Below are 115343 nucleotides of genomic sequence, written 5' to 3'. Positions count from 1 at the left end.
GCGCCGTCCGCCATCCAGCCGGTCTTGCCGTCGCGCGTGCGGACCAGGGCGAAGCCGTCGTGCATGCGCTCGATGCGCACGACGTCGCCCGGGACGAGCTCCGCGGCGGCGGTCGCGGACTCGTACGGTGCGACGCGCAGCACCGGATCGGTCGCGAGCACGACCGCGCGGTCGCGGTCGCGGAGCCGCGTCGCGCACGCCGCGCTGGCGACGACGACCAGCGCCGCGGCGCACGCAACGATCCCCCGCAGCGCGCGCCGCGCGGCGACACCCGTCGTGCCGCGCAGCAGGCGCAGCGCGATCAGCGCGCCGCAGAGCAGCCACAGCCCACCGCTCGCGAGCCAGGCCCAGCCGTCGATCGTCGCGAGACCGACGAGCCGGCCCCACGCGCCGCCGTCGTCGTTCGGCAGCTCGGCCGCGTTGCGCGCCTGGCGCAGGTTGGCGCGCACGTCCTGATCGCGCGGCGCGAGCAGCAGCGCGCGCTCGTAGGCGAGGATCGCGTCCGCGATGCGGCCGGCGCGGAAGCTCGCGTTGCCGAGGTTGAACAGCACCGACGGCGACGCGCCGTCCTCGCGCAGCACCTGCTCGAAGCCCTCGCGCGCCTCGGCGTAGCGGCCGGCCGCGAACGCCGCGTTCGCTGCCTCGAAGCGCTGCGCGGCGGTGGTCGTTGGAGGCAGCGCCGACGGCTCCTCGGCGGGCGAGCCCGCGGTCGGCGATGCATCGGAAAGCGCGGCCGCGGGCTGCGACGCGTCGGCGAGGGCGAGCGTCGGCTGCGAAGCGTCCGCGACGGCGGGGCGCGGCGCGTCGGCCCGAGCGAACGCGAGACGCGGGGCCTCGGCGAGCGCCAGCGCGACCGTCGCCGTCAAGCACAGCTGGACGACCTGGACGACTCTCATCGCTTGCGCCCCTTGGCGCGGTCGAGCGCGCGCAGCAGCGCGACGGTGCGCTCGCGCCACGCGGCGAGCTTCTCGGGCGGCAGGTGCTCGCCGGAGTAGGCGACGGCGTCGGCCTGGCCGACCAGCGCGCGCAGCTCGGCGAGCTGCTCTGAGCCCGGCTCGACGAGCGCCTCCATCTCGGCGAGCGTCAGGCTCTCCGCGGCGCGCTCGGGCGAGGCGCTGAGCCGCGCCTGCACCGCGCGCCGGGCGGCGGCGAAGAACGCCTGCGTGTCGCCCGCGCTCGCGGCGCGCTGCATCGCCTCGACCTCCTCGTCGACGCGCCGGCGCGCGGCGAGGCGTCGGTGGTAGGTCGGGTCGGCCCACAGCCGGTCGCGGCGCCGCGCCCACAGCGTCGCTGCAGCGAGCGCGAGAAGCGGCACGGCCTGCAGCGCGAGGAACCACGTCTGCGAGGTGACGGGCCGCGCATCGCGCGTCAGCGCCCCGGGCGCGATGTGGTTCGGCGCGAGCTCCCACTCGGGCGTCGCGATCGTCGCGCCGCCCTTCGCTGCGCCGGCCACGCCGCGCGCGACGGTGCGTGGCGACGCGATCACCGCGAGCGCGATCGGCTCGGTCGCGAGCTCGACGTAGCGCCGCTTCTCGGGGTCGAAGTAGCTGAACGAGCGCGACGGCACCGCGGTGAGCGCGTCGCTCTGCGGGACGATCGCCTGCTCGAAGATCTTGCGTCCGGCGAAGCCGAGCTCGTCCGTGGGCTCGAACTTGGTCGTCGCCGCGTAGGTCTTCCACTCCGCGTCCGTCGTCATGGGCGGGACCTCGACGCGGTCGAAGTTGCCCTGGCCGGAGACGGTCACGGTGAGCGTCACCGGATCGCCGGCCGTGACCTGCTTCGGCGAAGCGCTCGCCGCCACCGAGAAGCGTCCGATCGCGCCCGAGAAGTCCGCGGGACGCGCTTCCTCGGGCAGCGGCAGCACGCGGACGTTGCGTGCCGGGCTCGAGAGCGGGATCTTCTTCGGCCCGCGGCCGCCGAAGAAGGCGTCGAAGAACGGATCGTCCATCACCCCGCCGAAGCGGCGGCGCGCGGCGGGCAGGTACGCCGACAGCTCGAGCTTCGCCTCGAGGACGTGCTCGCCGGTGGTCACGGGCGAGATCGCGAGCGGGAAGGTCGCGACGATGTAGCGCGCGCCGTCGATGATCTCCGTGTTCTGCGCCGGTTGCCCGTCGCGCGGCCGGCTGATGGTGAAGGCGTTGCTGCTCAGCATCGGCGCCGTGACCTCGGTGACGCGCACGTCCTCGCGGACGTAGAGCCGCAGCTCGACGGGCACGAGCTCGCCGACGTAGAGATCGCGCCGCGGCACGTCGAGGTGGAGCGACACGGGCTTCGCGCGTCCCTGGCCGTCCTCGTCCGGGCGCGAGAGCTGCGCCGAGCCGCTGCCGGACGCGACCACCTCGAGGACGAGCGGCGTCGTCGAGAGACGCTCGCCGTCGATCGTCAGCGACAGCGACGGGATGGTGAAGCGTCCGGTGCGCAACGGCTCGATGAGCACGTTGTGCGTCACCTCGGCGCTGACCTCGCCGTTGACGATCTGCACGCTGGTCGTCTGTCCCAGGCTCTGCAGCCGCAGGCCGTCGATCTGCGGCAGGCGCGGCGCGGGCGCGCTCTGCACGCCGCTCACCGTGATGAGGAGCCGCGCGCTCTGACCGAGCTCGATCTGGCGGGGCTGGAGCCGCGCCGTCATCGCGGCGCGCGCGTGCGCCGTCTGCGCGCACGCGGCGCCGAGCGCGAGCGCGGCGAAGAGGAAGAGCAGCGCGCGCGACCAGACGCGCGCGACGACGCGCGGGCGTTGACGCAAGCTCACCAGTCGCGCACCTCCTCGTCGCTCCGCGGGCGCCGGGGCTGCTGCGCGGCCTGCAGCGCCGGCAGGGACGTCGCGTCGTCCTGCAGCGAGTCGAGCAGATCGCGCGCCTCCTTGGGGCTCATCCGGCCCGGGGGCGTCTGCGCGTCGGCGCGCTGCTGCGACTCCTGCGGCGGCTGCTCGTCGGGGCTGCCGCCCGCGGGCTTCGCGTCCGCCTGACGCTGCTCGTCGCGCCCCTCTTGCTCCTTGCGCTCGGGCTGCTGCTCCTGCTCGCCGTCCTCCGGATTCTGCTGCGCGGTCTGCTGCTGGTCCCGTTGCTGCTCGTCCTCCTGCGGCGCGCCGCCGGCCTGCTGCTGCGCGTCCTGCTGGTCGCGCTCCTCGTCCTGCTGCGCTTGCTGCTGGTCCTGGCTCGGCTGCTCGTCCTGATTTTGGTCTTGCTTCCGTTGCTCTTGCTGCTGGCCCTGCTGCTGCTGTTGCTGCTGCTGCAGCTTCTCGAGCTCGCGCTGCACGAACTCGCGGTTGAAGCGCGCGTCCTCGTCGTTCGGGTCGAGCCGCAGCGCCTGGTCGTAGGCGTCGATCGCTTGCTGCCACGCTTGCATGGTCGCCTGGGGATCCTGCTCGAGCACCTTCTGGCCGATGCGGAACTGGGCGTTGCCGAGGTTGTAGAAGCTGCGCTCCTGCAGCGCGGGATCCTCGCTGCGCAGCGCGTCGGCGAACGCAGCCGCGGCGTCGCCGTACGCGCCGGCCTTGTACGCCGCGGCGCCGAGGTTGAAGGTGAGCTTCGGATCGCCGTCCTTCGCGGCCTCGCGGTAGGCGGCGAGCGCCTTCTCGTACTCGCCGGCGGCGTAGTACTGCTCGGCCTCGCGCGGCGACGCGGCCTGCGCGGTGCTGGCGCCGAGCACCAGCAGCACCGCAGCCGACGAGCGCACGAGACGTCCGCGGCGCTCGCCGATCAGCGGCTCGATCGCGAGGCAGAGGAGGGCCAGCGCGAGCGGCCACTGGAAGCGGTCGAGCGGCACGCGGCGCATGCGCGAGGCGAGCTCCTCCTTCGGCAGCGGCGCGAGCGCGCGCTCGTACACCGCCTCGACGCCCTCGCCGCGCTGCCCGAGCGGCTCGTAGAACGCGCCCGTCGCCTCCGCGACCTTGCGCAGCGTCTCCTCGTCGAGGCGCGACTTGACGTACTGTCCGTCCGGGTCCTTGAGGAACTCGGTGCGGCCGTCCTTGCTGGTGACCGGGATGAGCTCGCCCGCCGGGCTGCCGACGCCGACGGTGTAGATCTTGATGCCGTCCGCGGCGGCGGCGCGCGCGGCGTCGATGGCGTCGCCCGCGAGGTCCTCGCCGTCGCTGAACAGGACCAGCAGCTTGACGTTGCGCGCCTGCGTGCGCAGCGCGTCTTGCGCGACCTGGATCGCGCTCGCGAGGTTGCTGCCGGGCGCCGGGATGATGCCCGGCTGCAGCGCGGCGAGCGCTTCCAGGAAGGCGCCGTGGTCGAGCGTCATCGGGCACTGCAGGAACGCCGTGCCCGCGAACGCGATCAGCCCGACGCGGTCGCCGCCGAGCTTCTCGACGAGGTCGATGATCGCGAGCTTCGCGCGCTCGAGCCGGTTCGGCACGACGTCCTGCGCGAGCATGCTGCGCGAGACGTCGAGCGCGATCAGCACGTCGATGCCGCGGCGCTGCGTCTCCTGCCAGGTGAAGCCGTACTGCGGGCCCGCGAAGGCGAGGCCGAGCAGCACGACCGCCGCGAGCAGCAGCGCGCGCTTGACGCGGCGGCGGCGCGGCGACACCTCGGCCGTGAGGTCCGGCAGCAGGTGGGCCGACGCGAAGCGCTCGAGGTCGGCGCGTCGGCGGCGGTCGGCGCGGCGCCAGAACAGAATCGTCAGCGCCGCGACGGCGAGCGCGGCGAGCAGCCAGAGCGGGCTCGCGAGCGTCACGGCAGCCTCCGCAGCTTGGTCTCCGCGAGGACGATCTCGAGGAGCAGGAGCAGGGCGCAGGCGGCGAGCGGCCAGCGGTAGAGCTCGCGGTACTCCTCGTAGCGCTTGACGGTCGCGGTCGTTTTCTCGAGCTCGTCGATCTGCGCGTAGATCCTCTCGAGCGTCGCGGTGTCGGTCGCGCGGAAGAACGCGGCGTCCGTGGTCTCCGCGACCTTGCGCAGCGTCTCCTCGTCCACCTCGACCGGCGCCATCACGACCCGCTCGTTACCGAAACGGTCCGTGACCGGCATCGGCGCCTCGCCCTGCGTGCCCGCGGCGATGGTGTACACCTTGACCCCGAGCGCGCGCGCGGCGTCGGCGGCGGTGAGCGGCGACACCTTGCCCGAGTTGTTGACGCCGTCGGTCAGCAGGATCACGACCTTCGACTTGGCCTTCTGCTCGCGCAGCCGGTTGACGCTCGCCGCGATCGCCGAGCCGACCGCGGTGCCGTCCTCGATGAGCCCGATCTGCACGCGCTCGAGGTTCTGCAAGAGCCAGTCGTGGTCGAGCGTCAGCGGGCTCACGAGGTACGGACGACCGGCGAAGGCGACCAGGCCGAGGCGGTCGTCGGGTCGTCCCTCGATGAAGCGTCGCACGACCGACTTGACGACCTGCAGGCGGTCGGCGGTCTCGCCGTCGAGCTCGAAGTCGAGCGCGCGCATCGAGCCCGAGACGTCGATCGCGAGCACGATGTCGATGCCGCTGGTCTCGACCTCCGCGATGCCGAGGCCCTGCTGCGGCCGCGCCAGCGCGACGATCGCGAGCCCGAGCGCGAGGAGCCGCAGGAAGAGCTGCGCGCGTCCGGCGCTCGGCAGGATGCGGCGTGCGACGCTGTGCAGGAGGTCCGCCGACGGGTAGAGCAGGGCGGCGCCGCGTCCGACGCGGCCGCGCGCCATCGCCAGCAGCGGCAGCGCGAGCAGCAGCCAGAGCAGCATCGGGTTCGCGAAGCGGAAGGTCATGCCGCCGCCTCCACCCCGGGCCGCGTGTCGTGCACGAAGCGGGTCGCGCTCGCGAGCATCGCTTCCATCTCTTCGCGCGCGAGCGGCGCGCGCGCGAACTTCACGAGGTCGCTGCGGCGCAGGAAGTCGTCGAGCAGGCGCGCGTGCGAGGCGAGACCGGGTGCGGGCGCGCGCACCAGGTCGGCGAGAAATTCTTCGGTGGTGCGCCGCGCGGCGAGCACGGCGAAGCGGTCCTCGATGTAGAGCCGCACGGCCTCGCTCACCGCGAAGCAGAACTCGCGCGCGTGCGCCGGATCGAGCAGGGCGCGCGCGGCCTCGAGGCGCTCGAGTGCCACCACGTCGGCGGGACGCGGCGGCGCGGGACGCTTGCGCCGCTGCCACCAGCGCCGCGCGAGCATCGCGAGGGCGAGCGCGAGCAGCAGGCCCACGAGGACCAGCGCCGGCAGCAGCCAGGCGATCGGGATCGGCAGCGGGCCGCGGATGTCGCGGATGTCGGACGGCGTCGGCGTCGGCGCCGCGACGCTCGCTGTCGGCTGAGCTGTCGTCATCCGAGGCGCGCGGCCCGCCGCTGGAAGAAGCGCAGCAAGGCCGAGAGGTAGGGCACGGCGGTGCTGAGCTCGAGCGTGTCGATGCCGGCGCCGCGGAGCGCTTGCAGGACGGCGCCGCGCTGCGTCCGGGCGGCGTCCGCGAAGCGCTGCCGGAGCCGCGCGTCGCCCGTGTCGACCTCGACCTGCTCGCCGGTCTCCGCGTCCTCGAGGACCACGCGGCCGACGTCGGGCAGCTCCGCCTCGCGCGGATCCGAGACCACCACGCCGACCAGGTCGTGGCGGCGCGCGGTGATCTCGAGCGTCCGGCGCAGCGCGTCCGGCACGCCGGAGCGCATGCCGGGCAGCAGGAAGTCCGAGAGCAGGAAGACGACCGCGCGCCGCTTCAGCACGCGGTTCGCGTACTCGAGCGCGCCGATCATGTTGGTGCCGCGTCCGCGCGCGGCGAAGAACAGGATCTCGCGCACGACGCGGAGCACGTGGCTGCGACCCTTGCGCGGCGGCACGTACTGCTCGACGTCGTCGGTGAACAGCACGAGGCCGACCTTGTCGTTGTTGCGGATGGCGGCGAATGCGAGGACGCTCGCGACCTCGGCCGCGAGCTCGCGCTTGCTCTGCCGCACCGAGCCGAAGTGTCCCGACGCGCTCAGGTCGACGAGCAGCACGATCGTCAGCTCGCGCTCCTCGCGGAACTTCTTGATGAACGGACGGCCAGTGCGCGCGGTGACGTTCCAGTCGATCGCGCGCACCTCGTCGCCGGGCACGTACTCGCGGACCTCCTCGAAGTCCATGCCGCGCCCCTTGAATACCGAGTGGTACTGTCCGGCGAAGGTCTCGCGCGCGAGACGCCCGGTGCGGATCTCGATGTGGCGGACCTTGTCGAGGATCTCGCGGGTCTGCTCGGCGGTGAGGCTCACGGCACCGGGATCGTGTCGAAGATGCGCGCGACGATGTCCTCGCTGCGCAGGCCCTCGGCCTCGGCCTCGTAGCTGACGATGACGCGATGGCGCAGCACGTCCATGCCGATCGTCTTGACGTCCTGCGGCGTCACGTAGCCGCGCCCGGCGAGGAAGGCCGTCGCCTTCGCGGCGAGCGTCAAGTAGATCGTCGCGCGCGGCGACGCGCCGTAGCGGATGAACGGCTTCAGATCGAGCTTGTACTGCTCCGGCTCGCGCGTCGCCCAGACGATGTCGACGATGTAGTCCTTGACCTTGTCGTCGACGTAGATGCTGTCGGCGACGCGGCGCGCCTCGAGCAGGTGCTCGGGCTCGAGCACGGGCTTCACCGGCGGCAGCGGCGCGGCGGTCGCCATCAGGTCGAGGATCTGCCGCTCCTCCTCCTTGCTCGGGTAGCCGACCACGACCTTGAGCATGAAGCGGTCGACCTGCGCCTCGGGCAGCGGGTAGGTGCCCTCCTGCTCGATCGGGTTCTGCGTCGCCATGACGAGGAACGGCTCGGGCAGCGGGAAGGTCTCCTCGCCGATCGTCACCTGGCGCTCCTGCATCGCCTCGAGGAGCGCGCTCTGCACCTTCGCCGGCGCGCGGTTGATCTCGTCGGCGAGCACCAGGTTGGTGAAGATCGGGCCGTGCTTGGTGACGAAGCGTCCGTCCTGCGGGTTGTAGATCAGCGTGCCGACGATGTCCGCCGGCAGCATGTCGGGCGTGAACTGGAGGCGCTGGAAGCGCGCCCGGGTCGCCGCGGCGAGGGTCTTGAGCGACAGCGTCTTGGCGAGCCCCGGGACGCCCTCGAGCAGCACGTGACCGTTGCCGATCAGCGCGACCAGCAGGCGATCGATCAGCGTCTTCTGCCCGACGATCGTGCGCGCGATCTCGCGCTGGAGCGGCTCGACCCACGCGCTCGCGCGCTGCACGGCCTCATTGATCGCCTGGATGCTGGTCTGCATGAACCTGAAAGCGTTGCCGACGGGCCGCGAAGTTGTCAAATCACGTTCCCGCATGCGGACGATCGTGCTCAGCGGGGCCGCATCGGGCATCGGCGCCGCCGTGCGCAGCCGCCTCGAGCGCGACGGCTGCCGCGTCCTCGGCGTCGACCTGCGCGACGCGGAGGTCGTGGCGGACCTGTCGGACGCCGCGGGACGCGAGCGCGCACTGGCCGAGGTGCGCGCGCTCGCCGGCGAGCGGCTCGACGGCCTCGTCGCGTGCGCCGGCATCGGCCCGCAATTCGAGCCGCGCTCGCGCATCCTGTCCGTCAACTACTTCGGCGCGATCGCGCTGCTCGACGGTCTGCGTCCGCTGCTCGCTTGCGGGGAGGCGCCGGCGGCGGTCGCGGTGTCGTCGAACTCGGCGACGATCGCGCCCGGTGCGGACGGGCCGCTCGCCGCGGCGTGCCTCGCCGGGGACGAGGGCGAGGCGCGTCGGCTCGCCGAGGAGACGGACGGCGCGACGGCCTACGCGGCCTCGAAGCTCGCGCTCGCGCGCTGGGTGCGCAGGCAGGCGACGCGCCCGGAGTGGGCGGGCGCCGGCATCCGTCTGAACGCCGTCGCGCCCGGCGCGGTGCGCACGCCTCTCCTGGAGGAAGGGCTCGAGCACCCGGTGTTCGGCGCCGCGATCCGCGGCTTCCCGATCCCGCTCGGCGGCCGGTTCGGGCGTCCCGAGCAGATCGCCGCGGCGATCTGCTTCCTGCTGTCGAGCGACGCGTCCTTCTGCTGCGGCAGCGTGCTGTTCGTCGACGGCGGCTCCGACGCGCTGCTGCGCGCCGACGTCTGCTGACCGAATTGAATCTGCACTCATGATGCAGTAATGCGTCGCGCGATGTCCGCGGACCGGTCCCCGCTCGTCCGGCTCGACGGCCGCCTCGCGCGCAGCGAGCGCTCACGCCGCGCCGTGGTCACGGCGCTGCTCGACCTGCTCGAAGGCGGCAACGTGCGGCCGACGGCGGCGCAGATCGCGCAGCGCGCGGGCGTGTCGCTGCGCTCGGTGTTCCAGCACTTCGAGAGCATCGAGACGCTGTTCGCGGCAGCGGCCGATCTGCAGATGGAGCGCCTCGCGCCGCTCCTCGTGCCGACGCCGGCGAGCGGCGAGCTCGGCGAGCGCATCGCGATGCTCGTCGCGCGGCGCTCGCGGCTGCTCGAGGCGATCACGCCGGTGCGGCGCGCGTCGCTGCGGGTCGAGCCGTTCTCGAAGGAGGTGAGCACGCGCCTCGAGGCGGCGCGTGCGCGCGCGCGCGCCGAGGTCGAGCGCGTGTTCGCGCAAGAGCTCGACGCAAGACCCGCGGCGCAGCGGCGCGAGCTCGCCGCGGCGCTCGGTGCGGCGGCGAGCTGGTCCGTGTGGGAGAATCTGCGGCGCCACCAGGGGCTGTCGGTCGAGCGCGCGCGCAAGGTCATGACGCTGATGCTGACGGCGCTGCTGAGCGGCGAGGCCGCTGCTCCGACGCGTCGTCGCGGAGCTCGCTCGCGGAACGGGGTCGGCGAACCGTCCGCTGCGTGAAGGAGAGAACGATGGCTTCGGACAACGCGCAGGCTGCCGGTCCCACGTACCGCATCTTCGGCTCGGAGCTCTCGCCGTACTCCGTCAAGGTCCGCTCGTACTTCCGCTACAAGGGCATCCCGCACGAGTGGGTCCTGCGCAGCGCGAACAACGAGGAGGAGTTCCGGCGCTACGCGAAGCTGCCGCTGGTTCCGCTGGTGGTCGCCGACGACGGCCGCGCCTGGCAGGACTCGACGCCGATCATCGAGCACTTCGAGACGCTCCATCCGGAGCCGTCGATCCATCCCGACGATCCGACGCTCGCCTTCCTCTCGGCGCTCATCGAGGAGTACGGCGACGAGTGGGGCAACAAGCCGATGTTCCACTACCGCTGGACGTACGAGGCCGACCGGCGCTCGGCGGCGGAGCGCATCGCGCGCCAGATGATGCCGGGGCTCGACGAGAGCGGGATCGAGAACGCGATCCAGATGGTCGCCGGACGGATGGTGCCGCGGCTGTCGTTCGTCGGCTCGTCGCCCGAGACCGCGGAGCAGATCGAAGGATCGTTCGTCCGGCAGCTCGAGATCCTCGAGAAGCATCTCGCGAAGCGGCCGTACCTCTTCGGCGGACGGCCGGCGTTCGGCGACTTCGGCCTGTTCGCGCAGATCTACGAGTGCTCGACCGACCCGACGCCGGGCGCGCTGCTGCGCGAGCGCGGGCGCAACGTGCTCGCGTGGACCGAGCGCATGCTCGACCCGCGCAACGAGGGTCCGTTCGAGGACTGGGCGGCGCTCGAGCCGACGTTGATGCCGCTTCTGCGCGACGAGGTGATCGGCGTGTTCGCGCCGTGGACGGTCGCGAACGCGCGCGCGCTCGCCGAGGGCAAGCCGCAGCTCGAGGTGACGCTCGGCGGCAAGCCGTTCCGTCAGGAGCCGCAGAAGTACCACGCCAAGTCGCTCGCCGCGCTGCGCGCGCGTTACGCGGCGGTGCGCGAGCGCGACGCGCTCGACCGCATCCTCGACGCCGCGGGCGGGCGCGCGTTCCTCGTCGACTGACGCGACGTCGACGGACGCGAGGATCATCGGGCTCTGCTGAAATCGATTTTCGATTTCAGCGGATCTTGCGATTTACGCGAGGCGGGTTCCGCGCGCGTGCGTCGTGTGGTACGTTCGTGGTCTCAACGAGGCATTCACGGCGCTCAGGGGTGGCAGGGAAGGAGGCTTCGCGTGAAGGGCAACAAGAAGATCATCGATGCGTTGAACGAGATCCTCACCGGCGAGCTGACCGCGATCAACCAGTATTTTGTGCACTACAAGATGTGCGACAACTGGGGGTACAAGCGGCTCGCCAAGAAGAACTACGAGGAATCGATCGGCGAGATGAAGCACGCGGACGATCTGATCGAGCGAATCCTCTTCCTCGAGGGCGTGCCCAACATGCAGCGGCTGTTCAAGGTTTCGGTCGGCGAGACGCCGGCCGAGCAGCTTCGGCTCGACCTCGCCCTGGAGCTCGAAGCGCAGAAGCGCTTCAACCAGACGATCGAGCTCTGCGTCCAGCTCGGGGACAACGGCACCCGGGAGATGCTCGACGACATGCTCGAGTCGGAAGAGGAGCACATCGACTGGCTCGAGTCGCAGCTCACGCTGATCGAGCAGGTCGGCGAGAAGATGTACCTCGCGCAGCAGATCCGCGAGGAAGAGGACTGAGCGTCGCAGCCCGAGCCTGACGCTCTTCGTCATCACGCCCGCGGCGCAAGCAGCGCCGCGGGCGTCTTTGCGTTTGGCTCCTGCGTCAGTGCGGCTTGTCCTGGCGCACCTGGCCGCGCCAGGCGCCGGTCTCCTGACCGCGCGACTCGATGAACTCCTTGAAGCGCTCGAGGTCCCCCGCGACGCGCTTCGAGACCACGCCCACCATGTCGCCGACCGTCTCGACGAACCCGTGCGGGTCGTACTCCATCTGCAGCATGATGCGCGTCTCGGAGGGCGCGAGCCGGTGGAAGGTCACCACGCCCGCGTTCGGCGCGCCGCCGGCGTCGCGCCAGGCGATGCGCTGATCGGGCGTCTGCTCGGTGATCACGGCGTCCCACTCCTTCTCCTTGCCGCCGACGTTGGCCTTGAAGTGCAGGTGGGTGTCGTCGAGCTGGCGCACCTCCTCGATGCCCTCCATGAAGCGGGGGAACTCCTCGAACTGCGTCCACTGGTTGTAGGCTGTGCTCACCGGCACGTTGACGTTGATCGATTTCTCGATGGTCGACATGTGCTTTCTCCTCGGCTCGCGCGTGGGCGAGCGGTGTTTCGGCGACGCGCGTCGGCGCGCGACGGATCCCGATGGAGGGTTGCGAAGCACATGCCACGGGCGATTCGCGCCGGGCGCGTGGTGGTTGCGAGGTCGCGCCGGGAAAGGCGTGAGATCGTGGACGACGTGCGTGTAAGGGATGCCGCGCGCTCGGCAGGGATTACGCGACGTCGGACCCATCGTGCTGCGTGGCGCGCGTGCGCTCCGTGAGCTCGACCGCCGCCGAGCGGGGTCGCGCGAGCAACCGTCAAGTATCGGGGATCGCGATGCGTGCCTCGCTGCTGCGCGGTGCGCTTCCGGACTGTACCCGCGTACGGCGCGACGCGACTCGATCCGCCCGCCGGCACCCGTCCCCGGTGATTGCCCCGACGCGCGGCCTCTCGCGGTCTGTGACGGACGGTGTCCGATCGGGGCGGCGACGGAGAAAGCGCAGCTCTCCGACGCCAGAAGTCCGACCTGCATGTCAGCGCGCCGACACCCCGAACGCGGCGCCCTGTAGAGCCTACAAGGACGAATTTTCAAAAGCGCCTGGCGGCGTGGGATCCGTCTCCCGTCGCGCGCACGAGATGTCGAAAACGCCCGGCCCTGCGTCGTACCGGGCCAGGTCTCGGCGACTGTCGACCCTCGTTCGGCTGGTGCGAAAGCTGCACGGAGCCCGCCCGGCTTCATGCGTCGGTGTGGGTGCAGTGCGCTCGCTCGACGCCGGCGCGGAGCGAGGACCAAGTCATGCGGAAACCAACCGGTGGCGACCTCTGGGCGCTCGTCGTGGGCGGGGTGATTCCCGCGGGCCGACGTGTCGGCTCCGCACGGCGTCGACCGGTCGACTCCGGCAAGCGAAGAGGGCGCGACGGCGCGCTCGCCGCGACGGTCTCGCGGCTGCTGCCGCTCGCGGGGCCAGCACGCACCGCCGTGGCGGTGCTCGACGCTGCGCCCTCGTCCGACGCCGAGCTCGCGCGGCTCCCGGTGCGCAACGTCTTCGTCGCGCGACCGGGCGCGGCGCAGCCGCTCTCCGAGTGGTCCGCGCTGCTGCGGATCCACGCGCTCGACCGCAGCGCCCGCGTCGCGATGCTTCCGGCCGACGGCCGCTTCGCCGACGACGAAGCGCTGCGCGCCCACCTGCGCATGGCGGGCTGGGTCGTCCGCCGTCATCCGAACCTCGTCGTGATGCTCGGCGTGCGGCCGCGGCACCCGGCGGCGGGCTGCCGCTACGTCGACCTCGGCGCGCCCGCGCCCGACTGCGCGTTCGCACCCGTCTTCACGGTGCGCGGCTACTGCGAGCCGTCCGGCGACGAGGCGGCGCGCTACTTCGCCGCGCGCGGTGCGCTGTGCGCGCCGCCGGTGGTGGTGGCGCGCGTCGCCCGCTTGCTCGAGCTGATGGAGGACATCGCCTCCGAGGAGGCCGATCGCTGGGCGCACTCGGTCGAGCGCGCGCGCGCGCAGGGCGTCGGCTTCCGCAGCGTGCTCGACGTGAGCGTCGCGCGCCTCGTGCTCGAGCGCGCCCGCAAGCAGGTCGTCGTGCTGCGCGCGGACGGCCTCGAGTGGCGCGAGGGCGCGGCGCGCTCGAGCGTCCGGACGTCGACGCGCACGCCGGCTGCCCCATGGCACCTGCCGCGGGCCACGGCTTGAGCTTCACGTTTCCGCGGCCGTCAGCGGCCGTCCGCGCGGTCTCCGGCGAAGATCGCGCCGAGGATCGACCGGTCGATGTCGAGCACCCGCTGTCCGTGCGGCGAGCCTGGCTGGGCCGCTGAGCACGGAGCGGGGTGACGAGTGACGAGGGACGCAGCGCCGGTCTGCGAGCGGGCGAGCATCCTGCTGATCGCCAATCGACCCGACGAGCGGATCGCGCTCGAGGAGGCGCTGGCGGACCTCGACGTCGACGTGGTCAAGGTCGAGTCGGGCCGGGAGGCGCTGCGTGCCGCAGCGCGAGTTCGCGGCGATCCTGCTCGACGTCGACCCGTCGCTGACGGACGGCTTCGAGACCGCGATGCTGATCCGCGAGCGCGAGTCCGCGGAGCGGACGCCGATCCTCTTCGTCACGTCCGGCGGCGACGATCTGCACCTCGCGCGCGGCCACTCGCTCGGCGCGGTGGACTTCGTCGTCACGCCGTTCGTGCCCGACGTGCTGCGCACCAAGGTCTCGGTTTTCGTCGACCTGTACAACGCGGTGCGCACGCAGCGTCGCCACGCGGAGGCGCTCGCGAGCTACGCGCGCCGCCTGCGGCGCTTGACGCGCGCCGCGCAGGCGATCAACGCGGGCGGCTCGACCGACGCGATCGCCGACGCGGCGATGCTCGCCGCGCGCGACATCCTGGGCGGCACTTCGGTCGCCGTCGGGCTGACACTCGGCGAGAACCAGGTGCGCACGCGCCATCTCGCGCCGCTCGACGACGATGCGCCGAGCGGCTGCGCGCAGGCCGTGCAGGAACTGCTGTCGGCGTACGCGCTGCGACTCCAGCGTCCGGGCGAGGTGCTGCGGATCGCTCCGAACGGCGGTGTCGCCGCGGCCCCGAACGGGGAAGCGAGCGACGCCTTCCCGCGCATCGAGTGCCTGCTCGCGCCGCTCGTCGGCCGCGACGGACGCCCCCTCGGGCTGGTGTGCAGCGGCGACAAGGCGGATGGCGCGTCGTTCGATCAGGACGACGAGACGCTCTTCCTGCAGCTCGCGCAGATGACCGGACTCGCCATCGAGAACTTGCTGCTCAGCCAGGAGCAGGAGGCGAGCAAGCTCAAGGAAGAGTTCCTCTCGACGCTGTCGCACGAGCTGCGCACGCCGCTCACCGCGATCCTCGGCTGGGTGCGCTTGCTGCAGCAGGGACGCCTCGACGACCGCACGACCGCGCGTGCGCTCGAGGTCATCGACCGCAACGTCAAGAAGCAGAGCAAGCTGATCGACGACCTGCTCGACGTCTCGCGCATCGCGGCCGGCAAGCTGCGCCTCTCGGTGCAGCCCGTGGCGATGCACGAGTTGCTCTCCGCCGCCGTCGCGGCGGCGCGTCCGATGGCGGACGCGAAGGGCCTGCTGCTGACCACGGTGCTCTCGGACGAGGTCGACACCGTGCCCGGCGATCCCGACCGCCTGCAGCAGGTCGTGTGGAACCTCCTGACCAACGCCATCAAGTTCACGCCGCAGGGCGGCCGCATCGACGTGCGCCTCGCGCGTCGCGACACGCGCGTCGTGCTCGAGGTGCACGACACCGGCAAGGGGATCCCGCGCGAGTTCCTGCCGCACGTCTTCGAGCGCTTCCGTCAAGCAGACGGCGGCTCGACGCGCATGCAGGGCGGGCTCGGGGTCGGGCTCGCGGTGGTGCGGCACATCGTCGAGCGGCACGGCGGGGCGGTGCACGCCGAGAGCGACGGCGAGAATCGCGGCGCGACCTTTCGCGTCATCCTGCCGTCGATGTCGGCCCATGGTGCGAGCGTGGAGAGCGCCGCTGCGCTCGCGACGCGGCGCGCGCCCGCGCCGAGCGCGCTCGCCGGGCTCCGCGCGCTGGTCATCGACGACGACGCCGACACGCGCTACCTGCTGCAGGAAGTCTTGATCCGGAGCCAGATGGACGTCGTCGCCGTCGACTCGGCCGCCGAGGCGCGCGCCGCGCTCGACGTCTCCGCGCCGGACGTCATCGTCTGCGACATCGCGATGCCAGGTCAGGACGGCTGGACGTTCCTCTCCGAGGTCCGCCAGCGGCCCGGGCGCCGAGTGCCCGCGATCGCGGTCAGCGCCTACGCCGGCGAGGCGGAGCGCGCGCGCTCGATCGCGGTCGGCTTCGACGCGCACCTCGCGAAGCCCATCGAGCTCGACGAGCTGACGAGCGTGATCGCGGAGCTGACGAGACGCAGGTCGCACGGCTCCGCGGGTTCGTCGGCGGACACGGCGGTGCGGACGTCGCGCTGAGCGAAGCGCCGCGCGCCGCGGTCGACGTAGCCGCATCGCTCGACCGCGCGTGTGGCGACGCGGGCTCGTGTGACGACGCGCGTGCGCGTGCGTCAGCGCGGCTCTTCGGGCGGCGCTGGCTGCTCTCCGGCGGCCGACTGCTCCGCGTTCGGCTGCGCGCCTTCGCCGGTGGGTGGTGGTGATCCCTCGGCTGGCTGCGCCTCGTCCGCGGGCGGCTGCGACCCCTCGCCGTGCGGCGTGTCCGGCTGCGGCTGCGCGGCCTCGCTCGGGGGCGTCTCGCCGCCGTCGTGCGCTTGCTCGGGCGGCGGCTGCTCGGACGCCGGCTCCTCGCTCTGCTGCTCGGACGTGGTCTGCTCGCGAGCAGGCTCGTGCGTGGCCGGCGCCTCGCTCGGCGCCCCGGCGCTCGCTTCGGCCCGTCGACCCGCGCCGGCGTCGCGACGGCGCGTCGCCGGCGCCGGCACGGCCTCGAACACCGCGGCCGCGTGCGACGCGAGACGGTAGCGCGCGCTGCGCGCGCTCATGCTGCGCGTCGACTCGGGATCGCCGGTGTCGAACACGCGCTCCCAGCGCTTGCCCGGACCGGGGGGCGGCAGGGTGAAGTTGAGCGTCCCGTGGTGTGCGTTGAGCAGCACGAGGAAGGTGTCGTCGGTGACGCGAGCGCCGGTCTCGTCGATCTCGTCGATGCTGTCGCCGCCGAGCTGCACCATCATCGAGCGCACGAAGGACGCGTTCCACGCCTCGTCGGTCATCTCGCGACCCTGCGGGTCGAAGAAGCTCAGATCCTTGACGTCGGCGCCGCGGATGCTGCGGCCCTGGAAGAAGTGCCGGCGCCGGAAGACGGGGTGCGTCTTGCGCAGCTGGATCAGCGAGCGCACGAACGCGAACAGGTCGCGGAAGCGCTCGGCGCGCTCCCAGTCGTACCAGCTGATCTCGTTGTCCTGGCAGTAGGCGTTGTTGTTGCCCTGCTGCGTGCGGCCGATCTCGTCGCCGCCGCAGATCATCGGCACGCCTTGCGACAGGATCAGCGTCGAGAAGAAGTTTCGCATCTGACGCGCGCGCAGCGCGTTCACGCCAGGATCGTCGGTCTCGCCCTCGGCGCCGCAGTTCCAGCTGTGGTTGTTGTTGTCGCCGTCGGCGTTGTTCTCGCCGTTCGCTTCGTTGTGCTTGTCGTTGTAGGCGACCAGGTCGTGCAGGGTGAAGCCGTCGTGCGCGGTGACGAAGTTGATGCTCGCGTACGGACGGCGCCCGCTGTGCTCGTAGAGGTCGCTCGAGCCGGCGAGGCGGGTCGAGAATTCCGATGCTTGACCGCCGTCGCCGCGCCAGAAGCGGCGCACGCTGTCCCGGTACTTGCCGTTCCACTCCGTCCACAGGACCGGGAAGTTGCCGACCTGGTAGCCGCCGGGTCCGACGTCCCACGGCTCGGCGATGAGCTTCACCTGCGAGAGGATCGGGTCCTGATGGATGACGTCGAAGAACGCGGACAGCTTGTTCACGTCCCACAGCTCGCGGGCGAGCGCGCTCGCGAGGTCGAAGCGGAAGCCGTCGACGTGCATCTCGACGACCCAGTAGCGCAGGCTGTCCATCAGGAGCTGCAGGACGCGCGGGTGGGTCATGTTGAGCGTGTTGCCGCAGCCGGTGAAGTCCATGTAGTAGCGCGCGTCGTCGGGGACGAGGCGGTAGTACGACGCGTTGTCGACCCCGCGCATCGACAGCGTCGGGCCCATGTGGTTGCCCTCGGCCGTGTGGTTGTAGACCACGTCGAGGATCACCTCGATGCCCGCCGCGTGCAGCGTCCGCACCATCGTCTTGAACTCGTTGACCGCGGTGATGCCGGCGGCGTCGCGCGCATAGCGCGCCTGCGGCGCGAAGAACGCGAGCGTGTTGTAGCCCCAGTAGTTGCTGAGCCCGCGGTCGAGCAGGTGACGGTCGTCGACGAAGTAGTGGATCGGCAGCAGCTCGACGGCGGTCACGCCGAGCGAGCGCAGGTGGCGGAGCGGCGCGTCCGAAACCAGGCCGGAGTAGGTCCCGCGCAGGCCTTCGGGCACCTCCGGGTGTCGCTTGGTGAAGCCGCGAACGTGCACCTCGTAGATCACCGTGTCGTGCCACGGGATGCGCGGCGGACGGTCGTCGCCCCACGTGAAGGCGGTGTCGACCACGGCCGCGAGCGGTGCGGCGTGCGCGTTGTCGCGCTCGTCGAACGCCAGATCCTCGCCGGGATCGCCGATCGGGTACGAGAACATCTCGTCGCACCACTGCACCGGGCGCGCGACGGCCTTCGCGTACGGGTCGAGGACGATCTTGTTCGGGTTGAAACGGTGGCCCTCGGCCGGCGCGTACGGTCCGTGCACGCGGTAGCCGTAGAGCTGTCCGGGACGCACGTCGGGCAGGAAGCCGTGCCAGACCTGATCGGTGTGCTCCGGCAGCACGATGCGCTGCGACTCCGCGCGCGCCTCGGGGCCGTCGAAGAGGCAGAGCTCCACGCGGGTCGCGTGCTCGGAGAACAGGGCGAAGTTGACGCCCCGTCCGTCCCAGCAGGCGCCGAGCGGATACGGTTGTCCAGGCTGGATGCGCATTGGGTGGTCCACGTCGAGCAACGCGTGTGCCGCAGGCGTCTCCGGTGAGCCGCTTCCCAAGTGCGTGATCCAACGCGAGGTGTGCGGCGTGCGTTGCGAGCGCGCTGCGTGCTTTGTCACTTCGGGTGTGCCGCCTGTCGATTTTGCAGGCTCGACGTGCTCGACGAGCCTGCGAGCGCTGGCCGTGCGCTTGCACCCTGCCGCGCCCCATGAGCGACCGAACCCGGACCGTCCGCGTCGCCGCGGTCGGCGACGTGCACTGCACCCGCGCCTCCAAGGGACACTTCCAGCCGCTGCTCACGAAGATGGCCGAGCGCGCCGACGTGCTCTGCCTGTGCGGCGACTTGACGGACTACGGCCTGCGCGAGGAAGCGATCGTGCTCGCGGCCGAGCTCGCGAGCGTCGGCAAGAAGCCCGTCCTGTGCGTGCTCGGCAACCACGACTACGAGTCGGGGCAGGTCGAGCAGGTGCACGAGGTGCTGAGCGAGGCGGGGGCGATCCTGCTCTGCGGCGAGGCGTACGAGACGCACGGCGTCGGCTTCGCCGGCACCAAGGGCTTCGGCGGCGGCTTCGGACGCCACGCGCTCGAGCCCTGGGGCGAGGGGCCGCTCAAGGCCTTCGTGCAGGAGGCGCTCGACGAGGCGCTGAAGCTCGAGAAGGCACTGTCGCGGCTGCGCACCGAGCAGCGCATCGCGCTCCTGCACTACGCGCCGATCCCGGAGACCGTCGTCGGCGAGCCCGCGGAGATCTTCCCGTTTCTGGGCTCGAGCCGTCTCGAGGAGCCGATCAACCGCTTCCCGGTCGCCGCGGTGTTCCACGGCCACGCGCACGCCGGCAGCCTCGAGGGCCGGACGTCGCACGGCATTCCGGTGTACAACGTCTCGCTTCCGGTCTTTCAGCGCAGGCAGCCCGGCGAGGACGCGTTCCGTATCGTCGAGCTCCTGGTCGAGGATTGACGCGCGCGTCGCGGCGGCACGAAAGCTGCGTTGCGCCTACGTCCGCATGACCGCAGCCAACACCGAGGTGCGAGGCGACCCGCACCGCGCCGCGCTCGCGGCGCTGAACGACGCCGGCGTGCAGTACCTCGTCGGCGGGGCGTACGCGCTGCAGATGGAGCTCGGCGTCATCCTGCGCGAGGTCAAGGACCTCGACCTGTTCCTGCGCCCGCGCGACGTCGAGGCCGCGCTCGCCGCGCTGCGCCGCGCCGGCTACGAGACGGATCTCACCTTTCCGCACTGGCTCGCGAAGGCCTGGGCGGGCGACGACTTCATCGACGTGATCTTCTGCTCGGGGAACGGCATCGTCACCGTCGACGACGACTGGTTCCGCTACGCGCGCCGCGTCGAGCTGCTCGGCATGCCGGTGCTGCTGTGTCCGAGCGAGGAGGGGATCTGGGCGCGCGCGTTCGTCATGGAGCGCGAGCGCTACGACGGCGCGGACGTCGCGCACCTGCTGCGCTGCAGCGCCGCGAAGCTCGACTGGGGACGTCTGCTGCAGCGCTTCGGTCCGCACTGGCGCGTGCTGCTCGCGCACCTCGTGCTGTTCGGCTTCATCTACCCGTCCGAGCGCGACCGCGTGCCGCGCTGGGTGATGGACCACCTGATCGGGCTCCTCGCTGCGGAGCACGCCGGCACGCCACCCGACGATCGCGTCTGCCAGGGAACGCTGCTGTCGCGCGCGCAGTTCCTGATCGACGTGCAGCGCTGGGGCTATGCCGACGCGCGCCTGCGCCCACGCGGCAACCTCACCGACGAGGAGGCCGAGCGGTGGACGCGCGCGATCGAGGAGGATCCGGGGATCGTGCGCACGCTGCTGCGACCTTGACGGTCGCCTGCCGCAGCCGCTCGACGGGAAGTTGTGCTTGACTGCGGGTCGCTCGACCGCGCGACGCGCGGTCGCGTGTGCGGCGTCAGCCGCGCTCAGCGCGCCGGTAGCGAGCGCAGGTAAGCGATCACCGCGCGCGCGTCCTCCTCGGAAAGCCGGAAGGGCGGCATCGGGGCGAGCGGCATGCGTCCCGTCGTCCGCCGTCCCGTGGTGAGCAGCGAGAAGAAGTCCTCGTCGGTGAGGTGCCCCGGGCCGGCGATCCCCGGTGCGTAGGTCGCCCACGGCGGGCCGCCGAACGGCGAGGTGAACGGGATCGGCGCGCCCCGGAAGAGCTGGGTGTCGTCGAGCTCGCCGTTCGCGTGGCGCGGCGTGTGGCACTGCACGCACATCGCGACCTCGTTCGCGATGTAGCGGCCGCGCTCGACGAGCGCGTCGTTCGCGGCGGGCGCGGCCTCGACGGGATCGCCGCCCCGCACCACGACGAGGCCGATGAGCGCGGTCGCGCATCCGAAAGCGAGCAACTTGGTGATGGGCTTCATGCGCACCTCCTCCCTGGGCCCGCGCAACTCGGCAACCCACGTGCCAGGGTGCCGACGTTGCGCGCAAGAGCGTCTCCCGGCTGGCACGGGGCGCGCTACCTCGTCAAGACGAGCCCGCGCAGGGACGGCGGGCACGGGAGGGACATCATGCAACGGAAGCTCATCCCGCCTGCGGTCGCGCTGCTCGCGCTGGCCGGCGCGACGGTGATCCTGCCGCGACCCGTCGGGGCCTCGGATCGTGCGACGCAGGCAGCAGATCAGAACGCGCAAGCAGGCGCTGCGGCGCCGGCCGCTGCGACGTCGCAGGACGATGCGGTCGAAGCTGACAACACGGGACGCAACGTGCGCGACCGCGACGGCAGGACGCGCACGCCCATCGACCAGAGCAACGAGCCCGGCGACCTCGCGATCACGCAGCACATCCGCAAGACCGTGGTCGCGAACGACGAGCTCTCGACCGAGGCGCACAACGTCAAGATCATCACCGTCGACCGCGTCGTGACGCTGCGCGGACCGGTCGAGAGCGAGGACGAGCGCGCCTTCATCGTCGCGGCGGCGAAGAACGCGCCGCAGGTCGCGCGCGTCGAGGATCAGCTCGAGGTCATGCGGTCTGCGGGCGACGAGGCGGAGCGCCCGGCAGTGGAAGACGAGGCGGCCAAGCCACCCGCCGCGGCGCCGGTCGCGCCACCGGTGGCCGGTGCGCCGGGTGCTGCGCCGAGCGTGCCGTAGCGGCGAATGCGCTCAGTCGTGGCGTGACGGCCCGCGGCCCGCGTCGGTCGTGGGTGCCGCGCCGTCGGCCGCGCTTTCGCCGCGCGCGGCGCGCGCCTGCCGGTCGACGATCGCCGCGAGCATCGATTCCAGGCGGTCGAAGTCGAGCGGCTTCGTGATGTAGTCCTCGACGCCGATCGCACGCGCGCGCTGCGCGAGATCCGATCCGGCGGAGGTGAGCACGATCGGCACGTCGAGGTGGCGGCGCGCCATCTCGCTCTTCAGCGTCGCGCCGTCCATGATCGGCATCATCAGGTCGAGCAGCACGGCGTCGCAGCGCACCGCCTCGAGACGCTCGATCGCGTCGGCCCCGTTGCTCGCCGTCTCGACCTCGTACTGCTCGCCGAGCAGCAGGCTCAGCGCGGCGAGGATGTCCGGGTCGTCGTCGACGATGAGGATCCGATGCTTGACGAGCGAGGGGGTCACGCGCGCTCCTCGTGCTGCTCCGCCTGCGCTCGCTGGACGGGCAGCGTGACGGTGACGGTCGTGCCGTGCCCGAGTCGGCTCGCGACCGCCAGCGTGCCGCCGTGACGCTCGACGATCTCGCGCGTGATCGCGAGGCCGAGGCCGATGCCGGGGTAGTGGTCGGTCGAGGCGTTGCTCGCGCGGTGGTACGCGCGGCCGAGCGCCGCCAGGTCCTTCTCCGGGATGCCGATGCCCTCGTCGGTGACGCGCATCGTGCAGCGCTCGCCCTCGTCGACGAGCTCGACCGCGATCCGTCCGCCCTCGGGCGAGAACTTCACCGCGTTGTCGAGCAGGTGCCACACCATCTGCACGAGGCGCCGACGGTCGCCGCGCACACGGTACTCGCCGACGGCCTCGAACCAGAAGAAGTGTCGCGGCTTGAAGCCGTCGAGCCGCGCGCTGTCGGCGAACAGCTCGACGGTGTCGCCGACCAGCTCGCGGAAGTCGATCTCCTGCTCGACGAGCGGCAGCGACGTGCCGCGCGGCCAGCGCGCCGCGTCGGCGAGATCGTCGACCAGCGAGCTGAAGCGGTTCATCTGCGCCGTCAAGCGATCGACGAGGCCGCTCGAGAGCAGCTTCTCGCGATCGGTGCTGCGGCGCAGCGCCTCGAGGTAGGCGAGCACCGAGGTGAGCGGCGTGCGCAGCTCGTGCGCGACGAGCGAGAGGAACGCGGACTTGCCGTCGTCCGCGAGGCGCTCGTCGTGGACGTCGTTGCAGCAGCCGACGAAGCCGCCGCTGCCGTTGCCGCTCGAGAACGGCACGCCGCGGTCGGTGACCCAGCGGTACGCGCCGTCGTGCCGGCGCAAGCGGAAGGTCGCCTCGAACGGACGGTGCTGCTCGCGCGCCTCGCGTTCCGCGTCGGCGACGAGGGCCCGGTCCTCCGCGTGGATGCCGTGGCGCCAGCCGCCGCCGAGCTCGTCGGCGAGCGCGCGTCCGGTGAAGGCGAGCCATGCGTCGCTGAAGAAGTTGCGCTCGCCGTCCACCGTTGCCGTCCACAGCATGGCGGGCGCGCTCGCGAATGCGGAGCGCGCCGCCGACGCCGCGGGATCGGACGTCCCGTCCCGTTCGTTCAAAAGATCTCCTCGCGCGCGTCGACCGCGACGCGCGCCCACACCGTCAAGCTTGCTGCGCGGGTGTGTTCCGCTGCTTGGTCCTCCCGTTGTACGCGTTCAGCCGGTTGTAGAGCGTCTTCAGGCTGATCTCGAGAACGCGCGCCGCACGCTCCTTGTTGCCGTTGCAGGCTTCGAGCGTCGCGAAGATGAGTCGCTTCTCCGCTTCGCTGATCGAGATGCCGGGCTTGAGCTCGATCGCGGGGCCGAGGCCGACGGGCTCGGAGCTCGGCGTGGCGTCGGAGCTGAGCGCCGGCAGGCACTCGGTCGTGATCACCTGGTCGGCGAGGATGAACGCGCGATCGATGACGTTCTTCAGCTCGCGCACGTTGCCCGGCCAGTGGTACGCGCGGAGCCGCTCGAGCGCCGCGCGGCCGAGGCGCTTGTCGGCCTTCTCCGCGCGGTTCATGCAGGATAGGAAGTACTCCGCGAGCAGGTCGATGTCCGAGCCGCGCTCGCGCAGCGGGGGCAGGTGAATCGGGAACACGCTGAGCCGGTAGAGCAGGTCCTGGCGGAGCTTCTGCTGCGCCACTGCCTCCTGCGGATCGCGGTTGGTCGCCGCGATCAGCCGAACGTCGACGGGCAGCTCGCGCTCGCCGCCGATGCGCACGATCTTGCCCATCTCGAGCACGCGCAGCAGCTTGACCTGCAGCTCGAGCGGCATCTCGGTGATCTCGTCGAGGAACAGCGTGCCGCCGTGCGCGCGCTCGAAGTAGCCCTTGTGGATGCGGTCGGCGCCGGTGAAGCTGCCGCGCTCGTGGCCGAAGAGCTCGCTCTCGATGAGCTGCGGCGTGACCGCGCCGCAGTTGAGCGCGACGAACGGCTGCTTGCGGCGCCGGCTGAGCTGGTGAACGGTCTGCGCGACGAGCTCCTTGCCGGTGCCGCTCTCGCCCTGGATGAACACGGTCGCGTTGGTCGGCGCGACGCGCGCGATCATGTCGTAGAGCCGCTGCATCGGCGGCGACGAGCCGATCAGCGGACCGAAGCGTCCGAGCCTGCGCAGCTCGGCGCGCAGGTCCTCGACCTGATCGTAGAGCTCGCGTCGACGCGCGACGTTGGCGAGCACCGCACGCAGGCGCTGCAGCTCGACGGGCTTCGTCAAGTAATCGACCACGCCCTCGCGGAACGCGTCGACGGCGGAGTCGACGGTCGCGTGGCCGGTGATCAGGACGACGTCGGTGAAGGGCATGGCGGCGAGCTCGGGAATGAGCTGCGAGCCGTCGCCATCGGGCAGGCTCAGGTCGACCAGGGCGAGATCGGGCATCCGCTCGCCGAGGATCTGGCGAGCGGCCGCCAGGGTGGTCGCCGACTCCATGGTGAAGCCTTCTTGGCTGAGCACCTCGGCAATGGCTTCCTGGAAGCCGGGATCATCATCGATCACGATCGCGTGTGGCATGCGTTCCTCCGCGTGCAGGCCGGCGGCTCCGGGCTCCCCCTCGCTCCGGTCCCTCGACCGAAGCAGTCCTTTGCCCGCCTCCGTTCGCTGACTGCGCTCGGGCGCAGCACGTTCCCCGGCGACGCAAGCGCTCGTGGCGCTTCTGCAAATGATGCACCGCCCAGAATACCGCGAAAATTCGCGCCTCCGGGTAAGGAAGGGAGCTGTGGCTGTAATTTGTACAAGCTAGCCCCTTGTAGCCTGTACATTTTACACCGATTGGCGCCTCCTTGGGCAGCCCCTCGTGCAGCCCTCCTTGTAAGGCCGCGGCCGCGGGCTCACGGGCGCGAAAGGTACCGAACGTGCAAGCGATCGGCGCGCGCAACCACCCCGTGGGGGGCGTGCGTCCCGGCTACCGCGGGGCACGTCCCGCCGTTCGCTCGATGAAGAAGCTACTGTCGCTGCCGCACGTTCGAAGGCAACTGGCCCCGATCGGCGTCGCCTTCCTGGCGGCGCTGGCGACGGTGCTCGCGACCTGGACCGCGTACTCGGTCTACGGCTCGCGCGACCGCGACCGCTTCGAGCGGCGGGTGAGCGAGATCTCGGACGCGATCGAAGCGCGGCTCGCGACCTACGTCGTGCTGCTGCACGCGGCGAGCGCGCTCCTCGGCTCCGGCGGCGAGGTGGACGAGCCGGACTTCCGCGCTTTCGTCGAGCGCGCCGATCTGCACGCGCGCTATCCCGGGTTGCGCGGCGTCGGCTTCGTCGCGCGCGTGCCGGCCGCGCAGCGCGTGGAGTTCGAGCAGCGCGCGCGCAGCGGCGGCGATTCGGTGCGGATCCGCACCGACGACACGGAGCGCGTCGAGTACTTCCCGATCGTCGCGCTCGAGCCGCACGACGACGCGAGCCACGCCGCGATCGGCCGCGACCTCGGCAGCGACGAGCGCAGCGCCGCCGCGATGGAGCGGGCGCGGGACTCCGGGCTGCCCGCAGGTTCTGCGGCGATGCTGCTGCCGTCGGCGGGGGACGCGCCCGGTCCGCTCGGCGTCTACCTCTTCGTCCCGGTGTACCGCTCGGCGACGACGCCGCCCGGCATCGATGCGCGACGCGACGACCTGGTTGGCTTCGTCTTCGGGACGATCGGCGCGGCGGACTTCATCGCGGCGAGCGTGCCGCCCAACGAGCAGGCGCAGGTCGCCTTCCGCGTCTACGACGGCGGGCACACCGACGGCGATCACATCTACTCCTCCGAGCTCTCCCCGGCGCTCGCCGACGAGACGCCGACGTTCACGACCACCACGAAGCTCGACATCGCCGGGCAGGACTGGGCGATCGCGTTCCGCACGCTACCGCCGTTCGACGACGCGTCGCGCTTGCCGTCGGTCCCCTACGTCTTTCTCGGCGGCTGCCTGATCAGCATCCTGCTCTACGTCGCGATGCGCACGCAGCTGCGCGCGCGGCACCAGGCGGAGCACAACGCGAGCGTCCTGCAGACGCTGCTGCTCGCGCGCCGCGAGAGCGAGGCGCGTCGCGCGGCGATCCTCGAATCGTCGATCGACGCGGTCATCGCGATGGACGAGGCGGGCCACATCACCGAGTTCAACCGCGCCGCCGAGGAGACCTTCGGCTACGCGCGCTCGGAGGTGCTCGGCCGCGACCTGTTCGAGACGCTGATCCCCGAATCGTACCGCGACGAGCTGCGCGCCGGCTTCGCGCGCTACCTCGCGACCGGCGAGGGGGCGTTCCTCGGCCAGCGCGTCGAGACCAGCGCGCGCCGACGCGACGGCAGCGAGTTCGCGGCGGAGGTCACGGTGAGCGAGATCGCGCTCGACTCCGGACGCGAGTTCACGGCGCACGTGCGCGACATCACCGAGCGTCGCGAGTACGAGGAGCGCTTGCGCGTCGAGCGCGAGACCGTCGAGACCCTGCACCGCGTGAGCAGCTCGTTCGCGGCGAAGCTCGACGTCCAGGAGCTCGTGCAGGACGCGATCGACGCTGCGACCGCCGTCTCCGGCGCGGAGTGCGGCGCGTTCTTCTACAGCGGCCCGAACGAGGACGGCGCGTCCGACCAGAGCATCTTCGCCGTCTCCGGCATCGACCGCGCGATCTTCGACGAGATCGGGCCGCCGCGCCCGACGGCGCTGCTCGGCGCGACCTTCGTGAATCGCATGGTCGTGCGCCTCGAGGACGTCGCCGAAGATCCGCGTCAAGGCAAGAACGCGCCGCACTTCGGATTGCCGATCGGGCACCCGCCGATCCGCAGCTACCTCGCGGTGCCGGTCGTGACCGGCGGCGGCGTGATGCTGGGCTCGATCCTGCTCGGCCACTCGCGGCCCGCGGCGTTCACCGAGCGTCACGAGAGCGTCGTGCTCGCGATCGCGGCGCAGGCGGCGGTGTCGCTCGACAAGGCGTTGCTCTACCGCGCCGCGCAGGAAGCGCGAAACGCCGCCGAGCTCGCGAACCGTGCCAAGGACGAGTTCCTCGCGACGCTGTCGCACGAGCTCCGCACGCCGCTCACGGCCATCCTCGGCTGGTGCCAGCTCCTGACGCGCGGCAAGCGGAGCGAGGCGGAGATCGCGCGCGGGCTCGAGCGCATCGAGAGCAGCGCGCAGGCGCAGACGCGCCTGATCTCGGACCTGCTCGACGTGTCGCGCATCGTGTCCGGCAAGCTGCGCCTCGAGGTGCAGCAGCTCGACCTCGAGCCGATCGTCGAGGCCGCGATCGAGTCGATCCGTCCCGCCGCGGAAGCCAAGGCGATCGACGTGCGGACGCTGATCGATCCCTCGTCGGTGGTGGTCGCGGGCGACGCGAGCCGTCTGCAGCAGGTGTTCTGGAACCTGCTCTCGAACGCCGTCAAGTTCACGCCGAAGGGCGGGCGCATCGAGGTCCAGGTGACGCACGAGGACGGCCACGCGCTGATCGACGTGACGGACAACGGCTGCGGCATCCGTCCCGAGGACCTGGCCTGCATCTTCGACCGCTTCCGCCAGGTCGACAGCAGCACCACGCGGCGCTCCGGCGGTCTCGGCCTCGGGCTCGCGATCGTGCGCCACCTGGTCGAGCTGCACGGCGGATCGGTCGCCGCGTACAGCGAGGGCGAGGGCCGCGGCGCGACCTTCCGGGTGTCGCTGCCGGTGCTGGCGATCCGCTCCGCGGCGGCGTCGGCGAGCGACGGCGCGCAGGCCGCGGCCGAGGATTCGCGAGCGGCCCATGCTTTGCTCTCTGGTCTTCGCGTGCTGGTGGTCGACGACGACGGCGAGACGCGTGATCTCATCAAAGTGATCCTGGAGGAGGTCGGCGCCAACGTGTGCGCCGTGCCGTCCGTGAACCGCGCCCTCGACGCGCTCGCGCGGCTGCGTCCGGACGTGCTCGTCAGCGACATCGCCATGCCCGATCGCGACGGCTACGACCTGATCCGCCACGTGCGCAGCCTGCGCGAGGAGGAGGGCGGCAAGATCCCGGCGCTCGCGCTGACCGCGTTCGCGCGCACCGAGGACTGCCGGCGCGCGCTGCTGGCGGGCTTCCAGATGCACGCCGCGAAGCCGGTCGAGCCGCAGGAGCTCGTGTCGATGGTCGCCGCGCTCGCGCGGCGTCCCGCCGAGGCCGAATCCCAATGGCCGTGACGCTCGACGCCGAGCGTCCGCCACCTCCCGAGTCGATCGAGAGCGACGCGAACTTGCGCTACGGGCGCGGCACCATGATGGCGCTCGGCGGCGCCGTGGTGCTCGCGATTCTCTATTTCGCGAGCTCGGTGCTGATCCCGATCGCGCTCGCGATCTTGCTGTCCTTTCTCCTGAGCCCGGTCGTGCGCGGCTTCGAGCGCCTGCGGCTCGGACGCATCGGCTCGGTGGTGGTGGTCGTCGTGCTCGCCTTCGGGCTGCTCGGCGCCATCAGCTTCGGCGTCTTCACGCAGGTCACCTACCTCGCCGACGAGCTGCCCAACTACCGCTCGAACATCCGCGCCAAGGTCGCCGATCTGCAAGGGGTCACGAGCGGCGGCCTGATCGACAAGTTCACGCACGCGTTCGAGGACGTGATGGCCGCGGTGGAGCGCGGCACGAAGCCACGTCCGCGGCAGCTGCAGAAGGCGGAGGGCGAGGAGCCGGTGCCGGTCGTGATGCAGGCGCCGTCGGTGCTGTGGCAGATCCCGACGCTCCTCGAGGGGCTCGCGAGCGCGGGTCTGGTGCTCGTGCTCGTCATCTTCACGCTGCTCGAACGTCGCGAGCTGCGCGATCGCTTCATCCGCCTGATCGGCCACGGGCGGCTCGCGGTGACGACGCGCGCGCTCGACGAGGCGGCGGAGCGCATCAGCCGCTACCTGCTCGCGCAGTCGCTGATCAACGCGAGCTACGGCGTCGCGGTGGGCGTCGGGCTCGCGGCGCTCGGCGTGCCGTACGCGCTGCTGTGGGGCTTCATGGCCGCGCTGCTGCGCTTCATCCCGTACGTCGGTCCGTTCCTCGGCGCGGGCATGCCGCTCGTGCTGTCGCTCGCGGCGTTCCCCGGCTGGTCGACGCCGCTGCTCGTCGCCGGGCTGTTCGCAATCGTCGAGCTCGCGACCAACCTGGTCGCCGAGCCGCTGCTCTACGGGCAGTCGGCGGGCGTGTCGCAGGTGGCGCTGCTCGCGGCGATCGCGTTCTGGACGTGGCTCTGGGGTCCGATCGGGCTCGTGCTCGCCACACCGCTCACGGTGTGTCTCGTCGTGCTGAGCAAGCACGTCCCCGAGCTGCGCTTCATCTTCTACCTGCTCGCCGACGAGGAGGTGCTCGAGCCCGACGTGCGGCTCTACCAGCGTCTGCTCGCCGCCGACCTCGACGAGGCGGTCGAGGTGGTGCAGGAGCTCCGCGCCGCGAACCCCGAGTGCAACGTGTACGACGACCTGCTGCTGCCGGCGCTGGCGCGCACGCGGATCGACCGCGAGACGCACCGCCTGTCGTCGGACGAGGAGCTGCGCATGATGCGCTCGGCGCGCCAGCTGCTCGCGACGCTGAACGCCCAGGCGGAGGAAGACCAGGCGGAGGAAGAAGAGAAGGCGCGCGCCGCAGCGGCCGACGGCGGCGAGCCGGAGCGCGTCGCGACGGTGCGCATCGAGGGCGTGCTCGGCTGTCCGGCGGGCTGCGACGCCGACGAGCTGGTGCTGCAGATCCTCGCGCGCGAGCTCGCGCGCGACGGCATCGCGCTCGACCTGCTGTGGAGCGGCGCGGGCTCGCTCGAGGTGCTCGGCACGGTGGAGAGCAGCGAGCCGCGCGTGGTATGCATCGCCGGCTTGCCGCCGCGCGGCGAGCTCACCGCACGTTACCTCTGCCGGCGTCTGCGACGTCAGTTCCCGAACCTCGTGATCATCGTGCTCCTGCCCGGCGTCAAGGACGGCGACACCGCGGTGATCGGCCCGCTGCAGAGCGTGGGCGCGAACGTCGTCGTGGGGACGCTGCGCGCCGCGCAGGAAGCGCTGCGCGAGTCGCTGACGCGCGAGACCACGACCGCCGAGAGCGCGGTCGTCAACGCCTGAAGCGGTCGTTTCTTCCGAACCGCTTGTAAGTCCTGCTCGCGCTGCGCGCCGTTCGGTCGCTGCCCGCGTGCGCTCGCACGCGCGGATCACGAGGCACGGGCCTTGCGACCGTTCGACGCATCGGCGCGCCGCACGCGCGGCCGCAAGCGGAGAACGAAAATGAAGCGTCGACCCATCGGTAGTTTCGCAAATGTCGTCCGCGTCGGCCTGGTGCTCGCGCTCGCCGGCAGCATGGTGGCCTGCGCCGCGACGCGCCGCCCGCTCGCCGAGATGGCGGCGGCGGAGCATGCGGTGCAGCTCGCACAGAGCGACACCAAGGCGTACCACTACGCGCCCGTCGAGCTGCGCTCGGCGGAGGACAAGCTCGCGCTCGCGCGCCAGGCGATGTCGAACGGCGACTACGAGGACGCGCGCTACCTCGCCGAGCTCGCACGCGCGGAGGCGCAGCTCGCGGAGGCGCGCGGCGAGGCGCGCTTCGCGCAGGGCGCCGTCGTCACCTCGCGCCAGGTCGAGACCGTGCGCGACACCGACGGCGACTCGTCGTCGACGGTCGTCGAGCGCACGACGACGTCGCGTCCTGGCGTGGTGGTGGAGCCCGCACCGTCGCGGACGGTCACGACCGTCGTCGAGCAGCCGCTCGGCATGGACGTGATCCGCGAAGAGCGCTCGGTCGTCGTGATCCCGGAGTGAGCGCGCACACGGCGCGGCCCCTGGCTGCGGACACGAAGCCGTGGGAGTCGCGCGGGCGACATCGGGCGGAGGGCGTGCATCCGCGCGCGTCCTCCTTCCTCACGTCGCCTCGGAACCTCCCACGATGAGCGCGAGGCAAGAGGGTGCGCGCCGGCTTCCCGAGTCGAGCGCCGTTCTCGAGCCCGGGCGCAACTGCTGGCGCGTCGAGCGCGCGACCCGCGTCGCGTTCCTGATCGACGCCGAGGCGTACTTCGCCGCCTTCGCGGACGCGGTCGAGCGCGCGCGCCGTTCCGTGCTGATCGTCGGCTGGGACTTCAACGGCGGCACGCAGCTCTGGCACGGCGGACGCGGCTCGGAGCTGCCGGCGCAGCTCGCGTCGTTTCTCCGCTGCGTGCTCGAGCGCCGGCGCACGCTGCACGTCAACGTCCTCGACTGGGACTTCCCGATGCTCTATGCGGGCGACCGCGAGCTGCTGCCGGCGTATCGCTTCGCGTGGCAGATGCCGCGGCGCTTCCACTTCCGCCTCGACCCGTGCTGTCCGATCGGCGCCTCGCACCACCAGAAGATCGTCGTGGTCGACGATCGCGTCGCGTTCGTCGGCGGCATGGACATCGCGGCCGAACGCTGGGACACCCGCGAGCACCGCGCCGACGACCCGCGTCGCACCGACGCGCGCGGCACGCCGTTCCCGCCGGTGCACGACGTCCAGATGATGGTCGAAGGTCCGATCGCGGCGGCGATCGGCGACCTGGTGCGCGAGCGCTGGCGCTGCGCGACCGGGCGGCGGCTGCCGCGTCCGGTGCGCGCACGCAGCGAGCCGTGGCCGCCCGAGGTCGAGCCCGCTCTCGAGGACGTCGACGTCGCGATCGCGCGCACGCAGCCCGCCTACCAGGGGCGGCCCGAGGTGCGCGAGATCGAGGAGCTCTACGTCGACGCGATCGCCGCGGCGGAGCGCTGGATCTACGTCGAGAATCAATACTTGACGTCGGCCGCCGTGGGCGACGCCTTGATCCGCAGGCTGCGCGAACCGGACGGCCCGGAGGTCGTCGTGGTCGGCCCGAGCAAGTGCGCGGGCTGGCTCGAGGAGACGACGATGGGCGCGCTGCGCGCGCGCCTCGTCGGCCGCATCCGCGACAACGACCCGCACGGTCGGTTCCACATCTACCACCCGACGGTGCCGGACCTCGGTGACGCGCGTCTCAACGTGCACGCCAAGCTGATGATCGTCGACGACACCCTGATCCGCATCGGCTCGGCCAACCTGAACAACCGCTCGATGGGCCTCGACACGGAGTGCGACCTGGCGATCGAGGACGCGGGCGACGGGCGCGTGGGACGCGCGGCGCGCAAGCTCCTCTGTGAGCTGCTCGGTGAGCACCTCGGCGTGCCGCCGGGTCGCGTCGACGAGGAGCTCGCGCGCAGCGGATCGCTCGGGGCGACGGTCGAGAAGCTGCGCGGCGGCGCGCGCACGCTGGTGCCGATCGACGACGAGGTCGCGCCGTGGATGGACAGCCTCGTCGACGCGGCGGCGGTGTTCGACAGCGAGCGGCCGATCCCGGCCGACGAGCTGCAGGAGATGGTCGCGCCGCTCGAGCCCGTGCTGCCGCGACGCTGGCCGCTCTACGTCGGCGCGGCGGTGGTGCTGGCGATCGCCGCCACCTGGGCGTGGACGCCGCTGCGCGACTGGTTCGATCCGGCGGAGCTCGTGGGACGCTTGACGCCGTTCGCGCGCAGCCCGTACGCGCCGCCGATCGTGGTCGGCCTGTTCGTCGTGGGCGGCGTGCTGCTCGTGCCGGTCACGTTGCTCATCGTCGCGACGACGGCGGCCTTCGGTGCGCCGCTCGGCGCGCTGTACGCGCTGCTCGGCTCGCTCGCGAGCGCCGGCGCGGGCTACGCGCTCGGCGTGTCGCTCGGACGTGATCGCGTGCGGAGCCTCTTCGGACATCGGCTGTCGAAGATCGGCAGCCGGCTCTCGCGTCACGGCGTGCTGGTGATGACCGTCGTGCGCATGCTGCCGCTCGCGCCGTTCGCCGTGGTGAACCTCGCCGCCGGCGCGGCGCAGATCCGGCTGCGCGACTTCCTCGCCGGCACCGCGCTCGGGATGCTGCCCGGCATCGTCGGCGCGGCGGTGTTCGCGGAGCAGCTGCTGCGCACGGTGCGCCAGCCGGGCGCGACCAACGTGCTGCTGCTCGCGCTCGTGATCGTCGCGCTGTTCTTCGGCGGACGCTGGCTCGAGCGCCGCGTGATGGGCGTGGCGCCCGACGAGCGTCCGCACCGCGTGCGCCGCCGCTGGTCCTGGCTCGGCTGGTTCAGAACGTCTGGCCGAATTCCAGGTACACCAGACCCGTCTCCTCGTCGCTGAAGCCGACGTCGATGCGCGCGACCAGCGCGTCGGCGAGCTTGATGCGGAAGCCGCCGCCGTAGTCGTACTGGAAGTCGTCGATGATGCGCTCGAGCAGGTCGTCGTCGATGCTGAACTCGTCGCGCAGCTCCTCGTCGGAGATGAAGACGCGCCCGCCGTCGCCGAAGAGGACGCCGTCGATCTCGACCCGCCACAGGTCGAAGAAGTCGAAGTCGACGATCGGGAAGCGGATCTCGGTGTTGACCAGCACGCGCGACGTGCCGAGGAAGCGGTTCGGGAAGAAGCCGCGCAGGGTGTCGTCGCCGCCGAGCTCGGTGAGCTCCCAGAACGGCGTCTGCTCGTCCGGCGACTGGATGTACTCGCCGTTGAAGCGTGCGGCGAAGGTCAGGTTGCCGTCGAAGAAGGTGCGCAGGTAGCCGAGGTCGACGATGAACTGCGAGTACTCGAAGTCGCTGCCGAGCGACGGGTTCGCGTGCAGCACCTTGAGGATCGCGCGCCAGCCGCGCGTCGGACGCAAGAGGTCGTCGCGGTTGTTCCAGACCAGCGACAGCCCGAACGGCACCACCGTGCCGCCGTCGATGCCGGGCAGGTCGGGGAAGCGCTCGCGCGTGAACGGGATGTCGCCCTTGCGGCGCCCGTCCGTGATGACGACGTTGCGGATCGTCATCTGCGCGTTGAGCGAGAGCCGCTCGTAGAGCCGCCAGCCGGCGGTGATGCTGCCGCCGATGTCCTGGATGCCGTTGGTCGACGCCGGCTCGGGGCCCTGGTCGTTGTTGCCGAGGCCGAAGAACTCCTGCTGCGGATCGTACGCGTAGTACGTGCGCGCGAGCAGCAGCATCCGGTTCTCGAGCAGGAACGGCGAGCCGAACTGGATCTCGAGCGCCTGCTGGCCCTCGATCGCGTAGATGCCGTCGACGTCGAGCGTCGCGCCCGAGCCGAGCAGGTTGCGGTTCGTGAACTTGAGCCCGCCGAGCACGCCGGTGTCGGGACCGAAGCCGATCTGCGGCAGGATCGCCCAGCGTCGGCGCTCGGCGGTGTCCTCGAGCTCCGCTTCGCCGGGCGGCGCGGTCACGAGAAGCTGCGAGATGGTCTCGTCCGCTTCGAGGCGATCGATCGCGCGCGCCGGGCGGGGGACGACGAAGCCGAAGAGCAGCGCGGCTACGACCGCGAGCAGGGTTGCGAGCGCCGTCGACGAGGGCCGGGACGCGCGTCGTCCACGACGCCGCTCCCGCACGTCAGCAGCCTTCGATCGCCATCCACACCAGGATGACCGCCCCCGGCACGCCCAGCAGCCCCGCAACCAGATAGCGCATCGAACCCTCCGGCGGGGGGCTCGAGCACCATCCGTGCCAGGTCCGATCGGCGCTCTCATGCGGACATCGCGCGCCGACGCTGGCGCCGCTGGAACAAGCTACAGCCACCATGCGACATTTCTGCAGGTGGTGTCAAGCATAAGAGCGTCTGCCGCGCTGCGTGAGACGTGCGATCGCTCGTGCCGTCGTCCCGGCCGGGCTCGCGCTCCGCGACGATCGGACGACCGTGCCCGCGAGCGCTCCCGACGCGACGACCGGCGAGGCGATGGGCCCGGAGGAAGGCGTTCGGAAGATCCTGAGAGGCATCCATTGCATGCCCGTGCTGCGACCGGCGCGCTCGCCGGCCACCGGTGCGTGGTCGTGGTTCCGCCAGAGAACCTGAACGGAGGCCGGTTCGTCAACGACGAATGCGCGAGCGGACGCGCCGAGGCGCGGCCGTGCGACGACGTTGCGCGTCACCACCCGAGCAACGAACGTCGCACGCCGCCGATCCCTTGCGCTCGGCGGTGCGTCGCGTCAGGTGCGATGCGTCAGACGCGCCGGGTGCGTCGCGTCAGGCGCCGGTCGCGGCGGCGGTCGTCGCCTCGGCGCGCGTGAAGCGCGGTCCGAAGACGAACGCGGGACGCGTGCGCAGCACGAGCACCGGCATCACGGCGAGCGACGCGATGCACGAGATCACCATCGCGGTCGGCATCAGCGTGCCGAACAGCCGCAGCCCGAAGAAGTCCGAGCCGAGGCCCATCACCGCGAAGCCGGCGGCGATGCTCGACGCGACGAACACCACGGCGCGACCCGAGGTCTGCATGGCGGCATGCAGGGCCGCCGCGTCGTCGTCGACCCGCGAGTGCTCCTCGCGCAGGCGGTAGAGGAAGTAGATCGCGTAGTCGGCGCCGATGCCCGCGGCCATCGCGAGGATCGTCGACGAGCCCATGTCGAGGCGGATTCCGGTCCAGCCGAGCATGCCGAAGAGCAGCACGAGGCTCAGCACGATCGGCGTGACGACGTAGACCCCCGAGAGCGGCGAGCGCAGCACGACCGACGACACGGCGTAGATCGTCAGCAGGACGATCAGCATGTTGATCACCTTGCTGTGCGTCGTGTGCTCGTTCACCGCGAGCACCGTCGGCCCGACGCCGCCCGCGATCAGCACGCGCTCGCCCTCCGGCGGCGGGTTCGCCGCGAGCCATTCCTGCGCGCGGCGCACGAGCGGACCGACGAGCGCCGAGTCGTCGTCGCGCAGGTACGCGATCAGCAGCGACTTCGTGTAGCCGCGGTCGATGAAGCGCTCGAAGGCGGGCGAGTCGCCGAGGAAGATGAGCTGCGAGACCAGCTCCTGGTCGTCGGGCAGGGAGTAGGGGACCGGCGCCTCTGGGTTGAAGGTCTTGTGCAGCATCTTGACCAGGTCGACCAGCGACGCCGTGCGCCAGACGAGCGGGTCCTTCTCGAGCTCGGCCCGCAGCGCGTCCATGTGCTTCAGCACCGCGATGTTCTTGACGCTGTCGGGCGGACCCTCGTAGAGCACGTTCATCGTCACCGTGCCCGGGAAGTGGCGCTTGATCTCCTCGAGGTGGTGGCGTGGCAGGCTGCCGCGCGCCATGTACTCGCTGGTCGGGCCGTAGGTGCGGATCTGCAGCGCGCCGATGATCGCGACGACGAGCGCGATCGCCGTCGCGATCAGCACCGAGCGCCCGCGGTTCGCGAGGATCGCGGACTCGAGCATCGCGAGGAGCCGCGCCGTCGGACCGGTGCTCGAGGTGCGCACGCGCGGCGCGGGCAGCACGGTGCGCAGCGCCGGGATGAAGGTCATCTCGAGGATCACGGCGCTCGCGATGCCGTACGCGCACGACAGACCGAAGCCGACGATCGCCGGGATGCCGGTCAGCACCAGCGACGCGAAGCCGAGCGCCGCGACACCGCCCGCCGCGATCATCACTGGACCCATCGCCACCGTCGAGGCGACCACCGCCTCGCGGTTGTCGCCGAGGCGCGCCACCTCCTCGCTGTAGCGCTTGAGCATCTGCGCCGAGTGCCCGGCCGCGATCGCGATCAGCAGGATCGGCGTGGCGACGTTCCAGGAGTCGATCACGATGCCGGTGTGGCCCATGAGCCCGAGCCCCCAGACGGTGCTGAGCGCCGCGGTCAGCATCGGGATCAGCATGCCCTGGACGTTGCGGAACGAGATCAGCAGCATGACTGCGATCACCGCGAAGGTGATCGGGATCCGACGCCCGACCTCCTTGGACTGCTCGACGTCGGTCAGCGACAGCATCGGCTCGCCGGCGAAGTAGAAGTCGACCGGACGGTCGCGCAGCTCCTCGGCGATCGCGAGCGCGCGCTGCGCCATCTCGTTGCGCTCGGCGTCCTCCCAGAAGTCGAACACGAGCACCGCGGCGCGCTGGTCCGGCGTCACCACCATGCCCTCGAGCTGCGGATCGGCCTCGACCTTGGCCCGCAGCGCCGCGATCTCCTCCGGCGTCTGCGGCGGGTCGCGCATCACCAGGTCGACGTTCAGCGTGCCGCCGACGTCCTCGATCGCGCGCACGTTCGGCGACGCGAGGCTGACGACGTTCTGCGCGATGACGTCGTCCATGCGCAGCGCGAGCAGCGTCGCGTCGCGCACCGTCTCGAGGATCTCGGTGCGCCAGACGTCGCCGCCGTCGCGCGGCACCATCAGCGCGATGACCGTGTGGCGTCCGCCGAACTGCTCGCGGATCGTCTTGTCGATCTCGACGAAGGGATGGCCCTTGGGCAGGCTCGACTCGACGTCGAAGTCGGTGCGCAGCTCGCGGAGGCCGAGCGCGATCCAGACGGTCACGAGCGCGACCGCGCCGAGCACCAGCCAGGCGCGGCGGACGAGAAAGCGGGCGTAGGTCTCCAAGGTACTTCCTTCGGTTTCAGCTCGCGGGCGACGCCTCCGGCGCGTCGGCGAGGAAGAGGGCGGCGAGCTGCAGCAGGTCGTCACGCCGGCTCGCGAGCGGAACGGACCACGACACGAGCGCGCCGAAGAGACTCGTCAAGAAGATGTCGGTCGCCTGCGCCGGGTCGAGCCCGACGCGCAGCTCGCGCTCCTTCGCGAGGGCGAAGCGGCGTCCGACCTCGTTGAGCAGCGGAAACGGCTGCGTGCTCAGGTCGAGCCCCGCCGGCGGGCGGATGTAGACGCTCAGCATGTCGCGCATGAGATCGCGCGACGCGAGGATCTCCTCGGAGGCGATCAGCGCGTCGACGAGCGCGGTGAGGAACTCGCGCAGCGTCGCGCTTGCGCGCGTGCGCTCGACGATGTCGACCTCCATCCGCCACTGCAGGTCGAGCAGCACCGCTTCCTTGCAGGGGAAGTGGAAGTAGAAGGCGGCGCGCGAGGTGCCGGCGCGGCTCGCGATCTGCCCGACGCTCGCGTTCTCGAAGCCGACCGCGCGGAACTCGTCGAGCGCCGCCTGGTAGAGGCGCTCGCGCGTGCGGTCGCCCTTGCGCGGGCGGACGAGCTGCTGCGGCGTCCAGGGCTGCATCGGGGTAGGGCCTAGCGCCGCCGCTGACACGTGTCAACGATTCCTGACAGGTGTCAGGATCGGCGTTCCGCCGTTGACCCGTCGGCGCGGCAGGGCGTATCCCGGACGCCCGTGGGGCGCCTCGACGGCGAGATCGTGCTGGTGACCGGGTCGACGTCCGGCATCGGCAAGCACACGGCGGCGATCTGCGCGCGCGAAGGCGCGCGGGTCGCGGTGCACGGTCGTGACGCGGCGCGTGGTGAGGCGGTCGTCGACGCGATCCGCGCGGCGGGCGGCGAGGCGACCTTCGTCGCCGCCGACCTCGCCGACGAGCGGGAGTGCGCGCGGCTCGTCGAGGAGGTCGCCCAGCGCCTCGGCGGGCTCACCGTGCTGGTCAACAACGCCGCCGCCGGCACCGGCGGGCGGACGCGCGTCGGCGAGCTCGACACGGAGGTCTGGGAGCGCGTGCTGCGCGTCAACCTGACCAGCGCCGCCTGGCTCTGTCGGGCCGCGATCCCGCACATGCTGCGCGCCGGGCACGGCTCGATCATCAACGTCTCGTCGCGCCAGGCCGAGCGCGCGAGCGCCGGCTTCGCCGCCTACGTCGCGAGCAAGGGCGGGCTCAACGCGCTGACGCGCGCGATCGCCGTCGAGTACGGACGTCAGGGCATCCGCTGCAACGCGCTGTCGGTCGGCTACGTCGTCAACGAGCGACGCGACGCCGGCATGACGCCCGAGCGCCGCGCCGAGCTCGAGGCGATGCACCTGACGCGCCTCGGACGTCCCGAGGACGTCGCCTGGGCGGTCGTCTACCTCGCGAGCCGCGAGAGCGAGTTCGTCACCGGCGCGCTGCTGCCGGTCGACGGCGGCGGCACCATCGCTCGCGGCCGCGTCCTGGGCTGAGCTCTTCCGGAGGAGAAATGCACCCGATCCCGTCGAAGGAGCGCCGGGCGGCGCGCGCCTCGTTGCGTGCGCTCGCGCTGGCGCTCGTCGTGAGCGTTTTTTCTGCTTGCAGTGACGCGCCGAGCGCGCCGCGCGACGACGCCCTGCGTCTGCCGGCGCTGCACGCCGAGCCGGATCCCGTTCGCGGCGGTCGCATCGTCGACGCCGAGGGGCGCGAGGTGCTGCTGCGCGGCGTGAACGTCAACGCGCTCGCCGAGTACTGGGCGTTCGGCGACTTCCCGACCGTGTTCCCGTTCGGCGAGGAGGACGCCGAGCAGATCGCCGCGATCGGCTGGAGCGCGGTGCGGCTGCTGCTGTCGTGGTCGCGCGTCGAGCCGGAGCCCGGACGCTACGACGAGGCGTACCTCGACCAGGTCGCGGTCGCCGTCGATCTGCTCGCGCGCCGCGGCGTCTACACGATCCTCGACTTCCACCAGGACGCCTGGGGACCGACGCTCGCCGCGCGCCCCGACGAGGCGTGTCCGCCGGACCAGCAGCCGGCGTTCGGCTGGGACGGCGCGCCCGGCTGGGCGACGCTCGACGGCGGCGCGCCGCGCTGCACGATCGGCGGGCTGCGCGAGTCGAGCCCCGCGGTGGTGGCGGCGTGGGACGCGTTCTGGCGCGACGACCCGGGTCCGGACGGCGTCGGGATCCGCACGCGCTACGTCGCGATGGTGGCGCACGTCGCGGCGCGCTTCGCGCGCGACCCGGCGGTCGCGGGCTACGATCTGATGAACGAGCCGAACGCCTTCCTGCCCGACGCGCTCGCCGCGCTCGCGGATCTCTACGGCGACGCGCTCGCCGCGATCCGCGCCGCGGAGCGAGCGGCGGGCGGCTTTCCGCACCTCGTCCTGTTCGAGCCCTCGGCGCTGTGGTCGGCGATCGGGCGCGGCGCGCCGCCCGACTTTCCGCATGACGACGACGTCGTCTACGCGCCGCACGTCTACACCGGCGGCTTCAACGGCGGTCCGATCACGCGCGAGGCGTTCGAGATCGCGCGCGAGGAGGCGGCGACGTTCGGCGGCGTGCCGGTGCTGTCCGGCGAGTGGGGCTCCTCACCGAGCCGCGCCGAGAACCCCGACGATCCGTACTTCCTCGTCCACCAGGAGCTGCAGGACGAGTTCCGCTTCGGCGCGACGCTGTGGACCTGGCGCGAGTCGTGCGGCGACCCGCACAAGGCGGGCGACTTCCGCGCCGGGCGCATTCCCGAGGTGTGGGGCGAGTTCGAGGTCGACTGCCGGTCGAACGAGATCGTCGGCGTGCGGACGGCGCTCGTCGAGCAGCTGACGCGCGGCTACGTGCGCGCGGCGCCGGGACGCCTCGTCTCGCTGCGCTGGCAGCACGCGACGGGCGTGCTGGAGGCGAGCGGCGAGGGCGCCGCAGCGGGCGTCGAGCTGCTCTCCTTCTACCCGGCGCGCCACGGCGCGCCGCAGACCACGAGCTCGGGCCTGAGCGCGATCCGTACGCTCGCCGCCCCCGGCGGCGGACTCTACGTCGTCGCACGCGCCGAGGGCGGAGCGTGGTCGCTGCGTGTCGCGCCTAGCGCTTCAGATACTCCGGGGTGAACATCGTGTCCTTGAGGTCCACCCCGTACTCGATCGTCGGCGTCTCGAGGCGCGACGTCGTCCCGGGCTCGACGGTCGTCATGCGCTGGTCGCGGATCGTCCAGATGCCGTCGACCTTGTCGATCGCGTCGATGGTCCAGACCTTCTGCAGCTTGCCGCTCAGGTCGTAGAACGAGCGCTTCAGGATCAGCAGATCCTGCGGGTCGATCGCGATCACCGTCTTGCCGTAGATCTCGTTCGCCGAGTTCTTCGGGACCATCTCGACGAGCTTCGTCTTGCGCCCGAGCAGCTCCTCCTCGCCGACGAACTTGTACTCGTAGTTGTCGAGGTTCGGCTCGACGAGGTCCGAGACGTAGAAGTCCGACTCGAGGAACGGCTGCTTGCGGATCTGGTCCTGGACGCGGACCGGGCTGCGCGCCGCGGCGACCTTGATGTACTGCTCGGGCTCGCCGTTCGGGTGCTCGAGGAACAAAAAGCGGATGCCCTCGAGCTCCTCGGGCGACGTCACCTCGAGGTAGCTCGCACGCGCGGCGCCGACGAGCTTGTGGCGGAGCGTCAGATCACGCGGCGCCGCGTTGGCCGGCGTGAGCTTGAGCTGCGCCTTGAAGGACTGCTTGGGCAGGGCGTCGACGGCCTTTCGCACCAGGTTGGCCGCCTCGTCGTTGGCGGCGAGCGAAGGCGCCGCGGCGAGCCACGCCAGGGCGCCGAGAACGATGGTCGTCAAGCTACGCTTCGTCACTGGATCTCCCTCTCTTGCTGGTCGGCTGCGAACATCTGCCCGAGACGGGCCGCGGCCCGCCGGCTTCCTAGCCCATTTTTTGGGAAATGACGACCAATTGATCGGTCGTGCTCTCGAGCCGGTCGCTCAGGATGCGCGTCAGGTTCAGGAAAACGCGCGCCGCGATGCGCGGGTGGCGTCGCTCGATGCGGGTCAGGAAGTCCTGGTCGAGCACCAGGTACTCGGTCGGCTCGAGCGCCACGACGTCCGCCGAGCGCGGCCGCTCGCGCACGAGCCCCATCTCGCCGAGCACGTCGCCGCGCCCGAGCGTGCGCAGGGCGACGTGTCCATCCTCGCGCCGCACGCCGACGCGTCCGGAGAGCAGCACGTAGAGCTCGCGCTTCATCTCGCCGCGTCGGGTGATGAACTCGCCGGGCTGCGCGGAGCGCAGACGTCCCATCAGCACGACGATGCGCGCCTGCAGCGAGCGCAGCCCGGTGAACAGCGGGATCTCGCGGTGCGGACGTGGCCCGAGCTTCACGTAGAGCAGGTCCCACAGCGTGATCACCGTGGTGCTCACGACCAGCCCCGGCGTGATCAGCAGCTCCGCGACCAGCGCCGACGCCATCGTGAAGCTCGCGAGGTAGCCGAACTGGCGGATCGGCTCGAAATTCGACAAGCATAGAATCAGAAAGCCCGCGGACAGCGCGATCGCGGTGAACACGATCGGCCGTCCGACGACGCGCACCACGCCCAGGATCGCGCGGTGCACGTCGCCGCTCTGCTGGATCTGCAGCTTGAACTCGTTGAAGTAGTGGATCGTGTCGTCGACCGCGATGCCGAGCGCGATCACCGCGATCATGCTGGTCGAGACGTTGAGGTCGATGCCGCCGAAGCCCATGAGCCCGAACAGGGCGACGATCGGCACCAGGTTCGGCACCAGCGACAGGAGCCCCGTCCGCACGGACAGGAAGAGCGACGACATCAGGATCAGCAGGACGAGGAAGACCTGCCAGAGGCCGCTGATCTGGCCCTGCGCGACCTCGTCCGCGGAGCGGTTGAGCAGCACGATGTTGCCGGTCGCGCGCATCGTCAGACCCACGGGCAGGCGCGCGTTGGCGTACTGCTGCACGCGCTCGATGAGCTCGCCGATCTCGGCGGAGCCGGCGAGGTTCGTGCCGACGATGATGTTCGCCCGCGTGTAGTCCTGCGTGACGACCGGCGCGAGCTCCGCCGGATCGACGAACATGAAGAGCTGCTCGACGTCCGCCTGGCGATCGGGCAGCACGTCGCCGACCTCCTGGTTGAGCGCGCCGTTGACGATCCGGAGGTAGTCGACCAGCGACAGCGTGGTGTCGACGCCCGGCTGCTTGGCGACGAAGTCCTGCACGTCGGCGATCGCGCGCAGCACCTCGAGGTCGCGCATCGCGCGCTTCGGGCCGTCGATCACCAGGTAGAGCGGCTGCGTGCCGCCGATCGCCGCCGCGATGCGGGCGTTGTCGCGACGCTCGCGTCCGGCCTCGTCGAAGAACTCGAGGTAGTTGGTCTCGAGGCGGATCTGCGTCGCGCCGACCAGGGCCGCGGCGCACAGCAGCGCGGTGATCGGCAGGACGATGCGCCGCTCGCGCACCGCGAACTCGCCGAGGCGTCCGAGCCAGTACGCGAACGCGCTGTCGACGCGCTCGCCCGGCGGCTCGCGTCCGGTGTCGGGCAGGAGCAGCAGCATCGCCGGGATGAAGACCAGCGAGACGAGGAAGATCGCCGTGATGCCGAACGCCGACCAGATGCCGAAGTCGCGGATCGCCGGAATGGCGTTGAAGGCGAGCGTCACGCAGCCGAGCACGGTGGTCAGCCACGCGACCCCGAGCGGCACGCGGATGTGGCGCACGGTCGCCGCGACCGCGTCCCTCACCGACGCCGCCTCGCGGCGCTCGATGTAGTAGCGGCTCAGCACGTGGATCGCGTATGCGATGCCGATCGCCATCAGCAGCGGCGGCAGGATCAGCGTGCCCATGTTGATCTTGCTGCCGGTGAGCGCCATCAGGCCGACCGTCCACACGACGCCGATCACGACCGCCGCGAGCGGCAGGACGACGCCGCGCAGCGTGCGGAACTCCCACGCCAGCACGGCGATGACGAGCAGCACCGCGAGCGGCACGAAGCGCCGCAGGTCCTCTTCCATGAGGCGGGCGCCGCGCACCTTGAGCGTCGGGATGCCGGTGATCGCCGGGTCGTACGCCGCGAGCTCCTCGACGCGCTCGCGGATCTGCGGCTCGAGCCCGCGCGCGAGGAACTCCTCGTCGCTCATCGGCTCGAACAGCACCGCGACGATGGTCGCCTTGCCGTCGGGCGCGACCAGGTTTCCGGTGTAGAGCGGCGCCTCGAGAATCTTCTTCGCGAAGGCGCGCGTCTCCTCGTCGGTCGTCGGCAGCTTGCGCATCATGCGGCCGACGCTGACCGTGCCGTCCTGGGCCTCGACGCCCTTGATCGTGGTCAGGCTCAGCACCTCGCGCACGCCGTCGAGCTTCGCGAGGTCGGTCGACAGCCGGTCGATGTCGGCGAGCGCCTGCGGCGAGAAGACGTCGTCCGTGAAGAGCCCGACGACGACCGTCTCCTCGCTGCCGAAGGTGCGACGCGCCTCGTCGTAGAAGTCGTGCTCCGGATCGTCGACCGGGAGCAGGTTCTCGATCGCGCTGTCGACCTGGATCGTGCGGGCCGCGTAGCCCAGCGCGAGGGTCGCGAGCGCGATGGCGAGCAGCGTCAGCCACGGAATCCGCAGGAACGCAGGCAGGCGGTTGCTCATGGTGGCGGCGCGACCCTAGCGCGGCGCGCTTGACGGCGGCAAACGGTGGCGCACCGACTGTTGCCAGAGCGCGCCCCGGAGACGTCGCGTCGCGGCCCGCCGTCCGCTATGGCGAACGGCTGATCCGGCTCGCGCGCCGCGTGCGCGCGCACGGAGAAGGAGAGCAGGGGTGGGTCCACTCGAGGGAATCAAGATCATCGAGATCGCCGGCATCGGCCCGGGGCCGTTCTGCGCGATGATGCTGTCGGACATGGGCGCCGAGGTGCTGCGCGTCGACCGCGCGGACCGCGTCAGCGGGGCGAAGGGTCCGTCGTTCGACCTGATGAACCGCGGCCGCCGCAGCATCGGCGTCGACCTGAAGAGCAAGGACGGGGTCGCGCTCGTGCTCGACCTGATCGAGCGCGCCGACGGCCTGATCGAGGGCTTCCGCCCCGGCGTGATGGAGCGCCTCGGGCTCGGGCCGGACGTCTGCCTCGCGCGCAACCCGCGCCTCGTCTACGGCCGCATGACCGGCTTCGGCCAGGACGGTCCGCTCGCGCACGCGGCGGGGCACGACATCAACTACATCGCGCTCGCGGGCGCGCTCGAGCCGATCGGCCGCGCCGGCGCGCCGCCGGTGCCGCCGCTCAACCTGGTCGGCGACTTCGGCGGCGGCGGGCTGATGCTCGCCTTCGGCATGGTGTGCGCGCTGGTCGAGCGTCAGCGCTCGGGCAAGGGGCAGGTGGTCGACGCCGCGATGGTCGACGGCGCGGCGCTGCTGATGACCATGTTCCACGGCTTCCGCCAGGCGGGCGTCTGGGAGGAGAAGCGCGCGTCGAACCTGCTCGACACCGGCGCGCACTTCTACGACGTCTACGAGTGCGCCGACGGCAAGTACATCTCGATCGGCTCGATCGAGCCGCAGTTCTACCGCGAGCTGCTCGAGAAGACCGGGCTCGCCGGCGAGCAGCTGCCGCACCAGATGGACAAGCGCCACTGGCCGGAGCTCAAGGAGCGCTTCGCGAAGCTCTTCCGGCAGAAGACGCGCGACGAGTGGTGCGCGATCATGGAGGGCAGCGACGTCTGCTTCGCGCCCGTGCTGTCGATGAGCGAGGCGCCGCAGCATCCGCACAACCGGGCGCGCGGCACCTTCGTCGAGGTCGAGGGCATGGTGCAGCCGGCGCCGGCGCCGCGCTTCAGCCGCTCGAAGCCCGCCATCCAGCGTCCGCCCGCGCAGGCCGGCGAGCACACCGACGAGGCGCTCGCCGACTGGGGTGTGGCCGCCGAGCGGATCCGCGCGCTGCGCGAGGCGAAGGCGATCGCCTGACCCGCTGGGGCGGCGTCGGCGATCGCTCCGAGTCCGTCCGAGTCCACGGCGGCGATCGCGCATCGTCCGTGCGCCTTGCGCGATCCGCACGGTCGCGGCGCGTCGCCCGCGTCGTCGCCGCCTGAAGTTGCGCACGATCGCCGCCGATAGTGCTGCTGGGAGCAGTGCACGCTCGGGCGGCGACGCCGAGGCGAAGCGTCCGGAGGTGCAGTGCAGCCCCCTCAGGAAGGGGCTCGATGCTGGTATTGACGCGAAAGATCGGCGAGACGATTCGCATCGGCGAGCACGTCACGGTGCGTGTCCTCGCGCTACGCGGTGGACAGGTGAGCCTCGGCTTCACCGCGCCGAGCGAGGTGCGCATCTTCCGCGAGGAAGTGCTCAACGAGGAGGAGTCGTCTGCGCCGTCCGCCGAGAAGCGTCCCGGCGTCACCGCGCGGCGCGAGGGCCATCGGCGTCACGGCTGAGGCGCGGCGCGCGGTCCGAGCGCGCTCGCCGGGCCGAGGCTCGTCGCGTGCGCGCTCGCGCGGCGGAGCGTCGTCACGAGCCTGATCGCGCGCAGCTCGTGCGCAGGAGCCTGGTCGCGCACCGCGCGTCGGCGTGAGCCCCCGCGCGCGCCAAGCGCTCTCCTGAGCGCGCTCGCGCGGCAAGCGTCATCCTGGGCCCGCGCGCGGCGCGCGGCGCGCGGCGCGCGGCGTCAACGGTAGCGCGCCAGCTCTCGCTGCACGCGGCTGAACTCCGCGTCCAGCTGCTCGATCAGCCCGCGCGCCTCGTCGAGCGCGCCGTTGCGCCCGAGCTCCTCGATCGACGCGCACACCGCGGCCATGCGGGCCGCGCCCATCGTGCTGCTGCTGCCCTTCAGCGAGTGGGCCGCGAGCTCGACGCCGTGGCGATCGCCGCGCGCGAGCGCGTCGCGCACCGCGGCGCAGTTGCGCTCGGCGTTGGTCAGAAACAGGTCGATGATCTCGCGGAACTCGTCGCTCGATCCGACGGCGAGGTCGCCGCGCAGCCCGTCGAGCACGTCGAGCGAGATGGCGTCGGAGGCGCCGTTCGCCGGCTCGACGTCCGCTCCGTTCGCGGTCGCGCCGTTTGCAGCGGCTTCGTTCGCGCCGATCTCGGGCTCCGGCGTGCGCCGCTCGAGCGCGCGCTCGAGCGCCTTGCGCAGATCCTCGAGGTGCAGCGGCTTCGCGAGGTAGTCGTCCATCCCCGCCTCGAGGCAGCTGCGGCGGTCGCGCTCGAGCGCGTTCGCGGTCATCGCGATGATCTGCGTGCGGCGCTTGCCGACCTCGAGCGCGCGGATCGCGCGCGTCGCCTCGAGCCCGTTCATCTCGGGCATGCGGCAGTCCATCAGGATGACGTCGTAGGAGGCGCGCTGCACCGCCTCGACCGCCTCGCGTCCGTTGCCGACGATGTCGGGGCGGTAGCCGAGCTTCGCGAGCTGCGCAGTGATCAGCTTCTGGTTGACCGGATTGTCCTCGGCGACCAGCAGGCGAGCGTTCACCGCACTGGGCGGCGGAGCCGGAGCGGCCGTGCGCATCGTCTGCGGCTGCGGCGGCTTGGGCGGCGCGGGCGCGCGCAAGAGCGTGCGCACGCACTCGAGGAGCTGGCTCTGCCGCAGCGGCTTCGTCAGCCGGCGGTTGATGCCGACGGCGCGCGCCTGCTCGGCCTGGCCGCGCTCGGAGAGCGAGCTCGCCATGACCAGCGGCAGGCTCTCGAGGCCCGGCGTCGCGCGCACGCGACGCGCGAACTCGACGCCGTCCATGCCGGGCATCAGCATGTCGAACACGACGAGCTGGTAGGGCCGGCCGGCGCGTCGCGCGGCGAGCAGCGCCTCGAGCGCGTCGTGACCATCGCACGCCGTGTAGACCTCGCAGCCGTGCCGTCCGAGGTACGCCTTGAGGATGATGCGGTTCGTCGGGTTGTCGTCGACGCCGAGGATGCGCGCGCCCTCGAGGACCGAGAAGTCGTCGTCGTCGCTCGGCTGCTCGTCCGGGCTCGCGTGCTCGAAGCGCGCGGTGAACCAGAACGTGCTGCCGCGACCCTCCTCGCTGTCGACGCCGATCTGCCCGCCCATCAGACGCACCAGCCGGTCGCAGATCGCGAGCCCGAGCCCGGTGCCGGGATGGCGCCGGCTGGTCGAGCCGTCCGCCTGGGTGAAGGCTTCGAAGATCCGCGGCAGCGCGGAGCGCGGGATGCCGATGCCGGTGTCCGACACCTCGAAGCGCACGAGCAGCGTGCGTCCGTCGTCGTCGGCGACGCTCGCGTGTACGCGCACCTCGCCGACGTCGGTGAACTTGACGGCGTTGGCGATCAGGTTGACCAGTACCTGGCGCAGGCGTCCCGGGTCGCCGACGGCGCGGCGCAGATCGCTCTCGACGTGGCAGGTGAGCTCGAGGCCCTTGGCGTGCGCGCGCTCGGCGAGCAGCGCGGCGGCCTCCTCGACGGTCGTGCCGATGTCGAAGGTGGTCGCCTCGAGCTCCATGCGCCCGGCCTCGATCTTCGAGAAGTCGAGGATGTCGTTGATCACCGTGAGGAGCGACTCGGCCGACAGGCGAATGGTCTCGGTGAAGGAGCGCTGCTCCGGCGTGAGATCGGTGCCGAGCAGCAGGCCGGTCATGCCGATGACGCCGTTCATCGGCGTGCGAATTTCGTGGCTGACGGTGGCGAGGAACTCCGACTTGAGCCGGTTCGCGGCGAGCGCCTCGTTGCGCGCGGCGGTGAGCTCCTCGGCGTGACGCGCATACTCTTCGGCGAGCGCGCGTGCGCGCGCTTCCGACGCTGCCTGCTCGGTGCGCATGCGACGCTCGAGCGCCGCGACCCGGTTCTCGAGCGTCAGCGCGTCGAAGGGGGTGAGCAGGAAGTCGTCGGCGCCCGCCTCGAGCACGGCCTGCACCGAGCGAGCCTCGGACTCCGGCAGCAGCGCGAGCACCAGCGTCGGCTCGCCGTCGTCGCGCGCGTGGACGCGTCGGAAGAGGTCGATGCGGTCCGGGCTCCCGCCGATCCAGTCGACCACGAGCAGCGAGGGACGCGTGCGCTCGATGTGCGTCCAGGCGAGGCTCGCGCTCTCGCTGACGTGAAGCTCCGCGCAGCAGGAAGCAAGGGTGTCCCGCACTTGCCGGCGCAGATTCGCGTCCGACACCAGTGCGAGCACGCTGAAGGGTCTCGGCATCAATCGTGTCTCGGTCGCGCCCCTGGCGGACTTTAGGGACGAGCCGTGGCGCGGCGCCGAGGACCGTGACACCGCGCTCAGCCGAGCAGAAGCTGCATCACGGCGCGCTGCGCGGGCGCGAGCACCCGTCCGATCACTCCGGTGACCATCGCGAGCAGCAGGATCGCCATGCCCCAGCGGCGCAGCGCGAACGCGACCGGATGGAGGCTTCTCGGCAGCAAGCTCACGAGCACGCCGAAGCCGTCGAGCGGCGGGATCGGCAGCAGGTTGAAGAGCGCCAGCACGACGTTGATCAGCACCGAGAAGAAGGCGAGCAGCAGCAGCAAGCCGAGGACGCTGTCGCTGAGCGGTCCACGGACCTGGTCGCGCAGCGCGAACACGACGAGCGCGAACGCGATCGCGAGCAGCACGTTCGAGAGCGGGCCCGCGGCCGACACCAAGAGGTTCGCCTTGCGCGGCTCGCGCGTCCGCCGCAGGTCGACCGGCACCGGCTTCGCCCAGCCGAACACCGGCGCCCCGGCGAGCGCGAGCACCACCGGCACGACGATGCTGCCGACGGGGTCGATGTGGCGCAGCGGGTTGAGCGAGATGCGGCCCAGGTCGCGCGCCGTGGTGTCGCCGCAGGCGAGCGCGACGAGACCGTGCGCGGACTCGTGGAACGAGACCGCGAACAGCAGGGCGAGGACCTGCAGGGTGATCAGGACGGCGTCGCTGGGCATTCTTTCCTCTAGATAAGGCGTACGGCGCTCGGCGCCAGCTTCAGGCCGTCGCGCCGACCATCGCGCGCCGCTCGGGATCGGTCAGCTCCAGGCTCAGCTCCCAGAGCCGCTCCGCGGCCTCGCGGTCGTGCGACGCGGCGGAGCTGCGCGCCTCGTGCGAGTTCTTGAAATAGCGTCCGGTCACGCCCACGAGGAAGGGCGACGTCGCGACGTACAGCGTCGTCTCGGCGCCGCGGTCGGGCGTGCGGAAGAACGGCGCCAGCATGCGGATCAGCACCTTCGCCCAGGTGCCGTTGTTCTTGCCGAGCCCGGTCGCGACCGCGCCGGGGTGCACGCAGTTGACGGTGACGCCGGTGCCGTCGAGGCGGCGCGCGAGCTCGTAGGTGAAGAGCAGGTTCGCGAGCTTCGAGTGGCCGTAGACCTTCATCGCCTTGTAGCCCGACGCGAAGCCGACGTCGTCGAACTGGATCCCCTTCACGAGCTTGTGCGCGTCGGAGCCGACGTTGACGATGCGCGCGGGCGCGCTCTCGCGCAGGCGCTCGAGCAGCAGGAGCGTGAGGAGAAAGTAGGCGAGGTGATTGACGGCGAAGACGGTCTCGATGCCGTCCTCGGTGGTCGTGCGCTGCAGGTTCACGACCCCCGCGTTGTTGATCAGCACGTGGATGCGCGGGTAGCGCGCGAGGATCTCGCCCGCGACGCGGCGGATCTGCGCCTGCGAGGCGAGGTCGGCGAGGAAGACGTCGATCGCGGCGCCCGTCTGCTCGCGGATCTCGCGCGCCGTGGCCTCGGCCTTCGCGCGGTCCCGGCAGACGATGCCGACGGTCGCGCCGCGCCGCGCGAGCCCGAAGGCCGTGGCGCGTCCGATGCCCGACGTGGCGCCGGTGACGATCGCGACCTTGCCGTGCACGCCCCGGGGTTATCGGCCAGCTGGCGCGGTCTGGCAAGTCGAAGCGGCGCCGGATAACCACCGTGGCGGGCCGCCGACCACCAACGCGGGCCCGCGAGGAGCGATCATGGCGAGCGAGATCTACGACAGCCCCGATCACGAGGCCTTCCGCGCCGTCGTGCGCAAGTTCGTTCAGGAGGAGCTGCTCCCCCGCGCGCGCGAGTTCGACCAGATGGGGCGGATCGACAAATCGCTCTACCGGAAGATGGGCGAGCTCGGGATGCTCGGCATCCGCTACGACCCGAAGTGGGGTGGCGCCGGGCTCGACTGGTCCTACACCACGGTGATGTACGAGGAGCTCGCGCGTTGCGACAACGCCGGCGTCACCATGGGCATCAGCGTGCACACCGACATGGCGACGCCCTCGCTGCACCAGTTCGGCTCCGACGAGCTGCGCGAGCGCTTCCTCGTGCCGGCGATCAAGGGCGAGATGGTGGCCGCGATCGCCGTCACCGAGCCCGACGCCGGCTCGGACGTCGCGGGCATCAAGACGCGCGCGGTGCGCGACGGCGACCACTGGGTGATCAACGGCAGCAAGATCTACATCACCAACGCCGCCACCGCGGACTTCCTCTGCCTGCTCGCCGTCACCGATCCGGACGCGGGCTACGGCGGCTTCTCGCAGATCATCGTGCCGACCGACACGCCGGGCTTCAGCTACCGGCTGCTCGACAAGATCGGCAACCGCGGCTCCGACACCGGGCTGCTCTTCTTCGAGGACGTCCGCGTCCCGGTCGCGAACACGATCGGCGACATCGGCCGCGGCTTCCAGCAGCAGATGATGCAGTTCCAGGACGAGCGCCTGGTCGCGTGCGTGAGCTCGAACGCGGCGTCGTTCGATCTCTGGGAGAAGACCAAGCGCTGGTGTCAGGAGCGCGTGCTGTTCGGCAAGCCGCTCAGCAAGATGCAGGTGACGCAGTTCAAGCTCGTCGAGATGCTGACGCGCCTCACCGCGGACCGCGAGATGATCCACGCCTGCGTGCGAAAGCGCATGCGCGGCGAGGACGCGACGCTCGAGATCTCGATGGCGAAGCTGCTCGTCGGACGCACGGCGCGGGCGGTCGCCGACGAGTGCATCCAGCTGCACGGCGGCTTCGGCTACATGACCGAGAGCGCGGCCGGACGCGCGTTCGTCGACGCGCGCCTGATCAGCATCGGCGGCGGCGCCGACGAGGTGATGATCCAGTACATGGCCAAGATGCTCGGCCTGTAGAGGATCCGTGAACGATCGCTGACGGGCGCCCGTCCGCGCGGCCCGCGCTGGCGCCCGTCGAGATCAGAACAAGGCGAGGGCGAGAGCTGGCAGCGGCCGGCGGCGCGTCACGCGATGCGCCGCCGGCCGCTGTCGTTTTCAGCCCGTCACTTGGCGGGCAGGCACTTGAGCCCGAGTGGGTCGATGTCCTTCTTGCCCGACGCGAGGCGCGCCTCGAGGCGCAGCGTCACCTTGCGCTTGCCGGCCGGGACGTCGATCGTGAAGCCGTCGCTGCACACCTCGCCCGGACCCGCCGGGAAGGTGAAGCTCTCGACGGCGCCCTGCAGCGCAGCGCGCGCTGCGATGTCCTCGGGCTTCTTCGCCGCGGGACCGGGCGCCTTCACCGCCGCGCTCGACACCTGCGCCGCCGAGCAGCCGAGACGCGCGTCGTCGCCGCCGAGACACGCCCACAGGCGGAAGCGGCAGTTGCCGGGCGTCGGGTCGAAGTCGCAGGTCGGGTCGTTGTCGGTGCAGACCTGCTGCGGCTTCGGCACGCCCTTGGCGTTGGTCGCGACGTTGTCGAGCTCCATCGCCCACTCGAGCGCGCAGTCGAGCGGCTTCGCGCCGCCGCCGGGGATGCGCAGCTCGGGCGGCAGCTCGGTGCAGGTCGCGCTGCAGCGGCTGTTCGGCGTGCCGTTGAGCGGCCCGTCGTCGCACTGCTCGCCGCACTCGAGGACGCCGTTGCCGCACGCCTCGATGCGGCAGGTCGACGTGCAGCCGTCGCACGACGCGGTGTTGCCGTCGTCGCACTGCTCGCTGGGCTCGAGGATGCCGTTGCCGCACACGCTGGTGTTCGGCGCGCACCACAGACGGACGAGGTTGCTGCTCATCGTGCGGCCGCTCGTGTCCTTCGCGAGCACGTTGAAGGCGCGCCGCCCGATGCCGCTCGGCGGATGCTTGACCTTGAAGTTCATCGTCTCGGTGCAGACGTCCGTGCCGGTGAGCGGCGGGCCGCTCTGCAGGATCGTGCTGCCGGAGCGCACCTGGCCGCCGAGCGCCTTCAGCGCGTTCGCGAGCACCTGCGCGTTGTGCTGGTCGAGCGGGTTCGAGCCGCCCGGAAGCTGCGGCTGCTTGATGTTGATGTACTCGATCGGATCCGGCGAGCAGGTGGGGATCCGGTCGTCCGGAACCCGGATGCACAGCCGCGCGTCGAACGTGCAGACGCCGTCGCGCGTGCCGTCGAGGTCGCAGCCCGGATCGCCGTCGGTGCAGGTCTGCGTGTTCGACGGGAACTGCGTCTTCGGATTGATCGCCGGGTTCGCGAAGGCGAGCTTCCACTCGGCCATGCAGCCGGCGGTCGCGAGCGTCGCGCCGGGCAGCAGGACACCCTCGGTCGGCGGCAGCGTGCAGTTCGCCTCGCAGCCGTCGCCGGGGATGGTGTTGCCGTCGTCGCAGGCCTCGCTGCACTCGCGCAGGCCGTCGCCGCAGACCGCGTCGATGCGCGTGCAGTCGGCGCTGCAGCCGTCGCACGACTCGTTGTTGCCGTCGTCGCACGCCTCGTTCTCGTCGAGCTGGCCGTTGCCGCAGGCCGCGAGCTCGACGCAGTCGGGCAGGTTCGGATCGACGGTGATGGTCGCCGCCGGAACCACCGTGCCGGTGATCACCGGCGCGAGGCCGCGGTGCACGATCCGGTTCACCGGCGCGCGCATCTGGCCCTGGACCGTGGCCAGGCCGCCGACCTTGATCTCGTTCACGCCCGTGCCGGCCGCGCCGCGCGCGTCGAGGAAGCCGCTCGGCCCGACGGTGACGTTGCAAGCCTGCAGGCTGACGGTGCCGCCGTTGCCCGCGCCCGCGCCGACGTTGGTCCCGGTCGCCTCGACGTCGAGCACGTCGAGCACCGACATGTCGCCGAGCGCCAGCACGGAGATGAAGCCGCCGTCGCCGGGAGCGCTGAGATCGATCGTGCGCAGCGTCGCGTGACGTCCTGCTTTGATGTCGACGAAGCCGCCGGTGCCGAAGCCGTTCTCGGCGCTTGCGCCCGAGCCGCGCGCGATGATGCTCCCGCCCGCGAGCTGCGTGAAATCGACGCCGGCCGTGATGTCGATGACGCCGCCGCCGCAGAAGGTGCCGCCGCTCGCGTTGATCGTCGCGCCGACCGTCACCGAGCCGCCGGCGTCCATGGTCACGTCCGAGCCGAAGTCGCAGATCGTTCCGAAGTCGAAGCCCGACGAGCCCTGACCCGTGATCGCGGCGCTGACGACGATGTCGCCGCCGGCGAAGATGTCGATCGAGCCGCCGGCGCCGCCGGAGCCGCCGCTCGCGTTGATCGCGGCCGACAGGTTGACGTTCCCGTTCGCGGAGTCGATCGAGATCGAGCCGCCGCCCGAGCTCGCGCCGGAGGTGGTCAGCGCGCCGGCCACGGTGATGCTGCCGAGCGCCGTGAGGTCGATGCCGCCGCCCGCGGAGAAGTTGCCCGTGGCGCCGGCGTTGATCGGCTGGTTGATCGTGATCGCGCCGCCGGCCTCGATCGAAACGTCACCGCCGATCGCGTCGGCGCCCGAGGCCGAGGTGTCGAGCACGCCGTCGATCTGAACGTTGCCCGAGGCGAGGAGGAAGATCGATCCCGCCTGGTTCGCACGCAGGTCGATCCGCGAGCGGTTCGAGCCGCTGCCGAGGAGCTGGATGTCGCCGCCGGTCGCGGTGAGCGATACCGACGAGTCGGCGCCGCCGACGATGCGCGCGCCCGCCTGCATGGTGATCGAGCGCGCGTCGATCGAGACCACCTCGACGTTGACGACCGCGTTCGATGCGAACACCAGGTCGACGTTGCCGAAGTCGAGCGCGGCGCCCGAATCGATCGTCTTCGCGCCGGTCACCGTGCACGGATTGCCCGTACACAGGTCGGCGGGAACGGTGGCGGCAGCCGGCTGGGCTGCGAGCAGAGCCACCGTCACGACAGCGGCCAGCGACAACATCGACTTCACGGGGACACCTCCGGGCTACGTTCGTTCTCGGCGCTACCGACCAGCAGAGGCGACGCACCCGCCGGAAACCAGTCCAGAAGAAAGATCAGGGCGTTGGAAGGAAGGTGTTCGCACCGTGCACGGATGGAACCAGCTGTGGTGATCACGTCCTCATGCGGAGATGAAAGACGCACTGAGCTACCACGCCCGTTGCACGGTGGACAACATAGAAAAAGCGGTGTCTCTCGAATGCGCAGCTGCGGAGCGCGCACTGCGGTAGACGGAGGTCCCGGCGCAGGTGCGCGTGCGCCCGCGACCGTCGGGACGCGCACGCCGCCGAGCGGACGACCGCGTCACCTACAGAGCACGGAGCCCTGATCCTCGCTCGTCTCGCAGGCGTGCTCCGGGCCGGCGAAGAGCAGCTCGCCGCAGCGCCCGGTCGCGCTCGGGTCGAGCACGACCGTCAGCTGCAGGTTGCCGAACAGCGGCAGCGAGCTCAGGTCGAGCCCGCCGCCGACCACCGTGAACTGGTAGCGACCGTGCTTCGCCGTGCGCACGAGCCTGACGTGGCGGACGACACCCTCGAGCGGCGCCTTGCTGCGGAAGCGGTGCGTCCGCCCCCTGCTCAGGACCTTCCAGCCGACGCCGGTCTTCCGGTCGAACTCTCCCGGCGGGACCCGGACGTCGAACAGCACGCTGCCGTCGGCGGCGTGCAGCAGCAGCCGCACGCCGTGGACGTGCGGCGCGAGCGCGACGTCCTCGGGGAGCGTGATCATCCCCGTGATCCTGACGTGGTCGTCGCCGGGCGGCGTCTGCAGGCCGCGGAAGCGGATGGTCGTGCGCTCGAGCGGCACGCCGCCGACGCACGGATCGCAGGCGTCGCCGATCGTGTCGTCGTCGAGGTCCTCTTGCTCCGGGTCGTGGTCGAGCGGGCAGATGTCCTCGTCGTCGCAGACGCCGTCGTCGTCGGCGTCGGGGAGGCCGTCGTCGGGACCGCACTCCGGCGAGACGCCGTCGCACACCTCGGCGAAGTCGCAGGCGTCCGCCGCCGGGCGGCACACCGTCCCCGCCGGGGCGACCGTGCAGGCGCTCGTGCAGCAGCCGGCGTCGATGCCGCCCGTGTCGCAGGTCTCGCCCGCGTCGAGGACGCCGTCGCCGCAGGTCTCGACCACGAGCCGCACCAGTCCGAGATCGGTGTCGTTGCCGTTGCGCGTCGCGCCGGCCAGCACGATGCGGCCGTCGTCGTCGAGCGCGACCGCGTAGCCCTCGTCGCTCCGGTTGCCGACCTCGATCAGCGCGACCCCGCCGTCGCCGAACGTCGGATCGAGCGCGCCGTTCGCGAGGTAGCGCGCCACGACCCAGCGCAGCACGCCGCCCGGCAGCCGCGCGCGTCCGGCGATCACGAAGCGGCCGTGCGACGCGGCGGCGACCGCCTTGCCCTCGGCGAGCTCGCCGAAGGACGTCGTGACGAAGCCGCCGGAGAAGCTCGTGTCGAGCGCGCCGTCCGCGTCGACGCGCGCGGCCGCGAGACGGTAGCGCCCGTCGACGCGGCTCTCGCCCGCGAGCAGGATCTTGCCGTCCGGCTGCAGGACGAGCGCGTTCGCTTGCTCGACGCCGTCGGTGGTCGAGATGCGGACGACGCCGCTGCCGGCGAAGCTCTCGTCGGGCGCGCCGCTCGCGAGCCGTCGACCGACCAGGAAGTCGTACGTGCTGCCGTCCGCCGCGTAGCCGGCGAAGACGATGCGCCCGTCGTCGTCGTGCGCGACCGCGGTCGCCTCGTCGTTGCCGCTACCGACCCCGAACCTCAGCTGACCGCCCTCGCCGAAGGTCGGGTCGGGCGCGCCGCTCGCGTCGTAGCGGACCAGCGCGACGTCGCGGTTGGCGCTGTTGCGCGCCCAGCCGGCGAGAACGACGCGGCCTTGGTCGTCGAGCGAGACGGCGAGGGCGCGCGCGTCGCGCGTGCCGAACGCGGTCGCCGCGAGGCCGCCCGCGCCGAAGCTCGGGTCGAGCGTCCCGTTCTCGAGCAGGCGCAGGGCGACGAACTGCTCCATGCCGCCCGGGAACAGCACGCCGAAGCCGGCGACCACGATGCGTCCGTTGGGCTGCAGCGCGAGCGCCTGCGCGCGGGCGCGCACGCCGACGGGGATCCTGACCACGCCGCCGTCGCCGAAGGTCGGGTCGAGCGAGCCGTCGGCGAGCAGGCGCACGACCGTCGGCTGCTGGTTGCCGCCGCTCGAGTAGCCGGCGGCGACGATCCTCCCCACGGGGTCGACGGTCACCGCGAACAGCTCGTCGGTGTGACCTCCGGGCAGCCCGGGGATGGTGACGGCGCCGCCGTCCCCGAACCCGGGATCGAGCGTGACCGCGACCGCCGCCGCGTCGCTCGCGCGGGCGCACAACAGCAGCACGAGCAGGAGCGAGATTGCGTGGGCCATGGTGCCGCGCGCGCGGAGCAGATCCCGTTCCGTCGCGGATTTCCGCGTCGCTGCGTCGCTTCCTCGTGCGCGGCCGCGCGTACGCCGTCGCACGCGCGCACGGCGCGGGCGGCTGGCTGCAACCGTGAAGCATCGTGCGCCGCGCGTGGGGCATCGTTCCCCACGTGGCGGAACGGCACGCCACGGCGTGGCGCTTTGCCACGGGGAGGGCGGTCGAGCGGGCGTGCGCGCAGCGAGCGCACCGCGCCACGCCGCGCCGCGCTCTGCGTGTGACGAACGCGCTACGGAGCCGGGCGCGCTACGCGGAAGACCCGGACGCCGGCTGGCTCTCGCCGTAGCGCTCGAGCTTGCGGTAGAGCGTCTTGCGGTCGAGGCCCAGGATGCGCGCCGCGAGCGTCTTGTTGCCCGCGACCGCCTCCATCACGCGCAGGATGTAGCGCCGCTCGACCTCCTCCATCGGCACGAGCTCGGAGGGGTCGTCGCTCGCGATCAGCACGTGCGAGCGGCGGTACGAGCGGATCTTGTCCGGCAGGTCGTCGACCATGATCTGGTCGTAGCGGGCGAGCGTCACCGCGCGCTCGATGCAGTTCTGCAGCTCGCGCACGTTGCCCGGCCACGGGTAGGCGAGCAGCTTCTCGGCCGCCTGCGGCGACAGGCCGGTCACCGGGTGTCCCGAGCGCTCGCAGACGCGTCGGATGAACTCCTGCGCGAGCAGCAGGACGTCGCCGGCGCGGGCGCGCAGCGGCGGCAGGTCGAGGTGGATGACGTTGATGCGGAAGAACAGATCCTCGCGGAAGCGTCCTTCGTCGACGGCGGACGCGAGGTCGCGGTTGCTCGCCGCGATCACGCGCGCGTCGAACGACACCTCGGTGTCGCTGCCGAGCGGACGCACGACGCGCTCCTGCAGCGCGCGCAGCAGCTTGGGCTGCAGTCCGAGCGGCAGGTCGCCGATCTCGTCGAGGAACAGCGTGCCGCCGTTCGCCTGCACGAACAGCCCATTGCGCGCCGAGCGCGCGTCGGTGAAGGCGCCGCGCGCGTGACCGAAGAGCTCGCTCTCGAGCAGCGTCTCCGGCATCGCGGCGCAGTTGATCGCGACGAACGGACCGCGGCTGCGGCGTCCGCGGCGGTGCAGCGCGCGCGCCACGAGCTCCTTGCCGGTGCCGCTCTCGCCGGTGATCAGCACGGTCGCGTCGGAGTCGGCGATGCGTCCGATCATGTCGCGCAGCTTGCGCATCGCCTCGCTGACGCCGAGCAGCTCGTCGTCCGGACGATCCTCGCGCACCTCGCGACGCAGGCGCTTGACCTCGTCGCGCAGCCGCTTGTGCTGCACGGCGCGGTCGAGCGCGAACAGCAGCTCGTCGATCTCGAAAGGCTTGGTGAGGAAGTCGTAGGCGCCGACGCGGATCGCGGCGACCGCGGTCTCGAGGCTGCCGAACGCCGTGATCACGATCACCGGCACGTCGGGGAAGCTCCCGACCACGCGCTCGCAGAACTCGAGGCCGTTCATGCCCCGCATGTTGAGGTCGGTGACCACGGTCTCGATGTCGGCGAGGCCGATGCAGTCGAAGGCCTCGCTCGCCGACTGGCGCGTGATGACGTCGAAGCCCTTCTTGCGAAGCCCGGCTTCGAGCAGCTCGCACATGCGGCGGTCGTCGTCGACGATGAGAATGCGTCCGGTCATGCCACTGCTTTTCGTTCGGCCGGCCGAGGCGGCGAGGCCGGGGGTAAGACGATGGAGAAGCGCGCGCCGTGCCCGAGCTCGCTCGATACCTCGATCCAGCCGCCGTGCTCGCGCACGATGCCGTAGGCGACGGCGAGACCCAAGCCGGTCCCCTCGCCGACGTCCTTGGTGGTGAAGAAGGGCTCGAAGACGTGCGGCAGGTGCTCGGGCGCGATCCCGGGCCCGGCGTCGACCACCGTGAGCTCGATGAGATCCTCGCCGTTGGTCTCGACGTCCGCTTGCCCGGCCGCCTGCGCCGCCGGACGACGGGTGATCGCGAGCGACACCGTGCCGCCCTGGGGCGTCGCCTGGATCGCGTTGACCACGAGGTTGGTGATCGCCTGCTGAAGCTGGTTGCGGTCGGCGCGCACGGGAGCCGCTTCCGGAGCTTCCGCGACCTGCAGGGTCACCCCGCGCTTCTCGGCGAGCGGTCCGAGCATGGCGAGCGTGCTCGCGACGATGTCGCCGAGGTCGGCGTCGTCGAGCTTCGGTCCGGTGCGGCGCGAGAAGTCGAGGAGCTGGCGGATGATCGTCGTCATGCGCTTCGTCTGCTCGACGATCACGTCGGCGCTCGCCGCGGTCTCGGCCGGCGACAGCTCGCCGCTGCGGATCATCCGCGCGTGACCCGAGACCACGTTGAGCGGCGTGCCGAGCTCGTGCGCGACGCCCGACGCGAGCTGGCCGACCGTGCGCAGGCGGTCGACGTGGCGCAGCTGCTCGATCGCCTGGATGCGCGCCTCGGTCTCGCGCGCGGTCTCGCGCTGCGCCTCGGCGAGGCGCTCGCACATCGCGTTGATCTCCTCGGCGAGCTCGCCGATCTCGTCGCGCTGGCGCAGGATGAGCGGGCCGGAGAGGTCGCCCGCGCCGACGCGACGAGCCTTCTCGCTCAGCAGGCGCATCGGGCGACCGACGAAGAGCACGCCGATCACGGTCGCGATCAGCCCGCAGACCAGCGACACGCCGAGCGCGGTCAGCAGGATCGTGATCTGGCTCGCGCGGATGAAGCTCTCCTCGCGCACCAGCGACTCGGACAGCTCGAGCGCGGCGGGCGGGCGTCCGCCGATGAGCAACGGCCAGTACATGTAGCGGCGCTGTCCGTCGTCCTCGTAGCGGACGAACGTCACCACGTCCCCGCGCAGCAAGGTCTTGACGTCCTCGGGCGAGAGACCCGGCGGCAGCTCGCGCGGACGGCGCTGGTCGAGCCAGATCCAGCGCAGGTCGATCTCCTCGCGCAGCAGGTTGACTTCCTCGACGAAGCGCTGGGCGCGCTCTTCGCCGTCGTCGCGCCACAGCGCTTCGATGCCGGACGCCAGCGCGCGCGCCGCCGCACGCAGGTCACGCTCGGTGTCGGCCTCGAAGAACTCCATCTGGCTGCGCAATCGTAGGTACGCGTTGCACGCCATGACGGCGAAGATTCCGACCACCAGCGCGAAGATGAGCTTTCGAGCGAGCTTCATCGGGCCGCCCAAGCATCATCGGTCGTGGGGGCGCCGCTGTCGAGTGCGCTGGCGGGGGCCGCTCATCGCTCCGCGACGACGATCGTGACGGCGTCGCCGAGCGGGGTCTGAACCTGGTAGGGCAAGGGGTGCTTCGCGGAGCGCCCGATCGGCGGGTAGATCACCGACACCCCCGCGACCCCGGGGCGCAGCGGGGTGACGAGGCCCGGCGGATCGCCGTTGCGGCCGTCGCCGACGCGCAGGATCGTCGGGTCGGACGAGTTCCAGGCGACGTGCTCGTCGAGCGCAACTGCCTTGCCGTTCGCGAGCTCGAGGCGGGCGGTCAGCTTGAGGCTCTTGCCGACCATCGCGCGCAGCGGACCGCTCGCCGGCTGCGGCGCGATGACCAGGCGCCGGGGCTCGGCGGCAGCGCTCGCACCCGAGATCTCGGGGTCCGTCGCGAACAGCGCGAGCGCCGCCGCCAGCGCGACGAGGGCAACTCGTGAAAAGCGAGCATCGAGGAGGAGAGTCGGCATCGGGTGTTCTCGGAGAGCAGGATCGGGATTGCCGCTTTTTTGTCTGCAGCCGCGGCGTCGCCCATGCAGCCGACGTGCCGCGAAAGCAGGCTGCGCGCGCGGCAGGCAACCGCACGAAGAGCGAGCATCGACGTGGCGTGCGACGTCGCCCGTGGCGACGATGCGCACATCGGGCGCGAGGCGTCCTGCCACGCGTGGCGAATTGCCACGCCTCGCGGCGCACCTCGGCGCGCGCGTCGCGCGCGTCAAACGCGAAGCGAAGGATCGTAGGTCTTGCTCGCGCGCGCGGCTCCGTTAGAGGAGCGAGACGTGGCGACCGTGGCTCTTGACGCGCGTGGCACGCGGGTGAGCAGCGCTCGCGGGACGCGCGTCGTGGTGCTGGTCGCGGTGCTCGCCGCGACCTGCGTGCTGCTGCCCGGTCTCGGCCACACGCCGCTCGTCGACTGGGACGAGGGGATCTACGCGGAGGTCGCGCGCGGCGTGCGCGAGCACGACGCCTGGCGGCTCACGTGGAACGGCGAGGCGTACAACCGCAAGCCGCCGCTCCTCTTCTGGGCGATCGCCGCGTCCTACGAGGTGTTCGGCGTGAGCGAGGCGGCGGCGCGGCTGCCGTCGGCGCTCGCCGGCGTGGCGACGGTCGGCGTCGTCGCCGCCGTGGTCGCGACGCGCAGCGGACCCGTGGCGGGTCTGCTCGCCGCGGCGCTGCTCCTCGGCTCGACGCTCTTCCTCGAGCGCGGCGGACGTCGCGCCTGCACGGACTCGCTCGTCATCCTGTTCTCCGCGATCGCGCTCTGGCGCGCGACCGCGAACCCGGGCACGCGGCGCGCGCGGATCGAGGCGGGCGTCGCGATCGGGCTCGGGATCCTCGCCAAGGGCGCGGCCGGCTTGATCGCGCCCGTCGCGCTGCTGCTCGCCGCACCGCTCGACCGCACGCGCCGCGCCGACTGCGCGTGGATGATGGCGGTCGCGACGCTGGTCGCGGCCCCCTGGTACGCGGTGCAGCTCTGGATCGGCGGCACGGAGTTCCTCGCCTCGCACGTCGGCTTCGAGCTCATCGAGCGGGCGCTGCGGCCGATCCACGGCGACGGCGCGCCGTGGTGGTACCCGCTCTGGGTGATGCGCTGGAACGGCGGCGTGTGGGTGCCGGTCGTGGCGCTCGCGGCCGTGCTGCGCGCGTCGGTCGACGCCGAGCTGCGTCCGGGGATCCTGCCCTGGCTGTGCTTCGCGGCGCTGGTCGTCGCGGCGTCGATGTCGATGCAGACCAAGCTGCCGTGGTACCCGCTGCCGGCGCTGCCGATGCTCGCGGTCGCGGGCGGGCTCGCCGCGGCGCGCGGCGCCGCGCGCTCGTGGACGGCGGTGCGCTCGGTGGCGCTCGCGGGGCTCGGCCTCGTCGCGCTGCACTCGCTCGCGCTGACCGGCACGGCGCGGCGCACGGTGATCGACGAGGAGCTGCAGTTCGTGCCCTTCCGCGACCTCGGGGCGCGCATCGCGCTCGCGCTGGGCGAGGAGCCCTTCATCGGCGCGACCCGGGAGAACCCGACGCTGATCTTCTACGGCGGCCGTCCCATCCGGATCTATCAGGAGGAGGAGCTGAGCCGTCTGCTGCGCGATCCCGACAGCCTGCCGCGCGCGGGCCTCGTCCCGGTGGCCGAGGCGGACGCGCTGCTCGGCGGCGGTGCCGAGGAGATTGCGCGCTTCGGCGACCGGGTGCTGCTGCGCTTCGCGCCGGTCGCATCCGTTCCCCCGACCGCGGCGCAGGACGTCGAGGCGATCGACCCGGCGGCGGAGCCGGCGCACGACGCCTGACCGACCGCGTCGGCGCACGCTCGACTGCCGCAGGTCTGGGTCGTAAAGAACGACGGGCCCCGAGGCCCGGCGCCGGCGTTCGTGCCGTCGCCTGCAAACGTTCAGGAGGGATTCCCGTCATGGCCGTCGCAACCACCATCGCCGCCGTCTCGGCGCGCGAGATCCTCGACTCGCGCGGCAAGCCGACCGTCGAGGCCGAGGTCCGCCTCGAGGGCGGCGTCGTCGGCCGCGCCGCCGTCCCGAGCGGCGCCTCGACCGGCGCGCACGAGGCGCTCGAGCTGCGCGATGGCGACAAGAAGCGCTACCGCGGCGCCGGTGTGACGAAGGCGGTGGCGAACGTCCGCGGCCCGCTCGCCAAGGCGGTCGTCGGGCTCGACGCGCGCGAGCAGGCGCAGGTCGACCAGGCGCTGCTCAAGGCCGATGGCGACCCGCTCAAGCGGACGCTCGGCGCCAACGCCATCCTCGCGGTGTCGATGGCGACCGCGCGCGCGGCGGCCGCCGCGGAGGGCGTGCCGCTCTACCGCTGGCTCGGCGGTCTCGCCGGCGACGACGCGACGCTGCTGCCCGTCCCGTACATGAACGTCCTGAACGGCGGCCAGCACGCGGTCGGCGGCGTCGACTTCCAGGAGTTCATGCTCGCGCCGACCGGTCTGCCGACCTTCGCCGACGCGCTGCGCGCGGGCAGCGAGTGCTACCACGCGCTCAAGGAGATCCTGCACGAGCGCGGGCTGTCGGTGAACGTCGGCGACGAGGGCGGCTTCGCGCCGGCGCTGGCGCGCAACGAGGAGGCACCCGAGCTGCTGGTGCGCGCGATCGAGAAGGCGGGCTACCGTCCGGGCGAGGACGTCGTGCTGGCGCTCGATCCGGCGACCACCGAGCTCTACGAGAACGGCAAGTACTCGCTGTCGCGCACCACGGGCGAGTCGAAGTCGAGCGACGAGATGATCGCGCTCTGGGAAGAGTGGTGCGCGAAGTACCCGATCGTGTCGATCGAGGACGGGCTCGCCGAGGACGACTGGGACGGCTGGGTGAAGCTCACCGAGCGCCTCGGCAAGAAGATCCTGCTCGTCGGCGACGACCTCTTCGTCACCCAGAAGGCGCGCCTCGAGCAGGGCATCGAGCGCAAGGTCGCGAACGCGATCCTGGTCAAGCTCAACCAGGTCGGCTCGCTCAGCGAGACGCTCGAGACCATGGCCGTCGCGCGGCGCGCGGGCTACGCGCGCATGGTGTCGCACCGCTCGGGCGAGACCGAGGACACCTTCATCGCCGACCTCGCGGTCGCGACCGGCGCGGGCAAGATCAAGACCGGCGCGCCGGCGCGCTCGGAGCGCGTCGCCAAGTACAACCAGCTGCTGCGGATCGAGGAGGAGCTCGGCGCGCGCGCGCGCTACGCCGGCAAGTCCTGACGCCTCACGCCTGCGACGCTCGGGCGCTCGGACTCAGAGCGAGCGCCCGAGCGCGAGCCCGAGCACGGCGCCGAGCACCGACAGCGCGACGCTCGCGGCGACGTACGCGAGCCCGGCGCCGATCGCGTCACGCTCGAAGAGCGTCACCGTCTCGACGCTGAACGTCGAGAACGTCGTGTAGCCGCCGAGGAAGCCGACGCCGAGCAGGAGGCGCACCTCCGGCGGCAGGCCGAGGCTCGCGATCGCGCCGTAGAGCGCGCCGAGCGCGAAGCTGCCGGTCGCGTTGATCGCCAGCGTCGCCCACGGGAACGCCGAGCCGAGCTGCCCGTCGATCCACATCGACAGCAGGTAGCGCGTGATCGCGCCGCAGAAACCGCCGGCGCCCACGCAGAGCAGCGCCCGCAGCGTCACGCCGGCTTCGAGGAGGCCTCGCGCAGCACGCCGAAGTAGCCGCGCGCGATCCAGGCGCCGTCGAGCACGCCGCGGTCGCGCAGCATGCGGTGCAGGCGCGGCAGGTTGTAGTGCGGGACCGTCATCAGCAGGTGGTGCTCGAGGTGGTAGTTGACGTAGTTCGGCGCGATCAGGAGCCGCTCCCACCACGACGCGAGCGTCGTGCGCGTGTTGCGCAGCGGATCGGCCGGGTCGGGCGCGAGCGCGTGCTCGGCGATCGCGCGGATGCGCGTCACGAGCTGGAAGGTCGTCATCCAGGCGACGACCCACAGCAGGTAGAGCCACGGGTGGCCGGCGAGCCAGAGGATCCCGAAGAGCACGGCGTTCGTGACCGCGACGCCGCGCAGGTTCTTGACGCCGCCGAAGGTGCGCGCCTGGTTGCCCTTCGAGAGGCCGAGGTCGCGGCGCAGCGTCGCCTTGACGCGCTTCCAGCCGGTCTGCCCGGTGAGGTCGCGGATGATCTTGCGCTTGAGGCTCGCGCGCGTCACCGGAAACGGCGTCACCAGGCCGAGGTCCGGGTCCTCGACGGTGTAGTTCTTGGCGTGGTGCCGCAGGTGGTACGGCCGGTAGGGCTCGAGGTCGGTCCACACCGGGTAGGCGCAGAGCCAGTTGCCGGCCCAGTCGTTGAGCTTGCGGTTCGAGAACAGCGCGCGGTGCGCGGCGTCGTGCATCAGGATCGCGAACCCGAGCTGGCGCGAGCCGATGACGAACAGCGCGACGATCACGGTCAACGGGTTCGGCCAGTAGGCGACCAGCGCCATCGACGCGAAGACCAGGCCCCAGTTGAGCGCGATCGAGCCCCAGGAGCGCAGGTCGCGGTGCTTGACGAGGTCCTGGATCTCCTCGCGGCTCAGCGCATCGAGCCAGCGCGGCGGGCGCTCGCTCGACTGCGGCACGCGCGATTGCGGTTCGCTCGACTGCAGGTCGGTGGCGGTCCGTTGCATGGCGTCTCCTCGCATGGCGTCAAGTAACGTCAAGGGACCTCGGCGCGCGCTTCGCCCGAGGGCGAGCCGCTGCCGCCGAACCGGAGGTGCGCGGGCGTCGCGTCGGGCACGGCGCCCATCTCGCGCATGAAGCTCGACCAGCACTTCCGTCCGGCGAGGTCGTAGCGGAGCATGGTGTCGACCAGCGCGCGCCGCTCCTCGCTCGGCACGAGCGGATCGGGCAGCCGCGGGTCGAAGACGATCTGGCGGATGGCGCGCCCGCCGAGCAGGAACGACTCGCGCATCGCCTCGTCGCGCGGCAGCGTCGGCAGGCGGCGCTCGCTGCGCTCGAGCTCGACGATCGTGCGCCGGTAGGCGAGGCGCAGGCTCGCCGTGTCCCACAGCGTGGCGGCGCGACGCGCGGTCTCCGGCGCGAGCGCGTGCAGGCCGACGACCTCGGCGCCGGGCTCGAGCCCGAGCTCGAAGAGGCGCTCGCGCACCCCCGCGACGCCGCCGACGAGGTTGTCCGGCCGGACGGCGAGCCCGGGGCGCAGCTCGCGGAAGCCGAGGAAGGCGAGGGCGCGCTCGCCGCGCGCGCGCGCCGAGCGTGCGCCGGGCGCGCCCTGCGCGGCGCTGCCGCGAAACACGGCGATCCAGTCGTCGCCGTTCCACGGACGTACTTGACGCTCGGCGGTCCGCCACGAGGTCGTCTGCCGGTTGACCGCTTCGGCGCGCGCGCCGAGACGGTAGGATCCGGTGGCGTCGCTCGTCACCAGGCCGGCGGCGCGCAGCCGCGCGAGCGCGACCCGCAGCGCGTTCTCGCTGATGCCGAACACCGCCGCCGCCGCGATCAGCGCGCGGACGGGCAGGGCGCGGCCGTCCTTCACGCTCGACAGCAGGTCGAGGATCAGGCTCTTCGGCGTCGGCGCCACGAATCTGTATTACATCGAATGGCGTGGTCGACGCAAGACTGTAATGGCGAGGAATGGGTCGGTCGTTCTGCCGCGACGCTCCGGCTCAGGTCTCGCGCGCGCGGCGGCGCGCCGTCCACGAATCCGGCGCGAAGCCGTCGAGCCGCGCGCGCCGGTAGCGGAACAGCCAGCGCCCGTCGCGGCGGACGTACTCGTCGCGGTAGCGGCCCCAGTGGTCGGGGCCGCGCTCGGTGACGACGAAGAAGTAGCTGGTCCCGCGCGCGGCGTCGGGGCCGTCGACCTCGATGCGCAGGTTCGAGACGTGGTGGCGGATCAGCGCGGCCTGCGTCTTCTCGCGCAAGTTCGATCCGGTGCCGGTGAAGAAGGCGCGCAGCGCGGCGCGGCCGCGGACTTCGTCCGCATCGCCGGCTTTTAGCACGGCGTCGTCGGCGAACAGCGCGACCAGCTCGTCGAAGCGGCCGCCGTCGGCGAGGTGCGCGTAGGCCGCGACCAGCTCGCGGATCTCCTCGCGTGCGATCAGCTCCCAGGTCTCCACCCGAACCTCCGTCGCTGCGACATCGCAGCTGCCGTGCCGGGGAATGAGACTTGCACCCCCGGGCGGCGCCGCACAACATGGCCCAGGAGCCGCACATGAGAGCAAAGCTTGCTTCGATCACGATTCTGGCCTGCGTCGCCGTCGCGAGCGCGACCGCGCATGCGCAGTCCCTGCAGCCGGGGCAGCGTCCGCCGACGCGGATGCTCGCGATCGGCGACTCGATCACGCGCGCGTTCGACGCCACGCTGCCGGCCGACAACCTGAGCCAGAGCTGGTCGAGCGGCTACCGCGGCTTCCTCGAGCGCCTGCTCAACCTGCCGAACGTCAAGTCGCACAACCAGCGCATCTCGGCGAACTTCGGCGACTCGGGACGGCGCAACATCGTCGTCGCGCGCAACGGCGCGCGCGTGCGCAGCCTGGTCGATCAGGCGCGTCAAGCACGCTGGCGCGGCATCACCTACGCGACGGTGCTGCTCGGCGGCAACGACGTCTGCCGCGACTCGATCGAGGACATCCCGACCGACGAGGAGTTCGCGAACGACGTCATCGCCGGCCTGCTCGAGCTGTTCAACGCGCTGCCGAAGGGCGCGACGGTGCAGGTGGTCGCGATCCCCGACATCAAGCGGCTCTACGACATCGGCATCGACAAGACGGTGCTCGGCATCGTCGACTGCGAGTTCCTGTGGCGGTTCACCGCGCTCGGCTTCCCGTGAGCGTGCGCCGCGCGGCGCGCGACGGCGAGCGCGAGAGCGTCGATCCGGACGATCCCGAGTCCATCGCCCGCGCGCGCGAGCGCACCGAGGCGATCCTCGCCGCCGACCGGACGTTCCGCGAGGTGCTCGGGGTCGGGCTCTCCGACCTCGCCGCGGCCAACGCCGGCGCGCAGGTCGAGGACCTCGCGCCGCCGGAGCGCTGAGCGCGGCGCGGAGGACGCGGTCTCTCGGAGCGCGCGCTGGTGAAGGGCGGGCCTGCGACGAACGCCTCGGCGCGCGGCGCGAGCGCGAAGGGCGCGGTCGTGAAGCGGTCGCGGCGGCGGCTTACAGCGGCGTCACGGCCGCGGCGACCGACTTGAACACCGGCGTCGCCGACGCCGGGTCGATGGTGCGCGGGATCAGCACGTTCGCCTCCGGGTAGTACATCGCCATGTTGCCCGGCGGCAGCGGCGCGAAGCGCACCAGCGCCTCGAGCGAGCCGGTCGCGTTGTGCACGCGCACGCGCTGGTTGCGGACGAGCCCGCGAGCGCGCGCGTCGTCCTCGTTCATCATCACCACGTCGCGTCGCTCGTTGCCGCGGTAGAGGTCCTCGTCCTCGTAGACCACGGTGTTGAACTGTCCCTCGGAGCGCAGGGTCATGAGGCGCAGCTCGCCGTCGCGCAGCGGGAAGTCGGGCACCGGCGTGACGGCGGCGCGCGCCTTGCCGGTCGGCGTCGCGAACGACGGCGAGCGCAGACGGCGTCCCGGGATCTCGAACTCCGCGCGCGAGCGCTCGACCTCGGCGACCCTCTCGTAGCCCGGCACGACGCGCGCGATCGCGGCGCGGATCGCATCGTGGTCGCGAAGGCTTCCGAAGTCGATCGGTCCCTGCGGCAGCGCCATGCCGGCGAGCGTCGCGATGATCTCGACCTCGGAGCGCATCTCGCTCGACGCCGGCTCGGCGCCGCCGTCGGAGACGCGCACGTAGTTGAACATGCTCTCCTGCGTCGTGCACTGGCGCTCCTCGTCGCGTGCCAGCGCCGGCAGGAGAAGGCACGTGCGGCCGCGGCCGTGCACGTGGCCCTCGTTGAGCTTGGTGGTGACGTAGACCGTCGTGCCGATCCGCTGCAGCGCGGCGCCGGTGAACGCGCGGTCGGGCGACGCAGCGAACAGGTTGCCGCCGAGCAGCAGCGCGAAGTCGATCTCGCCGCGCGCGGCGGCCTCGACGGAGGCGAGCGTGTGCATGCCCTCCGAGCGCGGCACGGTGATGCCGTAGAGCTCCTCGAGATGGCGCACGAACTCGTCCTTCAAGCGCGGGCTCACGCCGACCGAGCCCACGCCCTGCACGTTGCTGTGGCCGCGGATCGGCAGCAGCCCCGCGCCCGGGCGTCCGAGCATGCCGCGCGCGAGCGCCAGGTTCACGATCGCCTGCACGTTGTCGACGCCGTGCGCGTGCTGCGTGATGCCCATCGCCCACGCGAACACCGTCGCGCGCGACGCGACGAGCGCGTCGACCGCGGCGCGCACCTGCTCGTCCGGTACGCCGCACGCTGCGAGCAACGCCTCGCGCGAGGTCGCGCGCACGTCCGCGTCGACGGCGTCCCAGCCCTCGACGTGACCCGCGAGGAACTCGACGTCGGCCTGACCGCGCTCGACGACGTCCTTCAGCAGGAGCTTCAGCAGGGCGATGTCGCTGCCGACGTGCGGCTGCAGGTAGAGGTCCGAGACCTCCGAGCCGAACAGCATGCTGCGCCAGTCCGACGGCACGCGAAAGCGCACCAGACCGAGCTCGCGCAGCGGGTTGATCACGATCACCTTGCCGCGGCGGCGGCGCAGCTCGATCAGCTTGGTGATCAGGCGCGGGTGGTTCGACGCGGGGTTCGCGCCGATCACGACGGCGAGGTCGGCGCGGTCGAGGTCGTCGAGGCCGATGGTCGCGGTGCCGGTGCCGATCGCGCGCTGCAGGGCGACGCCCGACGCCTGGTGGCAGTAGTACGAGCAGTTGTTGACGTTGTTCGTGCCGAAGACGCGCGCCACGCACTGCAGCAGGAACGCCGCCTCGTTGCTGCTGCGGCCCGAAGAGTAGAAGAACGTTCGCTCGGGCGGGGCGGCGCGCATCGCGTCGGCGGCGATGCGGTAGGCTTCGTCCCAGGTGCAGCGGCGGTAGTGCTGCTCTCCCGCACGCCAGAGCACGGGGAAGCCGAGCCGCCCGGCGTGCTCGAGCTCGCGTCCCGTCATGCGCTCGAGGTCGGCGACCGTGCGGGTCGCGAAGAACGCCTCGTCGATCGGCGGCTGCATGTCGGCCGCCTGCGCCTGCACCGACTTCTTGCACACCTCGGGGAAGCTGCCGGCCTCGTTGCGCATGCCGCCGCGCTGACCGCCCATGCCGACCGCGCACGTCTTGCACGCGTTGTGCGCCGCGAGGCGTCGCGTCAGGCGCACGACGCCGCCCGCCTCGCGCGCCTTGGCGAGCGTGTAGCGCAGGGCGGAGAGACCGCCTCCCGCACGTGGCTCCTTCGTCATTCCCAACGCTCCCTTCGGCCGTCCTATCACAGCTGGTGCTGTCGCACCTGCTTGACAGCGACGTGCCGGATTGGAAAGGGTGACGCCCTCGTTACACCTCGATGACCATCCCGTGACCGACGCGCACCCGCGCGGCGGCCTACAGAAGGACACCCCGAGATGCCGATCCTCAGCTCCCGTCGAGCCTCGTTCACCCCCGTCCTCCTGGTTGCGCTCTCCCTGTTGCTCGCCGCGCCGGCCGACGCCGTGCTCGACAAGCCACAGCAGGCTTGCCAGAGCGAGGTCGCGAAGCAGGGGCGCACCTTCTTCCGTTCCGTCTCGCGCGCGCTGCGCAAGTGCAAGGACCGGATCGCGCGCGGCGCGCTGCCGCCGGGCGCGGACTGCACGATCGAGTCGCGGACGGCGAATGCGATCTCGCGCGCACGAAGCCGCGTCGCGCCCGCGATCGCGCGCCGCTGCACCGACCCGGTGGTGACGGGGCTCGTGTTCGGTGACGCCTGCTACGGCAGCACGAGCGTCGGGGAGCTCGCCTCCTGTCAGGTCGAGGTGCACGAGGAGCAGGCGCTGCGTCTCATCGACACGCTGTTCGACGCGATGGGCGCGGTGAACGGCGCGCAGCGCGAGTGTCAGAAGACGGCGGCCGTGCAGGCCGAGCGCTTCGCGTTCCGCAAGCACGACCTGCTGCGGCAGTGCAAGGACAAGGTCGCGAAGGGCAAGCTGCCCGCCGACACCGACTGCGACGCGCAGACGAACGCGCAGCTCGCCAAGGTGCGCGCCGCCGCGGCGGCGAAGATCGCCGCCAAGTGCTCCGACGCGACCGTCGCGTCGATGGCCTTCGCGACGCCGTGCACCGGCGTGACGACCAGCAACCAGCTCGTCGGCTGCCTGCTCGGGAGCCACGACGACGGCGTCGACCGTCTGCTGGTCGCGGAGTACGGCCGCGGTCCCGGCGGCGCCGCGATCGTCAAGCAAATCACGGACGACTCCGAGTGCGTCAAGGGTCCGCTCAGCCGCTGCCGCGTCGGCGACTACCTGCTCGCGAACGACAAGATCCGCGTCGTCGTGCAGAGCCCGCAGCGCAACCTCCTCAACGTCGGCCAGTTCGGCGGCCAGATCATCGACGCCGACCTGGTGCGCACGCCGGGCGATCCGGACCGCGACAACTTCGAGGAGTGGGCGACGGCGATCAACATCGAGAACACCGCGCACTACACGGACCTCACGATCATCAACGACGGCAGCAACGGTCAGCCGGCGATCCTGCGCGCGACCGGCGTCGACGACCTGCTCGACTTCGTCAACCCGAGCTCGGTCGTGGCGGACTTCGGCTTCCCGTTCCCGGTGAGCGCCAACGACACGGACCTGCCGGTCGAGATCGTCACCGACTACGTGCTCGAGCCGGGGCGCAACTGGGTGCGCGTCGACACGACGGTGCAGAACGTCAGCGGCTCGGGGTTCAACATCTTCTTCGGCGAGTACATCGGCGGCTCGGGCCAGATCGAGACGTTCCAGCCGGGCTACGGCTTCGGTGAGCCGCTCGTCGCCGCGAGCTGCCCGGTGAACGCCACGAACCCGTGCAACGTCATCGCCTACGGCGGCTTCGGCGAAGGGACGGGCGTGTCCTACGGCTATGTGCACGACGTGCCGGGCTCGTCGTCGTTCTCGACCGCGGGCGTCACGGTGCCGCTGCTCGGCATCGAGACGGTGTTCGCGCTGATCGGCGTCGCGGGGCAGAACTTCCCGCTCGCGGCGCTCGGCAACCCGGGCGACAGCATCACCTTCACGCGCTACTTCGTCGTCGGCGACGGCTCCGTGTCGTCGATCTTCGACGCGCGCAACGAGTTCCAGTACATCGCCACCGGCACGATCGAGGGCACGGTGCTCGCGGGCGGCTCGCCCATGGCGGGCGTCCGCGTGTCGGTGCTCGGCAACCCGGCGGAAGGTCCGGGGCTCGCGCTCGGCGCGCCGCTCACGCGCAACGTGGTCACGCAGGCCGTGACCGACGAGCTCGGGCGCTACTCGCTGACGGTGCCGCCGGGCAACTACAACGTCGTCGCCGCGCTCGACGGCTGGCCCTACCAGGGCGGCGGCAGCTCGCCGGCGCAGAATCCGGTGACCGTCGTGCCGTACCAGACCTCGACGGTCGACCTCGCGCTGCCGGCGACCGGCACGCTGCACGTCAACGTGATCGACGAGAACGGCGATCCGATCGCGGCGAAGGTCTCGGTGGTGGGCTTCGACCCGAGCCCGAACTTCGTCAACACCCAGAGCATCCTCGGGCTGATCAACAACCGCACCGGCGTGTTCCGCGACGTCGGCGAGGACGGCCTGCCGTTCGGCCTCACGCAGGTCGCGTTCGTCGGCCCGGACGGCGACTCGGGCCCGCTCGCGCTCGAGCCGGGCACCTACCAGATCGTCGCCTCGCACGGTCCGGAGTACTCGATCTCGAGCGCGATCGTGAACGTGGTCGCGTCCTCGACCACCTCCGAGACGCTGCAGATCGCGCGCGTCATCGACTCGTCGGGCTTCATCTCGGCCGACTTCCACGTGCACTCGATCGACAGCCCGGACGGCAAGGTGACCAAGATCGAGCGCGTGGTGTCGATGCTCGCCGAGGGCGTGGACTTCTTCACGCCGTCCGACCACGAGTCGCGCCAGGACTTCGAGCCGACGATCGCGGCGCTCGGCGTCTCGGACCTGATCTCGGTCGCGCCGGCGGGCGAGATCACGACCTTCGACTACGGCCACTTCAACGCCTGGCCGATGACCATCGACCCGTCGCTCGTGAACGGCGGCTCGGTCGACCACGGCGGGGCGGCGCCTCCGGGCCAGGACTTCCCGCAGTACGGGAATTATAGCTTGACGCCGGCGGAGATCATCGCCGCGGCGCACGCGGACCCGGGTCCGGACACCGTCCACATCAACCACATCCACAGCTTCTTCGGTCTCGAGGGGAACTCCGGCCTCGCCATCGACACCGGCATGGAGCCGCCGCAGTCGATGGTGCCGGGCTCGGTGCGCCGCCTCGATCCGTCGGTGACCAACTACTTCACCGACACTTTCGACGCGCTCGAGATCTGGATCGAGTCCGGCCGTGCGCAGGTCTTCGAGAGCTTCTATGGCCGCAACCTCGGCGACTGGATCAACCTGCTGAACCAGGGGATCATCGGCACCGGCGTCGCGAACTCCGACACGCACAAGCGCATCAGCGGGCAGTCCGGCTCGCCGCGGACGTACGTCGCGTCGCCGACCGACGATCCGGGCCAGCTCCGGCACATCGCCGAGACGCTGTCGGGCAACGTCAACGACGGCCGCGCCTTCGGCAGCAACGCGCCGTTCGTCCGCTTCACCGCGTATGCCGCGTCGACCGGCGAGCTGGGCGGGCTCGAGCTCGGCCTGCCGACGATGATCCGCACCACCGACGGCGCGGTCGACGTGACGCTCGAGATCCAGAGCCCGGTGTGGGCCGAGTTCGACCGCATCGAGATCTACGTCAACTCCGCGACCACGCGCTCGGTGGAGCAGCGTCAGTCGGGGGTGGGGCTGGTCGACGTCGCGTCGTACACCGTCACGCCCGACTACGTGCTCGAGGCGGGCGTCGACTTCACGGTGTCGACGGTCAACGTCGTGCCCGCGATCCCGACCGCGCAGCGCCTCGAGGCCACCGCCACGCTGAGCCTCACCGGGCTCACGCAGGACGCGTGGATCCTCGCCGTCGTGCGCGGCACGGACGGCGTGTCGCGGCCGCTCTTCCCGGTGATCCCGAACGACCTGCGGTCGTCGGGCAACGCGACGCTCGCCGACCTGATGGACGGCAACCTGGGCGAGAACGGCCTGCTCGCGATGGCGTTCACCAACCCGCTGTTCGTCGACGTCGACGGCGGTGGCTGGACGCCGCCGGGGGTGCAGCTCACGCCATGACGCGCACCGCACGGACGACGCTGCTCGCGGCCGCGTGCCTGCTCGCGGCGCTGACCGTGGGCAGCGCGCTCGGCGCGCCGCGCAGCGAGAGCACGCCGCCGCGGCTGCAGTCGCTGCTGCGCGGCGCCCGCACGGTGGTGGTCGCGCGGGTCGCCGACGTCGTCGAGCACGACAGCGGCCGCGTCGCGGTCGCCGAGCTCTCGGTCGCCAGCACGATCAAGGGCGAGGAGGGCGACGGGACGCTGCGCGTGGTCGAGCTGCGCAGCTTGCCGTCGGTGCCGCCGGTGTTCGAGCGCGGTCGGCACGTGGTCGCGTTCCTCAACCCGGCCGCGCGGACGTCGTACCTGCGCGACGTGCTGCCGCCGGGCGAGTACCTGCAGGCGTCGGGACGCGAGGCGGTGCTGGCGTCGGAGGACGAGGTGGCGGCGCGCGAGGCGGGCGCCATCGTCGAGCGGATCGCCGCCGCGAGCCGCGAGCCGGAGCGCGACCTCGAGAAGCGCCGTGCGGCCGAGCGCGCGCTCGCGTTCGACGAGATCGCCGCGCGCCATCCGGCCGTGGTCGAGGACGGCGTCGCGGCGCTCGCGACGCTGCCCGACCTCGAGCCGCTCGCCGATGGCGAGCGCAGCCGGCTCGCCGCCGCCGTGGCGCGCGACGACCTGCCGGTGCGGATCCGCGTGCGCCTGCTCGACCAGATCGCGACGCTCGGCCTCGAGGACATGGTCGGTCCGATCGCGTCGCTGCGCTCGGACGACTCGACGGTGACCGCGGCCGCGTGGAGCGCGCTGCGTCGCCTCGGCGCCGCGCCCGACGAGAAGCAGATCGCGCGCGAGCTCGGCAGCGCGAACCCGGACCAGCGCGCCGCGGCCGCGCGCGAGCTGCTCGCACGCGGCGGGCGCGACGCGATCGAGCGCGCCGGACGTCTCGCCACCGACGATCCCGATCCCGAGGTGCGCAAGCAGGTGATCGACGCGCTCGCGTCGACCGGCTCGCCGGACGCCCTGCCGATCCTCGAGCGCGCGTTCTCCGCGCCGGGCTGGGACGTTCGCCAGGCGGCCGGACGCGCGATCTTCCAGATCGGTGGGCGGGCCGCCGCGGAGTCGTTCGCACGCCTGACGTTCGACGCGCCCGCCGAGCTGCAGCGCTACGCGCTCACGCTGCTGCGCGCCTCGGGCGTGCCCGAAGACGATCCGCTGCTCAGGCGCATCCGCACCGAGCACCCGGTGAGCGAGGTGCGCGAGGCCGCGACGCGCGGCTTCGACGTGCACGGGCACTGACGTGCGACGCGTGCGGCACCACGCGGCGGCGCTGCTCGTCCTCGCGCTCGCGCTGGTCGCGGGCGAGGCCGCGGCGCACAAGCCGTCGCGCGTCACCTCGCGCGAGCTGGTGCGCGTCGTCGGGCACTTCGCGGACGCGCCCGTCGGCGAGGAGAAGGCGCAGCCGATCGCGATCACGGTGCAGGGACGCGAGCGCGCGTTCCAGGCGAGCGAGTGGCGGGTCTTCGCGCTGGTCAGCGAGGAGACGACGGCCGAGCCCCCGCCGGCCCCAGCGAAGCTCACCCTGCAGGGAGCGCGCGACGTGCTCGCGCGCCTCGCGGGCGCGCGTGCCGAGCAGCGCGTGGTGCTGCTCGGCGAGCGCCGTCCAGGAGGCGCGGAGCTCTTCGTCCTCGCCGCGGATCTCTGCCCGTCGCGCTGAGCCGCGGCGCGCGCGCTCGAGCACGCCGCTCGCGTTGCGCCTGAACCGCGGCGCCGCGGTCGCTTCCGCGATGCGGGCCGCCACGCATGCGCGACCCCGCTTGCTCGTCGCCGCGCCGCCGGGAATGCTCTTCAGCGTGAGCATCACCCGTGGGTGGAGGTGGCGCGGCGGTGCCGTCGCCGGAGCGCTCGTGCTGGGGATCGCAGCCGTGGATCTTGCCAGCGCGGCGGCGACCTCGCCAGCCGCGGCGAGCATCGAGGCCGCGCGCCCGACCGGCATGGAGCTGGTCTACGACGTCTACTACTCGGTGCTGCGGCTGATCCGCATCGCGTCGCGCGCCCGCGTCGAGCGCGACGTCTACAACCTCGAGTCGCGCATGGAGACGGTCGGCCCGATCGGCTTCCTGTTCCCCTGGACCTACCGCTCCGAGGTGCACGGACGCATCCACGGCGCGCAGCTCAAGCCCGACTTCTTCAACAGCCACAGCGAGTTCCGCGAGACCGTGCAGCAGGTGAGCCTGCGCTACGACGAGGACGGCCAGCCGGTCGGCAGCGTGACGCCGTTCGACCTCGCCGTGCTCGGCGACGACTACGTGCGCGACGAGGTGCCGCCCGAGATGCGCGTCGGCACGATCGATCCGCTGACCGAGATCGCCGCGCTCACGCAGCAGCTCGCGCGCGGCGAGGGCTGCGCCGGCGTGCGTCGCGTCTACGACGGCCTGCGGCGCTACGACATCGTCTACGAGGACCTCGGCGAGACCGAGCTCGAGCCGTCGAGCTACGATCGCTACGCCGGGCGCGCGCGCCAGTGTCGCTCGCGCCTCGAGCCGATCGCCGGCTTCTGGAAGCCGAAGGACGACGAGGAGCGCGACGACGTGACCGCCGTGACGGCGTGGCTGATGCCGCCGCTGCCGGGCGCGCTGCCGGCGCCGGTGCGCCTGCTGGTCGAGGGACGCCGCGGCACCTTATCGATCCACCTCACCGAGGCGACCCAGGCGACGCCGTCGACGCCGTAGCGTCGACGGCGATCCGCGCAGCGCTGCGGCCGCGGCCGTGGAGGCGCGGCGTCACGCAGCAGCGCGCGGGTCGGCGCAGTCGGCCGCGCCGCTGGACGCGCGGCCGACGCCGCGCGCCCGCGAGACGCAGACAGAAGGGTTACGGGACGCGGTGGACCGTCTCGCAGGTCTTGGCGACGTCCGCCTTGCCGTTGCCGCCGTCGCAGAAATCCTTGCCGGCCTTGCCCCGGAGGATGTCGTTGCCGGCACCGCCGTAGAGCGAATCGCGACCGGCGCCGCCGATCAGCACGTCGTTGCCGGTGCCGCCGTACAGCTCGTCCTGGCCGCCGTCGCCGATCAGGACGTCGTTGCCGTTCTGGCCGTACAGCTGATCCTTGCCCGGGCCGCCGCAGATGATGTCGTCGCCGCCGCGGCCGCGGACGATGTCGTTGCCGCCGCCCGCGACGATCACGTCGGGGCCTGCGGTGCCGAGGATGGTCTCGCTCGCGTTGGTGCCGCAGATCGTCGCCGGCACGCCGTTGCACAGCGGCGGCGGGTCCGGACAGGGCCATTGCTTCTTGGGCGTTGCCTGAGCGTCCGCCACGGAGAGGAGCAGGGCGAGGGTCGAGCAAAAAATCACAGGGCGAAGCATGGAAGTCCTTTCGGTGAGCGACGCGCGGAGGGCGTCGTTGGCTAGCGGTACGGTGCTGAACTTTGTTCCTTGCCGGTGCGCGGCGGTCAAGCCGTTTTTCGCGCGAGATCGAGGTGTTGCAGCGGCGCCGGGGCATTTTGCCACGCGCGCCGTGCGGAGCGCGTCACTCGGGCGCGACGAGCTGCACGCCGGCGTCGCGCAGGGCGGCGTGCACGGCGCGCGCGGTCGCGCCGGCGCCGGGCGTGTCGCCGTGCAGGCAGAGGGTGTCGGCCTCGAGCGCGAGCTCGTCGCCGTCGAGCGTCTCGATGCGGCCCTCGCACGCGAGGCGCACCGCGCGCTCGGCCGTGCGCCGCGGGTCCTCGATCACCGCGCCGGGGAGCGTGCGCGGGGCGAGCGTACCGTCCTCGAGGTAGGCGCGGTCGGCGAAGGCCTCGGCGACCGCGACGAGCCCTGCGGCGCGGGCTCGCTCGAGCCCGCGCGAGCCCGCGAGGCCGAAGAGACGGGTGCCGGGCAGAACGCGCGCGGTCGCGCGCGCGACCGCGTCGGCGACCTCGTCGTCGACGGCGGCGAGGTTGTAGAGCGCCCCGTGCGGCTTGACGTGCGCGAGCGTGACGCCTTGACGCGCCGCGATCGCGGCGAGGCGCTCGACCTGCTCGACGACGAGCCGCTCGATCTCTTCGGGCGAGCGCGTCGTGATCGTGCGGCCGAAGCCCGCGCGATCCGGGAAGCCGGGATGCGCGCCGACCGCGACGCCGTGCGCGCGCGCGAGCAGCACGGTCGCGCGCATGGTGGCGGCGTCGCCGGCGTGCGCGCCGCAGGCGACGTTCGCCGAGGTGACGAACGGCATCACCTCGGCGTCCGCGTAGCCCTCGCCGACGTCCGCGTTGAGGTCGATGCGCGCGCGGCGACGTCCTGGCAGCTCGCTCATGCGCGGAGCCCCTCGAGCAGCGCCCGGCGCGCGCGCAGCGCGGCGAGCGCCTCGTCGAACGTCGTGCGCACGAAGCGGACCGCGTCGCCCGGACGCAGCCGCGCGAGCAGCCGGACGTCGGCGGCGATCACCACCGCGGGCTTGGCGTAGCCGCCGGTCACCGGGCGGTCGGGGCCGAGGACGATCGGGCCGCCGTCGGGCGGCACCTGGATGGCGCCGAGCGTCGTGCCCTCGGGCGCGATGCCCGCGGCGCCGCGCAGCGCCTCGACGTTCGCCCCGTCCGCGGGGGCGAGGCGGATGCCGGTGCGGTCGGACTCGTTGCGCACGGTCCACGGCGTCGAGCACAAAGTCTCGAGCGCGCCCTTCGGAAAGAGCGCGAGCTGCGGACCCGGCAGGACGCGCAGCGTGACCGGCGGCGTCGGCGCCGGCTCGGACCAGGTCGCGCCGAGCGCGTCGCCGCGCGGCGCGCCGAGCGGCAGCAGGTCGCCACGGCGCAGCGGACGGCCGTCGAGGCCGCCGAAGCCGGCGGCGAGGCACGTCGAGCGCGAGCCCAGGACGGGCGGTACGGCGACGCCACCGGCGAGCGCGATCCACACACGCGCGCCGTCGCGCGCGAAGCCCATGCGCAGCGACTCGCCTGGCGCGAGGCGGTGCGCGCGTCCCGTCGGCGCGGGTCGCGTGCCGGCGGAGCCGACGATGGTCGCGCCGCAGTCCGCTCCGACGAGTGCCACGTCGACGGGCTCGTCGCCCGTGTTCTCCAGCGTCGGACCGCCGAGCGTCGCTTCGAGGCCGGCGTCGTCGTCGCGGTTGCCGACGAGTCGATTCGCCGCGATGAGCGACAGCGCGTCGAACGCGCCGCCGGCCGGAACGCCGTGCCGGGCGACCATGCGTCGCCCGAGGTCCTCGACGGTGGTGCGCGGTCCCGGGCTGGTGACGAGGAGCTGCCGCGCCATCAACGCGCCACGAAGCGGACCCGGTCGCCGGGCTGCAGCAGGGCGGGCGGCTCGGCGGTGGGATCGAACAGGCCGACGTCGGTCGAGCCGAGGATGTGCCAGCCGCCCGGCGTCGGGGACGGGTAGATGCCGGTCCACTCGCCGCCGATCGCGACGCTGCCCTGCGGCACGCGCGGGCGCGGCGTCGCGCGTCGCGGCACGTGCAGCTCGCGCGGCAGACCGGCGAGGTAGGCGAAGCCCGGCTGGAAGCCGACGAAGGCGACGCGGTACTCGGCCGCGGTGTGGCGCGCGATCACCTCGTCGACCGAGAGCCCCGCGTGGCGCGCGACGTCGGCGAGATCCTCGCCGTCGTAGCGCACCGCGACCTCGTGCACGCGTGACGCGAACTCAGCCTGCGCGGCGCGCTCGGCGCGCGCCTCGGCCTCGCTGCGCTCGAGGAGCGCGCGCACGTCGTCATCATCGCCGGTGTCGTCGTCGAGCACGACGAGCAGCGTGCCGGCGCCGGGCACGAGCTCGCGCAGTCCTGCCCGTGGCGTCGCGAGCAGGGCGCGGTGCGCGCGGACCACGGCTGCGCTCGAGCCGAGCTCGAGCAGCCACGCCGCCTCGGCGACGCGAATCATCCGCCGCTGCCGCGGACCATCAGCGGCCCGACGACTCCCCCGCGCCGGGCTTCTCGGTCGGCAGACCGGCTTCGTTCCAGGCGCGCCAGCCGCCGGCCACCGAGGCGACGTTGGTGTAGCCCATGCGCTGCAGGTTGTCGGCGGCGAGCGCCGAGCGGTAGCCGCCGCCGCAGTAGAGGAGCAGGCGCGTTCCCTTGTCGGGGACGCGCGCCTCGATGTCGCGCTCGATGATGCCCTTGGAGAGATGGATCGCGCCTTGCGCGTGGCCCGCGGCCCACTCGCTCTCCTCGCGCACGTCGACGAGCAGCACGCCGGGCGTCTTCGCCTCGCGCGCGGCGGTGTGCACGTCGATCTCCTGGATCCGCGAGCGCGCGTCGTCGCAGAGCTTTTCGAAACCGGGAGAGTGCTTCTTCAAATTCGCATCCAGACGGTCTTGACCTGCGTGTAGAGGTCGATCGAGTAGCTGCCGAGCTCGCGTCCGTAGCCGCTCTGCTTGTAGCCGCCGAACGGCGCGGACGGCTCGAACACGTTGTAGCAGTTGACCCACACCGTGCCGGCGCGCAGCGCGCGCGCCACGCGGTGCGCCTTGGACACGTCGCGCGTCCAGACGCCGGCGGCGAGCCCGTAGAAGGTGTTGTTGCCCTGCAGGACGGCGTCGTTCTCGTCCTCGAAGGGGATCACCGAGACGACCGGGCCGAAGATCTCTTCCTGCGCGATGCGCATGTCGTTCTTGACGCCGGTGAAGACCGTCGGCTTGACGAAGTAGCCCTTCTCGAGGCCGCTTCCGGTCGCGCGCTCGCCGCCGACGAGCGGCTTCGCACCTTCCTTCTTGCCGATCTCGAGGTAGCCGGTGACGCGCTGGAGCTGCTCCTCGCTGACCAGCGGTCCGATCTGCGTCTTCGGATCGAGCCCCGGGCCCTGCTGCATGCTGCCCGCGTACTTGGCGAGCTCCTGCGCGAACTCGTCGTGCATCTTCTGCTCGACGAAGAGCCGCGTGCCCGCGCAGCACACCTGGCCCTGGTTGAAGAACACGCCCATCAGCGCGCCCTTCACCGCGGCCTCGACGTCGGCGTCGGCGAACACGATGTTCGGCGACTTGCCGCCGAGCTCGAGCGAGACGCGCTTCAGCGTGTTCGCGGTCTCGCGGTGGATCTCCTTGCCGACCTCGGTCGAGCCGGTGAAGGCGATCTTGTCGACGCCCGGATGCTTGACGAGCGCGCCGCCCGCGGTCGGGCCGAAGCCCGGCACGATGTTGACCACGCCGTCCGGCATGCCGGCTTCTTGCAGGAGCTCGCCGAGGCGCAGCGCGGTGAGCGGCGTCTGCTCGGCGGGCTTCAGCACGACCGTGTTGCCGCAGGCGAGGGCAGGACCGAGCTTCCAGGCCGCCATCAGCAGCGGGAAGTTCCACGGGATGATCTGCCCGCAGACGCCGACCGGCTCGCGCAGCGTGAAGTTGAAGAACGAGGGATCGGACGGGATCGTCTGGCCGTAGACCTTGTCGACCCAGCCTGCGTAGTAGCGGAACGTGCCGGCCGCGGCGGGGATGTCGACGTTCAGGCTCTCGTTGATCGACTTGCCGTTGTCGAGCGTCTCGAGCTGCGCGAGCTCGCGCGCGTTCTTCTCGATCAACTCCGCGACCCGCCAGAGGAGGCGGCTGCGCTCGGCCGGCTTGCTCTGCCCCCAGCCGGCCTCGAAGGCGCGACGCGCGGCGCGCACGGCGCGATCGACGTCCTCCTTGTCCCCCTCGGCGACGCGCGCGAGTACCTCGCCGGTCGCGGGGTTCACGGTGTCGAACGTCTTGCCGGAAGCCGATTCGACCCACTTGCCGTCGATCAGCATCTTGCGGAACGGTGCGCGAACGAATTCCTGCACCGCCGGTTCGAGCTGCAGCGCTGCTTCCATCGTCGTTTCCCCCCGAAGATTCCGCGCGACGCGGCGGATCCAAGGTCGACGCTAGTGCCGTTCGCGAACGGGGTCAACGGAGGAGACGGAGTGTGCCGGATGCAGAGCGTCGGCGTGCCGGCGTCGGCGTCGACGTTGACGAGCACCGCCGCGAACGCTTGTCTGGCAGGATGACCACGCCGCGTCGACCGGGTGCCGAAGAGGCCGCGGAGGGGGCGCCGCGTCCCGTCGAGCTCGTGCTCGCGCGCGACGACGAGCCGGTCGACTTCCGTCGTCAAGCAAAGACGTACGCCCGCTACCGGCGCGACTACTCGGACGCCCTCTACGAGGCGATCTTCGCGCAGACCGGCGACGGCGCCGGGCGGCGCGCACTCGACCTCGGCTGCGGACCGGGCGCGGTCGCGACGCGGCTCGCGGCGCGCGGCTTCCGCGTCGTCGGCGCGGACTTCTCGGCGCCGATGCTCGCCGAGGCGTCGCGCTTGCTCGGGGGACGCGTGCCGCTCGTGCGGGCGCGCGCCGAGGCGCTGCCGCTCGCGGCCGGGAGCGTCGTGCTCGTCACCTGCGGCACTGCGTTCCACTGGTTCTCGCCGCGTCCGGCGCTCGAGGAGATGACGCGCGTGCTTCGACCCGGCGGACGCGTGGCGCTGTTCTGGCGCTACCCGGCGCGCGACGCCGAGACGCCGCGGCTGATCCGCGAGGTGCTCGGGCGCTTCGGGCCGCGCCTGCCCGAGGAGGTCTACGTCACGCATCCGCCCGAGCCGTTCGCCGGCAGCGCGCTCGAGCCGGATCCGCCGCGCGTCCTGCCGTGCGTCCTGCGCTACACGCCGGAGGAGTTCCACGGCTACGTGGCGACGACGGAGCTCCTGCGCCGCCTGGCGGGACCGCACCACGCGGCGTTTCTCGCCGCGCTGCGCGAGGAGCTCGAAAAGCGCTGCCCGGACGGCGTCGAGGAGCCGTGCGAGGAGTACCTGTTCCTCGCACGTCGGCCGTAGAATCGCCCGACGTGATTCGGGCTGGACGGCGGCGTCCGATCCTGCTCTGGTCGCGTCGTGACGACGCAGCCGCTCTCCGCGCGCGACGAGACCGCGACCTCGGCCGGCGCGCTGCGCGTCGGCTGGCCGCTGGTCGCGTGGTGCGCACTCGCGCTCGTGCTGCTCTTCGGCGCGATCCTCGCGCTCGAGGGCACCGGCGAGGACGGCGTCCGCATGCTGGTCCGGGTGAGCGCCAGGACCTCGCTCGCGCTGTTCGGCGCGGCCTTCGCGGCGTCGTCGCTGGCGTGGCTCTGGCCGTCGACCGTAGCGCGCTTCCTGCTGGTCAACCGTCGCTACCTCGGCGTCTCGTTCGCGGTGTCGCACGCGCTGCACCTGGGCGCGGTGGTCTGGCTCGCGCGCGTCGTGCCGGACTTCGGCATCCCGACGCCGACGCTGGTCTTCGGCGGGCTCGCGTACGTCTTCCTCGCCGCCATGACGGCGACCTCGTTCGACGTCACGGCGGCGTGGCTCGGCCCCAGGCGCTGGCGGCGGCTGCACCTGATCGGCGGCTGGTACCTGTGGGCGATTTTCTTCTTGTCGTACCTGCCGTTCGGGCGCGGCACGAACCGCTCGCTGGTGCCGTTTCTCGCCGTGCTCGCGATCGCCGCGCTGCGCGCCGCCGCACGCGCTCGCCGTGCCTGACCCCGCTCCACCTGACGGAAGCGACGGTCGCAGGTGACGCGCGCGGAAGCCGTACCTGACGGGCTCGCGCGCGCGTCGCGCCTGGTTGTCGCGTCCGCACACGACCGGTACCCTCCGCTCACCCGCCGAAATCCCATGCGACGCCCGATCCGTTTCGACGAGGACCGCAGCGGCACCTGCTTCGGCTGCGGGTCCGCCAATCCGTCCGGCCTGCACCTCGAGTTCTACGAGACCGAGGACGGCGTCGAGGTCGAATACACCGCGCCCGAGGTGCTCGCGGGCGCGCCGGGCGTCGTGCACGGCGGCATCCAGGCGACGCTGCTCGACGAGGCGATGTGCATGACGGCGTTCGCCAAGGAGGGGACGGGTGTGGTGACCGGCGAGCTGACGGTGCGCTACCTGCGTACCGTTCCGACCGGCAAGCCACTCGTCATCCGCGGGCGCATCACCGAGCGGCGCGACCGCAGCTTCTTCATCAGCGGCAGCATCGCGCTCGCGGAGACGCAGGAGGAGCTGACGCGCGCCCAGGGACGCTTCTTCGTCGCCTCGCGCGCCGTCGAGGAGGAGGCCGCGTCGTGACGATCCCTGTCGCGTTTCTCGTCGTCAGCCTGATCGGCGCCTGGTTCACGTTCAACGCGTACAACCCGATGCTCAAGCATCGGCGGCGCTCGGTGATCAGCTTCTTCGCGGGCTGGCTGACGGTCGAGCTCGCGCTGCACCACATCGCCTGGCAGGTCCTGGCGACCTGCGTGTTCATCCATCTCGGCGCGCTCGCCGAGTGGCCCGGACGGCTCGGGCTCGCGATCTCGATTGCGTCGTGGGCCGCGCTCGCGCTGCTCTACCGCCGCGCGACGCAGGCCGAGGAGGTGGTCGAGCAGGCGCTGCGCCGCGGCCTCGGCGAGAACTACCGCGAGCGCATCCTGCCGGAGTTCGCGGAGCAGCTCTCGAACGGCATCGACTGGCGCGAGATCCTGCTGCCGTTCCCGATGCGCGACCCGCGCGTCGAGCGCCTGCGCAACATCCCGTACGCGGAGAACGGCAAGCGGCCGCTGCTGCTCGACCTCTACCGTCCGCGCCAGGCGCCGCCGGGCCCGGGAGGCGAAGCGCAGCCCGAGCCGCGCCGGCTGCGGCCGATCCTGCTGCAGATCCACGGCGGAGCCTGGATCCTCGGCAGCAAGAACGAGCAGGGCATCCCGCTGATGCTGCGCATGGCGTCGCACGGCTGGCTGTGCGCGAGCATCGACTACCGCCTGAGCCCGCGCGCGACGTTCCCGGACCACATCGTCGACGTCAAGCGCGCAATCCGCTGGCTCAAGGAGCACGCGCTCGAGTACGGCGCCGACCCGAACTTCATCGTGGTGACCGGCGGCTCGGCCGGCGGGCACCTGGCGTCGCTCGCCGCGCTCACCCCGAACGCGCCCGAGTTCCAGCCCGGCTTCGAGGACGTCGACACCACGGTGCAGGGCTGCGTGTCGTTCTACGGCGTCTACGACTTCACCAACCGCAACGGCGTCTACGCGCACGACGGGCTCTCGGGCCTGCTCTCGCGCTGGGTGATGAAGAAGCGCCTCAGCGAGGCGCGCGAGCTCTACGAGCAGGCGTCGCCGCTCTACCGCATCGGGCCACAGGCGCCGCCGTTCTTCCTCGTGCACGGCGACTGCGACTCGCTGGTGCCGGTCGGCGAGGCGCGGCACTTCTACGCGGCGCTGCGCGAGGCGTCGCACAACCACGTGGTGTACGCCGAGATCCCCGGCGCGCAGCACGCGTTCGAGCTCTTCCCCTCGCTGCGCAGCGCGCTCGCGATCGACGGCGTCGAGCGCTTCCTGTTCGTCGTCTACAGCGAGCACCTGCGCGCGACCGAGACGGACCGCACGCAAAGCGACGCGAGCGAGCCGCGCAAGGCCGCCGCGTCCTGAGCGGCGACGCCGGCTCAGCTCCCGACGAAGCGCTTGACGGCGTTGCGGAGCTCGTCGAGCCGGTCCTCGAAGAAGTGGCCGGTGCCCTGCACGACGTGCAGCTCGGCCGCGGGCACGCTCTGCTGCGTGAGAAAGCTCTCGAGCGCCGCGAGCGGCGCCACGTCGTCGCGGTCGCCGTGCACGAAGAGCTTCGGCTTCGCGCACGAGGCGAGGTAGCCGACGTCGTAGTGCGTGACCGGCATCGCGATCGCGATCAGGCGGTGCACGCGCGGGTCGGCGCAGCCGAAGCGCGTCCCGACGGCGGCGCCGAACGAGAAGCCGGCGACCACCACCTCGCGCGCCGCAGGCTGGCGCTCGAGCAGGAAGTCGAGCGCGGCGCGCGTGTCGTCGACCTCGCCGACGCCGTAGCCGTGCGCGCCCGTGCTCTCGCCGACGCCCGGAAAGTTGAAGCGCAGCGTCTCGAAACCCGCCTCGTGGAGCGCCCGCGCGCAGTGGAACACGACCGGGTTGTGCATCGTGCCGCCGTAGAGCGGGTGCGGGTGGAGGACGAGCGCCACGCGCTCGGCGTCGTCGCGCGTTGGGCGGTAGATCGCCTCGAGCTGGCCGTGTGGTCCCGGGATCAGGGTCTTGCCTGCGAACATGCGCCGGAGCCTACACGGGAAGCGCGTGCAACGCAGGCGCCGCGCACCCGCGCAACAAAGCGGGGCGTTCGCTGCGTCTCATCGGGAATCAGGAGGCGAAGATGGCGTTCGCAGAGTTGAAGGCTCGTCAGAGCGTGATGTGGGGCGCGGGTCCCTACGAGCCGATCGTCGAGCTGACGCGCGGCGTGCACGACGTGCTGCTCGCGCGGCTCGAGCCGCGTCCGGGCGAGCGCTGGCTCGACGTCGCGACCGGGACGGGCGCGGTCGCGCTGCGCGCCGCGATGGCCGGCGCCGACGTGACCGGCATCGACCTGTCGCCGGCGCTGATCGAGAAGGCGAAGAGCAAGGCCGTGTGGCAAGGCGTCATGGCGCGCTTCGAGGTCGGCGACGCGGAAGCGCTGTCGGCGCCGTCGGCGAGCTTCGACGTCGTCTGCTCGGCGATCGGCACGCAGTTCGCGCCGGATCACGGCGCGGTCGCGCGCGAGCTCGCGCGCGTGTGCCGCAAGGGCGGACGGCTCGGCCTCGCGTGCTGGACGCCCGACAGCGTCGTCGCGCGCATGTTCGCGGTGATGCGCCCGTTCGCGCCGGCGCCGCCGCCGGGCGCCGGCAACACCTTCGACTGGGGACGCGGCGACTACGTCGAAAAGCTGCTCGGCGAGAGCTTCGCGCTCGACTTCGAGGAGCGCGTGCTGACGGTGGTCGCGGAGTCCGGCGAGGCGATGTGGGAGCTCTTCGTCGAGGCCTACGGTCCGACGCGCACGCTCGCGGCGTCGCTCGACCCGGAGCGTCGCGAGGAGCTGCACCGCGCCTGGGTGGACTTGTTCGAGGCCGATCGCTCGGCGGGCGCGATCCGCCAGGCGTGGCGCTGGCTGCTGGTGCACGGCGTCCGGCGCTAGCGAGCGTTCGAGGCGGGCTTGCGTTTCCCGCGACGGTCGAGGAAACCGGCCGGCGAGGGAGACGCATGCCGAACCTCTGGGTGACGGGGCTCGACCGCGAGCAGGGCAGGACGTTCAGCCGTCTCGCCTCCGAGCTCTTCGAGCGCGAGCTCGGCACGCCGCGCCAGTCGGTTTACGTCTTCCTGCGCGACGCGGTGCTGTTCCGCGACGGCCTCGAGAGCTCGCTACCGGTGATCGTGCAGGTGAGCTGGATCCGCCGTCCGCCGGAGCACTTCGCCAAGGTGCTCGAGGGGCTCACGCGCATCGTCAAGCAAGACCTCGGGCACACGGGCTCGGTGCAGGTCGAGCTGCACGAGAAGTGGGACGACGCGGCGATCGACGGCGAGCTCTGCTCGGCGTGGGCGGCGCGCAACCGCCGCTGAGCGCGCGACCGAGGCCCCGCGCCGGCGTCGCCGAACGAAGCCGGGCTATCGAAACGACCCGGTGTCGCCGAGCGCGCTGACGCCGCGCGCGGCGTGCTCCGTCAGCGCGCCTGCCACATCGGCAGCCAGCGCTGGATGACGTTCGTCACCGTGCCGTCGGCCTTCCAGCCCGCGAGCAGATCGTCGACCTGCGCGCGCAGCGCCTCGTCCTGCGGTCGGAAGCCCCAGCCGATCTGCTCCCGGGTGAGGAACGGACGCAGGCGCGGCACCACGTCGCCTTCGTTCTCGGCCGCGAACCACGCGACCACCGGCGCGTCGCTGACGAACGCGTCGACGCGGCCTGCGACCAGGTCGGCGATCGCGTCGCGGTTGCTCACGTACGCGAAGACCTGGCCGGTGCGGTAGTTCTCGCGGATGTAGGTCTCGCCGGTCGTGCCGCGCGTGACGCCGATGCGCAGCGAGCTCGCGAGCACGGACTGCGGCGTCGGGTAGCTCTCGGCGAGGCTCGCGCGCAGCAGCACGGACATCCCGGAGTCCATGTACGGCTGGCTGAACGCGACGCGCAGCGAGCGCAGCCGCGTGATCGTCATGCCGGACATGATGATGTCGATCTGGCCGTTCGCGAGCGCGGGGATCAGCTCGTTCCACTCGAGCGCGACGACCCGCAGCGGGCGGCGCATCGCGGCCGCGATCTTCATCGCGAAGTCGACTTCGATGCCGACCATCTGCGTGCCCTGCTGCATGGCGAACGGCGGCGTGTCGAGCGTCACGCCGACGCGCAGCTCGGGCGCGGTCGGCGCCTGCGGCGCGGTGGGCCGTGGCGGCGGGGTGGAGCATCCCGCGACGACGGACAGCAGCACGAGCGTCGCGAGAAGCCGCGACGGCGCGCGATGAAAGATCCCCATGGTGCTCCTCCCGCCGCTCCGACGCGCTAGCGCGCGGCGCCCTTCTGGTAACCGGCCGCGTAACCCTTCTGGTACTGCGCTTCCTGCGACTTCTCGTACGCGTCGTAGAGGTAGCCGCCGAGCAGACCCGCGCCGGCGCCGGCCGCGGCGCCGAGGCCCGCGTTGCCGGCGATCGCGCCGATCACCGCGCCGCTCGCGGCGCCGATCGCGCCGCCGCTCAGCGTGCGCTGCTGCGTCGTGCTCATGTTCGAGCATCCGGCCGTCGCCAGGAGCACCACCATCCCGAGAATTCCAACGAGCCTCTTCATCGCTTCCTCCGCGCTCAGTTCGCTGCCGGCGTCGCCTGCGGGCACGGGTAGGTCTCGACGAGATACTTGACGAGGGCCTCGACGGGTCTCTCGTTCGCGTACTCCGGATGCGCCTTCGCCCAGGTGATGAAGCCGTCGATCGCCTGCGCGCGCGTCGGCGTCGGCTGGGGCAGGCAGACGACCGGCTTCGCCTTCGGACCGCCGTGCAGTGCCACGTGGTACTGGTAGGCGCCGACCAGGTAGCCGTGGCAGAAGCCCATCGCCGGGCCGTGCAGCGGATCGCTCTCCGGTGTCGTGCAGACGTCGATCACGTCCTGCGTATTGGCGATGAGGAAATCCTCGGTGGTGACCGCGAGGGCTGCGCTCGCCGAGAGCAGCGTCGTCGCCGCGCAGATCGCCCAGAGCCTACGCATCCAGCACCTCCTTGCCTCCATCACGGACGTCGAGTCGCGGCCGACGTCCAGTCGCGTCTCTTCGTTCACCAAACCGCCTGCAAATCAAGGCTGCGCGGCGCTCACGTCCTGCACGGGGCCGATCCACGCGTCGTCGGGCAGCTGCCAGCCGCCACCGAGCGCGCGGTAGAGGTCGACGACCGCGAGGAGCTGGTCACGCTGCGTGCGCGCGAGGTCGAGCTGCGCCGGGAACAGGAGCTGCTGCGCCTCGAGCACCTCGTAGTAGTTCGCGAGCCCCTGGTTGTAGCGCAGCAGCGACAGGCGGACGGACTCCTCGTAGGCGCGCACGGCCTTCGCTTGCGCCTCGCGGATCTCCGCGAGCTTCTGCTGCAGGACGAGCGTGCTCGACACCTCGGCGAACGCCGTGAGCAGCGTCTGCTCCCACTGCAGCTTCGCCTGCTCCCACTGCGCGACCTGCGCGTAGTACTGCTCGAGGAGCTGGCCGCCGGTGAAGATCGGCCCCGAGATCGAGCCGACGATGTTCCAGATGTTGGCCGAGCCCTTGACCACGTCCTCGAGCTCGGTGCTCTGCCCGCCGTAGAGGCTCGTGAGCCCGATGCGCGGGAAGAAGTTCGCGACCGCGACGCCGACCTGCGCATTGGCGCTCTGGATGACGGCCTCGGCTTGACGCACGTCCGGACGCCGCTCGAGCAGGTCGGCCGGCAGGCCCGGTGGCGTCGTGGGCGGCGTCACCTGCTCGGTGAGCGAGGCGCCGCGCGGGATCGGGCCCGGGTTGCGCCCGAGCAGGACGTTGATCTGGTTCTCCTTGGCGACGATCTGCGCTTCGAGCGTCGGGATGCTGGCCTCGGTCTCGTAGAGCGCCGCGGCGGCGCGCTCGGTCTGCAGCTTCGAGCCGACGCCGCCCTGGTAGCGTCGCGTGAAGAGCTCGAGGGTCTCGCGGAACGACTCGGTCGTCTGACGCGCGATCTCGAGCTCGCGGTCGAGCTCGAGCAGCTCGAAGTACGCCTGCGCGACGCTCGCGACCAGCGTCAAGAGCACGCCGCGCCGGAACTCCTCGGTCGCGAGCAGCTCGGCCTGCGCGGCCTCGGTCGCGCGGCGGATGCGACCCCAGACGTCGATCTCCCACGCGAGGTCGAAGGCGCCGAGGAAGGCGTTGAACGTCCGGCTCGGCACGCCGGGAATGACGAGCTGCCGCTGGCGCGACGCCTGACCCTGGTAGCCGATCTGCGGGAAGAGCGGCGCGCGCGCGACGCCGACCAGCGCCTCGGCTTGCTCGACGCGCGCGATCGCCGTGCGGAGGTCGTAGTTGTTCTGCACCGCCTCGGTGACGAGCCGCTGCAGCACGGGATCGGAGAACACCTCCCACCACGGCAGGTCGGCGAGCGACTCGGCCTCGGGCGGCGTGAGCTGGCCGTAGAACTCGGTCGGCGGCTGCGCGTCGGGACGCACGTAGTTCGGTCCCACCGGACAACCGACGAGCGTCGTGGCGAGCAGGGCGAGCGCGGCGCAGGCCAGCGTCGCGCGCAGGCGGCTCGCGCGCCGGGGGCGAAGCCGTCGCGCGCTCACTCCGCCGCCCCCGAGCGCTTCGTCGCGAGCGCCGGCTCGGCGGGCGGCGCGGTCTCGGCGTGCTCGCCACCGCCGCCGGCGAGCTTCTCGACGACGTAGAACGACAGCGGCACGATGAAGATCGCGATCACCGAAGCGGCGAGCATGCCGCTCATCACCACCGTGCCCATGATCTGGCGCGACACCGCGCCGGCGCCCTGCGCGCGCACCAGCGGCACGACGCCGAGGATGAACGCGAACGCGGTCATCAGGATCGGACGCAGGCGCAGCCGCGCGCCGGTCAGCGCGGCCTCGACCAGCGGCTTGCCGCTCTCGTACTCGGCCTTCGCGAACTCGACGATCAGGATCGCGTTCTTCGCGGTGAGGCCGATCAGCATGACGAGGCCGATCTGCGCGTAGACGTTGTTCACCATCTCGCGCACGAAGAGGCCCAGGAACGCGCCGAACACCGCGATCGGGATGCCGAGCAGCACGCTGAAGGGCAGGGACCAGCTCTCGTACTGCGCGGCCAGAATCAGGAACACCATCAGCAGGGAGAAGCCGAAGATCACCGTCGGCGACACGCCTTCGGCCGCGACCTTCTCCTGGAAGGACATGCCCATGTACTCGTAGCCCATCTCGCGCGGCATGGTCTCGGCGAACACCTCTTCGAGCGCCTTCATGCCCTGGGCCGAGCTGACGCCCGGCCGCAGCGAGGCGTTGATCTGCGCGGCGCGGTGCTCGTTGAAGCGGATGGTGAACTCGGGCCCGTAGTAGTCTCTCGTCTCGACGATGGCGTCGAGGGGCACCATCTCGCCCGCGCTGTTGCGGACGTAGAACCGGCCCATGTCCTGGGTGTTGGTGCGGTAGGCGCCCTCGGCCTGCACGTACACCTGCCAGACGCGTCCGAAGCGATTGAAGTAATTGACGAAGACGCCGCCGAGGTAGGCCTGCAACGTCTGGTAGACGTCGCTCAGCGCCACGCCCTGCTTGAGCGCCTTCTCGCGGTTCACGTCGGCGAAGATCTGCGGCACCGCCGGCACGAAGGTGGTCGACACCATCGCGAACTCCGGCCGCTTGCTCGCCGCGGCGATGAACTTCTTGGTGTTCTCGGCGAGGAATTCGATCGTGCCGCCGGAGCGGTCCTCGAGCATGAAGGTCACCCCGCCCGACGTGCCGACGCCGGGGATCGCCGGCGGCGGGAACGCGAAGGCGATCGCTTCGGGCAGCTCGCGCAGGCGCGCGTTCAGACGCTGCATGATGACGTTCGCCGTGAGCCCGTGCTCGTCGCGCTTCGCCCACGGCTCGAGCGTGACGAAGAAGAAGCCGGTGTACGTGATCGGCGTGCTGCTCAGCAGGCTGAAGCCGACCACCGTGTTGTAGGTCTGCACGCCCGGCGTCTCGGCGAGGATCGCCTCGATCTCCCGCGTGACCTCGTCGGTGCGCTGCAGCGACGCGGCCTCGGGGAGCTGGACGTTGAGGTAGAAGTAGCCCTGGTCCTCTTCGGGCACGAAGCCCGTCGGGATGCGCGAGCCGAGGTAGAGCGCGATCACCGTGAGCACCGCGAGCAGCCCGAGGCCGAGCGACGGGTGCCTGATGAGGTGGTGGCACCACGCGACGTAGCCGTCGGTGACGCGCGTGAAGACGCGGTTGAACCAGCGGAAGAAGACGCCGAGCGGGCCGCGCGTCTCGCGCTTCGGCCGCAGCAGCAGCGCCGACAGCGCCGGGCTCAGCGTCAGCGCGTTGAAGGCGGAGAACACGACCGACACCGCGATCGTCACCGCGAACTGCTGGTAGAGGCGGCCGGTGATGCCCGGGATGAACGCCGTCGGGACGAACACCGCGACCAGGATCAGCGCGATCGCGACGACCGGCGCCGACACCTCGCGCATCGCCTTGAGCGTCGCCTCGCGCGGCGAGAGCCCCTGCTCGATGTTGTGCTCGACGGCCTCGACGACGACGATCGCGTCGTCGACCACGAGACCGATCGCGAGCACGAGCCCGAAGAGCGACAGCGTGTTGATCGAGAAGCCGAGCAGCGGGAAGATCGCGAACGTGCCGACCAGCGACACCGGCACCGCGAGCAGCGGGATCAGCGTCGCCCGGAAGCCCTGCAGGAAGACGAACACCACGAGGATGACGAGGACCAGCGCCTCGAACAGCGTGTGGACGATCTCCTCGATGCCCTCGGTGACGGCGAGCGTCGTGTCGAGCGAGACGACGTAGTCGAGGTCCGCCGGGAAGCGCTGCTTGAGCTCCTCCATCAGCGCGGTCGCGCGCCGCATGGTGTCGATCGCGTTCGAGCCGGCGAGCTGGTAGATCGCGACGATCGCGGCGGGCTTGCCGTTGAGGCGGCCCTTGGTGTTGTAGCTCTGCGCGCCGAGCTCGACGCGCGCGACGTCGCGCACGCGGATCATCGAGCCGTCCTCGTTCGCGCGCACGATCACGTTCTCGAAGTCGTGCGGCGTCTCGAGGCGGCCCTGTGCGCGCACCGAGTAGGTGAACTCCTGTCCCGGCGGCACGGGCTCCGCGCCCACCGAGCCCGCCGGGTTCACCGTGTTCTGCTGCTGGATCGCGTTGATGATCTCGGTGACGGTGATGCCGAGCTTGGCGAGCGTGTCGGGCTTGACCCAGAGCCGCATCGCGTACTGGCCGGCGCCGAAGATCTGCACCTGGCCGACGCCCTCGACGCGCGTCATCGGGTCGTTGATGTTGATGTACGCGTAGTTCGACAGGAACAGCGCGTCGTACGTTCCGTTCGGAGAGTACAGCGAGAACAGCGCGAGCGGCGCGGTCGTCGACTGCTTGATCGTGACGCCGTACTGCTGCACCTGCATCGGGAGCTGCGACTGCGCCTGCCCGTAGCGCATCTGCGCGAGGATCTGGTCGGTGTTGATGTCGGTCCCGACCTCGAAGTCGACGCGCAGCGTGGTGGTGCCGTTGTTGGCGTTGATCGAGTACATGTAGATCGAGCCGTCGACGCCGCTCATCTGCTGCTCGATCGGTGCTGCGACCGCGCTCTCCATGGTCAGCGCGTCGGCGCCGGTGTACGTCGCCGACAGCTGCACCTCGGGCGGAGCGATGTCCGGGAACTGCGCGACCGGCAGCTGCACCATGGCGACCGCGCCGACGATCACCATGATGATCGAGATCACCATGGCGACGATCGGGCGGCGGACGAAGAAGGCCGCCATCGTTCAGCTCGCGGAGCGGGCCTGCGCGGCGTCGGAGGCCGGCGTCGGCGTCGGGTAGATTCCCGGCGCGTCCTGCGGGGGAGCGGCCTTCGCGACGACGGTGATGCCGTCGCGGATCTTCTGCACGCCCTCGACGACCACCTGCTCGCCGGCCTCGAGTCCCTTGGTGATGACCCAGTCGCTGCCGGTGCGCGGACCGGGGACGACGTCGCGCACCTCCACCTTGTTGTCCTTGACGACGTAGACCTTGAAGGTGCCCTGGACGTCCACCACCGCGCGCTGCGGGATGACGAGCGCGTTCTTCTCGACGTCCGTCGCGGCGCGGGCCTTCGCGTAGCCGCCAGGACGCAGGATGTTGTCCGGATTCGGGAAGAGCGCTTGCACGAGCAGCGTGCCGGTACGCTCGTCGACCTGGCGATTGACGGCGTAGAACCGGCCCTCGTGCGCGTACGTGCTGCCGTCGGCGAGGATCAGCTGGATCGTCGGCGCGTCGGGATTCGGGTGTCCGCTCTCCGAGGTTCGGTTGATCCGCTGCGCGACCGACAGGTACTCCTGCTCGCTGATCGGGAACTGCACCTTGATCGGGTCGACCGTGGACACGACGGTGAGCACGTCGTTCGGACCGACGAGGTCGCCGATCTGGGCCTGGTTGATGCCCGCGATGCCGTCGATCGGCGAGGTCACCCGGGTCCACTCGAGGTTGAGCCTGGCCTGCTCGAGGTTCGCTTGCGCCTGGAAGACGGCGGCCTTGTTCGCCTCGTTCTGCTGAATCGCGTCGTCGAGCTCTTGCTGGCTGACGGCGCCCTGGGCGGCGAGCGGCTTGTAGCGCGCGACGTCGAGCTCGGTCTTCTTGAGGATCGCCTGCGCGCTGAGCAGCGCGCCCTTCGCCTGGTCGAGCGCGGCCTGGAACTGCCGTGGGTCGATCTGGAAGAGGAGCTGTCCCTCCTTGACGACCGAGCCGTTCTGGTAGTGCTGGCTCAGCAGGTAGCCCTGGACCTTCGGGCGAATTTCAGCATTGACATAGCCGACGATGGTCCCGACCCATTCCCGGTAGAGCGGTACGTCGCGTTGCACGACGGGTGCGACCAGCACCTCGGGCGTCGGCGTCGCGGGGGGCGTGGCGTTCTGGCAGCCGGCGGCGCCGACCGCAAGCAGCGTCAGCAGCACCCAGAGCGTGCTCGTCGATCGCTGCGCGTATTTCCCCCGTCCGCTCCCCATCCCGCGTACCTCGTAAAGCTTCGCGAGCCGCTAGCACATCCGCGCTGTGCACCAAAACAGCAGCTCGTGCGGGCTCGGGTCACGTGGCGGTGCATCGGCTCTGTCGGGCCGCCGCTAAAGTTGCCTCGACCAGGTGCTGTAGCGACTGCCGATGCGAGCGCGACGAACGCCCCCGTCAACCCAGCAGACGCCCGCCGCCCGGCGCCTCGCCGCGCAGCTTGTACTTCTCGACCCGCTGGGTCGGGGTCTTCGGCAGCGAGTCGCGGAACTCCCACTGCGTCGGCACCTGGAACTTCGCGAGGCGCGCCGCGGCGAAGGCGCGCAGGTCGTCCGTGCTCACCTCGCCGCGCGGCACGATGAACGCCTTCACCTCCTGGCCGAGCACCGGATGGTGGACGCCGACCACCGCGACCTCCGCGACCTGCGGGTGCTCGCGCAGCACCTTCTCGACCAGCACCGAGGAGATGTTCTCGCCGCCGCGACGGATGACGTCGCGCTTGCGGTCGACGAAGTACAGCCAGCCGTCCTCGTCGAGGTAGCCGAGGTCGCCGCTCAAGAACCAGTCGCCGCGCAGCGCGCGCCGCGTCTGCTCCTCGTCGCGGAAGTAGCAGGCCATGCGGTAGGGCGACTCGACCGCGATCTCGCCGGTCTGGCGCGGGCCGAGCTCGCGGCCGTCGTCGTCGAGGATGTGCAGCTTGACGCCGGGAACCGGCGGGCCGGCGGAGCCCGGCCGCGGCGCCGCGTCGAGCGGCTCGAGCGTCACGACGCCGGCGTCGGTCGAGCCGAAGCACTCGATCACGTGCGGGATGCGGAAGCGCTCCTTCACGCGGTCGCGGATCGGCGCGCTGCCGAGACCGAGGACGACGCGGATCTTGCTCGTGCGCTCGAGCTCGCTCGGCTCCTGCGCGAGCAGGATCGCGAGGATGGTGCCGAGGGTGAAGAACGCGGTCGCGCCGGTCGCGTGCGCGAGCGGCCAGAACTCGGACGCGGAGAACGCGCGCGGAAACGCGAACGTGCAGCCCGCCTGCTGCGCGGTCGCCGCGCCCGACCAAGCATTGCCGTGGAACAGCGGACCGACCGCCAGGATGACGTCGTCCGCGCCGAGCCGCATGCCGGAGACGAAGAACTCGCTCGAGCCGCCGGTGCGGTCGTGCGTGAAGAGCACGCCTTTCGGATTGCCGGTGGTGCCCGAGGTGTAGAGCAGCGTCGAGCCGTCGCCGGACTCGAGGCGCACCGGAACCTCGTCGTCGCTGCTCGCGTCGAGCAGGGTGTCGAAGCGCTCCGCACCAGCCACCTCTCCGAAGGAGGCGAGGCGCGTCGTCGCGGGGAGCTTGGTCTCGGGGGAGGTCACGTTGCCGGTCGCGCCCGCCGCGGTCAGCAGCACACGCGGCTCGGCGTGCCCGATCACGTACGACAGCTCGCGCGTGCCGAGCTGCGGGTTCACCGGATTCAGGATGCCGCCCGCCTTCAGCGCGCCGAACGCCGCGACCAGCCACTCGATCGAGTTGCCGAGCGCGAGCGTCACGCGGTCGCCCTTCTCGACGCCGAGCGCGCGCAGCGCGTGCGCCGCGCGGTTCGTCAGGCGGTCGAACTCCTCGAAGGTGACGCTGCGTCCCTCGTGCACGAGGTAGGGATGGTCGCCGCGCTCGCGGCGGTTGCGGGCGAGGTGATCGAGGAACAGCATCATTGCTCCGTTCTCACGGCTCCGCGTTCACGTGCGCGGCAGGCCGAGCACGCGCTGCGCGAGGATGTTGCGCTGCACCTCCGAGGTGCCGGAGATCAGCGTCGACGAGCGTCGCGTCGCGTACCAGTGGGCGGCGATGCCGCGGTCGGGCGAGTAGCGCTCGTGGCCGGCGAGCTGGCCGAACGGACCCTGCAGCTCGAGCGCGAGACCCGCGATGCGCTGCGCGAGCTCGCTGCCGAAGACCTTGTGGCGCGAGGCGTCGAGCGGGTTGCCGTTGCCGCGCAGCGTGGCGGTGACGCTGCGCAGACCCGAGAGCCGCAGGATCTCGAGCTCGATCCAGCACTGCGCGAGTGCTTGACGGTGCGCCGGCGTGACGTGTCCGGGCCGCTCGCCGTCCGTCACCTGCCGGGCGTAGCGCAGCGCGCGGCGCAGCGCGGTGCGCAGCTCGCCCGACATCTCGAAGACCCAGAGATCGCGCTCCGCGGCGAGCGCGCCGTTGACGATCGTCCAGCCGTCGCCAGGCGCGCCGACCAGGCAGTCGCGCGGCACCGGGACCTCGTTCAAGAACACCTGCGCGAAGTGCGGCTCGCCGACCAGGTTGTGGATCGGACGGATCTCGACGCCGGGCAGCGACATGTCGAGCAGGAAGACGCCGAGACCGTGGTGGCGGCGCGACTGCGGATCGGTGCGCGCGAGCACCAGGCACCACTGCGCCATCGGCGCGTGGCTGGTCCAGATCTTCGAGCCCGAGAGGATGAAGCGGTCGCCGTCCTCGATCGCGAGCGTGCGCAGCGACGCGAGGTCGGAGCCCGAGCCCGGCTCCGAGAAGCCGAGGCACCAGACGTCCTCGACGGAGAGGATGCGCGGCAGGAAGCGGCGCTTCTGCGCCTCCGAGCCGTAGCGCAGCAGCGTCGGACCGACGACGCCGAGGCTCACCATCTGGCCGAGCTGCGGCGGCTCGAGCGGCGCGGTCTCGTCGTAGAAGATCATCTGCTCGACGAGGCCGAGGCCGCGTCCGCCGTACTCCTTCGGCCACGCGAGGCCGAGCCAGCGGCCGCTCGCGAGCATGCGCGCCCAGGCCAGCATCGCCTCGGCGCCGGGGTGCTCGCTCGAGCAGCCGGGACGGTCGAGGATCGCCGGCTCGGGCGGTGGGTTGTTCTCGAGCCAGGCGCGCAGCTCGTCGCGAAAGCGCAGCTCGCTGGCGGTGAGCGCGAAGTCCATCGCGGCCCTTTTGGCGGAGCGTGGGGCGGGAGTCCAGCAGCGAGACGCGTCGCGCGTGCGCGACTCTCGCGCGTCTCGACGCGCGCGACGTCGGAGCGCGCGCGTCGAACGGCGCGCGCGTTGACACCCCGCGCGTCGTGCGAGTACCACCGAGCGATGCCGCAGCCCGCCGACGTCGTGCAGATCGTCCCGCCGGGCCGCCTGGTCTACGGGATGCAGCTCCCGATCCAGGCGCAGAGCACGATCTTCGCAGCACCCTGGGAGGAGTCCGCGGGCGCCGACGAGCTGCGACGCATCGCCCAGGCCTGCGATCGCAGCGGCTTCTTCTACGTCGCGGTGTGCGACCACGTCTGCGTGCCGCGCGAGCGCGCCGCCGCGATGCGCACCACCTGGTACGACACGGTCGCGACGCTCGGCTTTCTCGCCGCGGCGACGACCCGCGTGCGTCTACTGTCGCACGTCTACGTGCTGCCGTACCGTCACCCGCTGCAGACCGCGAAGGCGTTCGCGACGCTCGACGCGCTCTCCGGCGGACGCGTCATCCTCGGCGTCGGCGCCGGGCATCTCGAGGGCGAGTTCGCGGCGCTCGGCGTCGACTTCGGGCGCCGCGGCAAGCTGCTCGACGAGGCGATCGACGCCGTCAAGCAAGCGTTCCTCGACGAGTTCCCGTCGCACGCGGGGAAGACCTGGCGCTTCGCGGACCTCGGCCTCGCCCCGCGTCCCGTGCAGAAGCCGCGCCCGCCGATCTGGGTCGGCGGCTCGACGCCCGCGGCGCTGCGGCGTGCGGGCGAGCGCGGCGACGGCTGGCTGCCGCAGGGCACGCCGCGCGCCGAGCTGCCGCAGGCGATCGCGACCATCCGCGAGCACCGGCGGAAGAAGCTCGGCGACGCGCCGATCGAGATCGGCACGATGAGCGAGTGGCTCTACCTCGGCGAGCCCAGGTTCGACGTCGGGCCGAACGCGCGCACCGGCTCCGCGGAGGAGATCGCGGCGCACCTGCGCGGCCTCAAGGACATCGGCGTCCATCACCTCGGCGTCCGCTTCCGCTCCCGCTCGTGCGACGAGCTGATCGAGCAGATCGAGCGCTTCGGCGCCGAGGTCGGGCCGCTGCTCGACGCGTAGCGCACGCGGCGAGACGAGGAGGGGGGTCACAGCATGCTGCTCGAGAACCGCATCGCCATCGTCTCCGGCATCGGCCCCGGGATGGGGCGCGACATCTCGCTCACCTTCGCGCGCGAGGGCGCGGACCTCGTGCTCGCGGCGCGCAGCCCGGAGCGGCTCGAGGCGGTCGCCGCCGAGGTGCGCGCGCTCGGACGCCGTGCGCTGTGCGTCCCGACCGACATCGCCAAGCCCGAGGACTGCGCGCGTCTCGCCAAGGCGGCGCTCGACGAGTTCGGCCGCATCGACGTGCTGGTCAACAACGCCTTCAAGGGGCCGAGCTTCAAGCGCTTCGAGGACGAGGACCTCGCCGGCTGGCGGCAGGTGTTCGACGTCAACGTGTTCGGCTCGCTGCAGCTCACGCAGGCCGTGGTGCCGGCGATGAAGGAGCAGGGCGGCGGCTCGATCGTGTTCATCAACTCGATGTCGATGCGCATCATCGAGCCGACCCACGGCGGCTACGCGGCGTCGAAGGGCGCGCTGATGACCGCGGCGCAGGTGCTCGCGAAGGAGCTCGGGCGCTACAAGATCCGCGTCAACTCGGTGGTGCCGGGCTACATCTGGGGACCGGCCTTGCAGGGCTACTTCAAGCTGCTCGCGCAGCAGCAGGGGACGACGCCGGAAGCGATCTACGAGAGCGTCGCGAGCCAGACGGCGCTGCACAAGATCCCGGATTCGGAGGAGATCTCGGGCGCCGTGCTGTTCTTCGCTTCCGATCTGTCGCGCGCGGTGACCGGGCAGGCGCTCGACGTCAACGCCGGGCACTTCTTCCACTGAGCGGCGCCCGCGCTCTCTGACGTCTGTGGACGTCGGCCGTGCGCGTTGCCGGACGAATGCGCACGGCGGGCGCTCGCCGACGAGGCCGCAAGCCGCGCGCGCGGCCCGCGTCTCAAGTCGAGCATGGCGACGGTCGAAAACCTGGCTCAATGGCTCCTCTCGCGAAGCATTGGGTGCGGCGACGGGTCGCGCGCTGGGCGTCGCTGTGCGCAGCCGCCGCGGCTCTCGCGGTCGGCGGCTGCGGCGGGGGCGGCGCAAGCTCCACCTCGGTCGCCGCGAGCGCTGGCAAGGGACACCTGGTCGTCAGCAACGGCGACGATTCCGTCGTGACCTGCAACGTCCTCGGCGACGGCTCGATCGACACCTGCCGGCTCGTGCAGGTCGAGAGCCTCGACGCTCCCGGCAGCATCGAGGTGGTGTCGGGCCGCGCCTATCTCACCGACCTCGCCGACCACGGCGTGCTCGTCTGCACCGTCGACGACCGCGGCGGGATCACGGACTGCGAGACGGCGGAGCAGGGCGGCGCGCTGGTCGCGCCGATGGGCGTGATCGTCGCAGACGCCGTGCTCTACGCTTCGGGCGGCGACGGCGCGGTCGTCGCGTGCGATCTCGCGGCTGGCGGCACGCCGCGGAACTGTCGTCGCGCGCTGCCCGCGGGTACGTTCGCGAACCCGCTCGGGCTCGCCGCGCAGGACGGCCTCGTCTTCGTCGCCAACCAGGCGGCGAGCACGATCGAGGTCTGCGTCGCGAGCGCCGGCGCGCTCGGCGGCTGCACGACGTCGGACGCCGGCGGCACGCTCGCCCGGCCGACCGGGCTCACGATCGCCGACGGCCGGCTCTTCGTGACGAACGTCGTCGACGACTCGATCACGGTGTGCCGCATCGGCGCGCAGGGGAGCCTCGACGGGTGCGTCAAGTCGGCGCATCCGGAAGCGCTCGCGTGGCCGCTCGACGTCGCGGTCAACGGCTCGGTGCTCTACGTGAGCAACGCCCACACGCACACCGTCGCGACCTGCACGGTGCACGACGACGGTCGCGTCACCGACTGCGCGGCGGGCGCTGCGGGCGATCTCTTCCTCCATCCGAGCGGCGTCGCGTTCGTCGCGGAGGTGCGCCGATGATCACCGTCGGAAGAGTTCCGCGGCGGCTCGCCGCGACCAGCATGCTCGTGGTGGCGACCTTCACGTTCGCGACGCCGGCGTTTGCCGGCATCGACACGGTCGTCCAGTTCACCAACCTCTCGCCGTACACCGCGACCGTCAGCTTCTCGCCGGGCGACAGCGAGTGCTGGTACGACGACGCACCAACGGACAGCCGCATCGCCGAGTACTTCGAGCACTATCGGAACGACGCGGTGTCGAGCGCCGGCTATCGCGGCTTCCTCGAGTCGTTCAAGGCGGCGACCGGCGTCACGGACTTCGCCGCGGTTCCGACGCAGCCGATGCGCGACGCGCACGCGAGCCTCGCACCGGCGGTCGTCGGCGAGAAGGCCGCGCGAGCGCTCTTCGTCGGCGAGACCTCCGCGTCGCTCTTCGACGGCTGCAAGCTCGCGACCTCGCGGCGCGGCTTCGACCTCGTGCTGACGGACGAGTCGCAGCAGGTGCTGAGCCACCAGCACTTCGTGCTCGTCGATCCGCCCGACGATCGCTGGAGCCTGCGCCAGTCTCTGGTCGGCGCCGGCAAGGAGACCAGCATCCAGCTCGGCGCGGGCGGCCACGGCGACCCGCTCGAGATCGCGTTCACGGCGGGCGCGGCGATTCTCACGGTGGTGACGATCGGCGCGGGCGTCGAGCTGATCCTGGCGCGTGCGGCGGTGCGCGCCGCGGTGGCGGAGCTCGCCGCCGAGGAGGCGTTCTGGTCGGAGCTGCTCGAGTACGCGCCGCGCGCGCTATCGTCGACGTGGCGCCAGATGTTCTCCTACGCGCTGCGCGGCGGGCTGCGCGTCGGTCAGCAGGGCGTCGCCGAGGTCTACAGGCGGAACATCGCGACCGGCCTCGTCGCGCGGATCCTCTACGCGGCGATGATCGAGGGCTCGGTGGTGATCTACGAGCGGCTCGAGAACGGGACGGAGTCCGTGCCGTTGCCGAAGGGCTCGAAGCTCGACGCCGAGAGCGCCGGGATCGACTTCTCGTCGCCGTCGCTGCTGGCGAACTCGGGACTGCCGGAGGAGCGCTCGATCTGCGTCTACCAGACGAGCACGCTCGGCATCACCGAGTGCCGCGTGGTCGGCATCGACCTGACGATCATGCCCGACGGCTCGGTGGTCTTCATGCCGCTGCCGTCGGTGGGGAGCGGCGGCTGACGCGCGGTGCGCACGAGCGCCCGGCGCACTGAACGCCGGGCGCTCGTCGCTCGCTCTAGGACTGCAGCAGCTGCTGCTTCAGCTCGCGCTTCAGGATCTTGCCCGCCGGATTGCGCGGTAGCGGATCCGGGTAGAACCAGATCTTGACGGGAACCTTGAACGCCGCGAGCCGCTGCGCGACGTGCTGCTTGAGCTCCTCCTCGGTGACGACCGCGCCCGGCGCCGTGTGCACCACCGCGCCGACCTCCTCGCCGAGGACGTCGTGCGGGATGCCGATCACCGCGGCGTCGGTGACCGCGGGGTGCTCGTAGAGCGCGGACTCGACCTCGTACGACGAGATGTTCTCGCCGCCGCGGATCAGCAGGTCCTTCGCGCGATCGACGAGGTAGACGAAGCCCTCCTCGTCGAGGCGCGCGAGGTCGCCGGTGTGCAGCCAGCCGTCGCTGAACGACGCCGCGGTCTCCTCGGGCTTGTTGAAGTAGCCGCGCACGACGTTCGGACCCTTGATCCACAGCTCGCCGACCTCGCCGATCGGCAGCTCGCGTCCCTCCGGGTCGACGACCTTCACGTCGCACACCGGGATCGGCACGCCGACGCTGTCGGGGTGGCGCAGGTAGTCGACGCCGACGTTCATCGTCGTCACCGACGAGGTCTCGGTGAGGCCGTAGCCGTTGCTCGGCGTGCGGCCGGGGAAGAGCTCGTCGATCTTGCGCACGAGCTCGGGCGCCGCCGGCGCGCCGCCGTAGCCGATGCCGCGCAGGCTCGAGAGGTCGCGCTTGCCGAAGTCCGGGTGCTCGATCACCTGCCAGACCATCGCCGGCACGCCGCCGAAGTTGGTCACCCGCTCGCGCTCGATGAGCTCGAGCGCGCGGCCCGCGTCCCACTTGTGCATCAGCACGAGGCGGTTCCCTGCGGCGAGGTTGGCGACCAGGATCGAGTGGCAGCCGGTCGCGTGGAAGAACGGCACCGAGACGAGGTGCACACTCTGCGCGCCCGGCTCCGACGGCTGCTGCGGCGTGCCGCTGCGCAGCGCGCCGCGGGTCACGACGAAGGCGAGGCTCAGCAGGTTGCCGCAGATGTTGCGGTGGGTGCCGAGCACGCCCTTCGGAAAGCCGGTCGTGCCCGACGTGTAGAAGATGGTCGCGTCGTCGTCGGGGTCGATCGCGACCTCGGGGAGCTCGACGTTCGCCGGCACCTCACCGATCACGTCCGCGAAGTGCAGCGCGCCGCCGGGCGGCGTCGCGCGCTCGTCGCGCACCACGACGACCTGCAGCCCCGGGAGCGACGGTAGCTCGCTCTCGAGGCGGTCGAGGCGCTCGGCGTCGGCGAACAGCACCTTGGAGCCCGAGTCGCGGAGCCCGTAGGCGAGCTCGGGGCCGGTCCACCAGGCGTTGAGCGGCACGACGATCGCGCCCGCCGCCGACGCGGCCCAGAAGGCGACGCTCCACTCCGGGAAGTTGCGCATCGCGATCGCGACGCGGTCGCCCTTCTCGATCCCGAAGCGCGAGCGCAGCAGGTGCGCGACGTGCGCGACCGTGCGGAAGTGGCGGTCGTACGTCCAGCGCTCGTCCTCGTAGACGAACAGCGTCTTGTCGCCGTGCGCCTTCGTCCCCGCGAGGATCGCGGGCAGCGAGGGCGGAGCGTTCTTCCAGACGCGGGTGGGAATGCCGCGGATCGTGCGCTCCTCCATCTCGAACGGAGCGCCCGGCGCGGTCAGCATCGCATGAACTTCGGCGATGGATGGTGCGGACATGGAGCGGGGTACCTCTATGCTGCGCGTGCGCCGCCCGGCGTGAACGCGACCGGCAGGCGCTTGATGCCGTTGATGAACGCGGACAGGAGCTGCTCCGGAGCGCCGGTGCTGTGGATGTCCGGCAGGCGGCGGAACAGCTCGCGGAACATGATCGTGATCTCGCGGCGCGCGAGGTGCGCGCCGAGGCAGAAGTGCGGACCGGGCCCGCCGAAGCCGACGTGCGGGTTCGGGTTGCGGCGCACGTCGAAGCGGAAGGGATCCTCGAACACGTCCTCGTCCCGGTTCGCCGACGCGTAGTACAGGATCACCTTGTCGCCGGTGTCGAGCTTCTGCCCGGAGAGCTCGACCGGCTGCGTCACCGTGCGACGCATGAAGATCACCGGCGACGCCCAGCGCACGATCTCCTCGACCGCCGTCGGCGCCACGGCGTCGAAGTTCTCGCGCCAGATGCGCGCCTGGTCGGGATTGCGCTCGAGCGCGACGAAGCCGTGGCTGATCGCGGTGCGCGTGGTCTCGTTGCCCGCGACCGCGAGCAGGATGAAGAAGGACGCGATCTCGTCGTCGGAGAGGCGCTCGCCGTCGATCGAGGTGTTGACCAGCGCCGAGGTCAGGTCCTCGCCCGGGTGCTTGACGCGGTGCTGCGCGAGATCGCGCAGCAGCTCCGCGAGCGCCGCGCCCGCCTCCATGAAGACCTGGATCGGGTTCGAGCCGGGGGGGACGTACTCCGGGTCGCCGCCCGAGAGGATGATGTTCGACTTCTCGAAGACCAGCTGATGCTGGCTCTCCGGAATGCCCATCATGTTGCAGATGATGATGAGCGGCATCGGCGCGGCGATCTCGCTGACGAACTCGGCCTCGCCCTTGTCGATGACGCGGTCGAGCACCTGCTGCGTCACGCGCTCGACGTCGTCCATCACCGCCTGCACCATGCGCGGCGTGAAGCGCCGCGACACGATGCCGCGCAGGCGCTGGTGGCGCGGGTCGTCGAGGTTGATCATCGAGCCGAAGAACTCGTTCATCTCGGGCGGCATGTCGGGGATCGACGTCGCGCCCTGACCCGAGCAGAAGACCTCGGGACGTCGGCTGATCTCGAGGATGTCGTGGTGCTTGGTGATCGCCCAGTAGCCGCGACCCTTCGGCACGAACGGGATCTCGGGCTCCTCGAAGAAGGCGATCGGACGCTCGCGGCGCAGCGTCGCGAACGCGGCCTCACGCCGCTCCCACGGCGCCGCCCAGAACTCGGGCGTCGACAGATTGATCTCCTCGAGGGGGTACGGCTCGATGGTGGTGCTCACGTCGTCCTCTCCGGTGGTCAGATCGGCAGATTGCCGGTCGCCGCGCGCGTGCTCTTGTCCTTCTTGTAGGCGGCGATGGTTCGCTGCGCGATGCGCATCTGGTGCACCTCGTCGGCGCCGTCCGCGAAGCGTGCCCAGCGCGCGTGCTGGTACATGTGGGCGAGCGGGGTGTCGGTCGAGTAGCCGAGCGCGCCGTGCACCTGGATCGCGCGGTCGATGATGCGGTTCAGCGCGTTGGCGACGAAGTGCTTCGCCATCGACACCTCGGAGACGAAGTCCTCGCCGCGATCGATCTTGTACGCCGCGTGCAGCACCATGAGCTTCGCCTGGTAGAGCTCCATGGTGGAGTCGGCGATCATCCACTGAATTCCTTGCTTGTCGGCGAGCAGCGAGCCGTGCGCGAAGCGGTTCAGCGAGCGGTCGACCATCATGTCGAGCGCCATCTCCGCCTGCGCGATCCAGCGCATGCAGTGCGCGAGCCGCGCAGGACCCAGGCGGTACTGGCCGAGGCGATGCCCCTGGCCGCGTCCGCCGAGGATGTTCTTCGCCGGGACGCGCAGGTTCTCGATGAGGATCTCGGAGTGCCCGGTCGCGCCGTGCATGGTCTCGACCTCGCGCACGCGCGTCCAGCCCTCCGACGGGATGTCGACGATGAAGGCGGTGTTGCCCGCCTGCGGCGGATCGGGGTTTTCCTCGGTGCGCGCGATCAGGATCGCGAAGCTCGCGCGGCGCGCGTTCGAGATGAACCACTTGTGCCCGTTGATCACCCAGTAGTCGCCCTCGCGCACGGCGCGGGTCTGGATGAGCGTCGGGTCGGAGCCCGCGACCTCGGGCTCGGTCATCGCGAAGCAGCTCATCACCCGGCCCTCGCAGAGCGGGCGCAGGTACTTCTCCTTCTGCTCGTCCGTGCCCCAATGCAGCAGCGTGTGCATGTTGCCCTCGTCGGGCGCCTGACAGTTCAGCACCCAGGGGCCGTACGAGCTCTTCGCGGCTTCGGCCTGCACCATCGCGAGCTGCACGTGGCCGAGCCCCATGCCGCCCCATTCCTTGGGCATGTGCGGCAGCCAGAGGCCGGCGGCCTTCGCCTCCTCGCGCATGCCGAGCAGGATCTTGATGTACTCCGCGCGCTCGATGTCGTCGCGGTTGCCGATCTTCGCTTCGCCCGGCTTGACGACGCGCTCGATGAAGTCGCGCACGCGCAGCCGGAGCTGCTCGAGCTCGGGGGACAGAGTGAAATCGATCGCCATGGCTCCTCCAGCGATGCGTTGCGTCAGCGGGGCGGGAAGGTCGCGACGAGCTCTGCGAGACGCTCGTGCGCGCCCGTGAGAATCGGGGTGCCGTCGCCGACGAGCAGGGTGTCGAAATCGAGTGCGAGCAGCGTCTCGACGCTGCGCCGCAGCCGCTGCGGGTCGTCCATCACCTTGTCGCGCAGCAGCGAGCAGTGCCCCGGCGGGTTGCCGATCACCGCGTCGCCGACGAACAGGATGCGCCGCTCCGGCCAGTGCAGCGCGACCTCGCCGGGCGACTTGCCGGGTACAGCGACGACCACGAGCGGCCCGAAGCGCATGCCGGCGTGCAGCTCGTCGTCGATCTCCGCGCCCTGGCTGCGCGCGTACGCGGCGTCGTCGGGATGGATTGCGGTGCGCGCGCCGGTCGCGCGGCGCACGTCGTTCGCGGCGCGGACGTGGTTGCGGTTGGTGAGCAGGATGTGCCGTACGCCGCGGCGCGTAATCTCGGCGGCGTCGTCCGGCTCGAGGGCGACCGGGTCGATGCAGAGGTTGCCGCTCGCGTCGTGGACCAGGTAGCCGTTGAAATCGTAGCCGTGCGGCTCCGAGAGCCGTGACCACGTGGACACGCCGCTGACGATCTCCCGCATGTGCCCGCTCCCGGGTGAAATCACCAAACGGCCACGCGCAGTGCAAACCCGCATCTGCGTGGTGCCGTTTGCGTGCGAACGGTCGCGGACGTAGACGGGACGGCCTTGTCCGCGAAGCCGCAGAGCACCGTTGCGTCCACGCCACCGTCGCCCGGCTTCCTCGGCGAGTCGTGGCGCGCGTGGCTCGCACTCGCCGTCGGCGTGCTCGCCGTCAGCGCGCACTCGGCGCTGTCGCTCGGCATGTCGCCGCTCTTGAAGCCGATCACCGACGACCTCGGCTGGACGCGCACGCAGTACGCGACCGCGATGAACTTCCGGATGGTTCTGCTGATGGCGGTCGCACCCTTCGCGGGACAGCTCGTCGACCGCTTCGGCGCGCGCGTCGTGCTGGCCCTGGGCGCGCTCGCGATGGGCCTCGGCACGCTGGCGTTCGCGTCCGTGCAGTCGCTCGGCGAGCTCTACCTGATCAGCCTGCTGATCGGACCCGGGCAGGCGTGCATCGGATCCGTTGCCGGCTCGGCGCTCGTGCTGCGCATGTTCCAGCGCCGACGCGGCGTCGCGATCGGCGTGCTCAACGGCGGCGACAACCTGATCACGAGCGGCGTGCACGTCACCACGGCGGCGCTGCTCGTCGAGGTCGGCTGGCGCGGCGCGCTGAGCGCGCTCGGCGCCGGATACTTGACGCTCGGCGCGCTGATCTACCTCGTGCTGCGCGCCGACGAGGGCGGCGGCCAGACGCGCAGCGCGCGGGCCGGGCAGGGCGGCTCCGACCGGCCTGCCGAGCGGGCGGCGGGCGCGCGACGACCCGCGTCGGACGGCGCGCGGCTGCGCGACCTGCCGTGGTCGACGCCGGCGCTCTGGCTGCTGATCGTGACCTACGTGCTGGTCTACGCCTTCATCACCTCGGTCGGCATCCACTTCCCGGCCTTCCAGCGCGACCTCGGGCGCAGCCCGGAGGTCGCGGCCTGGATCTACGGTCTGAGCACGATGGTCGGCGCCTTCGGCTCGGTCGCGTGCGGCTGGTTCACCGAGCGCTGGTCGGCGCGCACGGCGCTCGTCCTGACCGTCGCCGGGCTCGCCGCGACGTCGGTGGTGCTGTGGCTGCCGGTCGGGACCACGACCTACTACGGCTGGGCCGTCGTCTATGGTGTGATGAACGCGAGCGCGGTCGCGCTGCTCGCGCTGGTGCTGAACGAGCTCTTCGGCGCGGTGCAGATCGGCCGCTTGATGGGCGTCGCCATGGTGTTCTGCATGGCCGGCACGATCGCCGGGAACCACTTCTCGGCGGCGATGTTCGACGCCCTCGGTGGCTACACCGAGGTGTGGCGCGTCTACACCGTCGCGATGCTGATCGCGCTCGTGCCGGCGCTCGCGCTCTGGCGCGTCGGACGGGTCGCGAGGCGCTCCGCGTTGCAAGGGCCGTGAAGAATTGCTTCTTTGACCTGCATGTCGTCGAAGGTCGTGCCGCTGTCCGGGGCGTCTCTCGACGACGCCGTCCTCGACGAGGTCCGCGCCGAGCGTGAGGACTCGCTGAGCGGCCCGGACAGCCCCGAAGGACGCGAGATGGGTCGCGCGGTCGGTGCCAACGTCGCGGCGCTGCGCAGCGAGCGCGGCATCGACCTCGAGACGATGGCCGCGCGCAGCGGCATCCGGACCGACCTGCTGCAGGCGCTCGAAGCGGGGCAGGCGGTGCCGAGCCTGCGCGCCGTCTGGCACCTCGCGACCGCGCTCGAGGTCCCGTTCGGCAAGCTGCTCGCGAACACGATGTTCTCGAACGTCGGCGATCCCGACTTCCGCGTGCAGCGTCACGACCGCGGCCGCGTGATCGCGTCGGCGGACAATCGCTTCCGCTCGCGCGTGCTGTTCCTCGAGGGCGATCCGCGTGCGCCCGAGGTCTACGAGCTCACGCTCGAGCCAGGCTGCTTCGAGGCGGCGGAGGCGCACGCGCGCGACACCTTCGAGCACCTCACGGTCATCCGCGGCGAGCTCGTCGTGCGCTCGGGCGACTCCGAGGCGCGCTTGAAGGCGGGCGACACGCTGTTCTTCCGCGCCGACGTGGCGCACAGCTACGAGAACCCCGGCTCCGAGCCGACGCTCGCGCACCTCGTGATGAGCTACGCGGGCATCTCCTGACGAGGATCGTATCGTGGATCTGGCCTCGACCGATCGTCTGCTGACCACCACGCGCTCGGTGCGCAAGCGCCTCGACTTCTCGCGCCCGGTCGAGCGCTCGGTGATCGAGCGCTGCATCGAGATCGCGCTGCAGGCGCCGACCGGCGGCAACATGCAGGACTGGCACTTCGTCGTGGTGACCGACGCGGCGAAGCGGCAGGCGCTCGCGGACCTCTACCGCAAGGGCTGGGAGTTCTACCTCAAGCTCGAGCGCCCGCCGATGGCGGAGGACGATCCGCGCACGCAGCAGCTGCCGCGCATCGTCGATTCCGCGCAGTACTTGACGGATCACTTCCACGAAGCGCCGGTGATGATCATCCCGTGCATCGGCGGACGCGTGGAGAACATGGGCGTGTTCGCCCAGGCCTCGACCTACGGCTCGATCCTGCCGGCGGTGTGGTCGCTGATGCTCGCGCTGCGCAGCCGCGGCATCGGCAGCGCGTGGACCACGATCCACCTGCTGCACGAGAAGGAAGCGGCGCAGCTCCTCGGCATCCCGGACCACGTCACGCAGGTCGCGCTGCTGCCGGTCGCGTACTTCAAGGGCACGGACTTCAAGCCCGCGAAGCGCCTGCCGGTGAGCAAGGTGACGCACTGGGACGGCTGGTGAGCGCCGTCCCCGCGCGCGGCGCCGTCGGATCCCTCAGCGCTGCCGGATGACCTCGTTCTCGTGCGCGAGCCAGAGCGGCGAGCGCGCGAGGTCGATGAAGCGCTTCTCGTCCTCGAGCAGCTCGAGCGAGGCGGCGCGACCTTCTTCGGTGGCCGTCGCGGCGGCGAGGTCCTCGGCGCTGCGCCACCACAGCTCGGCGATGCCGTCGTAGCCCTCGGGGCCGCCGCGCGACGCGCGCAGCGCCTCGTTCAGCGGGTCGGACGCCGGCAGGGAGTGCAGCTGCACGTAGCGCTGGATGCGCAGCGTCTCGGCGTGACGCCGGACGAGCGGCGCGTGCGTCTCGCGCCAGTAGCGCTGGAACTCCTCGCGGGTGAGGTGCGGCAGCCGCGTCAGGCAGAAGACCAGCTTCAGCATCGCGCTCCTCTCTCGCCGCCGCTCACGACACGGCGGGGTCGGGCTTCTCCGGGTCGATGCCGAACTCGACGATCGCGTCCTGCACGCGCTGCGGCTCGATCTCCTCGCGCCGCGCGAGCTCGTGCAGGGCGGCGACGCAGATCGACTCCGCGTCGACCTCGAAGAAGCGCCGCAGATCCTCGCGCGCGTCGCTGCGGCCGAAGCCGTCGGTGCCGAGCGCGTGCAGACCGTCCGGCACGTACGGCGTGAGGGTCAGCGGCAGCGTCTTGACGTAGTCGCTCACCGCGATGACCGGCCACGGCTCGGCTTCGAGCACCTGACGAACGTAGGGGACGCGCGGCGTCTCGAGCGGGTGCAGCATGTTCCAGCGCTCGACCGCGAGCGCGTCGCGGCGCAGCTCGTTGTAGCTGGTGACGCTCCAGACGTCGGCGGCGACGCCGCGCGCGGCGAGCAGCTCCTGCGCGCGCAGCGCCTCGGGTAGGATCGAGCCGCTGCCGAAGAGGTGCACGCGCAGCGGCGCGTCGACGCTCGCCGGTCGCAGCTTGTAGAGGCCCCGCAGGATGCCTTCCTCGACGCCTTCCGGCATCGGCAGCTGCTCGTACGCCTCGTTGTAGACCGTCAAGTAGTAGAAGATGTCCTCGCCGTCGACGTACATCCGTCGGATGCCGTCCTCGACGATGACCGCGATCTCGTAGGCGTAGGCCGGGTCGTAGGCCCGGACCGTCGGCACCGAGCTCGCGAGCACGTGGCTGTGGCCGTCCTGGTGCTGCAGGCCTTCGCCGGCGAGCGTCGTGCGGCCGGCCGTCGCGCCGATCAGGAAGCCCCTTCCGCGGGCGTCGGCGTTCAGCCAGATCAGGTCGCCGATCCGCTGGAAGCCGAACATCGAGTAGAAGAAGAAGAACGGGATGGTGTTGACGCCGTGCGCGGCGTAGGCGGTCGCCGCCGCGACGAACGACGCCATCGAGCCCGCCTCGGTGATGCCCTCCTCGAGGAGCTGCCCGTCCTGGGCTTCGCGGTAGAAGGCGACGACGTCGGAGTCGACCGGCTCGTAGATCTGTCCCTGCGACGAGTAGATGCCGAACTTGCGGAACAGCGCGTCCATGCCGAACGTGCGCGCCTCGTCCGGCACGATCGGCACGACGAGCCGGCCGATCGTCGGATCGCTCATCAACCGGCGCAGCATCGCGACCGTGACCTGCGTGGTCGCGACGTCGCGACCGCTCGCCTCGGTGCGGAACTCGTCGAAGATCTCGCGCGGCACCTTCGGCAGCGGGTGCGCGCGCACGATGCGCCTCGGCACCGGGCCGCCGAGCGCCGCGCGACGCTCCTGCAGGTAGCGGATCTCCTCGGTGTCGTCGGCCGGGCGGTAGAAGGGCACCTCCTCGAGGTCCCGGTCGCTGATCGGGATGCCGAGGCGGTCGCGGAAGTCGCGCAGCTCGGTGCCCTTGAGCTTCTTTGCTTGATGGCTGAAGTTGCGGCCTTCGCCGGCGGCGCCGAGGCCGTAGCCCTTGATGGTCTTGGCGAGGACCACGGTGGGCGCGCCGTTGTACTCCACGGCCCGGGCGTAGGCGGCGTAGACCTTCTCCGGGTCGTGGCCGCCGCGGCGCATGCGCTGCAGCTTCGCGTCGGTGACGTTCTCGACGAGCTTCAGCAGCTCGGGGTACTTCCCGAAGAAGTCCTTGCGGATGTAGTCGCCCGACGAGACGCTGTACTTCTGGTATTGACCGTCGGGCACCTCGCCCATGCGGCGCACGAGCAGGCCGGTCTCGTCGCGCTCGAGCAGCGGATCCCAGTCGTCGCCCCAGATGACCTTGATGACGTTCCAGCCGGCGCCGCGGAACGCGGCCTCGAGCTCCTGGATGATCTTGCCGTTGCCGCGCACCGGACCGTCGAGGCGCTGCAGGTTGCAGTTGACGACCCAGATCAGGTTGTCGAGCCGCTCGCGGGAGGCGAGGGTGATCGCGCCCATGCTCTCGGGCTCGTCCATCTCGCCGTCGCCGAGGAACGCCCACACGCGGCTGCGCGAGGTGTCGGCGAGGCCGCGCGCGTGCAGGTAGCGGTTGAAGCGCGCCTGGTAGATCGAGCAGATCGCCGAGAGCCCCATCGAGACGGTCGGGAACTCCCAGAAGTCCGGCATCAGCCAGGGGTGCGGGTAGGAGCTGAGTCCGCCGCCGGGGGCGAGCTCACGGCGGAAGTTGTCGAGCTGGCGCAGCGAGATGCGTCCCTCGAGAAACGCGCGCGCGTAGACGCCGGGCGCCGAGTGACCCTGCAGGTAGACGAAGTCGCCCGGCCCGTCCTCGGTGTGGGCGCGGAAGAAGTGGTTGAAGCCGACCTCGAGCAGCGTCGAGAGCGACGCGTAGGTCGAGATGTGTCCGCCGATGCCGCCCGAGTGCCGGTTGGCGCGGACGACCATCGCCATCGCGTTCCAGCGGATCTGGTTCTTGATGCGCCGCTCGAGGTCGCGGTCGCCGGGGTAGACCGGCTGCTCGTCGAGCGGGATCGTGTTGACGTACGGCGTGTTGGCGGTGAACGGCGTGATGATGCCGTGCCGCTGGCCGTACTCGATCATCCGCGAGAGCAGCAGCCGCGCGCGGTCCTCGCCCTCGCCACGAATGACCTGCGCGAAGGACTTGAGCCACGCGTCGGTCTCGGGTGGGTCCACGTCACGCTGCGGAGCGATGTCCATGCGTGGCAGGCTACCACGTTGGCCACGCGGTAGAAATTTCGTGCCGCGTGGCCCGCGCGATTCGTGGCTGGCGTCAAGCCGGGGTCAGAGCCCGGCGTTTGCGTCCGTCAGAAGCCGGCGTTCGGATCGACGACGACGTCCTTCTTCGTGCGCGGCGTGATGTACTTGCCGGTGATCATGTCCTTGTAGCCCATGCCCGGACCGATCATCGGGTAGACGTGCGCCGTCTGGTCGGTGATGACCTCGAGGAACGCGGGGCCGTCGAAGGAGACGAACTCCTCGAGCGCCTTGCGCAGATCCTCGCGCTTGGTCACGCGACGGGCGAAGCCGAAGCCGTCCGCCTCCGCAGCGCGCACGAAGTCCTTCTTGTGCAGCGTCTTGTCGGAGCCCGAGTAGCGGTTGGCGTAGAACAGGTCCTGCCACTGGCGGACCATGCCGTCGCCGTAGTTGTTCAGCAGCAGGACCTTCACCGGGATGTCGTAGGTGGTGAGGGTCTCGAGCTCGCCGAGGTTCATGCGGATCGAGCCGTCGCCGTCGACGTCGATCACCAGCTTGCCCGGGTTCGCGAGCTGGGCGCCGATCGCGGCCGGCAGGCCGAAGCCCATCGTGCCCATGCTGCCCGAGGTCAGGAAGTGCCGCGGGTGGCGGAAGTCGAGGTACTGCGCCGCCCACATCTGGTGCTGGCCGACGCCGGTCGCGACGATCGCCTCGCCGCCGGTGATCTCGTTGAGGAGCGAGAGCACCTCTTCGGACTGAATCTGCGGCGACTCGCGGTTGTAGTTCAGCGGATGCGCCTTGCGCAGCCCGTCGACGTAGGCGAACCAGCGCGAGAAGTCCTTGCGGAAGTTCTTGCCCGCGCGCGTCAGCTGCGCGAGCCCGCGCTTCGCATCGCAGACGTACGCCCAGTCGACGCCCTTCACCTTGCCGATCTCGGACGCGTCGATGTCGAGGTGCGCGATCTTCGCGTTCGGCGCGAACTCCTTGACCTTGCCGGCGACGCGGTCGTCGAAGCGCGCGCCGACGGCGAACAGGAAGTCGCAGTCCTCGACCGCGTAGTTCGCGTAGGCCGTGCCGTGCATGCCGAGCATGTGCAGCGACAGCTCGTCCTTGGTGTCGATCGCGCCGATGCCGAGCAGCGTCGTCACGACCGGGATGCGGAAGCGCTGCGCGAAGGCGCGCAGCTCGGCGGCGGCCTCGGCGTTGATGACGCCGCCGCCCGCATAGATCAGCGGGCGCTCGCTCTCGCCGAGCAGCCTGTAGAAGTCCTTCGCCAGGCTCTCGGGGAGCGTCGCGCGACGCAGCAGGCGCTGCCGCTCGTCGTAGCCGCGCAGGTGGAGCAGGCCGGAGCCGCGGAACGTGCCCTGGCTGAGCTGCACGTCACGCGGGACGTCGATGACGACCGGACCGGGGCGGCCGCTGCGCGCGAGCTCGAACGCCGTGCGCACCGTCGCCTCGATCTTGGTCTCGTCGGTGACCAGGAAGACGTGCTTCGCGCAGGCCGACATGATGTTGAACACCGGCGCTTCCTGGAACGCGTCGGTGCCCATCGCGGCGCGCGGCACCTGACCGCAGATCAGAACGACCGGCACCGAGTCGGCGTGGCAGTCGCGGATCGGCGTCACCGAGTTGGTCGCGCCGGGACCCGAGGTGACGATGAACACGCCGACCTTGCCGCTCGCGCGCGCGTAGCCCGCCGCCATGAAGCCCGCACCCTGCTCGGTGGCGGGGACGATGAGGCGGATCTCCTCGTCCTTCGGCCGGCTCGCGTTGTGCCGGAAGATCGCGTCGTAGGTCGGGAGGATCGCTCCGCCGCTGTAGCCGAATACCGTGTTTACGCCCTCGTCCGCGAGTACCTGGACGATCATGTCCGCGCCGGTCATGGTGGTCCCGGCGAGAGGATGTCTCTCGGGCGTCTTGGGCTCGGGCAGGCTCGGCATCTTCGATCTCCGCCCCCGTTTGGGGTCCGCGACGGCGCGCACGCGCGCTCGTCAGTGCCCCTCGGATGGGCCTCCTTCAGGCGTACCGTCCCGGTACGCGTTGTCGTTTTTCGCTAGCACCGTGCGGGTTTGCGCGCCAGATGCCCGTTGTCACGGACGTGGTGGAATCGCCGTCGGAGGTCACTTGCGGCGGAGGCATGCCTCGTCGAGGATCCCGCCATGGCCGCCGCCGACGACGAAGCGTGGATGGAGATCGCCCTCGACGAGGCGCGACGTGCCTCGGACGCGGACGAGGTGCCGGTCGGCGCCGTGGTGGTGCTCGAGGGGCGCGAGCTCGCGCGCGCCCACAACGCGCCGATCACGCTGTGCGACCCGACGGCGCACGCCGAGGTCCTCGCCCTGCGCGCCGCCGCGCGTGCGGTCGGCGCGTACCGTCTGCCGGGAGCCGTGCTCTACGCGACGGTCGAGCCGTGCGCGATGTGTCTCGGTGCCGCGCTGCACGCGCGCGTCGAGCGGATCGTGTACGGCGCGGCCGATCCGAAGGGCGGGGCGGCCGGCTCGGTCGTCGATCTCAGCGACGTCGCCGCGTTCAACCACCGCGTCGCGGTCACCGGCGGCGTCCTCGCCGAGCGCTCGGCGAAGCTGCTGCGCGACTTCTTCGCCGCACGTCGTCCGAGGTCCGCTCGGCGCGCCACGTCGGCCGCGCCGGTTGCGGCTGCAGCCGACGAAGGTTAGACGTGCGCGGTCCGGGGGAGAGGTGGCCGAGTCCGGTTGAAGGCGCACGACTCGAAATCGTGTGTGCCCCAAAAGGGCACCGTGGGTTCAAATCCCACCCTCTCCGCTCCACTCCCGGCCGAGGACGCAAGGTCCCGGTGCTTGACGCCGGTCCGCGGTCCATCGGAGGCTTCGCCCAACCGGCGGAGTCCACTGCACGCGCAGCGCGCGCAGTGCACCCGTCGAGCCCAAGGGCGACAGCGAGGAGGGAGGGCTTTGCCCGACCGACGAGGCCCATCGGAGGAGCGCAGGTGAACGCGCGCAGCGCGGTCACCGAGCACCGCACGGGGGCGAAATTGCTGCGAGGAGGGAGGGCTTTGCCCGACCGACGAGGCC

93 protein-coding genes and 1 tRNA gene (1 of these 94 running past the window's edge) are annotated in these 115343 nt (G+C 71.5%); 41 read left to right on the top strand and 53 right to left on the bottom strand.

Features of this window, described 5'->3' with window-relative positions; genetic code table 11:
- The 7 genes in view from VIS07_00505 to VIS07_00475 are tightly spaced (each overlapping or abutting the next) and all read right to left on the bottom strand, a layout consistent with a single transcriptional unit that may run on beyond the window.
- Positions 1-896 carry the 5' portion of a tetratricopeptide repeat protein gene (locus tag VIS07_00505; GenBank protein HEY8513975.1) on the bottom strand. The gene continues 34 nt to the left of window position 1, outside the view, so 896 of the gene's 930 nt are visible here — the first part of the coding sequence; its start codon is at positions 894-896; its stop codon lies beyond the left edge, outside the window.
- Complete coding sequence (locus tag VIS07_00500) at positions 893-2749, bottom strand: BatD family protein (GenBank protein ID HEY8513974.1); 1857 nt, start codon at positions 2747-2749, stop codon at positions 893-895. Before VIS07_00500 ends, VIS07_00505 begins: the two co-directional genes overlap by 4 nt.
- Positions 2746-4680 carry a VWA domain-containing protein gene (locus VIS07_00495; GenBank protein HEY8513973.1) on the bottom strand — a complete coding sequence of 645 codons (1935 nt, stop codon included), beginning with the start codon at positions 4678-4680 and terminating at the stop codon, positions 2746-2748. Before VIS07_00495 ends, VIS07_00500 begins: the two co-directional genes overlap by 4 nt.
- Positions 4677-5678, bottom strand: coding sequence for a VWA domain-containing protein (locus tag VIS07_00490; GenBank protein ID HEY8513972.1), 1002 nt, complete (start codon positions 5676-5678; stop codon positions 4677-4679). Before VIS07_00490 ends, VIS07_00495 begins: the two co-directional genes overlap by 4 nt.
- A complete protein-coding gene (locus VIS07_00485; GenBank protein HEY8513971.1) occupies positions 5675-6226 on the bottom strand; it encodes a hypothetical protein in 552 nt (183 codons plus the stop codon). Before VIS07_00485 ends, VIS07_00490 begins: the two co-directional genes overlap by 4 nt.
- The gene (locus VIS07_00480; GenBank protein ID HEY8513970.1) at positions 6223-7140 is read right to left on the bottom strand and encodes a DUF58 domain-containing protein; all 918 of its coding nucleotides are present in this window, start codon (positions 7138-7140) and stop codon (positions 6223-6225) included. Before VIS07_00480 ends, VIS07_00485 begins: the two co-directional genes overlap by 4 nt.
- Positions 7137-8126 carry a MoxR family ATPase gene (locus VIS07_00475; protein HEY8513969.1) on the bottom strand — a complete coding sequence of 330 codons (990 nt, stop codon included), beginning with the start codon at positions 8124-8126 and terminating at the stop codon, positions 7137-7139. The genes VIS07_00480 and VIS07_00475 overlap by 4 nt, the downstream gene beginning before the upstream one ends.
- Positions 8127-8178: 52 nt before the next feature.
- Between VIS07_00475 and VIS07_00470 the strand changes: the two genes are divergently transcribed.
- From VIS07_00470 to bfr, 4 genes are all read left to right on the top strand, one after another.
- The gene (locus VIS07_00470) at positions 8179-8952 is read left to right on the top strand and encodes an SDR family oxidoreductase (protein ID HEY8513968.1); all 774 of its coding nucleotides are present in this window, start codon (positions 8179-8181) and stop codon (positions 8950-8952) included.
- A 42-nt stretch (positions 8953-8994) separates the two neighbouring features.
- Positions 8995-9669, top strand: coding sequence for a TetR/AcrR family transcriptional regulator (locus tag VIS07_00465; protein HEY8513967.1), 675 nt, complete (start codon positions 8995-8997; stop codon positions 9667-9669).
- 11 nt (positions 9670-9680) lie between these two features.
- The gene (locus VIS07_00460) at positions 9681-10703 is read left to right on the top strand and encodes a glutathione S-transferase family protein (protein HEY8513966.1); all 1023 of its coding nucleotides are present in this window, start codon (positions 9681-9683) and stop codon (positions 10701-10703) included.
- Between the two features lie 171 nt (positions 10704-10874).
- Complete coding sequence (gene bfr / locus VIS07_00455; protein ID HEY8513965.1) at positions 10875-11354, top strand: bacterioferritin; 480 nt, start codon at positions 10875-10877, stop codon at positions 11352-11354.
- A gap of 85 nt (positions 11355-11439) precedes the next feature.
- On the opposite strand, the gene VIS07_00450 is transcribed toward bfr, so the two are convergent.
- A complete protein-coding gene (locus VIS07_00450; GenBank protein ID HEY8513964.1) occupies positions 11440-11904 on the bottom strand; it encodes an SRPBCC family protein in 465 nt (154 codons plus the stop codon).
- A gap of 765 nt (positions 11905-12669) precedes the next feature.
- Here VIS07_00450 and VIS07_00445 point away from each other — a divergent pair.
- Positions 12670-13569, top strand: a complete 900-nt coding sequence (locus VIS07_00445) for a hypothetical protein (protein ID HEY8513963.1) — start codon at positions 12670-12672, stop codon at positions 13567-13569.
- 286 nt (positions 13570-13855) lie between these two features.
- Entirely contained in the window at positions 13856-15835 is a 1980-nt protein-coding gene (locus VIS07_00440) for an ATP-binding protein (protein ID HEY8513962.1), read from the top strand.
- A 92-nt stretch (positions 15836-15927) separates the two neighbouring features.
- On the opposite strand, the gene glgX is transcribed toward VIS07_00440, so the two are convergent.
- Positions 15928-18408, bottom strand: coding sequence for a glycogen debranching protein GlgX (gene glgX / locus VIS07_00435; GenBank protein HEY8513961.1), 2481 nt, complete (start codon positions 18406-18408; stop codon positions 15928-15930).
- A gap of 209 nt (positions 18409-18617) precedes the next feature.
- On the opposite strand from glgX, the gene VIS07_00430 reads away from it, so the two are divergent.
- A complete protein-coding gene (locus VIS07_00430) occupies positions 18618-19364 on the top strand; it encodes a metallophosphoesterase (protein ID HEY8513960.1) in 747 nt (248 codons plus the stop codon).
- A gap of 46 nt (positions 19365-19410) precedes the next feature.
- The gene (locus tag VIS07_00425; GenBank protein ID HEY8513959.1) at positions 19411-20232 is read left to right on the top strand and encodes a hypothetical protein; all 822 of its coding nucleotides are present in this window, start codon (positions 19411-19413) and stop codon (positions 20230-20232) included.
- A gap of 95 nt (positions 20233-20327) precedes the next feature.
- On the opposite strand, the gene VIS07_00420 is transcribed toward VIS07_00425, so the two are convergent.
- A complete protein-coding gene (locus VIS07_00420; GenBank protein ID HEY8513958.1) occupies positions 20328-20771 on the bottom strand; it encodes a c-type cytochrome in 444 nt (147 codons plus the stop codon).
- Positions 20772-20918: 147 nt separating this feature from the next.
- Here VIS07_00420 and VIS07_00415 point away from each other — a divergent pair, with 147 nt between their 5' ends.
- Positions 20919-21500 carry a BON domain-containing protein gene (locus VIS07_00415; GenBank protein HEY8513957.1) on the top strand — a complete coding sequence of 194 codons (582 nt, stop codon included), beginning with the start codon at positions 20919-20921 and terminating at the stop codon, positions 21498-21500.
- A gap of 12 nt (positions 21501-21512) precedes the next feature.
- Here VIS07_00415 and VIS07_00410 read toward each other — a convergent pair whose 3' ends face one another.
- Genes VIS07_00410 through VIS07_00400 form a run of 3 tightly spaced genes read right to left on the bottom strand, consistent with a single transcriptional unit; the run spans position 21513 to position 24509 of the window.
- Positions 21513-21965 carry a response regulator gene (locus VIS07_00410; protein HEY8513956.1) on the bottom strand — a complete coding sequence of 151 codons (453 nt, stop codon included), beginning with the start codon at positions 21963-21965 and terminating at the stop codon, positions 21513-21515.
- Positions 21962-23077, bottom strand: coding sequence for a PAS domain-containing sensor histidine kinase (locus VIS07_00405; protein HEY8513955.1), 1116 nt, complete (start codon positions 23075-23077; stop codon positions 21962-21964). Before VIS07_00405 ends, VIS07_00410 begins: the two co-directional genes overlap by 4 nt.
- A gap of 43 nt (positions 23078-23120) precedes the next feature.
- A complete protein-coding gene (locus tag VIS07_00400) occupies positions 23121-24509 on the bottom strand; it encodes a sigma-54 dependent transcriptional regulator (protein HEY8513954.1) in 1389 nt (462 codons plus the stop codon).
- Between the two features lie 341 nt (positions 24510-24850).
- Here VIS07_00400 and VIS07_00395 point away from each other — a divergent pair, with 341 nt between their 5' ends.
- The 4 genes from VIS07_00395 (at position 24851) to VIS07_00380 (ending at position 33046) form a co-directional block, all read left to right on the top strand.
- Positions 24851-28111: a CHASE domain-containing protein gene (locus VIS07_00395; protein HEY8513953.1), complete on the top strand. Its 3261-nt coding sequence runs from the start codon at positions 24851-24853 to the stop codon at positions 28109-28111.
- Complete coding sequence (locus VIS07_00390) at positions 28102-29994, top strand: AI-2E family transporter (protein ID HEY8513952.1); 1893 nt, start codon at positions 28102-28104, stop codon at positions 29992-29994. Before VIS07_00395 ends, VIS07_00390 begins: the two co-directional genes overlap by 10 nt.
- Before the next feature lie 159 nt (positions 29995-30153).
- Entirely contained in the window at positions 30154-30684 is a 531-nt protein-coding gene (locus tag VIS07_00385; protein ID HEY8513951.1) for a DUF4398 domain-containing protein, read from the top strand.
- Between the two features lie 124 nt (positions 30685-30808).
- Entirely contained in the window at positions 30809-33046 is a 2238-nt protein-coding gene (locus VIS07_00380; GenBank protein HEY8513950.1) for a VTT domain-containing protein, read from the top strand.
- Here the strand turns inward: VIS07_00380 and VIS07_00375 are convergent.
- From VIS07_00375 to VIS07_00365, 3 genes are all read right to left on the bottom strand, one after another.
- Positions 32994-34280, bottom strand: a complete 1287-nt coding sequence (locus tag VIS07_00375; protein ID HEY8513949.1) for a BamA/TamA family outer membrane protein — start codon at positions 34278-34280, stop codon at positions 32994-32996. The genes VIS07_00380 and VIS07_00375 overlap by 53 nt on opposite strands.
- 632 nt (positions 34281-34912) lie before the next feature.
- Positions 34913-37237 carry an MMPL family transporter gene (locus VIS07_00370; GenBank protein HEY8513948.1) on the bottom strand — a complete coding sequence of 775 codons (2325 nt, stop codon included), beginning with the start codon at positions 37235-37237 and terminating at the stop codon, positions 34913-34915.
- Between the two features lie 16 nt (positions 37238-37253).
- Positions 37254-37862: a TetR/AcrR family transcriptional regulator gene (locus VIS07_00365; GenBank protein ID HEY8513947.1), complete on the bottom strand. Its 609-nt coding sequence runs from the start codon at positions 37860-37862 to the stop codon at positions 37254-37256.
- A gap of 111 nt (positions 37863-37973) precedes the next feature.
- On the opposite strand from VIS07_00365, the gene VIS07_00360 reads away from it, so the two are divergent.
- Both VIS07_00360 and VIS07_00355 read left to right on the top strand, forming a co-directional pair.
- Positions 37974-38744: an SDR family oxidoreductase gene (locus tag VIS07_00360; GenBank protein ID HEY8513946.1), complete on the top strand. Its 771-nt coding sequence runs from the start codon at positions 37974-37976 to the stop codon at positions 38742-38744.
- A gap of 17 nt (positions 38745-38761) precedes the next feature.
- Complete coding sequence (locus tag VIS07_00355) at positions 38762-40348, top strand: cellulase family glycosylhydrolase (protein HEY8513945.1); 1587 nt, start codon at positions 38762-38764, stop codon at positions 40346-40348.
- On the opposite strand, the gene VIS07_00350 is transcribed toward VIS07_00355, so the two are convergent.
- Positions 40323-41087 carry an outer membrane lipoprotein-sorting protein gene (locus tag VIS07_00350; GenBank protein HEY8513944.1) on the bottom strand — a complete coding sequence of 255 codons (765 nt, stop codon included), beginning with the start codon at positions 41085-41087 and terminating at the stop codon, positions 40323-40325. The two genes, VIS07_00355 and VIS07_00350, sit on opposite strands and share 26 nt — an antisense overlap.
- A gap of 67 nt (positions 41088-41154) precedes the next feature.
- Complete coding sequence (locus VIS07_00345) at positions 41155-43869, bottom strand: MMPL family transporter (GenBank protein HEY8513943.1); 2715 nt, start codon at positions 43867-43869, stop codon at positions 41155-41157.
- Positions 43870-44038: 169 nt separating this feature from the next.
- Here VIS07_00345 and VIS07_00340 point away from each other — a divergent pair, with 169 nt between their 5' ends.
- Positions 44039-45175: a CaiB/BaiF CoA-transferase family protein gene (locus tag VIS07_00340; protein HEY8513942.1), complete on the top strand. Its 1137-nt coding sequence runs from the start codon at positions 44039-44041 to the stop codon at positions 45173-45175.
- 236 nt (positions 45176-45411) lie between these two features.
- Positions 45412-45639 carry a carbon storage regulator gene (locus VIS07_00335; protein HEY8513941.1) on the top strand — a complete coding sequence of 76 codons (228 nt, stop codon included), beginning with the start codon at positions 45412-45414 and terminating at the stop codon, positions 45637-45639.
- Between the two features lie 230 nt (positions 45640-45869).
- On the opposite strand, the gene VIS07_00330 is transcribed toward VIS07_00335, so the two are convergent.
- From VIS07_00330 to VIS07_00320, 3 genes are all read right to left on the bottom strand, one after another.
- On the bottom strand, positions 45870-48341 hold the full coding sequence (locus tag VIS07_00330; protein HEY8513940.1) for a response regulator: 2472 nt from the start codon (positions 48339-48341) through the stop codon (positions 45870-45872).
- A gap of 77 nt (positions 48342-48418) precedes the next feature.
- Positions 48419-49060, bottom strand: coding sequence for a site-2 protease family protein (locus tag VIS07_00325; GenBank protein HEY8513939.1), 642 nt, complete (start codon positions 49058-49060; stop codon positions 48419-48421).
- Between the two features lie 40 nt (positions 49061-49100).
- Positions 49101-49967, bottom strand: a complete 867-nt coding sequence (locus VIS07_00320) for an SDR family oxidoreductase (protein ID HEY8513938.1) — start codon at positions 49965-49967, stop codon at positions 49101-49103.
- 106 nt (positions 49968-50073) lie between these two features.
- Between VIS07_00320 and VIS07_00315 the strand changes: the two genes are divergently transcribed.
- Complete coding sequence (locus tag VIS07_00315; GenBank protein HEY8513937.1) at positions 50074-51219, top strand: acyl-CoA dehydrogenase family protein; 1146 nt, start codon at positions 50074-50076, stop codon at positions 51217-51219.
- A gap of 146 nt (positions 51220-51365) precedes the next feature.
- On the opposite strand, the gene VIS07_00310 is transcribed toward VIS07_00315, so the two are convergent.
- The 5 genes from VIS07_00310 to VIS07_00290 form a co-directional block, all read right to left on the bottom strand.
- Positions 51366-54173: a DUF4215 domain-containing protein gene (locus tag VIS07_00310; GenBank protein HEY8513936.1), complete on the bottom strand. Its 2808-nt coding sequence runs from the start codon at positions 54171-54173 to the stop codon at positions 51366-51368.
- Positions 54174-54514: 341 nt separating this feature from the next.
- On the bottom strand, positions 54515-56596 hold the full coding sequence (locus VIS07_00305; GenBank protein ID HEY8513935.1) for a hypothetical protein: 2082 nt from the start codon (positions 56594-56596) through the stop codon (positions 54515-54517).
- Positions 56597-56894: 298 nt separating this feature from the next.
- Positions 56895-58277, bottom strand: a complete 1383-nt coding sequence (locus VIS07_00300; GenBank protein HEY8513934.1) for a sigma-54 dependent transcriptional regulator — start codon at positions 58275-58277, stop codon at positions 56895-56897.
- Positions 58274-59773 (bottom strand): HAMP domain-containing sensor histidine kinase, encoded by a 1500-nt coding sequence (locus tag VIS07_00295; GenBank protein ID HEY8513933.1) that lies wholly within the window; start codon positions 59771-59773, stop codon positions 58274-58276. Before VIS07_00295 ends, VIS07_00300 begins: the two co-directional genes overlap by 4 nt.
- A 62-nt stretch (positions 59774-59835) precedes the next feature.
- On the bottom strand, positions 59836-60288 hold the full coding sequence (locus tag VIS07_00290) for a hypothetical protein (protein ID HEY8513932.1): 453 nt from the start codon (positions 60286-60288) through the stop codon (positions 59836-59838).
- Between the two features lie 345 nt (positions 60289-60633).
- On the opposite strand from VIS07_00290, the gene VIS07_00285 reads away from it, so the two are divergent.
- Together VIS07_00285 and eno are read left to right on the top strand one after the other, a co-directional pair.
- Positions 60634-62094, top strand: a complete 1461-nt coding sequence (locus VIS07_00285) for a glycosyltransferase family 39 protein (GenBank protein ID HEY8513931.1) — start codon at positions 60634-60636, stop codon at positions 62092-62094.
- A 119-nt stretch (positions 62095-62213) separates the two neighbouring features.
- A complete protein-coding gene (gene eno, locus VIS07_00280; GenBank protein HEY8513930.1) occupies positions 62214-63500 on the top strand; it encodes a phosphopyruvate hydratase in 1287 nt (428 codons plus the stop codon).
- Positions 63501-63533: 33 nt separating this feature from the next.
- Here eno and crcB read toward each other — a convergent pair whose 3' ends face one another.
- The 4 genes from crcB to VIS07_00260 all read right to left on the bottom strand — a co-directional run bounded on the left by crcB (position 63534) and on the right by VIS07_00260 (position 66340).
- Positions 63534-63911, bottom strand: coding sequence for a fluoride efflux transporter CrcB (gene crcB / locus VIS07_00275; GenBank protein HEY8513929.1), 378 nt, complete (start codon positions 63909-63911; stop codon positions 63534-63536).
- Positions 63908-64894 (bottom strand): fatty acid desaturase family protein, encoded by a 987-nt coding sequence (locus tag VIS07_00270; protein HEY8513928.1) that lies wholly within the window; start codon positions 64892-64894, stop codon positions 63908-63910. Before VIS07_00270 ends, crcB begins: the two co-directional genes overlap by 4 nt.
- A gap of 29 nt (positions 64895-64923) precedes the next feature.
- A complete protein-coding gene (locus VIS07_00265; protein ID HEY8513927.1) occupies positions 64924-65805 on the bottom strand; it encodes a PaaX family transcriptional regulator in 882 nt (293 codons plus the stop codon).
- Between the two features lie 85 nt (positions 65806-65890).
- Entirely contained in the window at positions 65891-66340 is a 450-nt protein-coding gene (locus VIS07_00260; protein HEY8513926.1) for a nuclear transport factor 2 family protein, read from the bottom strand.
- Between the two features lie 95 nt (positions 66341-66435).
- Here VIS07_00260 and VIS07_00255 point away from each other — a divergent pair, with 95 nt between their 5' ends.
- Together VIS07_00255 and VIS07_00250 are read left to right on the top strand one after the other, a co-directional pair.
- Positions 66436-67053 carry an SGNH/GDSL hydrolase family protein gene (locus VIS07_00255; protein ID HEY8513925.1) on the top strand — a complete coding sequence of 206 codons (618 nt, stop codon included), beginning with the start codon at positions 66436-66438 and terminating at the stop codon, positions 67051-67053.
- On the top strand, positions 67050-67256 hold the full coding sequence (locus VIS07_00250; GenBank protein ID HEY8513924.1) for a hypothetical protein: 207 nt from the start codon (positions 67050-67052) through the stop codon (positions 67254-67256). The genes VIS07_00255 and VIS07_00250 overlap by 4 nt, the downstream gene beginning before the upstream one ends.
- 121 nt (positions 67257-67377) lie before the next feature.
- Here the strand turns inward: VIS07_00250 and VIS07_00245 are convergent, their stop codons facing one another.
- Positions 67378-69555: an FdhF/YdeP family oxidoreductase gene (locus tag VIS07_00245; GenBank protein ID HEY8513923.1), complete on the bottom strand. Its 2178-nt coding sequence runs from the start codon at positions 69553-69555 to the stop codon at positions 67378-67380.
- Positions 69556-69714: 159 nt separating this feature from the next.
- Between VIS07_00245 and VIS07_00240 the strand changes: the two genes are divergently transcribed.
- The 4 genes from VIS07_00240 (at position 69715) to VIS07_00225 (ending at position 76183) form a co-directional block, all read left to right on the top strand.
- Positions 69715-73476 (top strand): CehA/McbA family metallohydrolase, encoded by a 3762-nt coding sequence (locus tag VIS07_00240; GenBank protein HEY8513922.1) that lies wholly within the window; start codon positions 69715-69717, stop codon positions 73474-73476.
- Entirely contained in the window at positions 73473-74750 is a 1278-nt protein-coding gene (locus VIS07_00235; GenBank protein HEY8513921.1) for a HEAT repeat domain-containing protein, read from the top strand. Before VIS07_00240 ends, VIS07_00235 begins: the two co-directional genes overlap by 4 nt.
- Positions 74751-74760: 10 nt before the next feature.
- The gene (locus VIS07_00230) at positions 74761-75168 is read left to right on the top strand and encodes a hypothetical protein (protein ID HEY8513920.1); all 408 of its coding nucleotides are present in this window, start codon (positions 74761-74763) and stop codon (positions 75166-75168) included.
- 208 nt (positions 75169-75376) lie between these two features.
- The gene (locus VIS07_00225) at positions 75377-76183 is read left to right on the top strand and encodes a DUF3108 domain-containing protein (protein HEY8513919.1); all 807 of its coding nucleotides are present in this window, start codon (positions 75377-75379) and stop codon (positions 76181-76183) included.
- Positions 76184-76322: 139 nt separating this feature from the next.
- Here VIS07_00225 and VIS07_00220 read toward each other — a convergent pair whose 3' ends face one another.
- The 6 genes from VIS07_00220 to VIS07_00195 all read right to left on the bottom strand — a co-directional run bounded on the left by VIS07_00220 (position 76323) and on the right by VIS07_00195 (position 81217).
- Positions 76323-76814, bottom strand: a complete 492-nt coding sequence (locus VIS07_00220; protein ID HEY8513918.1) for a calcium-binding protein — start codon at positions 76812-76814, stop codon at positions 76323-76325.
- 163 nt (positions 76815-76977) lie between these two features.
- Positions 76978-77742, bottom strand: a complete 765-nt coding sequence (locus VIS07_00215; protein ID HEY8513917.1) for a 5-oxoprolinase subunit PxpA — start codon at positions 77740-77742, stop codon at positions 76978-76980.
- Entirely contained in the window at positions 77739-78695 is a 957-nt protein-coding gene (locus VIS07_00210) for a biotin-dependent carboxyltransferase family protein (GenBank protein ID HEY8513916.1), read from the bottom strand. The genes VIS07_00215 and VIS07_00210 overlap by 4 nt, the downstream gene beginning before the upstream one ends.
- Positions 78695-79315 carry a 5-oxoprolinase subunit PxpB gene (gene pxpB, locus VIS07_00205; GenBank protein ID HEY8513915.1) on the bottom strand — a complete coding sequence of 207 codons (621 nt, stop codon included), beginning with the start codon at positions 79313-79315 and terminating at the stop codon, positions 78695-78697. Before pxpB ends, VIS07_00210 begins: the two co-directional genes overlap by 1 nt.
- 19 nt (positions 79316-79334) lie before the next feature.
- On the bottom strand, positions 79335-79730 hold the full coding sequence (locus VIS07_00200; protein HEY8513914.1) for a rhodanese-like domain-containing protein: 396 nt from the start codon (positions 79728-79730) through the stop codon (positions 79335-79337).
- Positions 79727-81217 (bottom strand): aldehyde dehydrogenase family protein, encoded by a 1491-nt coding sequence (locus VIS07_00195; protein ID HEY8513913.1) that lies wholly within the window; start codon positions 81215-81217, stop codon positions 79727-79729. The genes VIS07_00200 and VIS07_00195 overlap by 4 nt, the downstream gene beginning before the upstream one ends.
- 170 nt (positions 81218-81387) lie before the next feature.
- Between VIS07_00195 and VIS07_00190 the strand changes: the two genes are divergently transcribed.
- The 4 genes from VIS07_00190 to VIS07_00175 all read left to right on the top strand — a co-directional run bounded on the left by VIS07_00190 (position 81388) and on the right by VIS07_00175 (position 84806).
- Entirely contained in the window at positions 81388-82209 is an 822-nt protein-coding gene (locus VIS07_00190) for a class I SAM-dependent methyltransferase (GenBank protein HEY8513912.1), read from the top strand.
- Between the two features lie 57 nt (positions 82210-82266).
- Entirely contained in the window at positions 82267-82890 is a 624-nt protein-coding gene (locus VIS07_00185; GenBank protein HEY8513911.1) for a hypothetical protein, read from the top strand.
- Positions 82891-83025: 135 nt separating this feature from the next.
- Positions 83026-83469: a PaaI family thioesterase gene (locus tag VIS07_00180; protein ID HEY8513910.1), complete on the top strand. Its 444-nt coding sequence runs from the start codon at positions 83026-83028 to the stop codon at positions 83467-83469.
- Positions 83466-84806 carry an alpha/beta hydrolase gene (locus tag VIS07_00175; GenBank protein ID HEY8513909.1) on the top strand — a complete coding sequence of 447 codons (1341 nt, stop codon included), beginning with the start codon at positions 83466-83468 and terminating at the stop codon, positions 84804-84806. Before VIS07_00180 ends, VIS07_00175 begins: the two co-directional genes overlap by 4 nt.
- Before the next feature lie 14 nt (positions 84807-84820).
- Here the strand turns inward: VIS07_00175 and VIS07_00170 are convergent, their stop codons facing one another.
- Positions 84821-85447, bottom strand: coding sequence for an alpha/beta fold hydrolase (locus tag VIS07_00170; protein ID HEY8513908.1), 627 nt, complete (start codon positions 85445-85447; stop codon positions 84821-84823).
- A gap of 101 nt (positions 85448-85548) precedes the next feature.
- Between VIS07_00170 and VIS07_00165 the strand changes: the two genes are divergently transcribed.
- Together VIS07_00165 and VIS07_00160 are read left to right on the top strand one after the other, a co-directional pair.
- Positions 85549-86343 (top strand): class I SAM-dependent methyltransferase, encoded by a 795-nt coding sequence (locus VIS07_00165; GenBank protein HEY8513907.1) that lies wholly within the window; start codon positions 85549-85551, stop codon positions 86341-86343.
- 65 nt (positions 86344-86408) lie between these two features.
- The gene (locus tag VIS07_00160) at positions 86409-86765 is read left to right on the top strand and encodes a hypothetical protein (GenBank protein HEY8513906.1); all 357 of its coding nucleotides are present in this window, start codon (positions 86409-86411) and stop codon (positions 86763-86765) included.
- A 101-nt stretch (positions 86766-86866) separates the two neighbouring features.
- Here VIS07_00160 and VIS07_00155 read toward each other — a convergent pair whose 3' ends face one another.
- The 8 genes from VIS07_00155 to VIS07_00120 form a co-directional block, all read right to left on the bottom strand.
- Complete coding sequence (locus VIS07_00155) at positions 86867-87670, bottom strand: ABC transporter substrate-binding protein (GenBank protein ID HEY8513905.1); 804 nt, start codon at positions 87668-87670, stop codon at positions 86867-86869.
- A 26-nt stretch (positions 87671-87696) separates the two neighbouring features.
- Entirely contained in the window at positions 87697-87978 is a 282-nt protein-coding gene (locus VIS07_00150; protein HEY8513904.1) for a glycine zipper family protein, read from the bottom strand.
- Between the two features lie 14 nt (positions 87979-87992).
- Positions 87993-88391 carry a Rap1a/Tai family immunity protein gene (locus tag VIS07_00145; GenBank protein ID HEY8513903.1) on the bottom strand — a complete coding sequence of 133 codons (399 nt, stop codon included), beginning with the start codon at positions 88389-88391 and terminating at the stop codon, positions 87993-87995.
- Positions 88392-88475: 84 nt separating this feature from the next.
- Complete coding sequence (locus tag VIS07_00140) at positions 88476-89957, bottom strand: efflux transporter outer membrane subunit (GenBank protein HEY8513902.1); 1482 nt, start codon at positions 89955-89957, stop codon at positions 88476-88478.
- Complete coding sequence (locus tag VIS07_00135; protein HEY8513901.1) at positions 89954-93130, bottom strand: multidrug efflux RND transporter permease subunit; 3177 nt, start codon at positions 93128-93130, stop codon at positions 89954-89956. The genes VIS07_00140 and VIS07_00135 overlap by 4 nt, the downstream gene beginning before the upstream one ends.
- 3 nt (positions 93131-93133) lie before the next feature.
- Positions 93134-94348 (bottom strand): efflux RND transporter periplasmic adaptor subunit, encoded by a 1215-nt coding sequence (locus tag VIS07_00130; protein ID HEY8513900.1) that lies wholly within the window; start codon positions 94346-94348, stop codon positions 93134-93136.
- A gap of 175 nt (positions 94349-94523) precedes the next feature.
- Complete coding sequence (locus tag VIS07_00125; GenBank protein HEY8513899.1) at positions 94524-96035, bottom strand: class I adenylate-forming enzyme family protein; 1512 nt, start codon at positions 96033-96035, stop codon at positions 94524-94526.
- Positions 96036-96059: 24 nt separating this feature from the next.
- The gene (locus VIS07_00120; protein HEY8513898.1) at positions 96060-97253 is read right to left on the bottom strand and encodes an acyl-CoA dehydrogenase family protein; all 1194 of its coding nucleotides are present in this window, start codon (positions 97251-97253) and stop codon (positions 96060-96062) included.
- Between the two features lie 156 nt (positions 97254-97409).
- Here VIS07_00120 and VIS07_00115 point away from each other — a divergent pair, with 156 nt between their 5' ends.
- The 4 genes from VIS07_00115 (at position 97410) to VIS07_00100 (ending at position 101490) form a co-directional block, all read left to right on the top strand.
- Positions 97410-98375, top strand: a complete 966-nt coding sequence (locus VIS07_00115) for a TIGR03619 family F420-dependent LLM class oxidoreductase (GenBank protein HEY8513897.1) — start codon at positions 97410-97412, stop codon at positions 98373-98375.
- A 33-nt stretch (positions 98376-98408) separates the two neighbouring features.
- Complete coding sequence (locus VIS07_00110) at positions 98409-99188, top strand: SDR family oxidoreductase (protein ID HEY8513896.1); 780 nt, start codon at positions 98409-98411, stop codon at positions 99186-99188.
- 326 nt (positions 99189-99514) lie between these two features.
- Entirely contained in the window at positions 99515-100309 is a 795-nt protein-coding gene (locus VIS07_00105) for a hypothetical protein (GenBank protein HEY8513895.1), read from the top strand.
- The gene (locus VIS07_00100) at positions 100306-101490 is read left to right on the top strand and encodes a hypothetical protein (GenBank protein ID HEY8513894.1); all 1185 of its coding nucleotides are present in this window, start codon (positions 100306-100308) and stop codon (positions 101488-101490) included. The genes VIS07_00105 and VIS07_00100 overlap by 4 nt, the downstream gene beginning before the upstream one ends.
- 55 nt (positions 101491-101545) lie before the next feature.
- Here the strand turns inward: VIS07_00100 and VIS07_00095 are convergent, their stop codons facing one another.
- From VIS07_00095 to VIS07_00080, 4 genes are read right to left on the bottom strand one after another with little or no spacing between them, the layout of a single operon-like run.
- Positions 101546-103243, bottom strand: coding sequence for a class I adenylate-forming enzyme family protein (locus VIS07_00095; protein ID HEY8513893.1), 1698 nt, complete (start codon positions 103241-103243; stop codon positions 101546-101548).
- Between the two features lie 14 nt (positions 103244-103257).
- Positions 103258-104538 carry a cytochrome P450 gene (locus VIS07_00090; GenBank protein HEY8513892.1) on the bottom strand — a complete coding sequence of 427 codons (1281 nt, stop codon included), beginning with the start codon at positions 104536-104538 and terminating at the stop codon, positions 103258-103260.
- 17 nt (positions 104539-104555) lie between these two features.
- Complete coding sequence (locus VIS07_00085; GenBank protein ID HEY8513891.1) at positions 104556-105785, bottom strand: acyl-CoA dehydrogenase family protein; 1230 nt, start codon at positions 105783-105785, stop codon at positions 104556-104558.
- A gap of 23 nt (positions 105786-105808) precedes the next feature.
- Positions 105809-106414, bottom strand: a complete 606-nt coding sequence (locus VIS07_00080; GenBank protein HEY8513890.1) for an MBL fold metallo-hydrolase — start codon at positions 106412-106414, stop codon at positions 105809-105811.
- 105 nt (positions 106415-106519) lie between these two features.
- Here VIS07_00080 and VIS07_00075 point away from each other — a divergent pair, with 105 nt between their 5' ends.
- Genes VIS07_00075 through VIS07_00065 form a run of 3 tightly spaced genes read left to right on the top strand, consistent with a single transcriptional unit; the run spans position 106520 to position 109196 of the window.
- Entirely contained in the window at positions 106520-107839 is a 1320-nt protein-coding gene (locus VIS07_00075) for an MFS transporter (protein HEY8513889.1), read from the top strand.
- A 21-nt stretch (positions 107840-107860) separates the two neighbouring features.
- Complete coding sequence (locus VIS07_00070; protein ID HEY8513888.1) at positions 107861-108547, top strand: cupin domain-containing protein; 687 nt, start codon at positions 107861-107863, stop codon at positions 108545-108547.
- 13 nt (positions 108548-108560) lie between these two features.
- Positions 108561-109196, top strand: coding sequence for a nitroreductase family protein (locus tag VIS07_00065; protein ID HEY8513887.1), 636 nt, complete (start codon positions 108561-108563; stop codon positions 109194-109196).
- Between the two features lie 33 nt (positions 109197-109229).
- Here the strand turns inward: VIS07_00065 and VIS07_00060 are convergent, their stop codons facing one another.
- The 3 genes from VIS07_00060 to ilvB all read right to left on the bottom strand — a co-directional run bounded on the left by VIS07_00060 (position 109230) and on the right by ilvB (position 114233).
- Positions 109230-109610 carry an EthD domain-containing protein gene (locus tag VIS07_00060; GenBank protein ID HEY8513886.1) on the bottom strand — a complete coding sequence of 127 codons (381 nt, stop codon included), beginning with the start codon at positions 109608-109610 and terminating at the stop codon, positions 109230-109232.
- Positions 109611-109632: 22 nt separating this feature from the next.
- Positions 109633-112296: a pyruvate dehydrogenase (acetyl-transferring), homodimeric type gene (gene aceE, locus VIS07_00055; protein HEY8513885.1), complete on the bottom strand. Its 2664-nt coding sequence runs from the start codon at positions 112294-112296 to the stop codon at positions 109633-109635.
- A gap of 107 nt (positions 112297-112403) precedes the next feature.
- The gene (ilvB, locus tag VIS07_00050) at positions 112404-114233 is read right to left on the bottom strand and encodes a biosynthetic-type acetolactate synthase large subunit (protein HEY8513884.1); all 1830 of its coding nucleotides are present in this window, start codon (positions 114231-114233) and stop codon (positions 112404-112406) included.
- Between the two features lie 219 nt (positions 114234-114452).
- Between ilvB and tadA the strand changes: the two genes are divergently transcribed.
- Together tadA and VIS07_00040 are read left to right on the top strand one after the other, a co-directional pair.
- A complete protein-coding gene (tadA, locus tag VIS07_00045; protein HEY8513883.1) occupies positions 114453-114968 on the top strand; it encodes a tRNA adenosine(34) deaminase TadA in 516 nt (171 codons plus the stop codon).
- Between the two features lie 16 nt (positions 114969-114984).
- Positions 114985-115074: transfer RNA gene (locus VIS07_00040), tRNA-Ser, on the top strand.
- Positions 115075-115343 lie beyond the last annotated feature (269 nt).

Source organism: Candidatus Binatia bacterium (genome assembly GCA_036563615.1).
GTDB lineage: Bacteria > Desulfobacterota > Binatia > UBA12015 > UBA12015 > DATCMB01.
Note: the sequence above shows the minus strand (reverse complement) of the source record. Positions and strands in the feature narration are given on the sequence as shown.

Bases quoted from the DNA above. Each gene is read 5' to 3' on its own strand.
- VIS07_00130 (HEY8513900.1), bottom strand. From the start codon at position 94,348: ATGGGGAGCGGACGGGGGAAATACGCGCAGCGATCGACGAGCACGCTC.
- VIS07_00485 (HEY8513971.1), bottom strand. From the start codon at position 6,226: ATGACGACAGCTCAGCCGACAGCGAGCGTCGCGGCGCCGACGCCGACG.
- VIS07_00085 (HEY8513891.1), bottom strand. From the start codon at position 105,785: ATGGCGATCGATTTCACTCTGTCCCCCGAGCTCGAGCAGCTCCGGCTG.
- VIS07_00380 (HEY8513950.1), top strand. From the start codon at position 30,809: ATGAGCGCGAGGCAAGAGGGTGCGCGCCGGCTTCCCGAGTCGAGCGCC.
- VIS07_00270 (HEY8513928.1), bottom strand. From the start codon at position 64,894: ATGCAACGGACCGCCACCGACCTGCAGTCGAGCGAACCGCAATCGCGC.
- VIS07_00220 (HEY8513918.1), bottom strand. From the start codon at position 76,814: ATGCTTCGCCCTGTGATTTTTTGCTCGACCCTCGCCCTGCTCCTCTCC.
- VIS07_00315 (HEY8513937.1), top strand. From the start codon at position 50,074: ATGGCGAGCGAGATCTACGACAGCCCCGATCACGAGGCCTTCCGCGCC.
- VIS07_00445 (HEY8513963.1), top strand. From the start codon at position 12,670: ATGCGGAAACCAACCGGTGGCGACCTCTGGGCGCTCGTCGTGGGCGGG.
- VIS07_00475 (HEY8513969.1), bottom strand. From the start codon at position 8,126: ATGCAGACCAGCATCCAGGCGATCAATGAGGCCGTGCAGCGCGCGAGC.
- VIS07_00310 (HEY8513936.1), bottom strand. From the start codon at position 54,173: ATGTTGTCGCTGGCCGCTGTCGTGACGGTGGCTCTGCTCGCAGCCCAG.
- VIS07_00420 (HEY8513958.1), bottom strand. From the start codon at position 20,771: ATGAAGCCCATCACCAAGTTGCTCGCTTTCGGATGCGCGACCGCGCTC.
- aceE (HEY8513885.1), bottom strand. From the start codon at position 112,296: ATGGACATCGCTCCGCAGCGTGACGTGGACCCACCCGAGACCGACGCG.
- VIS07_00215 (HEY8513917.1), bottom strand. From the start codon at position 77,742: ATGAGCGAGCTGCCAGGACGTCGCCGCGCGCGCATCGACCTCAACGCG.
- VIS07_00110 (HEY8513896.1), top strand. From the start codon at position 98,409: ATGCTGCTCGAGAACCGCATCGCCATCGTCTCCGGCATCGGCCCCGGG.
- VIS07_00160 (HEY8513906.1), top strand. From the start codon at position 86,409: ATGCCGAACCTCTGGGTGACGGGGCTCGACCGCGAGCAGGGCAGGACG.
- VIS07_00060 (HEY8513886.1), bottom strand. From the start codon at position 109,610: ATGCTGAAGCTGGTCTTCTGCCTGACGCGGCTGCCGCACCTCACCCGC.
- VIS07_00470 (HEY8513968.1), top strand. From the start codon at position 8,179: ATGCGGACGATCGTGCTCAGCGGGGCCGCATCGGGCATCGGCGCCGCC.
- VIS07_00430 (HEY8513960.1), top strand. From the start codon at position 18,618: ATGAGCGACCGAACCCGGACCGTCCGCGTCGCCGCGGTCGGCGACGTG.
- VIS07_00290 (HEY8513932.1), bottom strand. From the start codon at position 60,288: ATGCCGACTCTCCTCCTCGATGCTCGCTTTTCACGAGTTGCCCTCGTC.
- VIS07_00100 (HEY8513894.1), top strand. From the start codon at position 100,306: ATGATCACCGTCGGAAGAGTTCCGCGGCGGCTCGCCGCGACCAGCATG.
- VIS07_00460 (HEY8513966.1), top strand. From the start codon at position 9,681: ATGGCTTCGGACAACGCGCAGGCTGCCGGTCCCACGTACCGCATCTTC.
- VIS07_00235 (HEY8513921.1), top strand. From the start codon at position 73,473: ATGACGCGCACCGCACGGACGACGCTGCTCGCGGCCGCGTGCCTGCTC.
- VIS07_00305 (HEY8513935.1), bottom strand. From the start codon at position 56,596: ATGGCCCACGCAATCTCGCTCCTGCTCGTGCTGCTGTTGTGCGCCCGC.
- VIS07_00165 (HEY8513907.1), top strand. From the start codon at position 85,549: ATGGCGTTCGCAGAGTTGAAGGCTCGTCAGAGCGTGATGTGGGGCGCG.
- VIS07_00155 (HEY8513905.1), bottom strand. From the start codon at position 87,670: ATGGGGATCTTTCATCGCGCGCCGTCGCGGCTTCTCGCGACGCTCGTG.
- VIS07_00210 (HEY8513916.1), bottom strand. From the start codon at position 78,695: ATGGCGCGGCAGCTCCTCGTCACCAGCCCGGGACCGCGCACCACCGTC.
- VIS07_00135 (HEY8513901.1), bottom strand. From the start codon at position 93,130: ATGGCGGCCTTCTTCGTCCGCCGCCCGATCGTCGCCATGGTGATCTCG.
- VIS07_00415 (HEY8513957.1), top strand. From the start codon at position 20,919: ATGCAACGGAAGCTCATCCCGCCTGCGGTCGCGCTGCTCGCGCTGGCC.
- VIS07_00335 (HEY8513941.1), top strand. From the start codon at position 45,412: ATGCTGGTATTGACGCGAAAGATCGGCGAGACGATTCGCATCGGCGAG.
- glgX (HEY8513961.1), bottom strand. From the start codon at position 18,408: ATGCGCATCCAGCCTGGACAACCGTATCCGCTCGGCGCCTGCTGGGAC.
- VIS07_00190 (HEY8513912.1), top strand. From the start codon at position 81,388: ATGACCACGCCGCGTCGACCGGGTGCCGAAGAGGCCGCGGAGGGGGCG.
- VIS07_00245 (HEY8513923.1), bottom strand. From the start codon at position 69,555: ATGACGAAGGAGCCACGTGCGGGAGGCGGTCTCTCCGCCCTGCGCTAC.
- VIS07_00385 (HEY8513951.1), top strand. From the start codon at position 30,154: ATGAAGCGTCGACCCATCGGTAGTTTCGCAAATGTCGTCCGCGTCGGC.
- VIS07_00465 (HEY8513967.1), top strand. From the start codon at position 8,995: ATGTCCGCGGACCGGTCCCCGCTCGTCCGGCTCGACGGCCGCCTCGCG.
- VIS07_00095 (HEY8513893.1), bottom strand. From the start codon at position 103,243: ATGTCCGCACCATCCATCGCCGAAGTTCATGCGATGCTGACCGCGCCG.
- tadA (HEY8513883.1), top strand. From the start codon at position 114,453: ATGGCCGCCGCCGACGACGAAGCGTGGATGGAGATCGCCCTCGACGAG.
- ilvB (HEY8513884.1), bottom strand. From the start codon at position 114,233: ATGCCGAGCCTGCCCGAGCCCAAGACGCCCGAGAGACATCCTCTCGCC.
- VIS07_00450 (HEY8513964.1), bottom strand. From the start codon at position 11,904: ATGTCGACCATCGAGAAATCGATCAACGTCAACGTGCCGGTGAGCACA.
- VIS07_00365 (HEY8513947.1), bottom strand. From the start codon at position 37,862: ATGCAGCCCTGGACGCCGCAGCAGCTCGTCCGCCCGCGCAAGGGCGAC.
- VIS07_00070 (HEY8513888.1), top strand. From the start codon at position 107,861: ATGTCGTCGAAGGTCGTGCCGCTGTCCGGGGCGTCTCTCGACGACGCC.
- VIS07_00080 (HEY8513890.1), bottom strand. From the start codon at position 106,414: ATGCGGGAGATCGTCAGCGGCGTGTCCACGTGGTCACGGCTCTCGGAG.
- VIS07_00145 (HEY8513903.1), bottom strand. From the start codon at position 88,391: ATGCGTAGGCTCTGGGCGATCTGCGCGGCGACGACGCTGCTCTCGGCG.
- VIS07_00255 (HEY8513925.1), top strand. From the start codon at position 66,436: ATGAGAGCAAAGCTTGCTTCGATCACGATTCTGGCCTGCGTCGCCGTC.
- VIS07_00390 (HEY8513952.1), top strand. From the start codon at position 28,102: ATGGCCGTGACGCTCGACGCCGAGCGTCCGCCACCTCCCGAGTCGATC.
- VIS07_00325 (HEY8513939.1), bottom strand. From the start codon at position 49,060: ATGCCCAGCGACGCCGTCCTGATCACCCTGCAGGTCCTCGCCCTGCTG.
- VIS07_00355 (HEY8513945.1), top strand. From the start codon at position 38,762: ATGCACCCGATCCCGTCGAAGGAGCGCCGGGCGGCGCGCGCCTCGTTG.
- VIS07_00170 (HEY8513908.1), bottom strand. From the start codon at position 85,447: ATGTTCGCAGGCAAGACCCTGATCCCGGGACCACACGGCCAGCTCGAG.
- VIS07_00400 (HEY8513954.1), bottom strand. From the start codon at position 24,509: ATGCCACACGCGATCGTGATCGATGATGATCCCGGCTTCCAGGAAGCC.
- VIS07_00425 (HEY8513959.1), top strand. From the start codon at position 19,411: ATGACCGCAGCCAACACCGAGGTGCGAGGCGACCCGCACCGCGCCGCG.
- VIS07_00195 (HEY8513913.1), bottom strand. From the start codon at position 81,217: ATGGAAGCAGCGCTGCAGCTCGAACCGGCGGTGCAGGAATTCGTTCGC.
- VIS07_00120 (HEY8513898.1), bottom strand. From the start codon at position 97,253: ATGGACTTCGCGCTCACCGCCAGCGAGCTGCGCTTTCGCGACGAGCTG.
- VIS07_00150 (HEY8513904.1), bottom strand. From the start codon at position 87,978: ATGAAGAGGCTCGTTGGAATTCTCGGGATGGTGGTGCTCCTGGCGACG.
- VIS07_00330 (HEY8513940.1), bottom strand. From the start codon at position 48,341: ATGCCGAGACCCTTCAGCGTGCTCGCACTGGTGTCGGACGCGAATCTG.
- VIS07_00490 (HEY8513972.1), bottom strand. From the start codon at position 5,678: ATGACCTTCCGCTTCGCGAACCCGATGCTGCTCTGGCTGCTGCTCGCG.
- eno (HEY8513930.1), top strand. From the start codon at position 62,214: ATGGCCGTCGCAACCACCATCGCCGCCGTCTCGGCGCGCGAGATCCTC.
- VIS07_00345 (HEY8513943.1), bottom strand. From the start codon at position 43,869: ATGAGCAACCGCCTGCCTGCGTTCCTGCGGATTCCGTGGCTGACGCTG.
- VIS07_00125 (HEY8513899.1), bottom strand. From the start codon at position 96,035: ATGATGCTGTTCCTCGATCACCTCGCCCGCAACCGCCGCGAGCGCGGC.
- VIS07_00295 (HEY8513933.1), bottom strand. From the start codon at position 59,773: ATGAAGCTCGCTCGAAAGCTCATCTTCGCGCTGGTGGTCGGAATCTTC.
- VIS07_00180 (HEY8513910.1), top strand. From the start codon at position 83,026: ATGCGACGCCCGATCCGTTTCGACGAGGACCGCAGCGGCACCTGCTTC.
- VIS07_00300 (HEY8513934.1), bottom strand. From the start codon at position 58,277: ATGACCGGACGCATTCTCATCGTCGACGACGACCGCCGCATGTGCGAG.
- pxpB (HEY8513915.1), bottom strand. From the start codon at position 79,315: ATGATTCGCGTCGCCGAGGCGGCGTGGCTGCTCGAGCTCGGCTCGAGC.
- VIS07_00240 (HEY8513922.1), top strand. From the start codon at position 69,715: ATGCCGATCCTCAGCTCCCGTCGAGCCTCGTTCACCCCCGTCCTCCTG.
- VIS07_00115 (HEY8513897.1), top strand. From the start codon at position 97,410: ATGCCGCAGCCCGCCGACGTCGTGCAGATCGTCCCGCCGGGCCGCCTG.